105 protein-coding genes, 1 tRNA gene and 1 riboswitch (1 of these 107 running past the window's edge) are annotated in these 115,343 nt (G+C 67.9%); of the genes, 47 read left to right on the top strand and 59 right to left on the bottom strand.

The genetic code is table 11. The features are described from left to right. Positions 1-253: 253 nt before the first annotated feature. The 4 genes from EEB19_RS14830 to EEB19_RS14845 are packed head-to-tail and all read left to right on the top strand — an operon-like array spanning position 254 to position 5,138. Positions 254-820 carry a MarR family winged helix-turn-helix transcriptional regulator gene (locus tag EEB19_RS14830; RefSeq protein ID WP_187587562.1) on the top strand — a complete coding sequence of 189 codons (567 nt, stop codon included), beginning with the start codon at positions 254-256 and terminating at the stop codon, positions 818-820. Next, the gene (locus tag EEB19_RS14835) at positions 792-1,628 is read left to right on the top strand and encodes a collagen binding domain-containing protein (protein WP_187587564.1); all 837 of its coding nucleotides are present in this window, start codon (positions 792-794) and stop codon (positions 1,626-1,628) included. The genes EEB19_RS14830 and EEB19_RS14835 overlap by 29 nt, the downstream gene beginning before the upstream one ends. Further along, complete coding sequence (locus EEB19_RS14840; protein WP_187587566.1) at positions 1,625-2,434, top strand: YceI family protein; 810 nt, start codon at positions 1,625-1,627, stop codon at positions 2,432-2,434. Before EEB19_RS14835 ends, EEB19_RS14840 begins: the two co-directional genes overlap by 4 nt. Before the next feature lie 58 nt (positions 2,435-2,492). Then, the gene (locus EEB19_RS14845; protein ID WP_187587568.1) at positions 2,493-5,138 is read left to right on the top strand and encodes an MFS transporter; all 2,646 of its coding nucleotides are present in this window, start codon (positions 2,493-2,495) and stop codon (positions 5,136-5,138) included. Positions 5,139-5,362: 224 nt separating this feature from the next. Here the strand turns inward: EEB19_RS14845 and EEB19_RS14850 are convergent, their stop codons facing one another. Then, positions 5,363-5,947 carry a TetR/AcrR family transcriptional regulator gene (locus EEB19_RS14850; RefSeq protein ID WP_187587570.1) on the bottom strand — a complete coding sequence of 195 codons (585 nt, stop codon included), beginning with the start codon at positions 5,945-5,947 and terminating at the stop codon, positions 5,363-5,365. A gap of 112 nt (positions 5,948-6,059) precedes the next feature. Here EEB19_RS14850 and EEB19_RS14855 point away from each other — a divergent pair, with 112 nt between their 5' ends. The 7 genes from EEB19_RS14855 to EEB19_RS14885 all read left to right on the top strand — a co-directional run bounded on the left by EEB19_RS14855 (position 6,060) and on the right by EEB19_RS14885 (position 11,510). Further along, a complete protein-coding gene (locus EEB19_RS14855) occupies positions 6,060-7,280 on the top strand; it encodes a DUF418 domain-containing protein (protein ID WP_262365681.1) in 1,221 nt (406 codons plus the stop codon). A gap of 56 nt (positions 7,281-7,336) precedes the next feature. Further along, positions 7,337-8,473 carry a DNA adenine methylase gene (locus EEB19_RS14860; protein WP_262365682.1) on the top strand — a complete coding sequence of 379 codons (1,137 nt, stop codon included), beginning with the start codon at positions 7,337-7,339 and terminating at the stop codon, positions 8,471-8,473. 55 nt (positions 8,474-8,528) lie between these two features. Further along, positions 8,529-9,431 carry an LLM class flavin-dependent oxidoreductase gene (locus tag EEB19_RS14865; RefSeq protein WP_187587572.1) on the top strand — a complete coding sequence of 301 codons (903 nt, stop codon included), beginning with the start codon at positions 8,529-8,531 and terminating at the stop codon, positions 9,429-9,431. A 4-nt stretch (positions 9,432-9,435) separates the two neighbouring features. Further along, positions 9,436-9,816 (top strand): multidrug efflux SMR transporter, encoded by a 381-nt coding sequence (locus tag EEB19_RS14870; RefSeq protein ID WP_187587574.1) that lies wholly within the window; start codon positions 9,436-9,438, stop codon positions 9,814-9,816. Between the two features lie 2 nt (positions 9,817-9,818). Then, the gene (locus EEB19_RS14875) at positions 9,819-10,142 is read left to right on the top strand and encodes a multidrug efflux SMR transporter (protein ID WP_187587575.1); all 324 of its coding nucleotides are present in this window, start codon (positions 9,819-9,821) and stop codon (positions 10,140-10,142) included. Between the two features lie 226 nt (positions 10,143-10,368). Continuing rightward, positions 10,369-10,761 carry a hypothetical protein gene (locus EEB19_RS14880; protein ID WP_187587577.1) on the top strand — a complete coding sequence of 131 codons (393 nt, stop codon included), beginning with the start codon at positions 10,369-10,371 and terminating at the stop codon, positions 10,759-10,761. Then, positions 10,758-11,510, top strand: a complete 753-nt coding sequence (locus tag EEB19_RS14885) for an RES domain-containing protein (RefSeq protein WP_187587579.1) — start codon at positions 10,758-10,760, stop codon at positions 11,508-11,510. The genes EEB19_RS14880 and EEB19_RS14885 overlap by 4 nt, the downstream gene beginning before the upstream one ends. Positions 11,511-11,536: 26 nt before the next feature. On the opposite strand, the gene EEB19_RS14890 is transcribed toward EEB19_RS14885, so the two are convergent. From EEB19_RS14890 to EEB19_RS14915, 6 genes are all read right to left on the bottom strand, one after another. Further along, entirely contained in the window at positions 11,537-12,208 is a 672-nt protein-coding gene (locus EEB19_RS14890) for a TetR/AcrR family transcriptional regulator (protein ID WP_262365683.1), read from the bottom strand. Between the two features lie 75 nt (positions 12,209-12,283). Next, positions 12,284-13,054: an ABC transporter ATP-binding protein gene (locus EEB19_RS14895; RefSeq protein ID WP_187587583.1), complete on the bottom strand. Its 771-nt coding sequence runs from the start codon at positions 13,052-13,054 to the stop codon at positions 12,284-12,286. Beyond that, positions 13,051-13,899 (bottom strand): ABC transporter ATP-binding protein, encoded by an 849-nt coding sequence (locus EEB19_RS14900; RefSeq protein WP_187587585.1) that lies wholly within the window; start codon positions 13,897-13,899, stop codon positions 13,051-13,053. Before EEB19_RS14900 ends, EEB19_RS14895 begins: the two co-directional genes overlap by 4 nt. Beyond that, positions 13,892-15,904, bottom strand: a complete 2,013-nt coding sequence (locus EEB19_RS14905) for an ABC transporter permease (RefSeq protein WP_187587587.1) — start codon at positions 15,902-15,904, stop codon at positions 13,892-13,894. Before EEB19_RS14905 ends, EEB19_RS14900 begins: the two co-directional genes overlap by 8 nt. A gap of 125 nt (positions 15,905-16,029) precedes the next feature. Beyond that, the gene (locus tag EEB19_RS14910) at positions 16,030-17,292 is read right to left on the bottom strand and encodes an ABC transporter substrate-binding protein (RefSeq protein WP_187587589.1); all 1,263 of its coding nucleotides are present in this window, start codon (positions 17,290-17,292) and stop codon (positions 16,030-16,032) included. Between the two features lie 349 nt (positions 17,293-17,641). Next, positions 17,642-19,225 (bottom strand): MFS transporter, encoded by a 1,584-nt coding sequence (locus EEB19_RS14915; protein ID WP_187587591.1) that lies wholly within the window; start codon positions 19,223-19,225, stop codon positions 17,642-17,644. Positions 19,226-19,385: 160 nt separating this feature from the next. Between EEB19_RS14915 and EEB19_RS14920 the strand changes: the two genes are divergently transcribed. Then, positions 19,386-20,387 carry a TIGR00341 family protein gene (locus tag EEB19_RS14920; protein ID WP_187587593.1) on the top strand — a complete coding sequence of 334 codons (1,002 nt, stop codon included), beginning with the start codon at positions 19,386-19,388 and terminating at the stop codon, positions 20,385-20,387. Positions 20,388-20,491: 104 nt separating this feature from the next. Next, positions 20,492-22,390 carry an alkyl/aryl-sulfatase gene (locus tag EEB19_RS14925; RefSeq protein WP_187587595.1) on the top strand — a complete coding sequence of 633 codons (1,899 nt, stop codon included), beginning with the start codon at positions 20,492-20,494 and terminating at the stop codon, positions 22,388-22,390. A gap of 75 nt (positions 22,391-22,465) precedes the next feature. Here the strand turns inward: EEB19_RS14925 and EEB19_RS14930 are convergent, their stop codons facing one another. Beyond that, positions 22,466-23,119 carry a GAP family protein gene (locus EEB19_RS14930; protein ID WP_187587597.1) on the bottom strand — a complete coding sequence of 218 codons (654 nt, stop codon included), beginning with the start codon at positions 23,117-23,119 and terminating at the stop codon, positions 22,466-22,468. A 131-nt stretch (positions 23,120-23,250) separates the two neighbouring features. Here EEB19_RS14930 and EEB19_RS14935 point away from each other — a divergent pair, with 131 nt between their 5' ends. Further along, positions 23,251-24,948 (top strand): SulP family inorganic anion transporter, encoded by a 1,698-nt coding sequence (locus EEB19_RS14935; protein WP_262365684.1) that lies wholly within the window; start codon positions 23,251-23,253, stop codon positions 24,946-24,948. Between the two features lie 7 nt (positions 24,949-24,955). On the opposite strand, the gene EEB19_RS14940 is transcribed toward EEB19_RS14935, so the two are convergent. Next, the gene (locus EEB19_RS14940; protein ID WP_187587781.1) at positions 24,956-25,132 is read right to left on the bottom strand and encodes a hypothetical protein; all 177 of its coding nucleotides are present in this window, start codon (positions 25,130-25,132) and stop codon (positions 24,956-24,958) included. Positions 25,133-25,250: 118 nt separating this feature from the next. On the opposite strand from EEB19_RS14940, the gene EEB19_RS14945 reads away from it, so the two are divergent. Continuing rightward, positions 25,251-26,663 (top strand): amidohydrolase family protein, encoded by a 1,413-nt coding sequence (locus tag EEB19_RS14945; RefSeq protein ID WP_262365685.1) that lies wholly within the window; start codon positions 25,251-25,253, stop codon positions 26,661-26,663. Positions 26,664-26,842: 179 nt separating this feature from the next. Here the strand turns inward: EEB19_RS14945 and EEB19_RS14950 are convergent, their stop codons facing one another. Continuing rightward, positions 26,843-28,015: a carboxylate--amine ligase gene (locus tag EEB19_RS14950; protein ID WP_187587601.1), complete on the bottom strand. Its 1,173-nt coding sequence runs from the start codon at positions 28,013-28,015 to the stop codon at positions 26,843-26,845. 160 nt (positions 28,016-28,175) lie between these two features. Between EEB19_RS14950 and EEB19_RS14955 the strand changes: the two genes are divergently transcribed. After that, positions 28,176-29,243: an EamA/RhaT family transporter gene (locus EEB19_RS14955; RefSeq protein WP_262365686.1), complete on the top strand. Its 1,068-nt coding sequence runs from the start codon at positions 28,176-28,178 to the stop codon at positions 29,241-29,243. Positions 29,244-29,373: 130 nt separating this feature from the next. Here EEB19_RS14955 and EEB19_RS14960 read toward each other — a convergent pair whose 3' ends face one another. Next, positions 29,374-30,258, bottom strand: a complete 885-nt coding sequence (locus EEB19_RS14960) for a hypothetical protein (RefSeq protein ID WP_187587603.1) — start codon at positions 30,256-30,258, stop codon at positions 29,374-29,376. 95 nt (positions 30,259-30,353) lie between these two features. Here EEB19_RS14960 and EEB19_RS14965 point away from each other — a divergent pair, with 95 nt between their 5' ends. Both EEB19_RS14965 and EEB19_RS14970 read left to right on the top strand, forming a co-directional pair. After that, entirely contained in the window at positions 30,354-30,803 is a 450-nt protein-coding gene (locus EEB19_RS14965; RefSeq protein WP_187587605.1) for a nuclear transport factor 2 family protein, read from the top strand. A 6-nt stretch (positions 30,804-30,809) separates the two neighbouring features. Next, a complete protein-coding gene (locus tag EEB19_RS14970) occupies positions 30,810-31,481 on the top strand; it encodes a phosphoribosyltransferase (protein ID WP_187587607.1) in 672 nt (223 codons plus the stop codon). Positions 31,482-31,578: 97 nt separating this feature from the next. On the opposite strand, the gene EEB19_RS14975 is transcribed toward EEB19_RS14970, so the two are convergent. The 6 genes from EEB19_RS14975 to EEB19_RS15000 form a co-directional block, all read right to left on the bottom strand. Further along, positions 31,579-32,973 (bottom strand): wax ester/triacylglycerol synthase domain-containing protein, encoded by a 1,395-nt coding sequence (locus EEB19_RS14975; RefSeq protein WP_187587755.1) that lies wholly within the window; start codon positions 32,971-32,973, stop codon positions 31,579-31,581. Between the two features lie 41 nt (positions 32,974-33,014). Next, a complete protein-coding gene (locus EEB19_RS14980) occupies positions 33,015-34,499 on the bottom strand; it encodes an HAD-IB family hydrolase (protein ID WP_187587609.1) in 1,485 nt (494 codons plus the stop codon). Beyond that, positions 34,496-36,742, bottom strand: coding sequence for a glycerol-3-phosphate 1-O-acyltransferase (locus tag EEB19_RS14985; RefSeq protein WP_187587757.1), 2,247 nt, complete (start codon positions 36,740-36,742; stop codon positions 34,496-34,498). The genes EEB19_RS14980 and EEB19_RS14985 overlap by 4 nt, the downstream gene beginning before the upstream one ends. Positions 36,743-37,010: 268 nt before the next feature. Next, positions 37,011-39,620, bottom strand: coding sequence for a LuxR family transcriptional regulator (locus tag EEB19_RS14990; RefSeq protein ID WP_187587611.1), 2,610 nt, complete (start codon positions 39,618-39,620; stop codon positions 37,011-37,013). 119 nt (positions 39,621-39,739) lie between these two features. After that, on the bottom strand, positions 39,740-40,492 hold the full coding sequence (locus tag EEB19_RS14995; RefSeq protein WP_187587613.1) for an ABC transporter permease: 753 nt from the start codon (positions 40,490-40,492) through the stop codon (positions 39,740-39,742). Beyond that, positions 40,489-41,529, bottom strand: coding sequence for an ABC transporter ATP-binding protein (locus tag EEB19_RS15000; protein WP_187587615.1), 1,041 nt, complete (start codon positions 41,527-41,529; stop codon positions 40,489-40,491). The genes EEB19_RS14995 and EEB19_RS15000 overlap by 4 nt, the downstream gene beginning before the upstream one ends. A gap of 53 nt (positions 41,530-41,582) precedes the next feature. On the opposite strand from EEB19_RS15000, the gene EEB19_RS15005 reads away from it, so the two are divergent. Beyond that, on the top strand, positions 41,583-41,873 hold the full coding sequence (locus EEB19_RS15005) for a DUF1330 domain-containing protein (RefSeq protein ID WP_187587617.1): 291 nt from the start codon (positions 41,583-41,585) through the stop codon (positions 41,871-41,873). 43 nt (positions 41,874-41,916) lie between these two features. On the opposite strand, the gene EEB19_RS15010 is transcribed toward EEB19_RS15005, so the two are convergent. Continuing rightward, positions 41,917-42,480 carry a TetR/AcrR family transcriptional regulator gene (locus EEB19_RS15010; protein WP_187587759.1) on the bottom strand — a complete coding sequence of 188 codons (564 nt, stop codon included), beginning with the start codon at positions 42,478-42,480 and terminating at the stop codon, positions 41,917-41,919. A gap of 142 nt (positions 42,481-42,622) precedes the next feature. On the opposite strand from EEB19_RS15010, the gene EEB19_RS15015 reads away from it, so the two are divergent. Beyond that, positions 42,623-43,792, top strand: coding sequence for an oxygenase MpaB family protein (locus tag EEB19_RS15015; RefSeq protein WP_262365687.1), 1,170 nt, complete (start codon positions 42,623-42,625; stop codon positions 43,790-43,792). A gap of 204 nt (positions 43,793-43,996) precedes the next feature. On the opposite strand, the gene EEB19_RS15020 is transcribed toward EEB19_RS15015, so the two are convergent. The 3 genes from EEB19_RS15020 to EEB19_RS15030 form a co-directional block, all read right to left on the bottom strand. After that, entirely contained in the window at positions 43,997-44,770 is a 774-nt protein-coding gene (locus EEB19_RS15020; protein WP_316245475.1) for a thiazole synthase, read from the bottom strand. A 1-nt stretch (position 44,771) separates the two neighbouring features. Next, positions 44,772-44,969 carry a sulfur carrier protein ThiS gene (gene thiS / locus EEB19_RS15025; RefSeq protein ID WP_187587621.1) on the bottom strand — a complete coding sequence of 66 codons (198 nt, stop codon included), beginning with the start codon at positions 44,967-44,969 and terminating at the stop codon, positions 44,772-44,774. Then, the gene (locus EEB19_RS15030; RefSeq protein WP_187587623.1) at positions 44,966-46,084 is read right to left on the bottom strand and encodes an FAD-dependent oxidoreductase; all 1,119 of its coding nucleotides are present in this window, start codon (positions 46,082-46,084) and stop codon (positions 44,966-44,968) included. Before EEB19_RS15030 ends, thiS begins: the two co-directional genes overlap by 4 nt. Beyond that, positions 46,079-46,194: riboswitch (TPP riboswitch) on the bottom strand. (Overlaps the previous gene by 6 nt.) 21 nt (positions 46,195-46,215) lie before the next feature. On the opposite strand from EEB19_RS15030, the gene thiE reads away from it, so the two are divergent. Both thiE and EEB19_RS15040 read left to right on the top strand, forming a co-directional pair. Beyond that, complete coding sequence (gene thiE, locus EEB19_RS15035; protein ID WP_187587625.1) at positions 46,216-46,911, top strand: thiamine phosphate synthase; 696 nt, start codon at positions 46,216-46,218, stop codon at positions 46,909-46,911. A gap of 343 nt (positions 46,912-47,254) precedes the next feature. Then, positions 47,255-47,626, top strand: a complete 372-nt coding sequence (locus tag EEB19_RS15040) for a hypothetical protein (protein ID WP_187587627.1) — start codon at positions 47,255-47,257, stop codon at positions 47,624-47,626. 45 nt (positions 47,627-47,671) lie between these two features. Here EEB19_RS15040 and EEB19_RS15045 read toward each other — a convergent pair whose 3' ends face one another. After that, positions 47,672-48,154 carry an NUDIX hydrolase gene (locus EEB19_RS15045; protein ID WP_187587763.1) on the bottom strand — a complete coding sequence of 161 codons (483 nt, stop codon included), beginning with the start codon at positions 48,152-48,154 and terminating at the stop codon, positions 47,672-47,674. 281 nt (positions 48,155-48,435) lie between these two features. Here EEB19_RS15045 and EEB19_RS15050 point away from each other — a divergent pair, with 281 nt between their 5' ends. The 3 genes from EEB19_RS15050 to EEB19_RS15060 are packed head-to-tail and all read left to right on the top strand — an operon-like array spanning position 48,436 to position 53,536. Next, entirely contained in the window at positions 48,436-49,887 is a 1,452-nt protein-coding gene (locus EEB19_RS15050; RefSeq protein ID WP_187587629.1) for a hypothetical protein, read from the top strand. Further along, the gene (locus tag EEB19_RS15055) at positions 49,884-50,894 is read left to right on the top strand and encodes a glutamate ABC transporter substrate-binding protein (protein WP_187587630.1); all 1,011 of its coding nucleotides are present in this window, start codon (positions 49,884-49,886) and stop codon (positions 50,892-50,894) included. The genes EEB19_RS15050 and EEB19_RS15055 overlap by 4 nt, the downstream gene beginning before the upstream one ends. A 14-nt stretch (positions 50,895-50,908) precedes the next feature. Then, positions 50,909-53,536 (top strand): serine/threonine-protein kinase PknG, encoded by a 2,628-nt coding sequence (locus EEB19_RS15060; protein ID WP_187587632.1) that lies wholly within the window; start codon positions 50,909-50,911, stop codon positions 53,534-53,536. Between the two features lie 197 nt (positions 53,537-53,733). On the opposite strand, the gene EEB19_RS15065 is transcribed toward EEB19_RS15060, so the two are convergent. The 6 genes from EEB19_RS15065 to EEB19_RS15090 all read right to left on the bottom strand — a co-directional run bounded on the left by EEB19_RS15065 (position 53,734) and on the right by EEB19_RS15090 (position 61,196). Then, positions 53,734-54,954, bottom strand: a complete 1,221-nt coding sequence (locus EEB19_RS15065; RefSeq protein ID WP_187587634.1) for an acetate kinase — start codon at positions 54,952-54,954, stop codon at positions 53,734-53,736. Beyond that, a complete protein-coding gene (pta, locus tag EEB19_RS15070; protein WP_187587636.1) occupies positions 54,951-57,056 on the bottom strand; it encodes a phosphate acetyltransferase in 2,106 nt (701 codons plus the stop codon). The genes EEB19_RS15065 and pta overlap by 4 nt, the downstream gene beginning before the upstream one ends. 27 nt (positions 57,057-57,083) lie before the next feature. Further along, the gene (locus tag EEB19_RS15075; protein WP_187587765.1) at positions 57,084-58,655 is read right to left on the bottom strand and encodes an FAD-binding oxidoreductase; all 1,572 of its coding nucleotides are present in this window, start codon (positions 58,653-58,655) and stop codon (positions 57,084-57,086) included. Between the two features lie 209 nt (positions 58,656-58,864). Next, positions 58,865-59,413 (bottom strand): TetR/AcrR family transcriptional regulator, encoded by a 549-nt coding sequence (locus tag EEB19_RS15080; protein WP_187587638.1) that lies wholly within the window; start codon positions 59,411-59,413, stop codon positions 58,865-58,867. Between the two features lie 69 nt (positions 59,414-59,482). After that, positions 59,483-60,127 (bottom strand): hypothetical protein, encoded by a 645-nt coding sequence (locus EEB19_RS15085; RefSeq protein WP_187587640.1) that lies wholly within the window; start codon positions 60,125-60,127, stop codon positions 59,483-59,485. A 100-nt stretch (positions 60,128-60,227) separates the two neighbouring features. Further along, positions 60,228-61,196 carry a DMT family transporter gene (locus EEB19_RS15090; RefSeq protein ID WP_262365688.1) on the bottom strand — a complete coding sequence of 323 codons (969 nt, stop codon included), beginning with the start codon at positions 61,194-61,196 and terminating at the stop codon, positions 60,228-60,230. Positions 61,197-61,279: 83 nt separating this feature from the next. On the opposite strand from EEB19_RS15090, the gene EEB19_RS15095 reads away from it, so the two are divergent. Next, positions 61,280-62,200 (top strand): LysR family transcriptional regulator, encoded by a 921-nt coding sequence (locus EEB19_RS15095; RefSeq protein WP_187587642.1) that lies wholly within the window; start codon positions 61,280-61,282, stop codon positions 62,198-62,200. Here the strand turns inward: EEB19_RS15095 and fgd are convergent. Beyond that, positions 62,197-63,213: a glucose-6-phosphate dehydrogenase (coenzyme-F420) gene (gene fgd, locus EEB19_RS15100; RefSeq protein WP_187587644.1), complete on the bottom strand. Its 1,017-nt coding sequence runs from the start codon at positions 63,211-63,213 to the stop codon at positions 62,197-62,199. The genes EEB19_RS15095 and fgd overlap by 4 nt on opposite strands. 243 nt (positions 63,214-63,456) lie before the next feature. Here fgd and EEB19_RS15105 point away from each other — a divergent pair, with 243 nt between their 5' ends. Continuing rightward, the gene (locus EEB19_RS15105; RefSeq protein ID WP_187587646.1) at positions 63,457-65,385 is read left to right on the top strand and encodes an ABC transporter ATP-binding protein; all 1,929 of its coding nucleotides are present in this window, start codon (positions 63,457-63,459) and stop codon (positions 65,383-65,385) included. A gap of 42 nt (positions 65,386-65,427) precedes the next feature. On the opposite strand, the gene EEB19_RS15110 is transcribed toward EEB19_RS15105, so the two are convergent. From EEB19_RS15110 to EEB19_RS15125, 4 genes are read right to left on the bottom strand one after another with little or no spacing between them, the layout of a single operon-like run. Further along, on the bottom strand, positions 65,428-65,838 hold the full coding sequence (locus EEB19_RS15110) for a TIGR03668 family PPOX class F420-dependent oxidoreductase (protein ID WP_187587769.1): 411 nt from the start codon (positions 65,836-65,838) through the stop codon (positions 65,428-65,430). Between the two features lie 26 nt (positions 65,839-65,864). Further along, on the bottom strand, positions 65,865-66,104 hold the full coding sequence (locus tag EEB19_RS15115) for a hypothetical protein (RefSeq protein ID WP_187587648.1): 240 nt from the start codon (positions 66,102-66,104) through the stop codon (positions 65,865-65,867). A 15-nt stretch (positions 66,105-66,119) separates the two neighbouring features. Further along, positions 66,120-66,566 (bottom strand): DUF202 domain-containing protein, encoded by a 447-nt coding sequence (locus EEB19_RS15120; RefSeq protein WP_316245476.1) that lies wholly within the window; start codon positions 66,564-66,566, stop codon positions 66,120-66,122. Continuing rightward, the gene (locus EEB19_RS15125) at positions 66,496-67,470 is read right to left on the bottom strand and encodes an alpha/beta hydrolase (protein ID WP_187587651.1); all 975 of its coding nucleotides are present in this window, start codon (positions 67,468-67,470) and stop codon (positions 66,496-66,498) included. Before EEB19_RS15125 ends, EEB19_RS15120 begins: the two co-directional genes overlap by 71 nt. Positions 67,471-67,728: 258 nt before the next feature. Here EEB19_RS15125 and EEB19_RS15130 point away from each other — a divergent pair, with 258 nt between their 5' ends. Beyond that, a complete protein-coding gene (locus tag EEB19_RS15130) occupies positions 67,729-71,589 on the top strand; it encodes a Pls/PosA family non-ribosomal peptide synthetase (protein ID WP_187587653.1) in 3,861 nt (1,286 codons plus the stop codon). Positions 71,590-71,725: 136 nt separating this feature from the next. Here EEB19_RS15130 and EEB19_RS15135 read toward each other — a convergent pair whose 3' ends face one another. Continuing rightward, positions 71,726-72,151 carry a DoxX family protein gene (locus EEB19_RS15135; protein ID WP_187587655.1) on the bottom strand — a complete coding sequence of 142 codons (426 nt, stop codon included), beginning with the start codon at positions 72,149-72,151 and terminating at the stop codon, positions 71,726-71,728. 186 nt (positions 72,152-72,337) lie between these two features. On the opposite strand from EEB19_RS15135, the gene EEB19_RS15140 reads away from it, so the two are divergent. Together EEB19_RS15140 and EEB19_RS15145 are read left to right on the top strand one after the other, a co-directional pair. Beyond that, positions 72,338-73,693, top strand: a complete 1,356-nt coding sequence (locus EEB19_RS15140; protein WP_187587657.1) for a M1 family metallopeptidase — start codon at positions 72,338-72,340, stop codon at positions 73,691-73,693. Positions 73,694-73,707: 14 nt separating this feature from the next. Beyond that, a complete protein-coding gene (locus tag EEB19_RS15145; protein ID WP_187587660.1) occupies positions 73,708-74,982 on the top strand; it encodes a lipopolysaccharide biosynthesis protein in 1,275 nt (424 codons plus the stop codon). Here the strand turns inward: EEB19_RS15145 and EEB19_RS15150 are convergent. Continuing rightward, positions 74,922-75,794 (bottom strand): glycosyltransferase family 2 protein, encoded by an 873-nt coding sequence (locus EEB19_RS15150; protein WP_187587773.1) that lies wholly within the window; start codon positions 75,792-75,794, stop codon positions 74,922-74,924. The two genes, EEB19_RS15145 and EEB19_RS15150, sit on opposite strands and share 61 nt — an antisense overlap. A 49-nt stretch (positions 75,795-75,843) precedes the next feature. Here EEB19_RS15150 and EEB19_RS15155 point away from each other — a divergent pair, with 49 nt between their 5' ends. After that, a complete protein-coding gene (locus tag EEB19_RS15155) occupies positions 75,844-76,563 on the top strand; it encodes a glycosyltransferase family 2 protein (protein WP_187587662.1) in 720 nt (239 codons plus the stop codon). Between the two features lie 5 nt (positions 76,564-76,568). Then, on the top strand, positions 76,569-76,916 hold the full coding sequence (locus EEB19_RS15160; RefSeq protein WP_187587664.1) for a DUF2304 domain-containing protein: 348 nt from the start codon (positions 76,569-76,571) through the stop codon (positions 76,914-76,916). 308 nt (positions 76,917-77,224) lie between these two features. Here the strand turns inward: EEB19_RS15160 and EEB19_RS15165 are convergent, their stop codons facing one another. Both EEB19_RS15165 and rfbA read right to left on the bottom strand, forming a co-directional pair. Beyond that, positions 77,225-77,857 (bottom strand): dTDP-4-dehydrorhamnose 3,5-epimerase family protein, encoded by a 633-nt coding sequence (locus EEB19_RS15165; RefSeq protein WP_187587666.1) that lies wholly within the window; start codon positions 77,855-77,857, stop codon positions 77,225-77,227. After that, positions 77,858-78,733 (bottom strand): glucose-1-phosphate thymidylyltransferase RfbA, encoded by an 876-nt coding sequence (rfbA, locus tag EEB19_RS15170; protein ID WP_187587668.1) that lies wholly within the window; start codon positions 78,731-78,733, stop codon positions 77,858-77,860. Between the two features lie 75 nt (positions 78,734-78,808). On the opposite strand from rfbA, the gene rfbB reads away from it, so the two are divergent. Beyond that, positions 78,809-79,813, top strand: a complete 1,005-nt coding sequence (gene rfbB, locus EEB19_RS15175) for a dTDP-glucose 4,6-dehydratase (RefSeq protein WP_187587670.1) — start codon at positions 78,809-78,811, stop codon at positions 79,811-79,813. A 115-nt stretch (positions 79,814-79,928) separates the two neighbouring features. On the opposite strand, the gene EEB19_RS15180 is transcribed toward rfbB, so the two are convergent. Further along, the gene (locus EEB19_RS15180; RefSeq protein ID WP_262365692.1) at positions 79,929-80,765 is read right to left on the bottom strand and encodes an alpha/beta hydrolase; all 837 of its coding nucleotides are present in this window, start codon (positions 80,763-80,765) and stop codon (positions 79,929-79,931) included. A gap of 162 nt (positions 80,766-80,927) precedes the next feature. Between EEB19_RS15180 and galE the strand changes: the two genes are divergently transcribed. Further along, positions 80,928-81,947, top strand: a complete 1,020-nt coding sequence (gene galE, locus EEB19_RS15185; RefSeq protein WP_187587672.1) for a UDP-glucose 4-epimerase GalE — start codon at positions 80,928-80,930, stop codon at positions 81,945-81,947. A gap of 69 nt (positions 81,948-82,016) precedes the next feature. On the opposite strand, the gene EEB19_RS15190 is transcribed toward galE, so the two are convergent. From EEB19_RS15190 to EEB19_RS15200, 3 genes are read right to left on the bottom strand one after another with little or no spacing between them, the layout of a single operon-like run. Continuing rightward, entirely contained in the window at positions 82,017-84,053 is a 2,037-nt protein-coding gene (locus tag EEB19_RS15190; protein WP_187587674.1) for a DUF6541 family protein, read from the bottom strand. Between the two features lie 39 nt (positions 84,054-84,092). Beyond that, positions 84,093-85,385, bottom strand: coding sequence for an MFS transporter (locus EEB19_RS15195; RefSeq protein WP_187587677.1), 1,293 nt, complete (start codon positions 85,383-85,385; stop codon positions 84,093-84,095). Further along, positions 85,382-86,050, bottom strand: a complete 669-nt coding sequence (locus EEB19_RS15200) for a GntR family transcriptional regulator (protein ID WP_187587679.1) — start codon at positions 86,048-86,050, stop codon at positions 85,382-85,384. The genes EEB19_RS15195 and EEB19_RS15200 overlap by 4 nt, the downstream gene beginning before the upstream one ends. 249 nt (positions 86,051-86,299) lie before the next feature. On the opposite strand from EEB19_RS15200, the gene EEB19_RS15205 reads away from it, so the two are divergent. After that, a complete protein-coding gene (locus EEB19_RS15205; protein WP_262365689.1) occupies positions 86,300-87,526 on the top strand; it encodes an NADP-dependent malic enzyme in 1,227 nt (408 codons plus the stop codon). A gap of 58 nt (positions 87,527-87,584) precedes the next feature. Here EEB19_RS15205 and EEB19_RS15210 read toward each other — a convergent pair whose 3' ends face one another. After that, complete coding sequence (locus EEB19_RS15210; protein WP_187587683.1) at positions 87,585-88,253, bottom strand: VOC family protein; 669 nt, start codon at positions 88,251-88,253, stop codon at positions 87,585-87,587. A gap of 45 nt (positions 88,254-88,298) precedes the next feature. Here EEB19_RS15210 and EEB19_RS15215 point away from each other — a divergent pair, with 45 nt between their 5' ends. From EEB19_RS15215 to EEB19_RS15250, 8 genes are all read left to right on the top strand, one after another. Next, positions 88,299-88,934 carry a hypothetical protein gene (locus tag EEB19_RS15215; RefSeq protein ID WP_187587685.1) on the top strand — a complete coding sequence of 212 codons (636 nt, stop codon included), beginning with the start codon at positions 88,299-88,301 and terminating at the stop codon, positions 88,932-88,934. 7 nt (positions 88,935-88,941) lie between these two features. Further along, positions 88,942-89,397 carry a helix-turn-helix domain-containing protein gene (locus EEB19_RS15220; protein ID WP_187587687.1) on the top strand — a complete coding sequence of 152 codons (456 nt, stop codon included), beginning with the start codon at positions 88,942-88,944 and terminating at the stop codon, positions 89,395-89,397. A gap of 59 nt (positions 89,398-89,456) precedes the next feature. Then, a complete protein-coding gene (locus EEB19_RS15225; protein WP_187587689.1) occupies positions 89,457-89,888 on the top strand; it encodes a VOC family protein in 432 nt (143 codons plus the stop codon). A 133-nt stretch (positions 89,889-90,021) separates the two neighbouring features. Then, a complete protein-coding gene (locus EEB19_RS15230) occupies positions 90,022-90,828 on the top strand; it encodes a triacylglycerol lipase (protein ID WP_262365693.1) in 807 nt (268 codons plus the stop codon). A 69-nt stretch (positions 90,829-90,897) separates the two neighbouring features. Continuing rightward, positions 90,898-90,973, top strand: a tRNA-Thr gene (locus EEB19_RS15235). Positions 90,974-91,069: 96 nt separating this feature from the next. Further along, positions 91,070-92,050 carry an ABC transporter substrate-binding protein gene (locus tag EEB19_RS15240; protein ID WP_187587693.1) on the top strand — a complete coding sequence of 327 codons (981 nt, stop codon included), beginning with the start codon at positions 91,070-91,072 and terminating at the stop codon, positions 92,048-92,050. A 179-nt stretch (positions 92,051-92,229) separates the two neighbouring features. Beyond that, positions 92,230-92,454: a hypothetical protein gene (locus EEB19_RS15245; protein WP_187587695.1), complete on the top strand. Its 225-nt coding sequence runs from the start codon at positions 92,230-92,232 to the stop codon at positions 92,452-92,454. Positions 92,455-92,464: 10 nt separating this feature from the next. After that, positions 92,465-93,388 carry a LysR family transcriptional regulator gene (locus EEB19_RS15250; protein ID WP_187587697.1) on the top strand — a complete coding sequence of 308 codons (924 nt, stop codon included), beginning with the start codon at positions 92,465-92,467 and terminating at the stop codon, positions 93,386-93,388. Here EEB19_RS15250 and EEB19_RS15255 read toward each other — a convergent pair. From EEB19_RS15255 to EEB19_RS15270, 4 genes are read right to left on the bottom strand one after another with little or no spacing between them, the layout of a single operon-like run. Further along, positions 93,378-94,457, bottom strand: coding sequence for an ABC transporter substrate-binding protein (locus EEB19_RS15255; RefSeq protein WP_187587699.1), 1,080 nt, complete (start codon positions 94,455-94,457; stop codon positions 93,378-93,380). The two genes, EEB19_RS15250 and EEB19_RS15255, sit on opposite strands and share 11 nt — an antisense overlap. A gap of 39 nt (positions 94,458-94,496) precedes the next feature. Further along, on the bottom strand, positions 94,497-95,294 hold the full coding sequence (locus tag EEB19_RS15260; protein WP_262365690.1) for an ABC transporter permease: 798 nt from the start codon (positions 95,292-95,294) through the stop codon (positions 94,497-94,499). Next, positions 95,291-96,067 carry an ABC transporter permease gene (locus tag EEB19_RS15265; RefSeq protein WP_262365694.1) on the bottom strand — a complete coding sequence of 259 codons (777 nt, stop codon included), beginning with the start codon at positions 96,065-96,067 and terminating at the stop codon, positions 95,291-95,293. Before EEB19_RS15265 ends, EEB19_RS15260 begins: the two co-directional genes overlap by 4 nt. Next, the gene (locus EEB19_RS15270; RefSeq protein ID WP_187587705.1) at positions 96,060-96,908 is read right to left on the bottom strand and encodes an ABC transporter ATP-binding protein; all 849 of its coding nucleotides are present in this window, start codon (positions 96,906-96,908) and stop codon (positions 96,060-96,062) included. Before EEB19_RS15270 ends, EEB19_RS15265 begins: the two co-directional genes overlap by 8 nt. Before the next feature lie 236 nt (positions 96,909-97,144). On the opposite strand from EEB19_RS15270, the gene EEB19_RS15275 reads away from it, so the two are divergent. After that, a complete protein-coding gene (locus tag EEB19_RS15275; RefSeq protein WP_187587707.1) occupies positions 97,145-98,782 on the top strand; it encodes an acyl-CoA synthetase in 1,638 nt (545 codons plus the stop codon). Positions 98,783-98,835: 53 nt separating this feature from the next. Here EEB19_RS15275 and EEB19_RS15280 read toward each other — a convergent pair whose 3' ends face one another. Further along, the gene (locus EEB19_RS15280; RefSeq protein ID WP_187587709.1) at positions 98,836-100,122 is read right to left on the bottom strand and encodes a DNA polymerase III subunit delta'; all 1,287 of its coding nucleotides are present in this window, start codon (positions 100,120-100,122) and stop codon (positions 98,836-98,838) included. Positions 100,123-100,294: 172 nt separating this feature from the next. Here EEB19_RS15280 and EEB19_RS15285 point away from each other — a divergent pair, with 172 nt between their 5' ends. After that, the gene (locus EEB19_RS15285; RefSeq protein WP_262365695.1) at positions 100,295-101,752 is read left to right on the top strand and encodes an adenylate/guanylate cyclase domain-containing protein; all 1,458 of its coding nucleotides are present in this window, start codon (positions 100,295-100,297) and stop codon (positions 101,750-101,752) included. A 414-nt stretch (positions 101,753-102,166) separates the two neighbouring features. Here the strand turns inward: EEB19_RS15285 and topA are convergent, their stop codons facing one another. The 3 genes from topA to EEB19_RS15300 form a co-directional block, all read right to left on the bottom strand. Further along, positions 102,167-105,235 (bottom strand): type I DNA topoisomerase, encoded by a 3,069-nt coding sequence (gene topA / locus EEB19_RS15290; protein WP_187587711.1) that lies wholly within the window; start codon positions 105,233-105,235, stop codon positions 102,167-102,169. A gap of 228 nt (positions 105,236-105,463) precedes the next feature. Then, complete coding sequence (locus EEB19_RS15295) at positions 105,464-106,051, bottom strand: hypothetical protein (RefSeq protein WP_187587713.1); 588 nt, start codon at positions 106,049-106,051, stop codon at positions 105,464-105,466. 155 nt (positions 106,052-106,206) lie between these two features. After that, a complete protein-coding gene (locus tag EEB19_RS15300; protein WP_004022110.1) occupies positions 106,207-106,410 on the bottom strand; it encodes a cold-shock protein in 204 nt (67 codons plus the stop codon). A 328-nt stretch (positions 106,411-106,738) separates the two neighbouring features. Here EEB19_RS15300 and EEB19_RS15305 point away from each other — a divergent pair, with 328 nt between their 5' ends. Both EEB19_RS15305 and EEB19_RS15310 read left to right on the top strand, forming a co-directional pair. Beyond that, a complete protein-coding gene (locus EEB19_RS15305) occupies positions 106,739-109,066 on the top strand; it encodes a DEAD/DEAH box helicase (RefSeq protein WP_187587714.1) in 2,328 nt (775 codons plus the stop codon). Continuing rightward, a complete protein-coding gene (locus EEB19_RS15310; RefSeq protein ID WP_187587716.1) occupies positions 109,059-109,610 on the top strand; it encodes a hypothetical protein in 552 nt (183 codons plus the stop codon). The genes EEB19_RS15305 and EEB19_RS15310 overlap by 8 nt, the downstream gene beginning before the upstream one ends. 22 nt (positions 109,611-109,632) lie before the next feature. On the opposite strand, the gene EEB19_RS15315 is transcribed toward EEB19_RS15310, so the two are convergent. The 9 genes from EEB19_RS15315 to ssd form a co-directional block, all read right to left on the bottom strand. Beyond that, positions 109,633-110,682: a TIGR03857 family LLM class F420-dependent oxidoreductase gene (locus EEB19_RS15315; protein ID WP_187587718.1), complete on the bottom strand. Its 1,050-nt coding sequence runs from the start codon at positions 110,680-110,682 to the stop codon at positions 109,633-109,635. 202 nt (positions 110,683-110,884) lie between these two features. Beyond that, the gene (locus tag EEB19_RS15320) at positions 110,885-111,397 is read right to left on the bottom strand and encodes a hypothetical protein (protein WP_187587719.1); all 513 of its coding nucleotides are present in this window, start codon (positions 111,395-111,397) and stop codon (positions 110,885-110,887) included. 149 nt (positions 111,398-111,546) lie between these two features. Next, on the bottom strand, positions 111,547-111,927 hold the full coding sequence (locus EEB19_RS15325; RefSeq protein WP_187587721.1) for an Rv3654c family TadE-like protein: 381 nt from the start codon (positions 111,925-111,927) through the stop codon (positions 111,547-111,549). Then, positions 111,924-112,292 (bottom strand): TadE family type IV pilus minor pilin, encoded by a 369-nt coding sequence (locus EEB19_RS15330; protein ID WP_187587723.1) that lies wholly within the window; start codon positions 112,290-112,292, stop codon positions 111,924-111,926. Before EEB19_RS15330 ends, EEB19_RS15325 begins: the two co-directional genes overlap by 4 nt. An 84-nt stretch (positions 112,293-112,376) precedes the next feature. Continuing rightward, complete coding sequence (locus EEB19_RS15335; protein WP_187587725.1) at positions 112,377-112,595, bottom strand: DUF4244 domain-containing protein; 219 nt, start codon at positions 112,593-112,595, stop codon at positions 112,377-112,379. 87 nt (positions 112,596-112,682) lie between these two features. Next, positions 112,683-113,303: a type II secretion system F family protein gene (locus EEB19_RS15340; RefSeq protein WP_187587727.1), complete on the bottom strand. Its 621-nt coding sequence runs from the start codon at positions 113,301-113,303 to the stop codon at positions 112,683-112,685. Further along, positions 113,300-114,094, bottom strand: a complete 795-nt coding sequence (locus tag EEB19_RS15345) for a type II secretion system F family protein (RefSeq protein ID WP_187587729.1) — start codon at positions 114,092-114,094, stop codon at positions 113,300-113,302. The genes EEB19_RS15340 and EEB19_RS15345 overlap by 4 nt, the downstream gene beginning before the upstream one ends. A gap of 10 nt (positions 114,095-114,104) precedes the next feature. After that, positions 114,105-115,277, bottom strand: coding sequence for a TadA family conjugal transfer-associated ATPase (locus EEB19_RS15350; protein ID WP_187587731.1), 1,173 nt, complete (start codon positions 115,275-115,277; stop codon positions 114,105-114,107). After that, positions 115,274-115,343: the end of a septum site-determining protein Ssd gene (ssd, locus tag EEB19_RS15355; protein ID WP_187587733.1), read on the bottom strand. Its footprint extends 992 nt past the window's final position; the window shows 70 of its 1,062 coding nt (coding positions 993-1,062); the start codon falls outside the window, past its right edge — the gene reads right to left on this strand; the stop codon is at positions 115,274-115,276. Before ssd ends, EEB19_RS15350 begins: the two co-directional genes overlap by 4 nt.

Genomic DNA, 115,343 nt, shown 5'->3' on the forward strand with positions numbered 1-115,343 from the left:
GTCTCGTGGGCTCGGAGATGTGTATAAGAGACAGTCACACCCCGACCCCTGAGGAGATCGCGAGGAACGAGCGATCGTCACGAAGGGTCGCCCAGTATGTCCGAAATCGCCTGATTTGACCGGCTTTTCGACGGCAATGTAGCCCAACTCACACCATCTCGGGTCGTCCCCTGCGCCACCGATCACTTAGTCTGACTAAGTAATTTTAATTTAGTGTTGCTAAGTAAACGATTGGCAAAGGGAGCGGTGTCCGATGGCCCAGGGACTCGCGAACGGTCCGACGGTGGCCACCCCTGCGGCGGCGACCACCACGACGACGCTGCAGGGTGCCGCGGCCGTGCATCGGAACCTCATCCGGATCGGACGCGCGGTCCGCACGCAGTCGGGCGACGGGCCACTGTCGGCAGGTCAGATGTCGGCACTGTGGACCATCGCCCAGCATGCACCGATCCGCGCGACCGAGCTCGCCGACCGTGAGCGTGTCGCGGCACCGACGATGTCGCGGGTGGTGGCGTCGCTGGAGCGCCTGGGCATGGTCGTGCGGACCACCGACGAACACGATGGACGAGTCAGCCTGCTCGCCCTCACCGACGAGGGCGTCGCCCACATCGACGGGGCGTCGTCGCGCAAGTCGCAGTTGTTCGAGCGCGCCCTCGACGGACTCGGCGCACGCGACCGCGCATGCGTCGAAAGGTCGATGCGGCTCCTCGCCGACACCCTGTGCGACCTGACGCCGCACCCGTCAGCCGTTACGAGCACCACGACAACCAGATCAACCGAGGGGGAGCCTGATGCAGCCCGAGACCAACGGCCATCATGACGGCGACGGCGTCACACCGTCCCGCGACATCGCAGGCGGCGTGATCCGTGGAGACATCCGTGGCGCGTCCGGTCGCGTGATCACCGACGCGACGGTGACGGTCATCGATCCGAGCGGACGCCAGGCCGCACGGTCCATCGCGCACGAGGACGGCACGTTCGTGGTGCAGGTCGCCGCCGGACACTACGTACTCGTCGCCTCCGCGGCGGGCCACGAGCCATCGGCCGTGACGGTCACCGTCGGCAGCACCCCGATCGACATCGAGGTGGTGCTCACCTCGATGGCAGCCCTGCACGGAAGCGTCACGACCTCGGCGACCGGCGAGGCTGTCGCCAAGGCCACCATCGCCGTCGCCGACCACACCGGCCAGGTCACCGCCACCGCTGTCACCGACGCCGCCGGTCGCTGGGAGGCCGCCGGAATCACCTCCGGCACCTACACCGTGATCGTCACCGCACCGGGATGCGATCCCGTCGCCGAGACGGTGACCGTCGCCGGAACCGGCAGCACCTCCGTCGACGTCGTCCTGAACACTGCGGCGGAGCTCGGCGGGACGATCTCCGACGGCGCCGACGCCGGGACGGGCGCGCCGGTCGCGCACAGTCAGGTCGCACTCCTCAACGACGAAGGCGAGATGGCCGCGAGCACACTGACCGACGAGGCGGGCCGGTACCTGTTCGCCAATCTGGCACCGGGCGACTACACCGTCATCGCGAACGGGTATGCACCCGTGGCCGACACCATCGACATCGAGGCCGGACGCGTCGTCTCGCACGAATTCGTCCTCGGCGCAAGGGGGCAGGCATGAGCGGAACGATCACAGCACGCGTCGCGACCACCGGCGGACGTCCTCTCGGTGACGCCGTCATGACCGTGATGTCGCAGGCCGGAGAACAGCAGGCGATCGCACGCAGCGATGCCGACGGAGCTTTCGCCACAAGCGATCTCGAGGCCGGAACCTACACGGTCGTCATCACCGCGGACGGCTACCAGCCGACGGCCCGGGTCGCCATCGTCTCGGGCGCCGGCCCCGTCAGCCTGGGCGAGATCAGCGCGACCCGTGCGGGCGGCGCGCCGGTTCCGGCGGCCGGCCGATGGGCCATCGACACCGGACACTCGGCCATCGAGATCAGCGTGCGGCACTTCGGGATAGCCACCATCCGTGGACGTTTCACCGATTTCACCGGCGAGATCGTCGTCGCCGACGACATTGAGCAGTCGTCGGTGCTGGCAGAGATCAAGACCGCCAGCATCGACACCGACAACCGGACCCGCGACGATCACCTCCGGTCGGACTCGTTCTTCGACGTCGAGCAGTATCCGATCGCCGAGTTCCGCGCCGGGCGGGTACGTCCCGCCACCGACGAGTCGTGGACGCTCGACGGAACGCTGTCCCTGCGTGGGACCGCGGTGCCGGTGACCCTCGAGTTGACCTATCTCGGTGAGGTCGACGACCCGTGGGGCGGGCATCGCGCCGGTTTCCGCGCGACCGGATCGTTGCGCCGGGCCGACTTCGGGATCAGCTTCGACGACAAGCTCATCACCGGTGTCGCCCAGATCGGCGGGACCGCGACCGTGAGCCTCGACATCCAGGCTGTCCGCGTCCAACCCTGACCGTCCGGCCCGCACACCCCTGAATTTCACTAGTACTCATTTGATCCGAAAGGCAGTCATGTCGAATCATTCGGTCGCCGAAGCGGAAAGGGCCACTCCCCCGGAGTCGGCCCGCGGCTCGCGCCAGAAATCGCTCACCGAACTCGGTCCCAACTACAAGTGGATCGCGTTGTCGAACACCACACTCGGCATGTTGATCGCGACGATCAACTCGTCGATCGTGCTGATCGCCCTGCCCGACATCTTCAAGGGCATCCACCTCAATCCGCTGGAACCGCAGAACACCAGCTACCTGCTGTGGATGATGATGGGCTTCCTCGTCGTCACCGCGGTCCTCGTGGTCAGCTTCGGTCGACTCGGTGACATGTTCGGCCGGGCCCGTATGTACAACATGGGCTTCGCCATCTTCACCGTCTCGTCGATCTTCCTCGCCATCACCTGGTTCGACGGCAGTGAAGCCGCCATCTGGCTCATCTTCTGGCGCATCGTCCAGGGCGTCGGCGGCGCGTTCCTGATGGCCAACTCGTCGGCCATCCTCACCGATGCCTTCCCCGCCAACCAGCGCGGACTCGCGATGGGCATCAACGGTGTCGCGGCCATCGCCGGCTCGTTCCTCGGCCTGCTGATCGGCGGTGTGCTCGCACCGATCCAGTGGCACTTCATCTTCCTCGTGTCGGTGCCGTTCGGCGTGGTCGGAACCATCTGGGCGTACCTGAAACTGCACGACACCGGCGAGCGCCGCAAGGCGAAGATGGACTGGTGGGGCAACATCACGTTCGCCGTCGGCCTGATCGCCATCCTCATCGCGATCACCTACGGCATCCAGCCCTACGGCACCTCGAACATGGGATGGTCGAATCCGTGGGTGCTCACCGGCCTGATCGGCGGCGTGATCGTCCTGGCCGCGTTCGTCATCATCGAGACCAAGGTCGCCAGCCCGCTCTTCGAGCTCTCGCTGTTCAAGAACCGCTCGTTCACCTTCGGCAACATCGCGAACCTCATGGCTTCCATCGGACGCGGTGGCCTGCAGTTCATCCTGATCATCTGGTTGCAGGGCATCTGGCTGCCGCAGCACGGCTACGACTACTCGCGGACACCCCTGTGGGCCGGTATCTACATGGTGCCCATGACGATCGGCTTCCTGCTCAGTGCCCCTGTCTCCGGAGCGCTCTCGGACAAGCTGGGTACCAAGTGGTTCACCACGACCGGCATGGCCATCACCGCGGGAACCTTCGCGGCGCTCATCGCAATGCCCGTCGACTTCGACTACTGGGTGTTCGCGCTGGTCATGCTGATCAACGGAATCGGCATGGGACTGTTCGCCTCTCCGAACCGTGCCGAGGTGATGAACAGCCTGCCGGTCACCTCCCGCGGATCGGGTGCCGGCATGATGACGACGTTCCAGAACGCCGCCATGGTGTTGTCGATCGGACTGTTCTTCTCGCTGATGATCGCCGGACTGAGCGCTCATCTGCCCGACGCGATGTTCGGCGGCCTGACCGCCAATGGCATGCCGAACGCACCTGCCGACGGCATCGCGCATCTGCCGACGGTCGGCATCCTGTTCGCCGCGTTCCTCGGCTACAACCCCATCCGGGAGGTCGGTGGCCAAGCGCTGCAGGGCCTTCCGCAGGCGAGCGTCGATCACCTGACCGGTCTGGACTTCTTCCCCCACTTGATCAGCGACCCGTTCCATGACGGTCTGACGGCGGCGTTCACCTTCGCCCTCATCTGCTGCATCCTCGGTGCGATCGCATCGCTGTTCACCGGATCGTCGAAGTCCGCGGTCGAATCCCCGGAGACCGTCGGGGCGGAACTGGCCGCGGTCGCCGCGGATGCCGGGGTGGGCACACCGTCGGAACTCGTCGACGAGCCCCGCCCGGGTGCGCGCCACAGCCTGACGTCGGCGGGTTCGGCCCAGTCGCAGGTCGATCGTCCGCGCATCGCCGGACGCATCACCTCCGCCGACGGATCGCTGCTGCCGGGGGCGGCCGTCACCGTCACCGACGTCCGCGGACATCAGGCCGGTGCCGCATCGGTCCACGACGACGGGTCCTACGCCGTACACGGTCTCGAGGACGGCACCTACACCGTCATCGCCACCGCACCCGGTCGGTCGCCGCGCGCACTCACCGTCTCCATCGTCGGCGACCTGGTGTTCCGCCGGGACTTCACTCTCGCCGGCGGCTCGGCCCTGCACGGCACCGTCCGCGACGCGCAGCGCCCGCTGGCGGCGAGCCTGATCGTCACCGATCAGTCGGGAGCCGTTGTCACACAGGCGCAGGCCGACTCCCAGGGCCGCTTCGCGATCACTGGTCTGTCGGGTGGCGACACCGTGGCTGTCACCGCATCGGCGCCCGGCTATCAGCCGACCAGCCAGTTGGTCACCATCGACGGCGCGCCCCGCGCCGACATCGATCTGGTTCTGCTCGCCATCGGCGGCGTCCAGGGCTCGGTCCGCACCGCGGACGGCACGCCGTTGGAGGGTGCCACCGTGTCCGCGATCGGACCCGAGCAGACGATCGTCGCCTCGGCCACCACCGACGCCGACGGTCGCTACCGGATCGAGGGTCTCACCGACGCCCAGTTCACGCTGGTCGCCAACATGTACGAGCCGGCGGCCGTCCAGGTGAAGGTCGTCGCCGGTCAGCGCAACACGGTCGACATCGGACTCGGCGTCAGCCAGAAGCCGGCCGTGTCGTAGGAACTACCCGGGCAGGCTCGGCCGGCCGGCCGGCGCACCTCGCCGGTCCGCCGGGCCCGTCCGGCCGCCCGCCGGTGCCGTCCCCGGAAAAGCGTCCCCGAAAAGCGCCCTCCGTAGCGAACCCGTCGACACTGCGTCGATGGCCACGCTACGGAGGGCGCTTGTCTGGGGCGGATTTCCGGCGGGGCGGATGTCCGGAAGGGCGGGACCTGCGGGCGCGCCCCTCAGCGCAACGACCCCAGATGATCCCGAACCAGCCGCCGCACCCGTGCGGGCGCGTCGTTATGCCCGAGCAGCAGATGCACCGCCAGCCCGTCGACAAGAGCGTGCAGTCGCATCGCCTCCGCCTCCAGATCGTGCCGCGCGTCGACGAGCCCGTGGTCGCTCAGATCGGTGAGCACCCGCCGAGACAGCGCCCGCAGACCGTCGTGCGCCTCGAGCCCAGCCTCGGCCAGCCCTGGATGTGCGACCGCATCGGTGACCAGCGCCAAGTTCACGTGCATCTCGACCCGGCGGACATCGTCGAACGGCAGGACCTCCGACAGCATGGCCTCCGCGCGACGCAGCGGGTCCCGGATCGACCCATGCTCGACGAGACGCTCGCCGACCCGTAGATAGATCAGCCGCATGGAGAATGCGAGCAGCTCTTCCTTGTCGGCGAACACGTGCCGCAACGATCCGGCCGAGATCCCCGCCTCGGCGGCGACGTCGCGGATCGACACCCCCGACACCCCGTCGCGGAGCACCACCCGCCACAGCGCCTCCGCGATCTCGGCTCGTCGGGCATCGTGATCGATCAGCTTCGGCACTTCCGCATGGTAACCCAACTGTGCTAACTTAGGCCGCGTTGCCAACACAGTTGTGTCACCAAGATCGGTCTGGACGTTCTTCGGGACGACTCTCGCCGATGACGGAGGAACCGTGACGGACCTGCCCACCGGGCCACCCCGACGCTTCGCCGCCCTCGACGTCCTGCGCGGCGTCGCCATCCTCGGGACGCTGGCCACCAACATCTGGATCTTCACGAACGTCGACGGCCTGGTCGGTTATCTCAACGGCACGCACGAGGCCGCCGGAGCGTGGGCGGCGGTCCAGGACGTCCTGCAGCAACTCGCCCAGGGCAAGTTCCTCGGGCTGCTCACGATCATGTTCGGCATCGGACTCGCCATCCAGCAACGTTCCGCGGAACGCCGTGGCGCGCCGTGGCCGGGCGGCTACCCGTGGCGCGCGGCGCTGCTCTTCGTCGACGGCACGCTCAACTACTTCCTCTTCACCGAGTTCGACGTCCTCATGGGTTATGCGGTCACCGGCTTGATCGTGGCGTTCATCCTGTCGACGACGGTGCGGCGACAGCACGTCGCGCTGATCATCGCCGCAGTCATCCACCTGCTGCTGCTGACGCTGATCGTGGCCGCGATCGCGACCTCCCCGCCGACCGGCCGCGCGCAACCGCTGTCCCCCAATCCGTACGCCGACGGCTCGTTCCTCGATCTCGTCGCGTTCCGCGCCGAGCACATCGCACTGTTCCGTGCCGAGGTCGTCCTCATCCTGCCGATGTCGGTCGCGCTGTTCCTCGTCGGCGCAGCACTTCTGCGTGCCGGTGTTCTCGAACCGACGACGCGCGTACCGTCGGCCGGTACGCTCCGGAAACGGCTGATGATCGCCGGACTCGGTGTCGCATTACCGCTCGACTTCATCGTGGGACTCACGGGTGGCGACGCCGGTCTGATCCTCGGGCGCTACCTCCTCGCACCGATCGTCGCACTCGGGATCCTCGCGGCGATCGCCGCGTTCTACGCCGACGGCCGGTCGCCCGGAATCCTCGGCCGCGCCCTCTCCCCGATCGGCCGGACCGCGTTGAGCTGCTATGTGTTCCAGAACGCGCTGGCCGGCGCCATCTGCTACGGGTGGGGACTCGGGTTGGCCGCGCACCTCGACCCGACGACCGTGGTGCCCGCGACCATCGGGCTGTTCCTCGGCATCTCCGTCGTCCTGATGGTGCTCTCACGGCTGTGGCTTCGACGATTCGATCGAGGTCCACTCGAATGGCTCTGGCACAGCAGCTATGCGCGACTGTACCGGGCCGGACGGTCGCGGCCGACCAAACCGGCCGACCCCACCCCCACGCGGTCCTCCTCGTGAGACCATGAGGTCGCAGTCCCCCAGACGATCTGCCGAGCTGCGAGGTGACCACGCAGGTGAGCCGCGATCCCGAGCCGACCACGATGGACGTTGTCGCGCCCGAGGATCCGCGTTTCCTGACCGATCAGCTCCTCACCTACATCGGCAACAAGCGGGCCCTGCTCCCCCTCATCGATCAGGCTGCCGCGCAAGTCCAGGCGCAGCTCGGCCGCACGATGACCGTGCTCGACGCCTTCTCGGGCAGCGGCGTCGTCTCCCGTCTGCTGAAAGCGCGCGCCCACACGGTGATCGCCAACGATCTCGAGTCGTACGCGCGGGTGATGAGCGAATGCCATCTCACCGATCGAGGCGACGTCGACCTCGGTGCCGTCGCGTCCCTGATGGACCGGATCAACACCACCGTCGACGACGGATTCTCGGTCGGCGGGTTCATCGAAGAGCTCTACGCCCCGGCCGACGACCTCGCGATCCGCCCGGGCGAACGAGTCTTCTACACCCGCGACAACGCTCGCCGGCTGGATGCGTACGCGACCCTCATCCAGCAGACGGACCTCCGGTATCGGCCATTCCTGTTGGCGCCGTTGCTCTCTGCCGCGTCGATCCATGCGAACACCTCCGGCATCTTCAAGGGATTCCACAAGGATCGCTCGACCGGACTCGGCCGCTTCGGCGGTTCCGGCGACGACGCCCTGGTCCGCATCCTCGGCAGCATCCGCCTGACACCACCCGTGTTGAGTCGCCACGACGCCGCCAAACGCGTGCTCCAGATCGACGCCAACGCGCTGCCCGACGTGGTCGGCCCCGTCGACCTCGCCTACCTCGATCCGCCGTACAACCAGCATCCCTACGGCTCCAACTACTTCATGCTCAATCTGCTCGTGGATCACCGTCGACCGACCGAGATCAGCGCAGTGTCCGGCATTCCGGTCGACTGGAAACGGTCGGGCTACAACGTCCGTCGCGAGTCGGCCGCCCTGTTCGCCGACCTCGCGGCCGCGCTCGACGCCCGATTCCTGATCGTCTCGTTCAACGACGAGGGATTCATCCCTCCCGCGCAGATGCTCGAGATCCTCTCCGCCCTCGGCACCGTGACCGAGTTCCGCTCGCGCTACAACACGTTCCGCGGCAGCCGGAATCTGCGAGGTCGCGGCGCGCACGTCACCGAACACCTGTTCCTCGTCGACAAACGCTGAGACCACCGGGCCCACCCGACACCGCACGGACGTCCCGGCGTGCTACAACTCGCAGATGCGCATCGGAATGACCATGCCGGTGATGGAACCCGGCCTCGACGCCGACCTGCTGAGGACCTGGGCCACCGAGATCGACGACGGCCCCTTCTCCTCACTCTGCTGGGGTGAGCGCATCGCCTTCGACAACCCCGACGCCCTCACCCTGCTGGGCGCGTTGTCGGCGTGGACGCGTCGCGTTCGGCTGGTGACCACCGTCGTCGTACCGCAGTTGCACGACCCGGTGATGCTCGCCAAGGCCCTGGCCACCGGCGACATGCTGTGCGGTGGGCGGCTCACCGTCGGCCTCGGCATCGGTGGGCGCCATGAGGACTACCACGCCGTCGGCGCCGACACCGGCACCCAGAACATCCGCGGCATGGCCGACCGGGTCGACATCATGCGCCGCGTGTGGGCCGGCGAGAAGATCACCGAATCCGTGTTGCCCGTCGGGCCGGGCCCGGTGCAGGCCGGCGGACCAAAACTCCACGTCGGAACCACGGGACCCAAGACGATCCGCAACGCCGCCTCCTGGGCGAGCGGCGTCGCCGGGGTGACCCTCGACCTCGATCTGGCCAAACAGAACGAACTGTTCGACGTCGCGCGTGCGGCCTGGGCCGATGCCGCCAAACCTGCGCCCCACCTGGCCACGTCGTTCTGGTTCGCCCTCGGCACCGGCGACGACGGCGAGGGACCGCGCGAACAGGTGCACCGCCATCTCCGCCACTACATGAACTGGATTCCCGCCGACTTCGTCGACGCCATCGCACCGACCACCGGATGGGCCGGAACCGAGGACGAGCTCGCCGCCACCCTCCGACGGTTCGCCGACATCGGAACCGACGAGGTTCAACTCATCCCCACCAGTTCCGACCCCGAACAGCTGCGTCGGGCCGCCGATGTCGCCGCCGAGTTCGCCTGAACCGATGGCGTGGCTGTATCTGCTCGGAGCGATCGTGTGTGAGGTGACGGCCACGTTGTCGCTCAAGGGTTCCGCCACCGTGCCCGCCCTCTACGCCGTCGTCGTCGCCGGATATGCCGGCGCCTTCGTCTTTCTGACACTCGTGCTCAAGACCGGAATGGGACTCGGTGTGGCCTACGGCATCTGGGGCGCCACCGGAGTCGCCGCCACCGCCGTCCTGTCGACCGTGCTGTTCGGTGAGTCGTTCACCGTGCTGATGGGCATCGGCATCGCCCTGATCGTCGCCGGCGTCCTGCTCGTCGAAACCGGTTCGGGCCGCGCCACTTCGGAGACAGCGCCAGGTGCCGGTGCCGATCGCGGCGTCGACGACCCACCGGGAGCGTAGCCGTGCAATACCTACTCCTGGTGTGCGCCATCCTCACCGAAGTCGTCGCGACCGTGTCCCTCCGCGTCGCCGCCGGCGGACGCCGGATCTTCTATGCGGTGGTCGCCGTCGGCTACATCCTCGCCTTCGTCGCACTCACCGGCAGCCTCCGCGCCGGGATGCCGCTGGGCATCGCCTACGGCATCTGGGCCGCCGCCGGAGTCGCGCTGACCACCATCGCCTCCCGCATCCTCTTCGACGAACCATTGACCCGCACGATGCTGCTCGGGATCGGATTCATCATCGCCGGGGTGCTGCTGATCGAGGTGGGTGGGCATCAGGGGTGAGGGGAGCCACGTGACCGTGTTCCGTCCAAGAACCTTGAACCTCTCGGCCTGAAACCTGATGTTCATCGCGTGCACGAAGTCGGTCATAGCAGTGCCAATAGCGTTGAGAACGTACTCATTTCACACATTCGACGTCAGGCGGATGTCCCGGTGACGCTCGCCGTCAGGATCGAGATGGCAGGAAAGTTATATGGGATCTATAGTGTGATCGAGAGGTGATGAATCCATGACTGCAGCACATCCCCGGCCCGACCTGGCCGCCTACACCGACGCCGCACGTATGACCTCGCCCGAACTGGTGACCGCATTACGCGAGTTGCTGGGAGCAAAACTCGTCGCCTACCTGGGCCGAGTGAAGGAAACTCGAGCGGTACGCCAGTGGGCAGAAGGCACCCGAGCCATCGCCAATCCTGAAGACGTTGAGCGGCTCCGCATCGCCTACCGCGCCGCGCGCCTCATCGCCGAACGCGACACTCCTGGAGTTGCCCAAGCGTGGTTTCAGGGTCTCAACCCGGTCCTTGACGACCGCGCACCGGCGCTACTCCTGCGTGACGGGGATCTGGCCGACATCGGACCGAAGATACTGGCCGCTGCTCGCCAATTCGCTGCCGTGGGATGAGCCAAGCCCAAGCCTCGACGATCGAGACCCCACTCGGCCCGCTCACCACAGCAGTACACGTCGGCACTGTCACGTATCGGATCGGATACGCACCGAACCCCTGGGCATGGACGCCATGGGAGTACGCCACCGGCGGCCGATTCGCCGGTCGTTGGGATGATCCAGAAGGCGTGTGGCGCACTTTGTACTGTGCGCACGTTCCCCTGGCCTGTTACCTCGAGGTCCTCGCGTTCGCCCGACCCAGTCCGCAGGTGATCGCCGACCTCGCCGAGATTGCGGTGGACGACGACGATGAGACCGATTATCCCTCGCTACCTCCCGGACGACTGCCCCAAGCATGGTGCAGCGCCCGGATACTCGGCAGTGGTGCACTCACTGGACAGTTTGCGGTTCCAACCAGCACTCAGAGTCTCGCAACGCTGCGAGCACAATTCCGGCGTCGGGTGATTCGATACGGTCTCGATGACCTCGACACCGCTGCGCTGCGGGACGGCCGCCCCCGCGGACTCACTCAGGCCATCTCACGGTGGATATATGCCCTGACCGATCGCGAAGGACGCGCCATCGATGGCATTGAGTTCGACTCGCGCCACGGCGACCAACTGCGCATGTGGGCGCTGTACGAACGCAGCGGCGATCCCGAGATCAGCCCCCGTATCGACGTCCTCGACGACACCCCAATCCACGCCGACGATCCCATTCTCCAGCAAGCGATGTCCCTGCTCAGCCTCGAGTGGTCATCCCCTTAGCTGCACAGGGAGGGGTTCCGCACCCCTCACCCCTTCCCCAACGACGCATCCAATGCCAGCAACTGATCCGGCCGCACATCACGCAACACCGCCATCGTCGCGGTGACCGCCACCTCACACGCCGCATCGATATCAGCGTCATCGACGATCAACGCACGATAGGCGACATCGAGACTGATCCCGATCAACAACGACGCGAGCGTGTCCGCGCTCGCCGCGATCTCGGCACCACGGGTCGCATAGTTCTCCCGCAACCGCGCAGCCACCCTCGGTTCCAGCGTCTGATACAGCCGACGCCCCGGATCCTCGGCCTCCTGCCGATGCCCGAGAAGAATCCGGAAACCCTCAGGATTACGGCGGGCATACTCGAACGTCGCCTCCACCGAATGACGCGCGCGAGCACCGTAGGCCACATCGGTGGTGTCGTCGTACGCCGCGAACATCCACTCGGTGAACTCAGCCAGCTCACGCTCGACGACATTCTCCACCAACGCATCCCGCGACCCGAAGTGCGCGTACAGGGTCACCCGGGTCGTCCCGCCCCGCTCGGCGATCATGTCCATCGTGGACCGCTCGACCCCGACCTCGGCGATCACCGCTCGCGCGGCGTCGAGTAGCTGATCGTCGGTCGGCCGGTTGCGGGTGCTACGCCCTCGAGCACGCCGACGCGAACCCTCGGCCCGTCCGGACTTGGTCACAGTGGTCTCCTGCTGAACGTCGTGGGCCGGCCTGGCCGGACCGGTCATGGTCGTGGTGGCGCCCCCCGACGAACCTCAGCCGACGCTGTCCGAATTGCCCAGCCGGCCGAAGTAGGCAGCCTCGACGGTATCCCGACGCTCCCGGAGTTCGCTCGCCGAGCCCCGCAACGCGACGCGCCCGTGATGCAGCACGATCGCCGAGTCGGCGATCCCGAGCGCCAGGTCGATGTGCTGCTCGACCAGGACGACGGCCATCTGCTGGTCGTCGGCGATGGTCCGCAGCCGCGGCAGCAGATCCTGCACGGCGATCGGCGACAGACCGAGGCTCAGCTCGTCGATCAGCAGCACCGACGGTCTGGTGAGCAGCGCCTTGGCCAGCGCGAGCATCTGTTGTTCGCCGCCGGAGAGGTTGCCGCACCGCCGGCCGCGCAGGCTCTGCAGCTTCGGGAAGTGCTCGTAGACTGCGTCGATGCTGCCGCCGCCCTTGCGTTTGGCGAGACGCAGATTGTCCGACACGGACAGCCGGTGGAACACGCCGCGGTTGTCGGGCACGAGTGTCACGCCACGCCGGGCGTTACGTTCGACGCGTCCGTCGATGGCGTGACCGAGTGCGGTGATCGATCCCGACATCGTCGGCAGCGCGCCGACGGCCGCGAGCAGGGTCGTCGTCTTGCCCGCACCGTTGGGTCCGAGCAGCGCGAGGATCTCGCCCGGCCGTACGGAAGCGGAGAAGTCGCGGACGGCCGGCACACCGCCGTGTCCGATGGTGACGCCGTCGAAGGTCAGGACGGCGTCGGGTGTTGCGGCACCGTGGGTCGACGCGTCGGGGGCAGTGGCGTTGGTCATCGGGCGTCCTCTCCGGTGGCGGTGTCGTCGGTGGTCGGCGCGAGCGTGTCGGGATCTGCCTGGACCTCGGCACTTCCCAGGTAGGCAGCCACGACGGCGGGATCGTCCTGGATCTCCGCGGGCGACCCGGACGCGATCACGCGGCCGAAGTCGAGGACATAGAGCCGGTCGCAGACATCGAGGACCAACGACATGTCGTGGTCGATCAGCAGGATGCCGATCCCGGTGGCGGCGATCCGCCGCAACTCGGCGCCGAAGTCCCGGCTCTCATGGGTGTCGAGGCCGGCCGCCGGCTCGTCGAGCAGGACCAGCCGGGTGCCGCCGACGAGTGCCCGCGCCACACCGACGAGCTTCTGCTGCCCGAGTGTCAGTTCGTCGGGCCGGCGGTCGGCCACCTCGCTGAGCCCGACGACCTCGAGCGCATGCTCGACGACGCCCGCAGGTGGTCGGGAGCCGGAGATGACGTCAGAGATCAAGGCGCGCAACCCGACCCGCTGTACCGCAACCGCCAGGTTCTGCACGACGGTGAGGTCGGCGAAGAGTTCACCGGCCTGCCAGGTGCGGGCCATCCCGGCGTTGCGACGGCGGTGCGGGGCGCTCCGGTCGATCCGTGTGCCGTTCAGAACCACGTGGCCGGTCGACCGCGCGAACCCGGTCACCGCGTCGACAAACGTGGTCTTGCCCGCCCCGTTGGGCCCGATCAGCCCGACGATCTCCCCCGCCTCGACGGAGATGTCGATGTCGGCGTTGGCGGTGACACCGCCGTAGCGGACGGTCAGGCCGCGCGTCTGCAGCAACGGAGTCGTTGTGGCAGAGCCGGTGTCGATGCCGATGGTGTCAGACATTCAGTCCCGCCTTCGATGTCGTCGGTGCGACGGCGGGCGTTGCGGCGCCCGGCCCGTCCGGACGTGGTCGGCCCCGGGGTCGTAGCCGTTCGGCGAGTTCGGCGACCGCACCGGAGACACCCACCGGGTTGAGTACGGCCATCAGGAGAAGGCCGCCGGCGGCGATGATCTCGTAGTACTCACCGAGATCGAGCGTCTGGTTGAGGAAGACATACCCGACACCCAGCGGCCCGATCACACCGGCGAGGAACGCGCCGGACACTGAGGTGATGCCGCCGACGTAGGTCATGGCGAGCAGCGTCAGTCCGACCATGACCGTGAACGAGCCGGCCGACAACTGACCGCGGCTGTACCCGATGAGGCAGCCGCCGACACCGGCGAGGAACGCCGACAATGCGAATCCGAGCAGTTTGGTCGCGGCCACGTTGATGCCGACCGATGCCGCCGCACGTTCGTTGGACCGCACCGCGAGGAACGCCCGCCCGGTCGACCCGGACATGAAACGCATGACGACGAGGGTCGCCACGGCCACCACGATCAGGACCATCACCGCGAACCGCACCGTGACGAGGTTGGTGCCGTCGCGCACACCGAGGTCGAGCCCGAAGAGCGTGGGATCGGTGATCATGTTCCCCTCGTAGGCGGTGATCTCCGGGTTGTTGAACACGAACCCCTGGATGGCGATCGCCGCCGCGAGCGTCACCACGGCCAGTTGCGCGCCGCGAATCCGCAGCGCGGGTATACCGACCAGGACGCCCAGAGCGGTCGCGATCAGCGCGGCGAACAGAATGCTGAACGGGAACGGCACGTTCCAGTTCACCGTCAATTTCGACAGTGCGAACCCGGCGGTGCCGGCGAATGCCATGGAGGCCAACGAGATCTGTCCCAGGTAACCGGTGAGGAGCACCAGCGAGAGAGCGATGAGCGACAGAATGATCGAGGTGACGACCCCGAATCGCCATGTGCCGGAGGTCAACAGGACCGCCGCGATGACCACGGCCAGCGTGACCACGGTCGGGATGAGACGAATCCGCGGGATTCGGACTGCCGGCATCTTCACCTCACCGAGGGAGCCGCGCGACGGGATGCGTCCGCCCATCAGGAACAGCGCGACGACGATCACGACGAACGGCACGGCGTCGCCCAGCCCTGCCTGTGCCCACTCCGGCCACCAGTCCTTGGTGGTCAGCCAGGTGATGACGGCCTGGAAGGCACCGAGGGCGAGCCCACCGGCACAGGCGATTCCGAACGAGGTCAGGCGGCCCAGCAACGCTACCGCCAGCGCGGGGATGACGAAGAAGGTGTAGCTGGTGACGTTCAGCCCGATGGTGAACGCCGCCAGGATGACGATCAGTCCGGTCGCGGCGCCGGTCAGCACCCAGACGATGGCGGCGAGCCGGTCCGGCGAGTAGCCGACCAGCCGTGCGGCGAGTTCGTCTTCGGCCCCGGCCCGAGTCGCCACGCCGAGTCGCGTGAGTCGGAAGTAGGCCCAGAAGAGTGCGGCGATCGCTATGGCGAGGCCGGCGAGGATCAGGTCGGACACATTGACGACGGCTCCGGCGAACTCGACGGTCTTGTCCGGCAGCACGGCGAGTGCCAGCAGATTCTCTGTGTCGAAACGCAATTGGACGAGGGCCTGGAGGAACAGCATGAATCCTACGGAGGCCACGACCTGCGCCAGCACCGGCGCCTGACGCAGCGGGCGGAACACCAGGTAGTGCGCGAGCACCGCCCAGATGACTGTGGACAGCACGCCGATCGTGATGGCGAGGCCCATCGGGGTGGGATCGTCGGCGCTGCCGAGGCTTATCGTGCCGATCGGCAGGACGAGGCTGCCGTCGGTGCGCAGCGCGGCGACGGCGTACACCGCCCAGAGGCCCAGTGCACCCTGGGCGAAGTTGATGATGCCGGTCGCCGCGTAGACACCGACGAGCGACGACGCGAGGACCGCATAGACGGCGCCGGTCGAGAGACCGAGGAACACGAATTGCAGGAATTGACCCATACCGAACCGATCGATCGGCGCGCACAACCGGCGCGGTGAGTGGTGAACGGTGGTGCGGGTCGGGCGGACGCTGTTCTGCGGTCCGCCCGACCCGGCTCTTCTACCCCGTGAGAGAACTATCGATGCTAGGCGGCGCCCGGGATGAGCTTCAGCACCTCGGGATTCGGGGTGATGAACCCACCGCCGACCGGCTTCGTCGTCTTGTCACCGGTGACCTCGAACAGCAGCATCTCGGTGGTGCAGTTCGGTGAGGTCGGCTTGTTGCACGTCAGCTTGGGCCCCAGGAAGCTCTGGAAGTCCGTCAGGCCCTTGAGTCCGTTCAACACGTTGGGGCCGGTGAGGTCGGTGACCTTGGCCTGGTTGAGGCCGTTGGCGAAGTCGACGAAGGTCGAGAACGCACCGTAGGCGTAGAACCCGCCTGCGCCGTCGGCGTCATCGATGTACTTCTCGGCGATCGCCAGGTTCGACTTGGCCGGCTCCGGCGCCGAATCCTTCGCCGGTGGTTGCCAACCGGGCGAGTAGGTCTGCGCACCGACCGCCTGGGTGCCCATGGTGTCGATGAACTCCGTGCAGGCCGCCATGAACATAGTGTTCTTGTAGCCGACCGACCGCAGCGACTGCGACAGCTTGGTGCAGGTGTTGTCGTTGGGTGCCGTCATGAGGCCGGCTGCCGCCGGATTGCCCTCGGCGAGAGTCGTTGCCAGCGCGGTGAAGTTCGGTCCCGTCGGCGGGTAGTAGACGCTCTTGACGTCGATACCCAGCTGCTTGCCGAGCGGCGCGAGCAGGCCGTCGAAGACCTGATGGGCCTGCGGCAGATCGGCATTCGCCAGCGTGAGCGAGTCTTTGCCGGCAGCCTTGAGCGACTGCATGAACCCGACCAGGAACGCCGCGGGCGGCGGACCGAAGTACACCCGGTTGTCGGGCTTGGCACCGGTGGCGGTGTTGAACGGGATCTGCCCGACGAGCGGTATCTTCGCCGACGTCAGAATCGGTACCGCAGCCAGCGATTCCGAGTTGTAGCCGTCGATCGCTGCGACCACCCCTGCCTGCACGAACTGGTTCGCACAGGCGATGGTCGATTCGGGTGCGGTCTGGTCGATCCCACAGTCGACGACCTCGATCGGCCGGCCGTTGATGCCGCCGATCTGATTGTTGATGTAGTTGACCGCAGCGTCTTTGCCGGTGCTCACACCGGCCTGCGTCGCGGGGCCCTTCGACGGGTTGAACAGTCCGACCTTGATCGGCTCACCGGCGGCCTTGACGCCGCTCTCCTCCACGGCGCTGCTGTCGCCGCTCGATCCGCTGTCATCGCTGCTACACGAGACAACGGAGAAAACACACGCCGCGGCGACCGCCGCTGCGAGAACCCGACCAGTTCTCCTACGCATTCTCACATGCCTTTCCCGCCGACCCCGGGCACGACAGATCAGCCCGGGAGGGCCTACGAGTTACGGGGTTGGTGCTTCGGGTCGCCGGCGGCGATCCGCGGGCCCGATCCCGGTATGTGTGATCTGGGCCACTGGCAAAGTAGCGCGTGCCTTACAGCACTGTCAAGCTGTTTTGGCAGGTTAGATGCGGTGCGCAGGAGGGGACGACAGTTTTCGGGGTGGGTCGAACGACCAGGATTCGAGTGAAACGGACATCTGGTCGGGACCGTTCGTGACGGTCGCAAGCTCCCTCCTCAGGGACCGCAGATCCAGACCCCTGAGGAGGGAGCCTGCGACCGTCACGAAGGGCTTACGCGCTCAACCGCTCCTTCGCGTACCGCTCCATCGCCACCCGTTCGTCGTCGCGCTTGGGATAGCCGAAGAACACCACGACCGCACCGATGAGCACCACGATGATCGCGGCACCGTAGGCGCGGGTGTCGCCGTCCACGAACGCATCTCGCGCAGCCGCGATGATCTCCTGCGCGTACTGCGGGTACCGCTCCGCGAGGACCTCGGCACTGGAGAACGACTTCGTCAGCGCCGCCTCGGTCTCACTGCTCACCTGATCGGCATTCGGCGATGACGCGATGGTCGCCGACAACGACTTCGCGTATGCCGCAGTGAGAATGGCACCGAGAAGGGACTGCATGATCGCGCCGCCGAGGTCGCGCTGGAGGTCGGACATGCTCGAAGCCATGCCGGCCCGCTCGACGGGCACCGAACCGGTGAGCGAGTGCGACGCGGGTGTCCCGGCGAAACCGACCCCGATGCCGATCAAGAGATAGGCCCCGATCACCACCCAGACCGACGCCCCTTCGTCCCAGGTGAGCCACGCCAGCACGAGTCCGAGGACGATGAACACGTATCCGGTCAGCAACGTGACCCGAGAGCCTCTGGCCTCCACCATCTTTGCCGACCGAGGCGCGACGACGACCATCGCCGCCGCAGCCGGGATGATCATCGCTCCCGCCTCGAGAGTGGAGTACCCGAGCACGTTCTGCAGGAATTGCTGTCCGATGAACATGGCGCCCATCAACGTGCCGAAGACGATCAGACCGCCGACCGCGGCGACCCAGAACGTCCGTCGCCGGGCGATCCGCAGGTCGAACAGCGGAACCCGGACGCGCAACTGACGGATCACGAACACGATCGCCGCGACGACGGCGATGCCGGCGAGGATGAGCACGGCGGTTCGTTTGTCGCCGAGCGGCGCGAAGTTCAGGGCGAGGATCGTGGCACCCACCAGGACGATCGACACGACACCACCGATGTTGTCGACGGTGGCCTTGGTGTCTCCGCCGTCGCTCGGGACCAGCCACCACGAGCCGACGAGGGCGAGCACCGCCAGGGGGACCGTCACGAGGAACACCGAGTGCCATGAGAATGCCTCGAGAAGTCCGCCGGACATGACCGGGCCCGACGCGGAGATCGCCGCCCCGAACGCCGACCACGCGGCGATCGCCTTGGTGCGCTTGGCGCCCGACCACAGGGCCGTGATCATCGCCAGGGTCGTCGGATAGGCCAGGCCGGCCGAGATGCCGCCGACGACCCGCGCCCCGAACAGCACCTCGAAGTTGGGTGCGAAGCCGGCCACCAGCGACGCCGGTATCGACAGCGACATGCCGATCACCAGCATGCGCTTGCGGCCGTATCGATCCCCGAGTGCACCGAAGTAGAGCACCGACGCCGCCAAGCCCAGCGAGTAGGCGACCGCGATCAGGTTCAACTGCGTCGAACTCGCGTCGAGGTCTCTGCCGATGTCCGGCAGCGCGACATTCGCCACGGCGAGATTGATGTTGGCGACCCCGGCCACGAGGATCAGTGCCGCCAGCACGATCGGGGCTCGGGCGGGCGCGATTCCGTCGTCGACTTGTGCCGCTGGTGCCGTCACCCGTCGAGGATACGACGCGGTCCGTCCCGAATGACCTGACACGACAGAATATCGTCCGTAGCGGGTGATGTGATGAGTCGCGGTGTCGGGTTTCGATGATCCGTGACACCGTGACACCCGAACACGGCGCAGAGGCCGTCGGACGAAGGGGTTGTGCGCGATGCTGACACTCATTCCCGCCGAACAACGGCGCACACTCCCGGAACTGGTCGATCGCCTGGACCTCCGATCGGGTGAGCAGGCATCCAAGACCTCCGCATTCTGGATCATGCTGACCCTGTCCGGCGTGATCGCGGTGTCCGGTATCGCCGCCGACTCCACCGCCACGGTCATCGGTGCGATGATCGTGGCGCCGTTGTCGACGCCCATCCTGGGTATCGGTCTGGGCATCGTCACCGGACGCGGGCGACTCATCCTCTCGAGCCTCGGTTACGTGGCCGCCGGTCTCGTCCTGGTCACCGTGCTCGGGATCGTGGTGTCCCAACTGTTGCCCAACCCGACGAATGTGCTGGCCAACTCGCAGGTCCTGGGCCGGACGTCACCGACCCTGGTCGATCTGCTCGCCGCCATCGCGACCGGCCTCGCAGGGGCTGTCGCGATCACCCGCCGTGACGTCGGCGACGTGTTGCCCGGTGTCGCCATCGCGATCTCCCTGGTCCCACCGCTCGGTGTGGTCGGCGTGTGCCTCGGGTCGGGCGCACCGTCGCTGGCGCTCGGCGCGTTCGTCCTGTTCGCGTCGAACGTGGTCGCCATGATCATCACCGGCATCATCGTCCTGACCATCGGTGGCTATGCGCGGGAGGCCACCGAGGACGCCGAACGCGAGCCCGCCAGCGGCGCCAGCAGGTCGCGTGCCCGGGCCTACGTGATCCTCGCGCTGGCACTCGTGGTCGTCGCGATCCCGATGGTGCTGAACTCGTTGTCGTCGTTGTGGTCGCGTCAGGTGGCCACCGCCGCCGACTCGTGGCTGGCTGACGGGGGTGCGAGTTCGGCCGAAGTAACCGGGGTGTCGTGGAGTGGAAGCACCGTGACGGTCAGTGTGCTCGCGCCGCAGGACCTTCCCGACGTGGCCCAGCTCCAACGCACCGTCGACGACCTCGTGCCGTGGGATCCGCAAGTTGTCGTCGTGCACACCGTCGGAGCCCGGGAGTCCGCTGGCTGATCCGCGGCAGCCGCTCCACGGCGCGGCACACGCTGTCGACACACCTGGACAATGGACGTGTGTCCGATCCCGGACACCATCGACGACGAACAGAGGTGATCTCCATGGGGAGCCCGAATGAGGCAACTCCAGCAGTGACCGAATCGATCTCCGCGGCGGCATCGTCTCTGCCGTTCGACGACACCCGTGACTTCACCGCCGCCGACCGGGGACTCGTGGCCAAGCTCGATCCGCCCGTCATCGCCGGCTCCGGCGGTGACGCTGTCTGGGACTGCGACGAATTCAGCTTCCTGACCGACGATTGCCCTCCCACCGCCAATCCCAGTCTGTGGCGCCAATCCGGTCTCGTCGCCAAGCAGGGGCTCTTCGAGGTGGCCGACCGCATCTATCAGCTCCGCGGGCTCGACCTGTCGAACATGACGATCATCGAGGGCGACACCGGTGTGATCGTGATCGATCCGCTGATCTCCGAGGAGACCGCGGCCGCCGGACTGCAGTTGTATCGCCGCGAGCGTGGCGATCGTCCGGTGAAAGCCGTCATCTACACCCATTCGCACATCGATCATTTCGGTGGGGTCAAGGGTGTCACGACGCAGGAGGCGGTCGACGCGGGCGACTGTGCCATCGTCGCGCCGGTCGGCATGGTCGAGCACGCGGTGTCCGAGAACGTCTACGCCGGAACGGCAATGGGTCGTCGCGCGGCCTACATGTACGGTGCCGCCCTCCCCCGCGGTCCCCAAGGAGCCGTCGGTGCCGGCCTCGGCCAGTCGACATCGACCGGTACGCCGACCCTGATCGTGCCGACCATCGACATCTCCACGACCGGCCAGACCGAGACCATCGACGGGGTCACGATCGAGTTCCAGATGACCCCCGGCACCGAGGCGCCGGCCGAGATGAACTTCTATTTCCCGCAGATGCGTGCATTGTGCATGGCGGAGAACGCCACTCACACCTTGCACAACCTGCTCACCCTGCGTGGGGCGCTCGTCCGCGATCCGCACGTGTGGGCGAAGTACCTGACCGAGGCCATCAATCGATACGCCTCACGCTCCGATGTCCTGTTCGCCTCGCATCACTGGCCGACCTGGGGGACCGCCGAGCTCACCGAGTTCCTCGCCCAGCAGCGGGACCTCTACGGCTACTTACACGATCAGACCCTGCGCCAATTGAACCAGGGCCGAACCGGATTGGAGATCGCCGAGGACATCCAGCTGCCGCCTGCACTGACGAACGCCTGGCACACGCACGGGTACTACGGTTCGGTCAGCCACAATGTGAAGGCCATCTACCAGCGGTACATGGGATGGTTCGACGGTAATCCCGCGCACCTGTGGGAACACCCGCCGGTCGAGTCCGCGAAACGACACGTCGAGTTCATGGGCGGTGCCGACGAAGCAGTCCGCAAGGCGCGTGGTTCGTTCGATGCCGGCGATTTCCGTTGGGCGGCGACCGTTCTCAACTATGTGATCTTCGCCGAACCGGAGAACTCGGCGGCCCGAGAACTTCAGGCCGACACTCTCGAGCAGCTGGGTTACGGCGCCGAGAACGGCACCTGGCGCAACTTCTTCCTGATGGGCGCCTATGAGTTGCGGAACGGTCCGGTCGGGACGCCGACCAACACGGCCGCCCCTGACATCGTCGCAGCGCTGTCCGTCGAGCAACTCTTCGACGCGATCGCCCTGCGGGTCGACGGCCCCAACAGCTGGGACGCCCACCTCACGCTCGACTGGGTGATCACCGACGAGAACATCCGTCACCGCGCAGAACTCCGCAACGGGCTCCTCGTCCATTTCGACCTCGACGGGGAACCCGCGACGCCGCCCGATGCCACGTTCACCCTGACGAAGCCGGTTCTGCTCGCACTTCTCCTCGCCGGCGCCGATCTGAACGCGGCCATCGACGACGGCTCTGTCACCGTCGACGGCGATGCGGCGCTGTTCGCTGAGATGGCGGGCCATCTCGATTCGCCGGACCCGGATTTCGCCATCGTCACACCGTGATCCGCTCGCCGGGTCCGATCGGCTGACATCGGGGCGCGTTCCGCGACGGGACGCGCCCCGATGCCGTCCGGGTCGTCACCCCAAGCCAGAGATCCCCTTGCCGATCAGCACGACACCGATCACCAGGATGAGCACCGCCATCACTGTCGCGTTGTTGTCCTGCAGCCAGACCTTCAGCCGGTCCAGTGGTTCCCGCAACCGTTCCGCGGCAATCTGATACGCGAGTACCGGGATGACCACCGTCGTCGCGGCCAGCGCCGAGAAGATCGCGACCAGCGCGACATCCGACCCGGCGGACAGCGCCGCGGACCCGATGCTCACCCCGGCCGCGACGCACATCACCAGGTTCTTGGGGTTCACGGCCGACAGGGCGAAGCCGAGACCGAGGGCTGTCGGCGGTCGCATCTCGTCGACCGCTCGCATCCATTTCGGGGTGGGGTGCTCGCCGCCGCGGCCACGCCATTGCCGAAGGCCGACGACCAGGAGCACGATTCCCAGTCCCAGCTTGATCCACGCACTCCCCGACGACCCCGAATCACCCATGGCGCCACCGAGGAAAACGAAGATCGTGGTGGCGACGACGATGCCGAGCACCCAGCCGACCGCGAAGCCGATGCTGGTGGTCCTGGCGTGCTTGCCGAGCAGCATGAGGATCGCACCGATGATCGGGATGGGCGAGATCGCGACTCCCAGCGCAAACGGCAGTAGTTCTCCGAGTACCGATCCCACCCAGCCTCCTCCATCGACGCGCCGCATTTCTGCCAGTCCACCACGCCCGGCCCCGAGAAGCCACGGATGTCGCGATGTCCGAGCGCAGATCGTTCGCAACAGGTGAGCAGCACGGCCTCGAGGTGTCTAGGGTGAGAATCGTGGCCGGGGCCGACATCAGAGCGCGATTGCCGAAGATGGGACGCCCGCGCCCGTCGGACCTGATCTCCGGGCTGGTCACCGCCCTCTTCTCCATCCCCGAGGGCATGGCCTACGCGAGCATCGGCGGCTTCAACCCGGTGAGCGGCCTCTACTCGGGCATGGTGTCGACGTTTGTCGGCTCGATGTTCGCACGCACCGTCCTGATGGTGACGACACTGACGAGTGCGATCGCCCTGTCGGCTAAGAGCGTGCTGTCCGAGGCCGGCCTGGATCCCACCGATGTCGGCAACATCGCGATGCTCACCGTCGCGGTCGGCGTGGTCATGCTGGCGCTCGGGCTCCTGAAGGTCGGCGCGATCATGGATTTCGTCTCGAGCGCGGTCATGACGGGCTTCACGCTCGGGATCGCGGTCCAGATCGTCAGTGGGGTCCTCAAGGACGTCACCGGCTACGACCCGCAGTCGCACAACACGCTGGTCAAATTCGTCGACGCCGCAGCCCACGTCTCGCAGTGGTCGTGGGCCGCGGTCCTCGTGGCGGTCGCGACCGTCGCGGTGTGGGCCGTGTTCCGTTTCGTGAAAGCGGTCGCTTCCTACGCGACCCTGATCTCCCTCGTCGTCGTCACCGCCGTCTGCGCGATCGTGGACGTCGACATCGAGAACGTCGGTGACATCGCCGAGATCCCCAACAGCCTGCCCCCGGTCACGGTGCCGGACGTCTCGAAGCTGCCCGATCTTCTCCTCGGTTCGTTCGCGATAGCGCTCGTCGCACTCGCGCAGGCGGCCGGTATCTCGGCGGCGGTGCCGAACCCGGATAAGTCCCGGCCGAGCGCGTCGGGGGACTTCGCGGCGCAAGGTGCGGCAAACATCGTCGGCGGCTTCTTCGGGTCACTGGCCACCGGCGGTTCGCTGTCGCGCACCGGGGTCGCGGTGTCGGCGGGGGCGAAGACCCGCTGGGCGGGCATATTCGCGGGCGTATGGCTGCTGCTGCTCGTCGTCGTCGCCGGGTCGGCCGCGCAGATCATCCCGATGGCTGTCATCGGCGGATTGTTGTTCGTGATCGGCTTCGAGTTGATCGCAGGTCGGTGGGACGACGTCGTCCTGGTGGTGCGGACCGCACCGCTCAGTGCGGTCGCGATGATCGCCACCTTTGTCGCCACCACCCAGATCCCGCTACAGGACGCCATTCTCGTCGGCGCGGGGATATCACTGGTGCTCTACTGCGTGCAGGCCGCCCGGTCGGCCGAACTCGTCGAGTTGCGCCCCACCGACAGCGGTTGGGAGACAGCGCCGTTGCCGCCGGTACTGCCCTCCGAGCGCATCACGGTGGTCCACTACTCCGGGGTGTCGTTGTTCGCCGAGGTCCCGCGGGTCTCCGGGCAATGGCCGCGAGCCGCGGAGGACAACCGGCGCAGTGTCCTCATCCTCAGCGTGCGAACGCTTCCGGGCGTGCCGTCGGCGACGGTGCAAAAACTCCTCCGGACGCGAGCCGAGGAGGTGCGTGCCAACGGGGGCCGCTTCATCCTCGTCGGCGTCCGGGATGACCTGCTCAACCGACTACGACGAGCCGGCCTCGTCGACACCATCGGCGCCGACAACATCTTTCCGGCGACCGAGGTCGTGTTCGGTGCGCTGGACGACGCCTACGAGACCGCCACCCGTTGGCTGGCGGAACAGCCGAAGAGCTGACCGACGGTCAGCAGATGCTGATGTTGAACGGCCCCAGAGGAATGTTGATGCAGAACGAGACCGATCCGGCGTTGATCACCGGGTGAGGCTCGAGTGGGGAGGCACCGGCTGCCGGTGCGACGGCCGAGCCGACACCCAACACCACAGCCGCACCTGCGATGGCCAGACACATCCTGCGCTTCATCTTCGTCACCCTTCGGTCGATGTCGGAGGCGTCCCCCGGCACGCCACGTCCGATTTTACCCACCGGAGCGCACAACGCTCACCGGGCCGATCTCGCCGTCCTGTGTTTTCGTTTTCAGGTGACCATCACCCACCTCGGCCGGATCTTCCACGTGGCCGGACGACCGACCGTCTCCGACGCGGATGCCGCGCTGATCTGGATTCCCGACGGCGCGTTGGTTCTCGACGATGCGGGCACGATCATCTACTGCGGGCCCCGCGACGCACGACCGGCCGCGCTCCCCGGACCGGACGACACGATTCACGATCACGGCGATGCCTTCCTGATCCCGGGCTTCGTCGACACCCACATCCACTACCCCCAGACCTATTCGGTCGACGCATACGGCGGTGGCCAGCTGCTGGAATGGCTCGAGCACTGCATCTTCCCGGCCGAGGCACGGCTCGCCGATCAGGCGTTCGCAGCACACGCAGCGCGGGATTTCACCGCCCGCCGGATCGCCGTCGGTACCACCGCCGCACTGGTCTTCGGGTCCGCATTTCCACACGCGCAGGATGCGCTGTTCACCGAGACCGAGCGCACCGGCCTGCGTCTGGTCAGTGGCCGGGGCATCCAGACCGTCGGGGGTGAATCGGCGGCACCGTTGCTGACCTCGGAGTCCGACGCCATCGAGCTCACCGCCGACGAGATCGACCGATGGCACGCCAAGGACTCCGGTGATGTCGACACCGCGCTCCTGCAGGTGGCCATCGTGCCGCGTTTCTCGTTGTCGGTCACCACCGACACTCTCGCCGCCCTCGGGGAGCTCTACACCGACGTGGCCGCACGCGGTGTGTACGTCCACACCCATCTCAACGAGAACAACCGGCCGGGCACGGGCGAGATCGACATGGTGAAGCGCACTTTCGGTGTCGAGAGCTACCTCGACACCTACGATGGCCGCTTCCTGCCCGGCAGCGTCGTCGGCGGCGCCGGACTGCTCGGTCGGCGGACCATCATGGCGCACGCCGTCCACTGCACCGACGACGAGCTGGCGCGGATGGCGGAGACAGGCACGTCGATCGCGCATTGCCCTGTGTCACAACAGTTCCTCGGCTCCGGGACGATGCCGTGGCGTCGTACCGTCGGCTCGGGTGTCACGGTCGCCGCGGGAACCGACGTCGGCGCGGGCGACGAATGGCTGATCTCACGGGTGCTCGCCGACGCGTTCAAGGTGCACCTCAGCGAGCCCGGCGCCGACAGTGTCGCGATCCATCCGGCTCAGATGCTGTTCACCGGCACGCTTGCCGGCGCCCGGGCTCTCGACATGGAGGACCGCTTCGGCAACTTCGACGTCGGGAAGGAGGCGGACTTCCTCGTGATCCGCCCAGAACTGTGGCCGCCGCTGGAATCGATTCTGCACCACGGCATCCGCGCCGACGACGAGATCACCGCCCGCGATCAGACATTGTTCGCGCTACTCATGGGCCTCCGTGAACCCGCGGTCGCGGAGGTGTATGTCCGCGGGCGCACGGTCACAGCCCCTTCGTGACGCTGCCTCGCACGCTCGGCGGCTCCTCAGGGATCAGAAACCCGCGCCGACCGCTACACCTCAGCGAGCCGAACACCGCGCCGACTGTGCCCTGGAATTCGCCGATCGTGCCCGCGCCGTGAGTTTCTGGGCACGGTCAGCGAAATTCTGGACACGGTCGGCGGGGTTCAGGGCACCGCTCACTCGGAGATGCGCAGACCATCCCACTCGTGGTCGTGCATGAATCCCTCGGCGAGGCCGACGCGATACTTGAAGCAGCTGCGCAGGATTCCCATGTACGCGAACGGCAGCAGGAGCGCGGGCCGCTGGTCGCCGCGAGCGCTGATGACGTCGCTCGAGTTGCGGAAGTCCCGGAAGAACGTCCGGAGACTGCGCCCACGGCGAGATGCCTTGCGCCAGCCGTACAGCAGCATGCCGAGCCCGATCATCTTGTCCACGTCGGGTTGCGGGGTGATGATCTCGTCATTCGTCCCGAAGAACGCACGATCGACGCCGTCCTGCGGCTCGAACATCATGATGCCGCTCGTCGCGCGCGGGTTGCATTCGATGCAGAACAGACCGCGCTCCGGATCCTCGATGAAGTCGAAGCCGACCTGCCCGGTGAAGTTCATGTCCTGCACGAACTTCGAGATCCACTCGAAGATCGCATCGTGCTGCACCGAACGGAAGTTCAGGCACGAGCTGCCGCCGATCGCGTAGTCGACGGGATAGGTGGCGTGGGCATGGATCCGGCCGTCGCGCACGATGGAGTAGGTGCAGTAGTTGGTGCCCGACAACCACTCCTGCGCGAGCCACGGGTTCATCGGATCGAACTCCACCCAATCGAGATCGCCGCCCGGAATCACCTTGTGCACCTTCTGCGATCCCCGCGAGTAGCACTCCTTGAGTGCGAACGGCGCGGTGAAGTCTAGCTTCGCGAGGTCCTCGGGCCCGGCGACCTGCGCATACTTCAGCGTCGGGATACCGCGGGCGACGAGGAGTTCCTGGAACTCGAACTTGTTGTGCAGACTGTTCTCCACCTCGAAGTCGGAGAGGAACAGCTCGCAGTCGTCCGGGAAGATGTCGACCATCATCGAGAGGATGTCGGTCTCCTCGTGGATGGGGATGACCATGTCGACGTTCTCGTCGGCCACGATCTTCGCCAACGCGTGACAGTAGGCACGTGGCTCGAACTTGGGCGCCGGGACCCGGTGAAAGGCGTCGGCGGCGTGGGAGAAACGGGTCACGCCGACCGGGATGGAGTCGACGATCGTCACCCGATGCCCTCCCGCCGACATCAGGCGCGCGAGTTCCAGGGTCAGAAACGATCGACCGAAGGTGATCAAGACGTGTTTGCCTGCCGATGTGCCCACTGTCAGGAGTGTAGGAGGGGCAGATTAGGCTGTCTCACCGGCCTACGGGAGAGTTCGGCGAAAAAGGAATAGTCGGGCCGCCGGGATCGTTGCACAATGCTGTTACACGGGGTGCTGTGCCGTCCCGGGTTGCGCGAGGTCAGTCTGGGGAGGTGTGGGCATGTTCGTGATCGGTGTGATCGCCGCGTGTCTCGCCGCCGTCGCCTACGGGATGTCCACCGTACTCCGCGCGCTGGGTGCTCGCCGGGTGGCGACGACGGCGCGCGAAGAGGGTAATGAGGCGAGCCAGGTCAATGCGGTCGGCGGGCCCTCACTGCAGTCGACGATGTCGACCTTCGTCGATCCCGCGTTCATCCTCGGCACCACGATGGTGGTCATCGGTTTCGCCGGTGGCGCGCTCGCCGCTCGCTTCCTCCCGCTCTTCCTGTCGCAGACCATCGTGTCGGCGAATCTCGTGGTCACCGCCCTGCTGGGCACGATCATGCTCAACATCGCCCTGCAGACCCGCGACTGGATCGCCATCTGGCTGGTCGTGTTGTCACTGTGTCTGCTCGGGCTGTCCGCCGAGCATCACACCGGTGGCGGCGAGAGCGCGGTGTTCCACTGGGAACTGTTCGTCGCAACCCTCGGGCTCTGCGCGATCGCGCTGTTCGGCGTCTACCGCCTGGGGAGGCACGCCGCCATCGTCGGCGGCGCCACGGCCGGTCTGTTGTTCGGCGTCATCGCGATCGCGGTGCGCGTCCTCGACGGCGTCGCGCCGTTCGAACCGCTGGTCCTGATCGCCGACCCGGCAGCGTGGACCATCGCCGTCGCGGGTGCCGTGGGCTTCTTCGTGCAGACGGTGGCCCTGCAGGTCGGTGCCGTGAACGGGGTGACCGCGGTCCTCGTCGTCGGCGAGACGGCCGGCCCCAGCCTGGTCGGTGTGCTGTTCCTCGACGACACCGCCAAGCCCGGTCTCGGCTGGCTGGCCATCGTCGGCTTCATCGGTGCCGTCATCGGCGCGGTGCTGGTCGCCTGGTACGGCTCCGGCGATCCCGATCACTTCGGTGAGGCCCCACCGCTCAAGGGCGGGTGGCGCCGCGGGCGCGAGGAGGAGCCGACGACCGACACCGGTGAGATCGACACCGGCGCCGGCTACGACATGTACGGCGTGACACGGCGGCACTACGAGACCCAGGACCGGTTCACCGACGACCCCGACGCTCCCCCACCCGGCAGCACCTCCTGACCCCGAACCGGTCGGCCGGCGCTCTCCGATGTGAGTCCGACACCGGCATCACCGCTGGACAGCAGATGTCTGGATTATCCGGACATCGCCTGCCCAGTGGTGACGGTCATGTCGGCGGATCGGGGCGCGATCAGTCCTTCTTCTTCGTCCCCGGCAGCACCCCCGCATCGATGACCGCCTTCACATACGGGCGGGTGCGCTCGAGCAGATCGTCGATGCCGGGTCCCGACCACGCAGGTGCCGTGATGGCGTCGGTCTCGGCCTCGATGGCCCGGTACATCACCAGACCGGTCTCGGTCAGCTGGTGGCCGGTCTCGGTGCGCGAGGCATAGCCGCGGTCGACGAGGCGATCGACGGATGCCTCCCAGTCGTCGTCGGACCAGCCGCGTGTGATCTGCACGAGCTTGCGACCGAGGAGTCGGCGTCGGACGGTGGGGTCGGCGATCTCCGCCTCGTGGAAGGTGACCGCGTCGAGCGCGTCGAGCCCGTGGTTCACCAGCACCGCGATGTGATTGTCGCCGCGCCACTCCCGCAGCACCGCGATGGCATGCCAGAGCGCGACGTGCGGCTGCGCGGATGGCTCGGCCGCCGCCCAGGCCGCGGCCAGCGGTCGGCCACCGAACGACAGCGATGCCGCGATATCGGTGTAGCGCGCGGTCAGTTCGACGATCTCGGCGTCGTCGACGCGCTCCCCGAGGATCGCGCGCAGTTCCTCGTCGAGCATCTGCACGCGCCGGTCGGCGACCCGCTGCAGACCCGCACCACGGGCCGACTCCCAGGCGGGGGTGATCACCGACGACGAGAAGTTGTAGAACGCGGACACCACCACCGACGGGACACAGTCACCGAGCGGCGCTCCGCGGGCGCCGACGTAGAACGCGTGCGCGTCGATGCCGAGATCCTCCCGGGCGGCCCGCAGCCCCGGGTTGAAGTATGCGAGGACATGGAACGGTTCGATGGATTCGTACGCCTTGCGAGCGCTCTGCTGCGTGGTCTCATCGGCAATCGAGGTCATGCCCCACACTTGCCGCCGCGGCGTGGGACTGTCAACCGCCGACGGTCCGACGCGTTTGCGCCCGCACCGCCGACCGACCCGGTAGATGTGGACACATGGACGACCTCGAGGCGATCAAACATCTGAAGTACCGCTATCTGCGAGCGCTGGACACCAAGGACTGGGATGTGTTCGCCGCGACCCTCACCGACGACGTCACCGGCGACTACGGCGCATCGTTGAGCTTCACCAACCGGACCGAGCTCGTCGACTACATGCGCACGTCGGTGGGTCCGGCCGTCATCACCGAGCACCGGGTGGATCACCCCGAGATCGACGTCGAGGGCGACGAGGCGACCGGTCGGTGGTACCTGCAGGACAGGGTCATCGTTCCCGACTTCTCGTTCATGCTCTTCGGCGCCGCCTTCTACGACGACCGCTACCGCCGCACCGAACAGGGGTGGCGTATCTGCGCCACCGGATACGACCGCACGTACGAGGCCAAACTGAACCTGGCGGACGTACCGAGTTTCGCGCTCGACGTCGGGCCCGCGGTCCGGATCTGAGCGGTCATGTCGTTCCGGGCGGAGTCCTTCGACGATCGGCGTGACGCGGGAATCGCACTGGCGCAACGGTTGACGCGTGAGCCGCGGATGTCGGCGCCGGGCTCCGACGACCGCGACGTCGTCGTGATCGGTCTCGCCCGGGGCGGCGTCCCGGTCGCGCGGGAGGTCGCCGACGCATTCGATGCCGCGCTGGACGTCCTGGTGGTGCGCAAGATCGGCGCACCCGGCCAACCGGAGTTCGCGATGGGTGCCATCGCCGCCGGCGAGATCGTCGTCAACGACGATGTGCCGCGCAGGCTCGGCGTCTCGGAGGCCGTGTTCGCCGAGGCCGTCGACCGCGAGAACCGGATTCGGGTCGAGCGTGAGCAGCGGTATCGCGAAGGGCGCGAACCGCTCTCGTTCACTGGCCGCACCGTCGTCCTCGTCGACGACGGTCTCGCCACCGGTTCGACGATGGCGGTGGCGGTGCGCGCCGCGCGGGTGGGTGGGGCCACCGCGATCGTGGTCGCCGTGCCGACCGGACCGGCCGACACCCTGCGGCGATTCGCCGACGACTCAGACGTCGATGCCGTCGTCGCCGTGATGACTCCGGAACCGTTTCACGCTGTGGGACAGTCTTATCGGACCTTCGGCCAGGTCGAGGACGAGGAAGTGCGGCTCAGTCTGCGACGCGGGTGAGCCCGTTCAGGGCACCTCCGTGGTCAGTACCTCCGCGGTCAGCACGGCGCCCGGCGCCGACACAGCGGGCATCACCGGACCGAAATCACCGTTGCCGTCAGATCACCCGGCGCATCGTCCCGGCGCGTCGGCCGTCACCGGTGTCAGCGGCGAGCGCGAGCACCTCGTCGAACCCCTCGACAAGACACTCGGCGAACAACTCCGGTTCGGTGATCGAGGCCGCGTCCTGATTCAGCCCGAGGCAGGCGACGCCGTTGTGGGTGATCATCGTGGCCATCACCGCGCAACCGGGCAGTGGCCCGAAGGGGAACATGCGTTCCACCTTGGCCCCCGCGACGAAGGTGTCCCACGGGATCCCCGGCACGTTGCTGGCCTGCAGGTCGTTCTGCGTTGTCGCGCCGCTGAACTGGGCGAGTACCTGACCCGGCAACCACGCGAGGACCGACCCGAGGGTGTTGAAGATGTCGACAGCGGGTTCGGTCCGGGCCGCGCGCACCTGCTCCCGAATGGTGAGGACGCGCTCGAACGGGTCCTCGATCCCGACCGGTCCGGCCATGCGGCCCACCGCGATCCGGTTGCCGCCTGCGGGATCCTCGGGGCGGCGCACGGAGATCGGGATCGCGACGGGGATCGCCTCGACGGGGGTGCCCATCTTCTCGTGGTAGAACCGGAATCCGCCGATCAGCCCGGCCAGGTAGGCGTCGTTCACCGAGGCTCGGGCCGCCTTGCCGGCCGCCTTCAGGTCGTCGAACGGTACCTCGAAGGCGCTGAACCGCCACGACAGGCTGCGATGGGCGAGCAACGGCGAACCCGGCGGACTGACCAGTCCCGCCACCCGCGGCACCGACCGTCCGTAGCGCAGCACCTCGCTGACCGCCCGACGCGGCCGGGCCAGAGCACGCACCCCGTGCCAGGCGGTGTCGATGCGATGGGGCAGTCGTCCGGCCTCCTCGACGATCTGTCGCCCGAGGACGTCGAGGGAGGACACGTTGCGTGGCTCGGGGTTCGGCGGCTGCGGCTTGCCGGGGATGGGATCGCGCGACGTCGAATGCAGTTGCGCCAGTCCGAGTATCGCGCCCAGTCCGTCGGTGAGGGCATGGTGGGCCTTGAGGAAGTAGGCGGCCTTGCCGTCGGGCAACCCCTCGATCAGGGTTCCCTCCCACGGCGGACGACCCGGGTCGAGAGCGGCCATCGCGAGTTGTTCACAGGTGGTGAAGAGTTCGCGCATCGACCCGTCGCCGGCCAGACGCATCCGCCGGACGTGATAGTGCAGGTCGAAGTCCGGGTCGACGGCCCAGCTCGGTGTGCCCGTGCCGAATGGTGAGTCGATCACCCGCTGCCGGAAGCGCGGCGCCATCCGGCTGCCCCACTCGTGGGCGGCGATGAGCCGATCCCAGTCCGGGACACAGTCGTAGATCTCGATCATGCAGATCGTGGCGCGCAGACGGCGGTCGGTGTCGCCACGCCACATCAGTGCGTCGACCGCACTCATGTGCGATTCGCTGGCCCAATCGAGTGGTTCGTCGGTGTTGCTCACAGATCTGCCTCCGTCGATCGCGTCATCCGTCCGTCCTCGAAGGACTCGACCGGCCAATCGGTCAGTGCGCTGACGAACATCTGTCGGACCTCCTCCGCATGCTCACCCACGGTCTCCGGCTGCCACTCGGATGTGTCCACCGGCGGCAACACCTTGACCTCCACGGTCCCGGGTTTGATCAGTTGCGCTCCGCGCCACATCAATTCGCCGGTGTTGCGGAGGACGACCGGCACCACGGGGACGCCGGCCTGCATCGCGATGTGGAAGGGCCCCTTCTTGAACGGACCGATGCGCGGAGTCGACGACCGCGTCCCCTCCGGCGCCACCACGAGAGAGATGCCCTCGTCGCGGAGTTTGCGCACCGCGGGTTGGAGCTGCTCGATGGCACGGCCGGGGTCGGCGCGATCGATGAAGACGAGCCCCGCCGCGTCGAGGATCTGACCGAGAACCGGCACCCGTTTGATCTCCTTCTTCGCGACGCCGGTGGCGTCGCGGCGGACGAGGTGGATCAGCACCGGCAGGTCCAGTTTCGACTGGTGGTTGAACACGAAGACGCACGGCCGATCCGCGGTCAGATGTTCCTCACCGTCGAGCACACGGACGGTGACCCCGGCGATGGCGAGGCCGATGTCGTTGCCGGTGGGGATCGCCGAGTCGACCAGGATGCTCGGATCACGCCGCAGCAGTCCCCCGGCGACGCCGACCGCGGCCGAGGAGATGAACGATCCGTAGAACGCCCCCGTGCGGGCGGCCATCGCCAGCCGGTTGTACGTGGGATTACGCAGATCGAGGATGGGCCAGCCACGCGCCTGGGCCTCGGCCCGCAAACCGTGTCGCGGTGACACCGCGGCCGGGTGCCCGACCGACTCGAGATAGGGGATGTCCTCGTTGCCGTCGCTGTAGGCGAACGACGCGTCGAGGTCCATGTCGTGCTCGCGCGCGAGAGCGCGGACGGCCGCCGCCTTACCCGGCCCCCACAGCGGCCGGCCGAGGAACTTGCCGGTGACCACGCCGTCGACGACCTCGACGTCGGTCGCCAGCGCGTCGTCGGCCTCGATCTCCCGGGCGATCGGGTCGATCTGGAAACGCGTCGCCGACGACGCGATCACGATGCGGTGCCCCATCTCCCGGTGCGCCCGCAGGATCTGCCACATCTGAGGACGCAGCTGGGCGGCGGTCTCGTGCTTGAACAGCTGGGCACCGAATTCCAGCAGCTCGGCGTAGGTCTTGCCGGCGAAGGTCGGTTTGGTCGCCTCGAGCACGTCGGCGTAGTCCTGCTCGGACTTGACCCCACGCAGGCCGATGAGCAGGAAGTCGGCGAGCTCGCCGAGGCCGAACTCCATGCTGCGGATCCGGGCCCGGGTGATGGCGATGGCCGAGAAGCCCTCGATCAGCGTGCCGTCGTAGTCGAAGAAGGCGCCCACCTTCTTGCCGGTGGGGGCCGATCGGATCTCCCGCAACCGGTCGGCGACGGAGCTCATCGGCGCAGACCCCGGAGCGCCTCGCCGAAGTGTTCGGCCTCGATCGTGGCGATCCGGGACAACCGGTCGCGCATCAGGTTCACCTCGTCCAGCCATGCCTGCCGCCCGGCCGCCAGGTCGTCGACGCCGGTGCCGGTGATGAGGCCCCGATTGTCGGCGAGCTGATAGGCCGCGTCGTAGAGCTCCTTGGACACCGAGTCGCGACTGCGGACCACCCCCTGCAGGGACAGCTGCCGGCCGAGGCCCAGGCAGGCGTCGAGCAGCGTGTCCTTGTCGATCGACGTCTCCGCACCGGCCGACACGAGGCTCTCGGCGACGACGAGTTGGGCGTCGAAGAACGGCTGCAGGGTGCGGCGCGCGACCAGCGACCCGCCGTGCTCCCGCAACGTGCGCTCGGTCCACGCCTGATCGGGCCGGACGTCCCGCCATTCCGACGACATCAGGTCGAGCTCGGCCCCGAGCCGATGCAGGAACGCTTCTTTCGCCGGGAAGAAGAACTCGAACTTCAGCAGGTCGCGGATGCGCAGTGCCTCCTGCTGCGCCGACGGCAGCAGTTCACCCGCACCGTCGTCCTCGAGGGCGCCGTCGGCGGCGGCGAGCATGCCGAGTTCGACGATGGCCCGGTCAACGAAGTGATGCAGGGCGCCGTTGCGGTAGTAGGCGGCGACGGCATAGCTGTCGGGCGCGATCGACCACACCGTGTCCGGCCCCTCGTCGAACCGCGTGAGCACCCCTTCCTCGGTGAGGACACCGAGCGTGCGCCGCAGGCCGATGCCGCGACACAGCTCGGGATCGGGTCCCGGCAGACCGCGACGATCGATGTACTCGAGCAACGGCGCGAGGATGGCCTCGATCTCACCCGCGGTGTAGGCGCGCTCCCGGGCGCCGAGCAGGGCGAAACCCGCCAGCGAGGTCGCCGAGATCGGTGTGGCGGCGTTGATCTCGTCCATCACCTTGAACGCGACCTTCTCCAGTTTGGCCGGCCCCTCGCCCGACTCGGCGAGCGCCTGACGGAGCGAGAACGGTTCTCCGAAACGGACTCTCGCCTCCCCGAGATAGTCGCGCTGCGCCTTCGCGTACTTCAGCAGCCAGCCGACGCCCTCGGGCTTCTTCTTCCCACCGGCCGACTCCTTGGCCATCGCGCCGATCTCGTGCAGCTGGTCGTACACGATCGACGTCGGGACTATCATCACGTCGGCGTCGTCGAGCTGCTCCACCGCGTCGACGACGTAGGCCAGCAGACCCAGCATCGGCTTGCGCAGCTTGCCCGTTCGGCTCCGGCCACCTTCGATGTACCACTCGAGGTTGAACCGCTTCTCGACGATGAACGAGAGATAGGCCCGCATCGCGAACTTGTAGATCGGGTCCGCCCCGAACTTGCGGCGGATGAAGATCATCCCGGCCCGCCGCGCGATCGGGCCCACCGGCCAGAACGCGAGGTTGTTGCCGCCGAGCACCAGGTTGGGCGGGAAGTCATGGCTGCGCAACACTTCCGACAACACCAGCGGATCGACGTAGGAGCGGTGCGACGGCAGGAACACCAGTCCGCTGGACTTGTTCAGTTCGCGCAGCCGATTGAGGGTGCCGAGGTCGACCGACACGGTCCAGGTCCGCTCGTGCAGGTTGCTGAAGACCGACGAGAAGATGTCGTCCATGAGCCGGCTCTGCGTTGCGACGAACGTCGACATCTTGTCCGTCGCCTCCTGCGCGACCAAGGCGGCCGGACGACCGAGTTCGGCCGCCAGTTTCGCGGCTCCCGCCTGGAAGCGGGCGGAGGTGCTGATCTGCTCGGCGACGAGCCGAGGCACCTTGTACCGATCACCGACGATCTGGCGTTCCGCCCGCTCGGCCGACAGCGACGCCTGCACCGTCACATAAGCGGTGAACGACTCGCCCTCGGCCAGATGCTGTTCGTATCGTCGGCGGAGGTCGGCGATCGTCGCCGCCTCGCCCTCGACGACCCGCAAGCGATCCGGCCTGCGGCGTTTGATGACGGGCTGGGTCATCGCCATCGGACGACGGGGATTGGACAGGACCAGGACGTCGGCGACCGACACCCGGCGCTCGCCCTTGCGCACCGGGGGGAGCCAGGCGACCCGGGCCGGGATCAGCACCGTCTCCGGCGACAGACCGTCGAGGTCGACGTCGCGGGCCGAGCGGACCGGCGCGTCGGGATGCTGCGTGGCCGCCCACTCCGTCACCGCCCGCAGCTCACACGCCGTGCGTACCTCGGCCAGCACCATCGAGTCGCCCACTGCAACCGCCTCTCACGTTCCCCGGCCCCCGACGTCTGCACCCGACCGCCCCGGCGGCGGCCGCGTGCACGGCAGGGTCATTGTCGCGCGACGGACCTGCCGGGCGAGGCGGATTCGGTGAGAGAGGTGGCCCTTCGTGACGCTCGCAAGCTCGCTCCTCAGGGACCGGACCGTGGAAACGCACGCCCGCTCCGCAGGGACCGGACCGTGGAAACGCACGCACGCCCGCAGGGACCGGACCGTGGAGGTGGGGCCGTCAGGCGTCGGAGCGTCGCAAGAGCGCGGCGATCTCGGACCGGTCGGTGACGTCGAGCTTGGTGCACGCACGGTAGATGTGGCCCTCGACGGTACGCACCGACACCGTGAGACGCTGCGCGATCTCCTTGTTGGACAGGCCGGCCGCGACCAGGTTGGCGATCTCCCGTTCCCGCGAGGTCAGCGGGAGTGGTTGGGCGGCCTCGACCAATGCCGGGGTGCGCAGTCCGCCGCAGTCGGCCGAGAGCCGGTTCGCGACGGCAGCGGAGGCGACCGTCGCCGACCGCGAGCCCGCGGCCTCGTGCAGGACACTGGCCTGCGCGGCTGCGTCGGCCGCCGACAACCGGAAACCCAGCGCCTCGAACTCGCTTGCGCACAGATCCAATTCGACGGCGTCCGCCGCCGCGAGGGCTTCGGCGTGCCGTGCGTAGAGGCCTGCGGGCGGTCCGTCGAGGAAGCCCGATAGTTCGCGGAGCCGTTCGGCGACCGTCGTGTCGCCGAAACGCGCCGCGGTGTGCAACGCCTCGGCCTCGATCGCGAACTGGCGCGTTTCACCGGCCTCGGTGGCGGCGGTGCGCGCGGTGTCCACCGCGAGCGACACGGTCCCGGCGGAGGCCTGCTGCCAGGCGCGGGCGATGGTCAACATCGGTCCGAACACGGCGATGTGTCGGCCGAACCGGTCGTCGGCGGTCCGCAGGGCCCGCTCGGCGTCGTCGGTGCGTCCGGCCGCCGACAGCGCCTGGACCAGGTAGAACATCGCCGGATAGTTCCACGACTCGGCGTCACCGCTGCCGCTGTCGAGGGTCGCGAGCGTTTGCTCCATCTGCCGTGCGACGGCGGCGCTGTCCCCTCGGGCCAGGTCGACGACCGACACCAGGATGCCGGCCATCGCCCAGCCGAGATATTGCCCGACGTTGGAGAACTCGACGTAGCGGTTCGCCCGCGTTCCCGCGTGCTCCAGCTGTCCGGTGAGGGTGAGCGCGAGGATCTCGCCGAGCCCGGCCGGGAAGCGCAGCAGGCCGTCGGTGACGGCCTCGGCGTCCCGTGCCCGTGATGCGAGTTCCGCGACCTCGTGCCCCCGCCCGGTCAGGGCGCGCGCCAGGCTGCCGCCGAACACCGCCCACTCCACGGCCCACGGCGACGGGGTCGACGAGGTCAGCACCTCGTCCGACAGTGCGATCGCGTCGTCGACGCGGTTCTCGAAGATCGCGCACGCCGAGGCGAATCCCGTGACCACCAGGGCGAGATTGGGGTCGGTGACCTTCTCCCGAAGCATCGCGAGGATCTCGTCTGCGCGGTCGGCATCGCCGAGGGCCCAGAAGACGGTGGCGAAACGTATTCCACCCCAGTAGATCAGCTCGATGTCGCTGAGGTCGTCGGGCCGGAAGGCGGCCAGCACCCGGTCGGCCTCGGTGGCATTGCCCTGCCACATCAACGATCGTGCCAACGGCTCGGCGGCACCGAGTCCACCGTTGCCCTCCGCGAGCGCCGCGCGGGCGAAGCGCTCTCCCAGCGGGGCATTGGCGAAGCCGAGCGCATCGCGGGCGGCGGCACTCATCAGGTCGGCATCGATCGCGACGTCGCTCTCGAGGGCGAGGTCGGCGAGCCGTATACGTTCGGCGGCGGTGTCGGTGCCACGGGACTGCAGGGCCTTGACGAGCCGACCCCGGAGGCGGCGCGACGATGCCAGGCCGAGCCGATGCCGGATGACCTCACCGAACAGCGGGTGGTTGTACTGGACGTTCAGTCGTCGACCGTCGCGCAGGATGCGGACGAGTCCGGCGATCTCGGCCTCCTCGACCGCTTCCTCCCCGGCGAGTTCGGCCAGGATGTCGATGTCGAGCGGCTCGCACAGCGCCAGGTATTTGAGCACCGTCAGCACCGAGTCGTCGAGCTGTTCGATCCGGCTCTCCAGCAACGAGGCGAGCTCGGAGGTGATCGCGGCGCGGCCCCGCAGCTGCCAGACCCCGTTCACCTGACGCAGTGTGTCGGCCTGGCGTGCTCCCTCGACGAGGTGCCGCAAGAACAGGGCGTTGCCGCCGGACGCATCCCACATGAGGTCGGCCGACAGACCCTCCAGCTGGCCACCGAGCACGGATTCGATCAGTTCGACGCTCTGATGTTTTGTGAACGGCGACAACGTGATCCGCGTGAGATGGTTGTCCTTCCACAGCGACGTCACGGCGTCGGGGACAGACTCGCCGCTGCGGACGGTCGCCACGATGTGCACCGCGCGGTCGATCGCCAGCTGGTGCAGCAGCGTCGCCGACAGCTCGTCGAGCAGATGCGCGTCGTCGACCCCGATGACGACATTGCCGTCGGCGAGCAGTGATTCGCGTGCCGCGGCGAGGTAGGTGACCGGATCGCTGGTGGTGGCGGGACCGACGAGGTGGGCGAACACCCCGAGGGGGATGCTGCGGGCCGACTCCGTTCCGGCCACCCAGCGCACCCCGCCGTCGAGGGCGGCGGTGACGTGGCGGGCGAGCGTCGTCTTCCCGACCCCCGAGTCACCCGTCAGGACGACGCCGCAGGCGGCCGTCTCCCCACGCAGGGCCGCGCGGATGATGCGGAATTCCTTCTCGCGCTCGACCAGAGGCCAGTTCGGGGACATGGCTGCAGATTTTAGTCCTGACCCGCCCGGGACTCGACAGACGTAGCGGGAATCGGCGCCTGGCGACGATTTCCGCTACGTCTGCGGCGTGGCCGCTGAGGGAGCCGGCTGAGAGCAGCTCAGGCGTCGCGGCGGTCGGTCACCAGGATTCCGGCCACGAACACGACGACCGCGAACACCGCGAAGTAGATGAGCGATCCGTAAGCGTTCCAGTGATATCCGGTGTCGTCGAGCGATCCGTTGAGGAAGCGGCTGCCGTTCGCGAACGGGAGGAACGGTGCGATGTGCTCCCCCACCTTCGGCAGGATCGACAGGATCGACTCGACCGCGAGATTCCAGATCAGGACGATGACGATGGCACCCGCAGTGTGCCGGACGATCGCGCCGACACCGAGTCCGATCAGCACATACAGCGCCGCGATGACCGGCGTGCCCCAGATCTGCCGCAACACCCCGCTGTCGCCGAGCTCAATGCCGCCCGACGACCCGGAGAACGCCTTGGCCAGCACCACTCCCACGACCGCCAGGACGAGGGTGACGACGAACGCGAGCACCCCGAAGACGGCGGCCTTGGCGAGCAGGACCGTGGACCGGCGCGGGATGGCCTGGAAGGTGGTGCGGATGGTGCCGAACCGGTACTCGCTGGTCACCGCGAGGACCGCCATGATCATCAGGACCAGCACCCCGAACGAGTTGAGTCCGACGAGCGCAGTCCACGCCGACTCGAGCGGGGTCGGAGCCAGCGGGCCGCTGACCGTCGCGCCCGTCAGCACCGCGACTCCGATGGCGAGCAGGGCGACGATCCCCACGCACCAGTACGGCGAGCGGGTCGATGTCAGCTTGATGCGTTCGGCGTTCATCGCGGTGATCATCGCGGGCCCTCCGGCATCGAGGTGTGCGGATTCGTGGGGTTCTGCGGATACGTCGTGTTCTGTTGGTTCGGCGGGAAGGGCGCCGACGGCGGGTGTGTCCCGGGCAATGGTTGTCGAGGGCTGGGCGCGCCGCCCTGATATTGGACGGCAGCCGCGGTCATCGACATGAACACCTCCTCCAGCGAGGCACTCGTCGTGGTCAACTCGTGCAGCACGATCCCGGCATGACCGGCCATGTCACCGACCTGCTCGGTGGTCACGTCGGCGACCGACAGGAACGGCTGTCCGTCGGCGGCCGATCCCGCCGTCACGGCGAGGCCTGATTCCGCGAGCAGCCGATGCAGATCCGCCAGGCGCGGACTGCGCACGCGCACACTGCGTGCGGCCTGGCCGGTGAAATCGCTGACCGAGCAGTCGGCGATGAGGCGTCCCTGCCCGATGACCACGAGATGGTCGGCGGTCAACGACATCTCGGCGAGCAGGTGACTGGACACCAGGACGGTGCGCCCCTCGGCGGCGAGGTGTTTCATGAACCCGCGGATCCAGACGATCCCCTCGGGATCGAGTCCGTTGACCGGTTCGTCGAACAGCAGGGTGTGCGGGTCGCCGAGCAGCGCACCGGCCAGACCGAGGCGTTGCTTCATACCGAGCGAGAACCCGCCGGCCTTCTTCGACGCGACCGAGCCGAGGCCGACGAGGTCGAGCACCTCATCGACCCGTCGGGCCGGCAGTCCGTTGGAGGCAGCCATCCATCGGAGGTGGGAGCGGGCACTGCGGTTCGGATGTATCCAGCCGGCGTCCAGCAGGGCGCCGACCTGTCGCAGCGGATGGTCGAGGTCGCGGTATGGGCTGCCGTTGATCGTCGCGGAGCCCGCCGTCGGCCGGTCCAGCCCGAGCATCATCCGCATCGTCGTCGACTTACCGGCTCCGTTGGGTCCGAGGAATCCGGTGACGAGCCCGGGTCGGACCTCGAAGGTGAGGTCGTCGACGGCACGCACCTGCCCGAAGACCTTGGTCAGGTTCTCGACTCTCAGCACACCTCGACCATAGACAGGCGTCGCGAACACGCCGAGTGGGTAGCGTTGGCCGCGTGTCGGTCACTCTTGCCGTACTGCTCTGGCCCGTCGAGGGATGTGAGGCGGAACTCCACGCCTACGAGGACGACGTCCTCCGGCTGCTCGGCGAGCACCGCGGCCGCGTCGTGAGCCGGGCGCGCAGCGTCGACGCCGATGGGTCACAACCGCTCGAGACGCAGCTCATCTCGTTCGACGACGACGCCGGGTTCGACGCCTACATGGGCGATCCGCGTCGGACGGCGATGACCGACCGCCGCGACGCGTGCGTGGCGCGGACACAGTTGTGGCGGGTCGACCTCGACTGACCGCCGCGCTGGTGGGCCGTCGAGCCCGACGAGCAGGCTGTCGTCACGATTCTGCGGGCACGAACGCGGCCAACAACATTCGCGCAGCCGTCGAGATCAGCGCGGCACGGTCGGCGTCGGGCGGTCGCAGCAGCGCGATCCGCAGGCAGAGGTTGGCGGTCGCGCCCATGGTGAGGAAGACCAAGTCGTCGAGCGCCCGCTGATCGAGGTCCGGCCGCAGGCGTGCGGGCAGGATGCGGGCCAACGGGACCAGCGGTTCCTCCACCTCCGCCCACGCCTCGCCGAACTCCGCCTCCGCCGTCGAGTAGGAGACGCGGAGCACCGGATCGTGCTTCTCGAACGCCGCCGTGAGCGTCTCGACGATGGTCACCATCGCGGCCATCGGTTCGGCATCCATCGCGCTGCCAACGCCGACGGCAAGAGAGGTGGTGATGTCGCGGATCGCGGTTGCGCGCAGCTCGTCGACGACGGCGTCCATGTCGGCGAAATAGCGGTACACCGTGCCGATGCTGACGTGAGCGCGATCAGCGAGCTGAGCCGTCGTCGGCCGGACACCGGGTCGTCGGCGGAGGAGTTCGACGGTCTGGGACAGAAGGAGTCGTCGCATCTCAGCGCTGCGCGCCTGCTGTGGTCGGGCGCGGGTCGCCCGACGTGCGGGACGACGAGACGGTCCGGTCATGAAAGTGAATGGTAAGTGAGGATTCCTCGTGTTTGACTGAAGTCGTGGATCTCGCGCCCCGAAAGAACTGGTGAACGTCGACCGTGCCCGTGCCCGCCACGGCGCCGTCGGCGAGTACTGGGTCGCCTCGATGTGGCAGGGCGACGAGCTCGCCGATGCCGTCGTGGACACGTCGTTCGCCGGGTCGTCGGCGACCGCGGCGGTCCGCACCGCGCTCGAGCGCGGCATCGACGCCGTCGACGACGCACCCGAGTCGCTGCGTGCGCTGTTCGCGTTTCTCGACGACGAACCCGACTGGGTCGACCACGACCGGCTCGACCGCGCCGCCGACGCCCTGATCCGGCACACTGCGGCCTTCGGCATCGTGCTCGGCGCGGCGTCGTTGCTGCGCGGCGCCGGCAACAGCATCGCCGGCAAGCCGCTGGTCCTGACCGGCCGTTACGCGTCGATGCCCGCGATCCGGTCGGTCGAGGTCGGCGAGTGGCTGCGCCAGGTGATCACGCCGGGCGGGATGCGCCGGGACGGCGGTGGCTTCGCCTACACCGTCCGAGTCCGGTTGATCCATGCCCACGTCCGCCGCGGCATGTATCGGCTCGGCACGTGGGACGAGACCGCCTGGGGCGTGCCCATCCCGCAGCCCTACATGGCATTCACGATGGCCGAGTTCGGCCACATCGCGCTCGACGCCATGCACACCCTCGGCGTCCGGTTCTCCGAGGACGACCTCGACGCGATCTATCACCTGTGGCGCTACGTCGGTCATGTCATCGGCATGGACGATCGGCTGAATCCCCGTGACGCCGCCGACCACATTCGCATCGAGGAGCTGTATCGGCTCACCTCGCCGGGGCCCGACGAGCACGACCGCGAGTTCGTGTTCGCCCTCACCGACGACTACCTCGTCCCCGAACTGGCGAACGTCCTCGCCGGACCGGCGACGATGCGGCACGCGGTGGCGAGCACGGTGATGCATGGTCTCCAACGGGTCTTCCTCGGCGACGACGACGCCGACGCGTTACACATACCGGACACCCGCCTCAAGCACGTCATTCGCGCGGCCGGGCCGATGATGGCAGCGGCCGGCCGGGCGCGCATGGTCGTCGGCGGAGGGCGGGAGAGATTGTCGCGCAGGGGTTACCGATCTCGCGACGTCGAGATGACCCGGATGCGGACGGCCTACGGCGTCACCCACCAACTGGTGGACAACGCACCTGCTGTCCCCCAGCGGCAGCCCTCGTGACAAACAGCACCACCCACCGCTGACCGTGTCCAACTTTTCGCCGACCGTGCCTGGATTCCGCCGACCGGGTCCACGAGAACACGCTTGCTGGAATCCCGGGCACGCTCGACGAAATCCAGGGCACGGTCGGCGAATTCGAGGGCACAGTCGGCGAGGTCCGATCCCTGAGGAGCGAGGCGCCAGCCGAGCGTCACGAAGGGCGAATCACCCCCGCGCCGGCGACGACGCCTGCGCCCAGAACCGTTTGGGGATGCGGCCGGCCCCGGCGGCGTGACGACCGGCGATCACCGCGTGCTGCATCGCCGTGGCCATCCGTTCGGGGTCGTCAGCGCGGGTGACGGCCGACGCGAGAAGCACTGCGTCGCAGCCGAGTTCCATCGCCAGAGCGGCATCGCTGGCGGTGCCGATCCCCGCATCGAGCACCACCGGCACCGCAGCGTCGGCGACGATCATCTCGATGTTGTGCGGATTGGCGATGCCCAGTCCCGTGCCGATGGGCGAGCCCAACGGCATCACCGCGGCGACCCCGAGATCCTGCAGACGTCCGGCGAGTACCGGGTCGTCGTTCGTGTAGGCGAGGACCGCGAAACCGTCGTCGACGAGAGCCCGTGCGGCGTCGACCAATTCGATCGGATCGGGCAGCAGGGTCCGCTCGTCGGCGACGACCTCGAGTTTCACCCAGTGGGTCTCGACGGCCTCTCGCGCCAGCTGCGCGGTCAGCACCGCCTCCGCCGTGGTGTGGCAGCCCGCCGTGTTCGGCAGGATCGCGATGTCGAGCCGGCGGAGCAGTTCGATCAGCCCGGTCCGCGACTCGGGCGAGACCCGCCGCAACGCGACTGTCGTCAGCTCGGTCCCCGACGCCACCAGGGCTCGTTCCAGCACAGCGAGATTCGTCGCACCACCAGTCCCCATGATCAACCGCGATGTCAGTTCTCGGTCGGCGATCCGCAGCGGTGCGTCGATGTCCGCCGACACCACGCTACCCACCCTGCACCGCCGTCACGATCTCGATCTGTGCGTCGTCGTGCAGCATCCGATCCCACCTTCCCCGGGGTATCACCTCACCGTCGACCGCGACCGCGATCCCGCGATCGGGCAGACCCAGCTTCGCGACCAGAGCACCGACAGAGGCGTCGGTCCCCAGGTCGTGACTCTCTCCGTTGACGACGACGGTCATCGTTGCGCTCCTCCGGTGGATGTGGCCACCTGGTCGTGGTCGGTCGCGGCGCCGTCGAGCACGGCCATCGCCGCGTCGGCGGTGTACGGCGCCAACAGGATTCCGTTGCGGCCGTGCCCGGAGGCGACGACGACCCGTTCGTCGATGCGCCGGATGATCGGCAGCCCATCGGCCGTGCAGGGCCGCAGACCCGCACCCGCCTCGGCGAGTTCGTAGGTCCGGATACCCGGCATCAGTTCTGTCGCGTCGGCGAGCAGGTCGGCGACACCGCCGACCTCCGGGGCCACGCTCTGTTCCTCGTACGGCTCGTATTGTGTTGCGCCGACGACGATCCCGTCCCGGCGGGGCACGAGATACACGGAACGTCCGTGCATGCGTGCCCGGACCACCCGCTCCGGACCGGGCACCGACCACCGCGTCCGGTGCAGTCGCAGGATCTCGCCCTTCGCGGCATGCAGTTCGACCTCGGGGAGCAGCGCGCGAGTCCCGAGGCCGGCGGCGACGAGCACATCCTCGGCGTCGACGTCGGCGAGGTCGGCGACGCGCTCCTGCACGATCTGCCCACCACCGGCGACAACCGCGTCACGCAGACGGGCCAGCAGCCGCCGGTTGTCCACGGCCCCCTCGCCGACGGCGAGGAAACCGCTGTGCATCCGGGAACTCAGCGTGGGCTCGAGTCGTCGTATCTCCGCGAGGTCGACGCGTCGCAGGTCGTCGTCGGCCCGGGGCTGTCGGGCCCACACGAACTCGGCGAGTGTGGCGAGGTGTTCGGCGTCGGCCGACGACGCGGCCACGAACAGCGAGTCGACGGCCGCCAGGACAGCGGGATCACCGAGTCGGGCGACGAGGTCCGGCCAGCGGCGCACCGAAGCGACCGAGAGGCGTAGGAGTTCGTCCTCACCGGGGTGTCCCTCGCCGAGGGAGCCCAGCATCCCGGCGGCCACCCAGGCGGCACGACCATCGGCCCCGGCGTCGTACACGTGGACGCGACGACCCGCATCGAGGGCGGCGAGCGCGCATGTCAGGCCGATGACGCCGCCGCCGACGACGGCCAGCGATCGCGGCGCACCACCGGTGCGGTTCGGCGAATCGGTGCGATTCGGAGAGTGGGTCATCCGATGACCTCCTTCCTTCGCCGGCATTACCCGGATCAGGTCAAACGGTCAGCGGGGGTTCGTCCCGCACTCTCAGCCCGGCGTACCCCCGGACTCCCGTGTCGTTGCACCGCTAGCCTACCGTTGCCCGCGTGACCACCTCGCGACGCCTGCGCACCGACCGCCTCGAGAACTCGCGGTTGTACCTGTGCACCGATGCCCGTCGCGAGCGCGGCGACCTGATCGATTTCGTCGCGGCGGCCGTCGACGGTGGCGTCGACCTCGTCCAACTCCGCGACAAGGGGTCGGTCGGCGAGTCACGCTTCGGAACACTCGAGGCACGTGAGGAACTGGAGATCCTGGCGCGACTGCGGGCGGTGACGCAGGATCGCGGTGCCCTGCTCGCCGTCAACGACCGCGCTGACATCGCGGCCCTCGCCGACGCCGACGTACTGCACGTCGGGCAGGGGGATCTGTCCGCTGCGCAGGCGCGACGGATCGTCGGGCCCGAGATCCTGATCGGACAGTCCACCCACGACGTCGAGCAGATGGCCGCCGCCGTCGCCGACGACGAACTCGACTACTTCTGCGTCGGACCGTGCTGGCCGACGCCGACCAAACCGGGCCGGAGCGCACCCGGGCTCGACCTGGTACGAGCGGCTGCCGCGGCGGGCGCGACCACACCCTGGTTCGCGATCGGCGGGATCGACGCCGACCGGATGCCCGAGGTCGCCGCGGCCGGTGCACGGCGGGCCGTCGTCGTCCGCGCGATCACCGCCGCCGACGACCCCACCGCCGCCGCGATCCGGTTGCGGGCTCTACTAAGCGGACATCAGGTCAGTCGCTGACGCTTGTCTCGACGCGCGTTCGGCGCAGTCGTGCGCGCGAGGAACACGGTTGCCGCAGCCGCGGGCGGGGGACTACCGTGGTCGGCATCATGTCGCACATGAAGAGCATTCTCGTAACCCGCCGCAGCGGGGTCTGATTCGACCGACCCCCCGCTGCGGGGTCGTTGCGCTCTCTTCTCGTCGGTCACCATCTGTTCGACCGAAACGACGACACGAGATGCACAGCCTTCACTTTTCTCACAGATCCTCGTCCTGTGCCCCGGCGCGGGACGGCCGAGAAGATCCGTTCTCGAGCCGCTACGGCTGCAGACTGCCCCGAGGCATGCGTGAGGAGGCGATCGGGATGACCTGGCAGAACTTCGCTGACGAGTACGCACCGACCGGCGCCATCCGGCTCGGTTCCTGGAGCATGGAGACCGCGCGCGAGGACATGGTCACGTGCCGCGCGACGATCGCCTTCTCCGACACCATCATGTCGGTGCAGGCGACCGCGTCCGGCCCGATCGGCGCGATGACGTCGATCCTGTACGACATCGGCGCACCCGTGCAGATCGTCCGTCTGCATCAGCGGGAGGTCGACGGCACGATCACCATCTTCCTGCTCTGCGAGAACGACGGTCGGCAGTGCTGGGCCTATGGCGACGGCGCCACCGGCGACGAGGCCGGCCTCAATGCGCTGATCGCGGGCGCGAATCGGTTGCTCGTCGTCGGCTGAACGCAATCGTCGGTCCCGCCCCTGGCCCGACCTGCGCGACCGACGTCAGCGCTGGAGATCGAGCGCCATGATGCGCTCACGCAGGTCGGGCCAGGCCTGACCGAACGCCGGATGCAACGGAAGTGCTGCGACCTCGTCCTCCGGCACCCACCGCAATTCGGCGGACTCGCCGTTGGCGATGGTGTGGACCGGCATGTCGACCTCCGCGATCACCGTCGTGTAGGTCCAGCCGCTCGGCGCCTGATGGGTCACGACGGCGGCGACGATGCGCAGATCCGTCCCGCCGATCCCGGCTTCCTCGTCGGCCTCCCGGATCGCGGTGTCGATGGCACTCTCGTGCGAATCGCGGGCACCCCCGGGCAATCCCCACGTGCCGCCCTGATGCGACCAGACCGCACGGTGTTGCAGCAGGATCGCGTTCGCGCCGTCGGGCAGTGGGGCCCGAAGCAGGAGCCCGGCCGCGCCGTTGCGTCCCCAGTAGCGAGAGCCATCCGGGTCGATCACCCAGCCGTCACCGTCTCCGCGCACGCATGCCTCCTGATCGTCGCCCCGCCCCGAGTGGCCCCAGATGTCGTCCACGGTATGTGAGTGACGCGACGCTGGCCAGGGACGAGCGCAACGGACCTGCGGACACGAGGTCCACAAGGCGAGCCGGACCGGGTGGTGGGGACTAGGGTTGAGAGCAGGACTGAAACGCGACAGCCGCCCCGGGCGACAGACAAGGTGGAGACAGTGGAACCGACGCCGGGTGCAACCGGCACGATCGGAAAGTGACGCCGGAATCATGGAGAGTTCGGAAGGGCCCTGACGTGACCGGCGACGTCTCGCCCATGCGGACCGCGCTCACTCGCGCGGGCCGGACGATCCGGCCCAGTCCCACGGCTCCCCCCATCCGACAGGTCCTCGCCGATCGGCGCGACCTCGTCACCACGGCCCGTCAGCGTGCGCAATCGCCGCTGACCACGGTCCGCCGGTACGCAGTCACCAGCCCCGGCAAACTGATCCTGATCCTGGTGCTGCTCGCCGTGATGTGTGTGAGCGCAGGCTTCTACGCGTCCACCACGCTGGAGAAGCGCACCGAGACGCTGCGCGAGATGATCGAGCGGACCGAACCGCTGGCCGAGGCGTCCCAGGTCCTCTACAGCTCCCTGTCGATCGCCGACGCGGCGGCCAACTCCGCGTTCATCTCCGGTGGTCTGGAGTCCCCCGAACTACGCACCCGCTACTCCGACGCGCTCGCGACGGCATCGTCGTCGCTGATCATCGCCGCCGGCACCTCACAGGAGCCCGGCGAGGACACGACCAGCGCCGAGAACCGCGAGATCAACGCGGACCTGCAGACCCTCGCCGTCAGCATCCCCGTGTACAGCGGTCTCGTGGAGGTCGCCCGGACCAACAACCGGCTGGGCAATCCGGTCGGGTCGTCGTACCTCGGTGAGGCGTCGAGCCTCATGCAAGAGAAGATCCTGCCCGCGGCGCAACGTCTCTACGAGCAACGGTCACTGGCGATCGCCGATCCGCAGAGCGCGCTGACCGTTCCCCCGTGGGGCGTCTACGTCGCCCTCATCGTCCTGATCGTGGCTCTCGTCGCCACGAGTCGCTATCTGGCCCGGCGGACCCGTCGGCGGTTCAACCTCGGTGTGCTCGCCGCGTTGATCGCGGTCGTCGTCGGGACCGTGTGGCTCCTCGCGTCCGGCCTGATGTCGGTGGCGGCCACGAACAACGCCCGGATCGACGGCGCCGATCCCCTGCGCGAACTCACCTCGGCGCGCATCCTGACCCAGCAGGCACGGTCAGCGGAGACGTTGTCGCTGGTGCGTCGGGGCGACCAGGCAGACCTCGACCGCACGTTCGCCCAGTCCACCGCGGAGATCGGCCGCACCCTCGATCGGATCAAGAGCGACCGCGGCGACGACGACGGCGGCCCGGTCACCGACGCCCAGCTCTACAACGCGAACTTCGTGCTGAACCAGTGGAAGGAACGCGACGCGCAGGTGCGCGCGCAGATGAGTGCCGGCAACTTCGCGCAGGCACGCCTGATGACCGTGGGCGACGGCCCGAACTCGACCGCGAAGGCCTACGCCGACCTCGACCGCGCCCTCGTCGACAACATCACCGTCACCCGCAAGTCGTTCCGCGACGACATCAACACCGCGCAACGCGTTCTGGGCTACACCGGTACCGGCATCCTGATGCTCACGCTGTTCGCCGCGGCGGCCGTGGTGGTCGGCCTGATCCCGCGTATCCGGGAGTATCGATGAGGCCGCGCCGTTGTAGCGCGTCCGGCGGTCGTCGTCGGGCGGTCGCTTCGGTGATGATCTGCCTGGCGATCTGTCTCGTGGCGACCGGGTGCGTGCGGTTCGCCGCGCCGTCGTCGCCGCCGCCGATCGCGTTCGGGGTGCAGCCCTCGCCCGCGGGGGCGGAGACCGACGTGGCCCGGGAGCCGGCCCCGAACTCGGAGAACTGCGATGCCACGGTCAGTCTGCGGCCCGGACCGATGCCGGTGCCGGCGCAGATGCCGATCCGCAGCACCATGGCCGACATCCTCGGCCGTGGGCGGCTCATTGTCGGACTCGACATCGGCAGCAACCTGTTCAGCTTCCGCGATCCCATCACCGGCGACATCCAGGGTTTCGACGTCGACATCGCCCGTGCGATCTCGAAGGCCATCTTCGACGAGCCGGGCACCATCGAATACCGGGTGCTCAGTTCGGCCGAACGCACACAGGCGCTCGTCGACCATTCCGTGGACGTCGTGGTGAAGACGATGAGCATCACCTGCGACCGTACCCGCGAGGTCTCCTTCTCGAGTCCGTATTATGCTGCCTCACAACGCATCCTGGCCACGCAGATGTCCGGCATCACGGGACCCGACCAGTTGGCGGGCAAGCGCGTGTGCGCGGCGCGCGGCGCGACGTCGATCGGCCGCATCCAATCCATCGAGCCACGTGTCAGAATGGTCACCACCACCACGTGGGCCGACTGCCTGGTCATGATGCAGCAGGCGCAGGTGGATGCGGCGACCACGGATGACGCCATCCTCGCCGGCCTCGCGGAGCAGGATCCGTGGGTGCGTCTGGTGGGCCCGAGTCTCGGCGAGGAGTACTACGGGGTGGGTATCCCCAAGGGGCAGGACGACATGGTCCGGTTCGTGAACGGGGTACTCGATCAGTTACGGACGAGCGGTCAGTGGTATCAGATGTACAACCGCTGGCTGTCCATCCTCGGTCCCAGTTCGGGGCCGCCGATACCCGTCTACCGCGATTGAGATGACCGACTGAGATGACCGACCGCGAGAGCGCCACCGACGCAACGACTCCCGATCAGGACACGGGAGCGGTCGACGTGGGCACCCAGGCGGTCAGCCGGGACGAGTTGTGCGCCGACGATCCCGACGTCGGTACCCAGGCGGCAACGCGTGACGAACTCGACGTCGGCACCCAGGCGGCGACCCGCGAAGAACTCGACGCGGGCACCCAGGCCGTCAGCCGCGAGGAACTCGACCTGGGTACCGAGGCCGCCACCCGCGAGCAGCTCGACGTCGGCACCCAGGCCGTGAGTCTCGACGACCTCGACGTCGGTACGCAGAAGGCCGATCTGGACGACCTCGAGTCCGCCATTCTCGACGACGATCCGACCACCGACCGGGTGTCCGGCCGATCCGGACCGACCATCCCCACCGACGTGATCGCGTCACTCGGATCAGGCCGTCGCCTCGTGCCGCGCAACCGTTCGATGGTGCACGATCGCCGGCTGGGCAGCGGACTCGTCGAACTGCCCAAGATCACCGACATCGAGCCCGCGGACGCGGTCCTGACCAATCCGGTGATCGCCGAGAGCAAGCGGACGTGTTGGCGCTGCGGCAAACCGGTCGGGCGGTCGAGGGGGCCGGGCAAGGGGGATCTGACGGGTGAATGCCCGCATTGCGGAGCCAGATACTCCTTCGTGCCGGGCCTGGCCAGCGGGACGCTCGTCGCCGATCAGTACGAGATCGCCGGCGCCATCGCCCACGGCGGTCTCGGATGGATCTACCTCGCCATCGACCGGAACGTGTCGGACCGCCCGGTGGTCCTCAAGGGTCTGCTCAACTCGTCGGACTCCGAGGCGCAGGCGGTGGCCGTCGCCGAGCGGCAGTTCCTCGCGTCGGTGAATCATCCCGGCATCGTCAAGATCTACAACTTCGTCGAGCACATCAACGACTACGACGACCGTTTCGGCTACATCGTGATGGAGTACATCGGTGGCCGGACCCTCAAGCAGATCACCTCCGACGACGACGACGATCCCGACGGCCACACCGGGCTGCTGCCCGTCGAGCACGCGATGTCCTACATGCTGGAAGTCCTTCCGGCCGTGGGATACCTGCACTCCGTCGGCCTCGTCTACAACGACGTCAAGCCGGAGAACATCATGGTCGGCAGCGACGAGGTCAAGCTGATCGACCTCGGCGCCGTCTCGCCGATCAACGGCTACGGCCATTTGTACGGCACGCCGGGCTTCCAGGCGCCGGAGATCGTGAAGACCGGACCGCAGGTGGCGACGGACATCTACAGCATCGGACGAACGCTGGCCGCGCTCACGGTGGACATGCCGAAGAAGGACGGCCGATATCTCGACGGTCTGCCGTCCCCGCAGGACACGCCGGTGTTCCGCGACAATCCGTCGTATTACCTTCTCCTGCAACGTGCCACGGCACCGGACCCGGCCGACCGATTCGCGACCACCGACGAGATGACCACCCAGGTGCTCAACGTGCTCCGCGAGATCGTCGCCGTGCACACGGGCGTGCCGCGGCCGTCGCTGTCGACGGTGTTCACCCCGCAACGCTCGACGTTCGGTACGGACCTGATGCTCGCGCCGGTGGACGGCTTCTTCGACCCCGAGCAGGCGGCGTTCTACGATCCCGTCGACATCGCCCGCGCATTGCCGCTGCCACTGGTGAATCCGCTGGATCCGGCAGCGAGTCTGCTGACGTCGGCGGCGTTGTCGGATCCGCGCCAGACCCTCGACTCCATCCACGCGGCGCGTGCCGACGGTTTCACCGCCATGCTCGGTCGGCCGAGCAAGAACCGGCATCCGTCGCTGGAGATCGATCTCGCCGAGGTGCGCGCCCACCTCGAGCTCGACGACGTGGACACCGCACTGGCCCTCCTCCGGGATGTGTCGGCACACCACGGGGATTCGTGGCGGGTGCAGTGGTATCTGGCGATCTGCGCGCTGATGAACGACGAGCCCGAGCTGGCCTACCGGCGATTCAGCGATGTGCTGCAGGCGATGCCGGGTGAGGTGGCTCCGAAACTCGCCGTCGCCGGGACCGCCGAACTCATCGGCCGGTGGCTGTCGGACGAGGTGTCGCCGTCGGCGCACCACAAGTCACGTGTCGCCGAGCTGTTCGACATCGCCGCCCACCACTACCACGACCTGTGGCTGACCGATCACGGGATCGTCACCGCCGCCTTCGGTCTCGCCCGCCTGGCGATCGCGCAGGGCAAGGTCGACGAGGCGATCGAGCCCCTCGACGAGGTGCCGCCGACCAGTCGGCACTTCAACACGGCCCGGGCGACCGCCGTGCTCGCGCTGGTGCACGGCAGGCCGACGGAGGAGGTGACCCGGGAGCAGGTCGTCGAGGCCGCGCGTCGCGTCGGCGTGATGCCCGACACCGAACCCCGCAAGCAGCGGCTGCTGTTGATCGTCCTGGGGACCGCGCTCGGATGGGTGCACGAGAACCCCGACACCGATCCCGCCCTCCAGCCGACGACCCTCCTCGGCTATCCGTTCACCGAACAGGGCCTGCGTGCGGGCACCGAACGATCGCTGCGCGCGCTGGCCCGCCAGACGCGGACGAATCGCGCGCACCGGTTCATGCTCGTCGACCTGGCCAACTACGTGCGCCCGGACACGTTGTTCTGAGGTCGCCCCTTCGTGACGCTCGCTCGCTCGGCCCACCCACACCGACCCCTGAGGTGCGAGGAGCGTTGGCGACGAAGCCACGAAGGGTCCCTTCGTGACGCTCGCAAGCTCGCTCCTCAGGGAACGGACGACACTCGCACGCTCGCTCCTCAGGGATCGGACGACGCTCGCAAGCTCGCTCCTCAGGGAGCAGCCGCTCAGAGGGCCGCGACGACGGCGGCCGACTGCCGGGCGATCGCCAACTCCTCGTTGGTCGGTACCACGAGGACGTCGATATCGGAGTCGTCGGCGGAGATGCGCCGGGCATGTTTGGCGCGCACGGCATTTCGCTCCGCGTCGATGACGATGCCGTAGTTCTCGAGCCCGGCCAGCGCGTCGGCGCGCACGCCGGCTGCGTTCTCCCCGACCCCGGCGGTGAAGGTGATCGCATCCACCCGGCCGAGTTCGATCATGTAGGCACCGATGTAGCGCCGCAGACGGTGGATGTAGATGTCGTAGGCCCGTCGCGCGCCGGCGTCACCAGCGGCCATCTTCTCCGTGATCGACCGGAAGTCGTTCTCCCCGCACAGCCCCTTCAATCCCGATTGCTTGTTGAGCAGGGTGTCGATCTGGTCGACGCCGAGTATGGCGACGCGGTTGAGGTGCAACACGATCCCGGGGTCGATGTCTCCGCTGCGGGTTCCCATCACCAGTCCCTCGAGAGGCGTCATGCCCATCGAGGTGTCGATCGGTGTGCCGTCGGCGATCGCGGACGCCGAGGCACCGTTGCCGAGATGCAGCACGATCTGGTGGAGGTCGTCGACGGGGCGATCGAGGAACTCGGCCACCTGCTGCGACACATACTCGTGGCTGGTGCCGTGGAATCCGTAGCGCCGGATCGCATGGAGGTCCGCGACCCCACGATCGATGGCGTAGGTGGCGGCCGCGTCGGGAAGCGAGTGGAAGAACGCGGTGTCGAACACCGCGACCGACGGCACGTCGGGCAGCAGCGATCGCGCGGCGTCGATCCCGATCAGGTTGGCCGGATTGTGCAGGGGCGCAAGGGTGGAGATCCGGGAGATCTCGGAGATCACCTCGGCGTCGATCAACGTCGGCCGGTAGAACGTGCGTCCGCCGTGCACCACGCGGTGCCCGACCGCGAGCAGACCGGCCGTCGTGAGGTCGGTCCCGTGATCGGCGAAGAACCGCATGGCGCGTTCGATGGCCGCGTGGTGATCGGGCAGTGCGAGGACCTCGGTCGACTCCTCACCGTCCTGCTCGTGGGTGATCGACGACTCGCCCTCCCCGATCCGCTCGGCGACGCCGTCGGCCAGCACCTCCTCGGTGTCCGGTTGCAGCAGCTGATATTTCAGCGATGATGATCCGGCGTTGAGGACGAGGACCGCACCCCTCGCCGACGTCGCGGTCGTGCCGGTCATGTCGTGGCCTCCGTCGTCGCGGACTGTCCCTGCGCTTGGATCGCGGTGATCGCGACCGTGTTGACGATGTCGGAGACGAGCGCACCTCGCGACAGGTCGTTGATCGGTTTGTTGAGCCCCTGCAGCACCGGGCCGATCGCGATGGCATCGGCACTGCGCTGCACCGCCTTGTAGGTGTTGTTGCCGGTGTTGAGGTCGGGGAAGATCAGCACGGTCGCCTGCCCGGCCACCGGCGAGTCGGGCATCTTCGTCTCGGCGACACTGGGTTCGACGGCGGCGTCGTACTGGATCGGCCCCTCGACGAGGATCTCCGGTGCCCGTTCACGCACCAGTCCGGTCGCCACCCGGACCTTGTCGACGTCGGCGCCGGAACCTGATTGGCCGGTCGAGTACGACAGCATCGCCACACGCGGATCGATCCCGAACTGCGACGCGGTCTGCGCGGACGAGATCGCGATGTCGGCCAGTTGCTCGTCGGTCGGGTCGGGAACGACGGCGCAGTCGCCGTAGGCCAACACCTTGTCGGCGAGGCACATGAAGAAGACGCTCGAGACCGTCGACACCCCTGGCGTCGTCTTGATGATCTCGAATGCCGGCCGGATGGTGTGAGCCGTGGTGTGCACGGCACCGGACACCATTCCGTCGGCACGGCCGGTGTGGACCATCATGGTGCCGAAGTAGGACACGTCGCGCATCGTCTCGACCGCGCGTTCGTGGTCCATCCCTTTGTGCTTGCGGAGCTCGGTGTAGATCGCGGCGAACTCGTCGACGATCTCCGACGTGTCCGGGTCGATGATGTCGACTCCTCCGATGTCCACGCCGAGTTCCTGTGCACGAGTTCGGATCACATCCGGATCACCGAGCAGAGTGAGCCGCGCGACGCCACGTCGCAGCAGGCGGCCGGCAGCGCGCAGGATGCGGTCCTCCTCACCTTCGGGGAGCACGATGTGCTTCTGGTCGGCGCGGGCGCGGGCGATGAGGTTGTACTCGAACATCTGTGGCGTGACCACCGACGGCGAGCGCACGTCGAGGACCTTCATCACCGCCTCCGGATTGACGTGTTCCTCCATCAACGCCAGCGCCGCCTCGATCTTTCGTGCCGAGCCGAGGCCGATCCGCCCCCGGGTGTGGGCGGCGGTACGAGCCGTCTCGTAGGTCCCCTGCTCACAGGAGATGATCGGCAGCGTCGGTTTGAGGCCGGCCACCAGCGCCTGGATCATCGGGTGCGGCCGCAGACCGCCGTTCAGGATGATGCCGGCGAGTCGCGGAAAGCCTTGTGCGGTATTCGCGTTGACGAGAGCTAGCAGGACGTCGGAGCGGTCCGCAGGGGTGATCACGACCGTGCCGTCGGTGAGCCGTTCGAGGATGTGTTCGACGGTCATGCCGCCGACCATGACCTTCAGCGCCTCGCGGTCGAGGAGGTCGTCGTCGCCGCTGTACATCACGGCGCCGAGGGCCTCCTTGAGCTCGGCCATGGTGGGGGCGAAGAGCACCGGGTCCTCGGGCAGACACCAGGTCGGCACACCCGTCTTCTCGACCTCCTTGCCGATGACGACCATCAACTCCGGTTCGCACCGGTTGACCACGACGGCCGCGGTGGTGGCGTGTGCCGCGGAGATCTCGGTCAGCAACAGGTCGGCGATGCCGTGGAGTTCGATCGCGCTGCGCCCGGTTGCCTTGATCGCCAGGATGATCGGGGCCGACAGGTTGGCCGCGATCCGCGCGTTGTAGCTGAGTTCGGACGGGTTTCCGACGTCGGTGTAGTCCGATCCGATGATCAGCACGGTGTCACATCGCGCCTCGACCGCATGGAACCTGGCGACGATCTCGCCGATCGCCCCGTCGGGGTCGGCGTGCACCTGGTCATAGGTGACGCCGATGCAGTCCTCGTAGGGGATGTCGACGGAATCGTGTTCGATCAGGAGGTCGAGGATGTAGTCGCGCTCCCCGGCCGCGCCGCGGGAGATCGGCCGGAACACACCGACGCGTCCCCCGGTCGCCGACAGCAGGGCCAACAGGCCCAGCGCGACGGTGGACTTACCGGTGTCCCCTTCGGCGGAGGCGAGGTAGATGCTGCTCGACGTCGCGGTGTCTGCACCCATGACGCCACCCTATCGGCAGCGACCGCCTCAGAGCAGGACGCCGGGGTTGCACACCCCCGTCGGGTCCAGGGTCTGCTTCATGGCACGCAGCGTCTCGAGTGCGAGATCGCCGATCTCGGCGTGATAGGCCACCCGGTGGTCGCGTCCGACCGCATGGTGATGGGTGATGCTCGCGCCGGCCGCACGGATCGCGTCGTTGGCGGCGGTCTTGGCCGCCGACCACTGCGCGATCGGGTCGTCGGTCTGCGGCGCGACGACGGTGAAGTACAGCGATGCGCCGGCCGGGTACACGTGGCTGATGTGACACATGACCAGTGGCGGCGTGCCGGCAGCGGTGAGCGTGTCGGTCAGGGCCGCCGTGACCGCCGAGCGCAGGTCACTCAGCCGGGACCAGTACGTGACCGTCTCGAGCGTCTCGACCAGCACTCCGGCGTCGAGCAGGGGGTCACGAAGATAGGGTCCGCGGAATCGTCCGGTCCGCCAAGCCTCGCCGGGCCCGGTGCCCAGGGCCGTTCCGCCGAGGCGTTCGAGGACGGACGTGGCGGCGGTACGGCGGATCTCGGCCTCGGTGCGCTCACCCTCGAAGCCGACGACGACCAGACATCCGTCGATTGCGGCCACGTCTTCGCCGACACCGGCCGCGGCGGGATCGGCGAGATTGACCGCGGTCTCCATCTCGTCGGAGAGACGGACCACCGTCGGCATCGGACCGTCCTGGACGAGTGCCCGCAGTGCTGCTGCGCCGGAATCGAAGTCGTCGAAGCGCCAGCCCTCGAACACGCGATGGGACGGCCGCGGGTGGATGCGGACGGTCACCGCGGTGATGATGCCGAGCACCCCCTCGGAACCCAGGAACAACTGGCGGAGGTCCGGTCCGGCCGCCGACCGCGGGGCGGTACCGACCTCGATGGTGCCGCGCGGCGTCGCCACGACCAGGGCCTCGACCATCTCGTCGAACCGGCCGTAACCCGCCGACGACTGACCCGCCGATCGCGTGGCCGCGTATCCGCCGAGTCCCGCGCCCTCATAGGACTGGGGAAAGTGTCCGAGCGTGAATCCCTTGGCCCGCAACAGCTCTTCGGCCTGCACACCGCGCAGACCGGCCTGCAGCGTCGCGGTCCGGGAGACCTCGTCGATGTCGACCAGGCGATCCAGACGCGCGAGGTCGACACTCACCACACCCGCGAATCCCGCACGGTCCGGCGCGAGTCCCCCGACCACCGACGTCCCGCCGGTGAACGGCACGACGGCGACCCGGTGCTCGGCGCAGATCTGCAGGATCCGCAGGACGTCGTCGTGCGACCCGGGCGTGACGACGAGGTCGGGGGCATCCGTGCCGTCGCCGGCCCGTAGCGCCAGGATGTCCGGGGTCGAGTACCCGCGGGTGTGGTCGATGCGGGCGCGGTGGTCGTCGGTGACGTGATCGGCACCGAGCGCCTCGATCAGCGCGGACCGCGCCGCCGACGGCACCGCGGGGTCCGCCAGGGTGATCTCGTCCGGATCGACACCGGTCCGGTCGCCGCGGTCGGTGGCGAGCCCGGCGGCCGCCTCCGGAAGCCGGCCGGGCGTCGCGGGGTCGCCCCAGCGCGGCCGGCGCATGTGCACCGCGGGCAGGGCCGTCTCATCGACCGGCGTCGTCTCCCGTGGGACGTCCGCACCGGCGTCCGATGGGCTCGTGTCGGTCGTGTTGTCGGTGGTCAGATCGTTCACGATGCAGGCCTCCCCCTCCGGTGAACGTCAGCGTTACACTTTCACACTAACTGTCACGCGGCGATAGGCCCAGGCCGGGTTCGAAGTGACTCGAATCCTTACTTCACGATCGCACGCACGACCAGGTCGGCGATCTCCTCGTCGGAGAGCGCGCTGTCGGGGATGAGCATCAACGAGTAGATCGTGCGCACCAGGAACTCGGCCGCGCCCTGCGAGCTCGGGTAGAGCTGATCGCCGATCTCCGGCTCGAGGTCGGGCAGGGTCTCCGCGACGATCTGGTGGATCAAAGTCGGTCCTGCGCCGTCTTTCGTGGTGACCAGCGCCCGCACGATCTCCTCCGGCTCGTTCCGCAGGATGTATTGCAGCGCTTCGTGTTCCCGGATGTAGGGCAGCACGTTGCGGATCTGTGCGCGCACCTTGCCCGCCGGATCGGGCGCCGTGTCGGACCACTCACGCAGTTTCACCCGCAGAGTCGCGACCTCACGCTCGACGATCGCCGCGACGAGCGCGTCCCGGCCGCCGAACATCCGGTAGGCGGTCGCGCGGGCCACTCCGGCCTGACGCGCGACAGAGGTCAGACTCAACGCCTTGGCGCCGAAGCGGGAGACGACGGCGACTCCCACGTCGACCATGCGGTCACGATCCATGGCTCACAACGGTATCGGAGATCGGTGGTGCCGGAGAACGACCATGTCCGGTCGCATCTCCGAGTCGGCTCAGCCGACCGGCGGGGTCGTCGTCGTGGTGGTCGTGCGCGGCGGCTCGTCCGTGGGTACGAGCGGCCGGACCGGAGCCGACGGCGATGGTTCCTCGGTGAGGGTGGGGGTGATCGTCGTGGTCGTGCGACGCGGAGGCGCGGGCAGGGTCACCGTCGGGGAGGCGGTCCGCTCGGGTGGGGCGGGCCGGACGAACTGGCTGCGCGTCGGTGTCCGACGTTCCGGAGCGGCGAAGCGCGCGGTGAAGACCGCAGTCCGGGAGACCTCCTTGCCCACCGGCACCGCACTCTGACAATCGATCACGTACGCCTGTGCCCCGGCGAGCGCCGACGTCGCCGACACCACCCCCCGCTGCTTCGGCGCCAGCGTGGTCGAGGCGACCGGCTGCGTGGCGCCGACGCGGCCGAGCGTGCAGACAACGGGGACGGGCGCAGACCCGTTGTTGCGCAACTCCACCCGGACAGTCCGGTCGGTGACGCGGAAACCACAATCGGGAGCGGGTCCGACACCGGAGAAGGAACCGCATGACGAGGTGACGAACGACGGGGCCGCGGCTGTCGGCGACGGGCCGATCACCGCGATCGTGATGCCGCTGCCGGCAGCGACGACCGCCGCGGCAGCGATGGGAACCGTCAGCTTGCGCATGCGAATCTCTCCTCGACGGTCCCGGCTGGGTCGCGGGGTCACCGTGTCGTCTCGGGGTCACGGTCGTGTTCGGACCACGGTCATGTACCCGCTTATGAGATTAGCCAGTTCCGGACGAACTCGGCACCCCCTCGTCGTCGGGGATCCCGACGCACCGGTCGGTGCGACGCGTTGGCCACCGCACCAGACCGCGCCCGATCGCCACACCGGCGAGGCACAGGACGCCACCGACGACCCGCAGGGCCGACGGAAGCTCGCCGAGGAACAGCCACGACATCCCGATGACGATCGCCGGGACCACGAGGGTGGTCGCCGCCATCGCGCCGGCATCGGTCCGCGACAGCGCATACGCCCAGGTGGTGAACGCGATCGCCGTCGGTCCGACACCCAGGAAGACGATCGCGACGAGCTCGCCGGCACTCGCGGCGCCGAGTTCACGCACCGCGGTGGGCGCGAACGGAAGGGTGGCCACGAGCCCGGCCACCGCACCGAGCCAGGTCGCCATGACTGCGTCCACCTCGCGCAAGGCGACCTTCTGCAGCAACACCCCGGCCGCGTAGAGCACCGCCGACATCAGTCCCAGCACCAGACCGAGCCAGTCGGCGTGCGCGCCGTCGCCGCCGGCCGTGATCAGGACGACCCCGCCGAACGCGACGACGATCCCGACCACCAGCGACCGGGTGAAGCCCTCGCCGAGGAAGAACCCGGCGTAGATCGCGACGATGATGGGCGCGACGTTCACCAGCAGCGCGGCCGTCCCGGCGTCGAGATGCTGTTCGGCCCAGTTCAGCAGCACGCTGTAGCCGCCGAACCAGGCGACGCCGTACGCGATGACCAGCCCGAGTGCCCGACCGCGGGGCCATCCCGGACGTGGCGCCATACGGCCTGCCGTCCGCATTCGGGTGACCACGAGGACGGCGGTGAGGGCGACGACGCCGAACAGCAACCGGAGGAAGGCCATCGGGCCGGGTGAGAACACCGGGCCGAGGTCGCGGATGACGACGAATGCCGACGCCCACAGCACGACGGTGACGGTCGCGGCGACGGCGGGCAGAGGGATCGTGCGCATGCCCACCAGCATCGCGGCCGAAAGACGTAAGCACAAGTGACTTTTCATTGCCGACAATTAAGCATCGCTGTAGCGTTGCGTCCATGATCGATGCACACCGTCTACGCGTGTTCCGGGCCGTCGTCGCGGAAGGCTCCATCGGAGGGGCGGCGGGTGCCCTTGGGTACACGTCGTCGGCGGTCAGTCAGCAGATCGCCACCCTGCAGCGCGAGACCGGCCTGGCCCTCATCGAACGTGACGGCCGCGGGGTGCTGCCCACCGAGGCCGGTCGCATCCTGGCCGACGAATCGGCAGGCGTCTTCGATCACCTGGCCCGGATCGAAGGAGTGATCCACGATCTACGGGAAGGACGCGCCGGGCGCCTGTCGATGAATTACTTCGCCTCTGCGGGCACGACGTGGATACCGCCCATCGTCGCGTCGATCACGCGAGAGTTCCCCGACATCCGTCTCGATCTCCGGCTCGTCGAGTTGGTCGAGGAGGGGCGGCCGGGACCCGACGTCGAGGTGTACGTGGCGGGCGCCGCGACGTCGGCGATGACCGGCTACGACTGCCTGCCGTTGGTGACCGAGCCGTATTACGCAGTGGTCCACGCCGATTCGGACCTCGCGGGACGCGAGCGGGTGACGCTGGCCGAGTTGAGCACGCGGCCCTGGGTGGACAACGACATCGCCCGCGGACCGTGCCGCCAGACGTTGCTCGATGCCTGCACGGCTGTGGGATTCACCCCTGATTTCGCCGTGCAGACCCAGGACTACCCGACCGCGACCCGGTTCGTGGCGGCCGGCGTGGGCCTCACCGTAGTTCCCGAACTCGCGCTCGTGGGGCTCCCCGACGGAGTGGTCGCCGTCCGCATCGACGATCCGACCCCGACCCGGTCGATCTGGGTGCGCCGGCACCACCGGGTGGCCGGTCATCATGCGGTCGACCGCATCGTGGATCTCCTCCACGATGCGGTCGGCGCGACGACGGTCCCCGCCGGTCCGACGGAGTCCGGCAGCTAGACGCTGAGCTTACGGAGCCGAGGCGCGAGATCCTTCTCGAAGTTGGTGAGGAAGCGCTGCTGGTCGTGCCCGGGGGCATGGAACACGAGATGGTTGAGCCCGGAGTCGGTGTAGAACTTCACCTTCTCCACCGCCTCATCCGGATCCGAGGCCACGATCCACCGCTTCGCCACCTGCTCGATCGGCAACTCGTCGGCCAGGCGCTCCATCTCCGTCGACGAGTTCACACTGTGCTTCTGCTCCGCGGTCAACGACAACGGCGCCCAGAACCGCGTGTTCTCCAGCGCCAGCTCGGGGTCCGGATCGTAGGAGATCTTGATCTCGATCATCCGATCGATCTTCTCGAAATCCCGCTCGGCCTTTTCCGCACCCTCCTTGACCGCCGGGATCAACTTCTCCTGATACAGCTCCGCGCCTTTGCCCGAGGTACAGATGAAACCGTCCCCCGCGCGCCCGGCGTACCGCGCCACGACCGGACCGCCTGCGGCCACGTAGACCGGGATCGGCTGCTCGGGAACGTCGTACATGTACGCACCCTGCGTGTGGTAGTACTCGCCGTCGAAGTCGACCTCTTCGCCGGTCCACAGTTCCCGCATGAGCTTGATCGACTCACGCAGGCGCGCGAAGCGCTCCTTGAACTCCGGCCACTCCCCCTGGAAACCGGTCGCGTACTCGTTCAGCGCCTCACCGGTGCCCACCCCGAGCATGATGCGCCCCGGATACAGGCACCCCATCGTCGCGAACGCCTGCGCGATCACCGCCGGGTTGTAGCGGAACGTCGGCGTCATCACCGAGGTCCCGATCTGCACCCGCTTCGTGCGTTCGCCGACAGCGGCCATCCACGCCAGCGAGAACGGCGCATGTCCACCGTTGTGCCGCCACGGCTGGAAATGATCACTCACCGCGACCGAGTCCATCCCGTGCTCCTCGGCCGCCACCGCGATCTCGACCAACTCACGCGGATCGAACTGCTCCGCCGACGCCTTGAAACCGAGCTTGAGTTCTGCTGACATGTCTGACCTCGTTCCTGCCGGCCGCGGCCGTCGAGCTCGCGGACTTCTCACCGATCGATCACTCTGTGACCAACGTACTCAGCCCGAACGGTTGCGCCGACGCGAGGCGGGTCAGTCCGACGGGAACGTGGCGCCGGAGGCGGGGTTCCCGCTGCGCCGACGGCGCGGTCGGCGCCGGTTCGCAACCCGTTCGTGACGGTCCGGGTGGACTTCAAGTGAACTTGAAGTTCTACCGTGGTCGGCATGAGCATGGAATCGGTGGGCTGGGACACCATGTACAAGTCGATGAACGCGCCACAGGCGCGGGCGCTCAAGGGCGAACGCCGGGCAACGCTACGCCGGATCGCCGGCTTCGCGCGGCCCCATCGCCGGCGGATCGCGGTGTTCCTGGTGTTGTCGGTGGTGACTGCACTGTTGACTGTGGTGACGCCGTTGCTGGCCGGGCGGGTGGTCAATCTGATCACCGGCGCCGAGAGCGGAGCCGACGGCGGGTCGGGCCCGGCCATCGTCGGACTGGCCTTGTTGATCGCCCTGATCGCCATCGTCGAGGCCGCCGCCGGAATCGGCACGCGCTGGTTCTCGGCCAACATCGGTGAGGGCCTCATCCTCGACCTGCGCCGATCGGTGTTCGATCACGTCCAGAAGATGCCGGTCGCGTTCTTCACCCGGACGCGGACCGGCGCCCTGGTGAGCCGCCTCAACAACGACGTCATCGGGGCACAACGTGCGTTCAGCGACACGCTGTCGGGCGTGGTGTCCAACGCCGTCACCCTCCTGCTGACGCTCGGCGTGATGATCGCGATCAGTTGGCAGGTCACGATTCTCGCGCTCGTCCTGCTCCCCGTGTTCGTCGTCCCGGCGCGTCGGATGGGACGCCGCATGGCGGCGTTGTCACGTGAGGCAGCAGAGTACAACGCCCGCATGTCGACCCAGATGACCGAACGGTTCTCGGCCCCGGGTGCCACGCTGGTCAAGCTGTTCGGTCGCCCCGACATCGAGTCGACGGAGTTCTCCGATCGCGCAGATCGAGTGCGCGACATCGGGGTTCGTCGCGCGATGCTCCAGGCGTTCTTCATGACGGCACTGACCCTCGTGTCGGCGTTGGCACTCGCCCTCGTCTACGGGCTGGGCGGATGGCTCGCCGTCGGGGGCCACCTGTCCGCAGGCGCCGTCGTCTCACTGGCGCTCCTGCTCACCCGCATGTACGCGCCGCTGACCGCGCTGGCGAACGCACGGGTCGAGATCATGAGTGCGCTCGTCAGTTTCGAGCGCGTCTTCGAGGTCCTCGATCTCGAGCCGCTGATCGCCGACAAGCCCGACGCACGGCCGGTGCCGCAGGGCCCGGTGTCGGTCCGTTTCGACGACGTCTCGTTCGCCTACCCGTCCGCCGACAAGGTGTCCCTGGCGTCATTGGAAGAGGTTGCGCAACTGGACAATCGCGGTGGTTCGACGGTTCTGCACGACATCGACCTCGAGGTGCCGGCCGGGTCAATGACGGCGCTCGTCGGCAGTTCGGGGGCCGGGAAGTCGACGATCGCGAACCTCGCGACCCGCCTCTACGACGTCGACACGGGCACCATCGAACTCAACGGCGTCGACATCCGCGACCTGCAGAGTGCGTCGGTGCATCGGACCGTCGGACTGGTGACCCAGGACGGCCACCTCTTCCACGACACGGTCCGCGCCAATCTCGCGCTCGCCGACCCGGCGGTGACCGAGCAGCAGATCTGGGATGCGTTACGGCGTGCCCGCCTCGACGACCTGGTGCACTCACTGCCCGACGGTCTCGACACCGTCGTCGGCGAGCGCGGCTACCGCCTGTCCGGTGGTGAGCGACAGCGGCTGACGATCGCCCGCCTGCTGCTGGCCCAGCCGTCGGTCGTGATCCTCGACGAGGCGACCGCACATCTCGACTCGACGTCGGAGGCCGCGGTCCAGGAGGCGTTGGGCGAGGCGCTCGTCGGGCGGACATCGATCGTGATCGCCCACCGGTTGTCGACCATCCGGGCCGCTGACGAGATCGCCGTCCTCGAGCAGGGGCGCATCGTCGAACGCGGAGATCACGCGACCCTACTCGCCCGCAACGGGCGCTACGCCGAGCTGTACCGCACCCAGTTCGCCGACGACGCACGGTCCGGAATCGTCTGCTGCGAGGACGAACTGACCGCCTGATGTCCGACACCGTCGATCATGCGGATGGCATCTCCGACGGACTCACGAAGCAGCCGACCAGCTGTGCCAGGTGAGATCACGGACGACGACGACCGGGCCGTCGGGACGGTCCGCGCGGTACTGCGGGTACTTCTCTGCGAGACGATCGATCGCGCGACCGGCCTGATCGGTGTCCGGGTCGACGACCTCGCCGGCACCGTCGACCCGGACCCACCACAGGGTGGTCCAGTCGTCGTCGTAGTGGTCCACCAGCAGTGACACCAGTGGGTTCGCCTCGATGTTCGCGAGTCGTCGGAGGCGCTGTGTTCGTTTCGGCTTGTGGTCGACGCAGGTGATCAGCGTGTCGTCGGCGAGGGTGAAGACGACGGGAACCAGGTGCGGTCGACCGTCGGCGCCGGCAGTGGCCAGCCGCGCCACCCGGGCGCGCGCAAAGCGATCACGGTCCGAGGTCATCGACGTCGGCGGGAACGGCGCGTCCGTCACGTCGAGGGGTCATCGTCGGCGTCCTTCTGGGGGAACTTCCGACGACGGAACTGCAGGATCACCAGCCCGATGTTGACGACGACGATGGCGATCCCGATGCCCACCCAGACCCAGCGGCCTTCCTGCCACCAGTTCACCGTCAGCAGCGCGACGCAGATCATCAGGATCACCGAACCGACGATGGTCATGCCGCGGGAGAAGCTCTGCGCGCCGCGTTGGAAGTCGTTGTTGATCATCGAAACGTTGTCACCTCAGGTCTGGATCACGATCACCACGGCTATCGCCACGGCCACGATCACTATCCCAACGATCAGGAACGTGACGTGAGCTGGCCCCGGCATCTCGCCGCCCTCGCGCAGCGCCCGGCTGGTCTGGCGCCATCGCCACGCGCCGAGCAGGGCGATGATGCAGCCGAGCGCCACCATGATGAGACCGAGCGCGGTCTCGAGGACCGGATGTTCGATGTCGCCGGCCACGTAGACGACGGCGACACCGGCCGCCATGAAGCCCAGTGCGGTGCGCACCCAGGCCAACACGGTGCGTTCGGCGGCGAGGGTGAACCGGGCGTCGACGCTGCCGCGTACGGGCGTCGGTCCGTCCTCGCTGGTGGAGTCGGGGGGCGCGGAGTCAGCCGGCCCGCTGGTCCTTCCGGTCGTCAGCGTCCTTCGCCTCTCGAATGGCTTGTGCGATGAATGCAGCGGTCACCTCGATGGCGTGCAACGTCTCGGGGTGACGCGCGGTGAGCACGGGAAACGCGTGCACCTGCCAACTGTAGCTGTGCGCCACGGCATCGACGTCGGCATCGTCGAGGGTCTCGACGAGTGCGATGGCATCGGGCTCGAGCAACTCGCCCTCCGCGGTGATCACGACCGTCGGCGGGAACGCGTCGTCGGCGAGCTCGCGGATTCGCCGCGTGCCCTGCAACGGAACCGGTCCCCGATCCAGCAGCGGTGTCAGCTCACGCACCTTGTTCTGCGGGATGTAGGCGTCAGACCGACTCGACCGATCCGGGTTGGTGCCGACATCGAGGTCGAGCATGGGCGAGATCCCGACGAACGCGACCGGTCGTGGCAGCCCCTCCTGGGCGGCCGCCTCGACCACCTTGCCGGCGAGGAATCCACCGGCGGAATCCCCCGCGACGATGACCCGGCGGTATCCGCGCTCACCGACCAACTCCCGGTAGGCGCCCACCGCATCCGCGACCGACGTCCCGACACCGAACTGGGGAAGCTGACGGTACTCGAGCGAGAAAACCGGCAGTCCGGTCTCCTTCGAGAGCCGACTCGCCATCGAGCGGTGCGACCCCAGACCGCACACGACGAACGCCCCGCCGTGGAGATAGAGGATCGCCGTCTCCGAGTCGCGGCGCGACGGTCCGGACGGCATGATGAGTTCGACCGGCCGCCCGTCGAGGGTCATCCGCTCACGGACGACACCCGAGGGCTTCGGACCGGCAGCGAATGCGCGATCGATGAGGAACAGGCCGGCCATGCCGGCCTTGTTGAGCGGCCAGAGCGACAGTGTGGGCCGCAGCAGGACTCGGGTGCCGAGCCACATCGGGAAGGAGAGGAGACTCGGTTTGCGGTGGTGCACGATGGGCATTGCTCAGTCCTCGTCATTCGACGCCCAACACGCAACCGGCTCCACACCGACCCCCCGGTGGGCGCGTGCTGAGATGTATCAGTGCGAAAACTACACCGGTTCCGTCACGCCGTGCCGCTGATCGCCGAGTATTCGCGCGCAACCTCACCGCGCCGGTGGACCGAGACGCGCGCCACCGATTGTTCACCTGCGTCACAGACACGAGTCGGATTCGTCGGCTATATTCCTCCCTTCGTGCCGAAACGATGGTGGTGACGAGTGGTCATCCCGCCCCAGTTCTTGTTGTCGTCGCAGGCCAGCGCGCCGCGGACGCTGTGCGACGTCCTCGACGACACCGCCGCGCGATTCCCCGACGAGCCCGCGATCGACGACGGTGAGCTGTCTCTCACCTACGGACAGCTCCTCGCGCTGGTCCGGCGCGGCGCCGAACGACTGACCGCGGCGGGCGTCGCCCCGGGCGGGCGTGTCGGCATCCGTATGCAGTCGGGTACCCGGCATCTGTACGTCGCGATCCTGTCGGCGCTGTACGCCGGGGCCGCCTATGTGCCCGTCGACGCCGACGACCCGGACGAACGCGCCGAGCTGGTGTTCGGCGAGGCCGGCGTGGACGTCATCCTCGACGGCGACGGGGTGACCGCGCTGCCCGACGCACCCGACGGTCCCGCGCCGACACGGCCGTCGACCGACGACGACGCGTGGATCATCTTCACCTCGGGTTCGACCGGCACCCCGAAGGGTGTCGCGGTCACCCACCGCAACGCGGCCGCCTTCGTCGACGCCGAGGCCCGCATGTTCCTGCTCGACGACCCGCTGGGCCCGGATGATCGGGTCCTGGCCGGATTGTCGGTGGCCTTCGACGCGTCGTGCGAGGAGATGTGGCTCGCATGGCGGTACGGCGCCTGCCTGGTCCCGGCTCCCCGCGCGCTGGTGCGCAGCGGCATGGACCTCGGCCCGTGGCTCGTGCAGCGCGACATCACCGTCGTCTCGACGGTCCCGACACTGGCCTCGCTGTGGCCGCCGGAAGCCCTGGAAGCGGTGCGGCTGTTGATCTTCGGCGGCGAGGCCTGCCCGCCCGAGCTCGCCGAGCGGCTGGCGGTGGAGGGCCGGGAGGTGTGGAACACCTACGGCCCGACCGAGGCCACCGTCGTCGCGTGCGCCGCGCCGCTCGACGGCACGGGCCCGGTCCGCATCGGATTGCCGCTTCCCGGTTGGGATCTCGCGGTCGTCGGTCCGGACGGCCAGCCGGTCGCCGAGGGTGCCGTCGGTGAGCTCGTCATCGGTGGCGTCGGTCTGGCCCGCTACCTCGACCCCGCCAAAGACGCCGAGAAGTACGCCCCGATGCCCACATTGGGATGGGAACGGGCCTACCGCAGTGGCGATCTCGTCCGTCTCGATCCGGCCGGTCTGCTCTTCCAGGGCCGCGCCGACGATCAGGTGAAGGTGGGCGGCCGGCGCATCGAGCTCGGCGAGATCGACAATGCGCTGCAACAACTCCCGGGCGTCAGCGGCGCCGCGGCAGCAGTGCGCAAGTCGGCGGCGGGCAACAGCCTGCTCGTCGGTTACCTGGTCTCGCCACATCCGGATTTCGACGTCGCCGCGGCCCACGCCACGCTCGCCGACCAGCTGCCCGCCCCGATGGTGCCGCGTCTGGCCCTGGTCGACGAGCTGCCGACCCGGACCTCGGGAAAGGTCGACCGCAACGCCCTCCCCTGGCCGCTGCCGGGGACCGCGTCGTCGGAGGAGTCCGAGGATCTCAGCGACACCGAGGTCTGGGTCGCCGAATGCTGGACCGACGTCCTCGGCGTCGTCATCGACGATCCGCGCGCCGATTTCTTCGCCGAGGGCGGGGGTTCGTTGGCGGCGGCCCAACTGGTCACCGCATTGCGCACCCGCTATCCCGACATCACCGTCGCCGACCTCTACGACCACCCCCGCCTGGGGTCGCTGGCCGAGATGCTCGAGGCGCGGACGCCGTCGAGCGTGGTCGTCGAGCGCGACGTGACGCCGACGCCTCGCCGCGCGGGCCTCGCACAGCTGGCGTTGTCGATCCCGCTGACCACGCTCACCGGATTGCAGTGGGCCACCTGGCTCGGCGTCGTCAACAACGTGGCGATCGAGGTCGTCGACCGCGCCGCCCGCGACGTGCCGTGGCTGGTGCCGGTGAACTGGTGGGTGCTGCTCATCGCGTTTCTGGTGTTCATCACCCCGCCCGGCCGCATGGCGATCGCCGCGACCGGTTCCCGTCTGCTGCTCGCCGGCCTGACCCCCGGCACGTACCCGCGCGGAGGCAGTACACACATCCGGCTGTGGGTCGCCGAGCGCCTCCTCGAGGCGAGCGGCGCAGCGAATCTGTCCGGTGCGCCGTGGATGATCTATCTGGCGCGCGCGTTCGGCGCGACGATCGGGCGCGGCGTCGACCTACACACGATCCCCCCGGTCACGGGATTCCTCACCATCGGCGATGGCGCGTCCATCGAGCCCGAGGTCGATCTCGCCGGATGGTGGATCGACGGCGACCGCGTGCACATCGGCGAGATCGTCATCAAACGCGGCGCCTCGGTCGGGGCGCGCTCGACGTTGCTGCCCGGCGCGGTCGTCGGACGCGACGCGGAGGTGGAACCGGGATCGGCCGTGCGCGGCCGGGTCAAGGCCGGCCAGCACTGGGCCGGTTCCCCGGCGGCCAAGGTACGCAAGGCCGCCCATCCGTGGCCGGATCACCGCCCGCCACGCGGAACGCAGTGGGTTCCGGTCTATGTCATCTCGTCGATGCTGCTGGCGGCCATCCCGCTGATCGCCCTCGGCGCCGGACTCGCCGTGATGGGGTCGTGGGCCCTGCACGCCGACCGACTGCGCAGCGTCGGGCTGCGCTGCCTCGCCCTGCTCCCGGTGGCGACACTGACCAGCCTGCTGGTCTTCGCCGTCGTCACCGCGGTGCTGGTTCGCCTGCTGTCACTCGGGCTGTCGAAGGGCTACCACCCGGTCCGGTCACGGGTCGGATGGCAGGTATGGATGACCGAACGCCTCCTCGACTCCGCCCGCACCTATCTGTTCCCGCTCTACGCGAGCCTGCTGACGCCATGGTGGTTCCGCATCCTCGGCGTGAAGGTCGGCGTCGGAACCGAGATCTCGACAGCGCTGGTCCTGCCGAAGTTCACCACCATCGGCGACGGCGCGTTCCTCGCCGACGACACGATGGTCGCCTCCTACGAACTCGGTGGCGGCTGGCTGCACATCGACGAGGCGAAGATCGGAAAGCGCTCGTTCCTGGGCAACTCGGGTATGACCGGGCCGGGCCGCAAGGTCCCGAAGAACAGCCTTGTCGCCGTGTTGTCGGCGACCCCGGACCGCGCGAAGTCGGGCTCGAGTTGGCTGGGCAGTCCACCGGTCCGGTTGCGCCGCACCGCGGCCACGTCCGACACCTCCCGCACCTTCGACCCGTCACGCGGACTCAAGGCTGCCCGGGCGGTCGTCGAGACGCTGCGCATCATCCCGGTCATCGTGTCGTTCGGACTCGGTGTGTTCATGCTGATCGGATTGCAGTACATCGCGCAGCACACGGCGTATTGGGTCGCAGCGCTGGTCAGTGGGCTGCTGCTGTTGGTCGCCGGCGCAGCCGCCTGCTGTATCGCCGCTGCCGCGAAGTGGTTGGTCGTCGGACGCATCGACGTCTCCGAACACCCACTGTGGAGCTCGTTCGTGTGGCGCAACGAGTTGTCGGATGCCTTCGTCGAGACCGTCGCCGCACCGTGGTTCGCCAACGCGGCCACCGGGACCCCGATCCTGAACCTGTGGCTGCGCATGCTCGGGGCGCACATCGGCAAGGGCGTGTGGTGTGAGACCTATTGGCTGCCCGAGGCAGACCTGGTGACCCTCGGCGACGGTGCCACCGTGCAACGCGGATGTGTGGTGCAGACGCACCTGTTCCACGATCGCGTGATGGCGATCGACCGCGTCGTGCTGGAGGCGGGATCGACGCTAGGCCCCCACTGCGTCGCGCTGCCCGCCTCGGGTCTCGGCGAGAGTGCGACGGTCGGGCCGGCCTCGCTGGTCATGCGTGGCGATGTGGTGCCGGCCCATACCCGCTGGCAGGGCAATCCGATCGCGCCCTGGAGCGGGTGAGGTCTACCCGACCGGCCGATCGAGCGAACCGTGTACTCGGCACAAACGTGCGGAGGTTGCCGTTTGGTCCGGTCCGCGGACCAAACGGCAACCTCACCACGGCCCTAGCTCACCCCGCCGACAGGGCAGGACCCGACTACTCGACGACAGCACCCCGACGTCGGCGACGGAACACATAGTGGTCGGCCGCGGCACTGCCCGCCTGGGCGAAGCCGACGGCGAGCAGACCGGCGATGAGGGCGAGCGGGAGTTCGTATCCGCCGTCACTGTTCCAGAACCCGGCGTCCCAATGGGCGTAGGCGATGGCACCGATCATGTCTGCGATCAACAGGATCGAGACGATCGGCAGGAACAACCCGAGGATCAGCAGGATGCCGCCGATGAACTCGACCCACGTCGCATACTGCGCCGCCAAGTCCGGAGCGGGAATGCCCATGGCATCGAATCCCTTCTCCACGTTGCTGATTCCGTTGGTGTGCAGCTTCTGCCACCCGTGCATGATGAAGATGTAACCGAGAAGTAGTCGCGCCAAGAAAAATGTCACGCTGCGTACACCGAACATGGTCTCCCTTTCGTTCCCGACCCCAATGAAGCGGACTGCGGTCCGGTTTCGTCCTCCAGCTTCTCACGACCTTGCCGCCCGGTGCAGCCCGGGTGCGGCAGGTAACCTAAGTGTCCGCGACCGACGACGGCCGTGGGGGAAAACGCGCCGCGACACCTGGTCGCTTTCGAACAGACAGGAGAGTCAGTGCCGGGAAAGTCGGCCAAGGGTCCACGTCAGCCCCTTCTCGGCGCTCCGCTCGACGCTCTCGATCCGTACCTGCCCGACAACGGCAACCTGGGGTACCGCATCTCGCGGTACGACCTGGATCTCGAGTACAAGGTCACGCCGAACCGGCTCGAAGGCACCGCCACGCTGACCGCGACGTCGTTCATCCATCTGCAGCGCTTCACCCTCGACCTGGCGTCGACCATGTCCGTGTCACGGGTGTCGGTGAACGACAAGCGAGCCCGGTACTCCCATCGCAATCGCAAGCTCGCGATCACCCCCGACACCCCGATTCCGCCGGGCGGCGCGATGACGATCGTGATCCGATATTCGGGCACCCCGCGCCCGATCCGTGGCGACTGGGGTGAGGTCGGCTGGGAAGAGCTCACCGACGGGGCGTTGTGCGCCAACCAGCCCAACGGTGCGGCGTCCTGGTTCCCGTGCGACGACCATCCGAGCGCGAAGGCGCCCTACCGGATCGCCATCACCACCGACAGCCCGTATTACGCGCTCGCCAACGGCGTACTGGAATCCAGGCGCACCCGGGCCGCCCAGACCACCTGGGTGTATCAGCAGGTCGAGCCGATGCCGACGTATCTGGCCTCGGTGCAGATCGGGATGTACAAGAAGAAGACGTTGGCCACCAAACCGGTTCCGGTCACCGCGATCCTGCCGCCGCGCCTGATGCGCACGTTCGACGTCGACTTCGGCCGACAGGTCGAGATGGTCGAGGCCTTCGTCGAGATGTTCGGCCCGTATCCCTTCCCCGGGTACACCGTCGTCGTCACCGACGACTCGCTGGAGATCCCCATCGAGGCGCAGAGTTTCTCGACCTTCGGCGCCAACCACTGCGACGGCACGGGCCACGCCGAACGGCTCGTCGCCCATGAACTCGCCCATCAGTGGTTCGGCAACTCGGTGACCCTGTCGCGGTGGCGCGACATCTGGCTGCACGAGGGTTTCGCCTGCTACGCGGAGTGGTTGTGGAGTCAGCACTCCGGCGGCAAGAGCGCCTCCGAGTGGGCGCGTCACTACTACGAGAAGCTCGCCGCACATCCGGTACGGGCCACCCTGGCCGACCCCGGACCGCGACGGATGTTCGACGACTGGGTCTACAAGCGCGGCGCGCTGACGCTGCACGCCCTGCGGCTGAGCATCGGCGACGGCAACTTCTTCGCGCTCCTGCGGCGCTGGACCGACAAATACCGCTACGGCTCGGCCACCACCGAGGACTTCATCGCCCTGGCCGCGAACTACTCGACGATGTCCCTCGGACCGCTGTGGGACGAATGGTTGTTCACCGCCGCGCTGCCGTCGTTCCCCGGGCCGTCCTGAGCGAACCGATCCCGATGTCCGACGACGACCGCGTCCCCACAGCGGCACCTCCGGCCGCGGGGGCACTGGGTCGGGTGACGATCGCGACGCTCGTCGCGGCTGCCTCCGGCTACCTCGTACTCCTGCTCGCCGCACGACATCTCGGCGCGGCGGGCTACGCGGTGTTCGCCGTCTTCTGGGCCGCCTACGGCATGGTGACCGGCGCGCAGAACGGGCAGCTGCAGGAAACCACCCGCTCGGTACGCGCCGCCGTCGACGGACACGTCGCCACCGCCGCCCGCCCCTGGCTGGTCAACACCACGATCGGGGTGATCCTGGGCGCACTGGTCGCGGCGACCTCGCCACTGTGGAGTGGGCACGTGTTCACCGAGCATCGCTGGCTGTCGGTGCTGCTGCTGTCGATCGGGGTGGCGTCGTTCGCCGTCTACGCACATCTCGCCGGCGCCCTGTCGGGGTCGGTGTCCTGGGGCGCGTTCGCCACACTGCTGTCCGTCGACGCACTGATCCGGCTCGTCGGCGCCGTCCTCGCGGTCGCCGTCGGCGCCGACGTCACGGCGTTCCTGATCATCACCGTCATCGGTTCGGTGTCGTGGATGCTGCTCCTGCTGACCTCGACGACCGCACGGCGCGCGATCGGCCTCCCCGGAGACGTCGGATCGCGGCGACTCGCCACCAACACGGTCACCGCCATGGCCGCGGCAGCCGCGAGTGCCGTCCTCGTGATGGGCTTCCCGGTGCTCATCAACGCGACGGCCGGGCGGTCCGCCGAATCCGCGACCGTCGGGGCGGTGGTCCTGGCCGTCACCCTCACCCGGGCGCCGCTGCTGGTGCCGCTGAACAGTTTTCAGGGCGTGCTGATCACCCGTTTCGTCGACGGCCGCGACCACCTCGCAGCCGCGCTGCGCAGTCCCGCCGCGGCCGTGGTGGTCATCGGGATCGCCGGTTCCGGCCTCGCCTGGCTGATCGGACCGTGGTTGATGACGACGGTCTTCGGTGCCGACTTCCGGTTACCGGGCGCGACGCTGGCGGCGCTGACGATGGGGGCGACGGTGCTCGCGCTGCTGACCGTGACCGGCGCCGCGGCGATCGCCGTGGGTGCCCATCGCTGGTACGCGGCGGGCTGGTGGTGCGCGACCATCGCCTCGGTCGCGCTACTGCTGGTCCCGGTCGGAGTCCAAGGCCGCGTCGCGCTCGCCCTGGCCGGCGGTCCCGTCGTCGGGATGCTGGTTCACGCGGTCGCGTTGGGCCGACGCAACACCGTCCCCACGGTCGCCGCCACCCGCGATTGAGCGTGATGCAGGCGCGACGTCGCGTGTAGCCGGGCGGCCCGGGCGGCTCGAGGCCACCCACGCTGTGCGCATCGTCGGGCCTCGGCGCCGAAGAACGCGTTCTCCTCCGCGAACCGCCGGCCGTCGACGGCCTGCACCGAACTCACCGACGCGTCGTGCCGGCGATATCGGAAAACGACCGTGGGGTCGTGGACGAGGGAGCCGCCGTCGGCAGCCAGGTCGACGAGCAGTGCGAGGTCGAGAACGATTTCGAGACTCGGACGGAAGCCCACCTCCCGGACGGGCGCGGTGCGCCACAGCAACGACGGGAAGTAGGTCCAATTCCCGTGGTAGAGGCTGGTCGCCATCGACTCTCCGGCAAGCACGACAGGTGTCCCCGGGTGTGTGCTCGGCGTCAGAACGGACTTGATCCGATCGCCCAGCGGTCGCACGACGCGGTCGCGGTCGTCGATGACCTCGACGCCGGGCGCCACGACCGAGGCGTCCGGATGCGCGGTCGCCAGTGCCCGGACGGTGCCCAGATAGTCCGGCAGCATCACGTCGTCGCAGCCCATCACCACGAAGTGGTCGGCCTCGACGAGTTCGACGCATCGTCGGAAATTGCCGTTGACCCCGAGATTGGTCGTGTTGCGGCGATAGTGCACCCGCGGATCGGTGAGCGACTCGAGCCAGATGCGCGGCTCCGGATCGGGAAAGCAGTCGTCGACGACGACGAGTCGCAGGTCGCCGTCGCGCTGACCCAGCACGCTGGACACGGCCTGCCGGAACTGCGCGACATCACCGTAGAACGGCATCATCACGTCGATCGGCACGCGACCAGGGTAGGTCATGGCCGCGACGGCCTCGGCTAGGGTTACCGTCATGACCTCGGGCTCCACCAGCAACGATGACGTGTGGCTGGTCATACCCGTCTTCAACGAGGCCGAGGTGATCCGGGACGTGGTGAGCGCGGCCGCGCGCACCTTCCCGAACATCGTGTGCGTCGACGACGGCAGTCGGGACGGGTCGTCGGCCGAGATCCGTGCCGCGGCGGCCTCCGCCGACGGCATCCGCCTCGTCCGCCATCCGGTCAACCTCGGTCAGGGAGCCGCGATCCAGACCGGCGTCGAGTACGCACGCGCACAGCCGAACGCCCGCTTCTTCGTCACGTTCGACGCCGACGGTCAGCACCGCGTCGAGGACGTCGTCGCGATGGTCGATCGGCTGCGGAGCGAGCCGGTCGACATCGTCGTCGGCACCCGGTTCGCCGAGGGACGCAGCGAATCGGTGCCACTGGTCCGACGAATGGCGTTGCGCACCATCGTGTTCCTCAGTCCTCGTACACGTCGACTCGGATTGACCGACGCGCACAACGGGTTACGTGCCTTCAACCGGACCGTCGCCGACGACCTCGACCTGATGATGAGCGGGATGAGTCACGCCTCCGAGTTCGTCGCGCTCATCGACCACTATCACTGGCGCGTCACCGAACAGCCGGTGACGATCCTCTACACCGACTACTCACGAGCCAAGGGGCAGTCCCTGATCAACGGCGTGAACATCGTCGCCGACGGTCTGCTGCACGGCCGTATGAGGAAGTGAGCCCGATGATCTGGTTGCAGATCCTGGCGATTCTGGGCGTGTTCGCCCTGGTCGCGTTCTTCATCGTCCACCGCGGGACCGCCCGAGCGTCGGCCGGGGTGAAGCTGCTGTTCGTCGCCTTCGTGGTGTTCGGTGTGTACGCGATGCTGCGACAGGACGACGTGACGTGGGTGGCCAACAAGATCGGCATCCAGCGTGGCCTCGATCTGGTGCTGTTCCTGCTGGTGATCGCCTTCGCCTTCACCACCGTCTCCACCTACCTGCGCTTCCGCGAACTCGAGATCAAGTACGCGCGGCTGGCGCGGGCGATCGCCCTGCAGAATGCGGAGAATCAGTCGCCTGAGCAGCGGTGATCTCGATACGTCCTCGGCTGGCGCCTCGGACTACTCGATCAGCGGGCGGGGCGAGCCGCCCCCCCGCTGGTCGAGTAGCCACGTGCGAGCGCAGCGAGCCCGAGGCGTATCGAGACCACCCGAGTAGCCCCACTGCTGGTCGAGTAGCCGGCGAGCTTGCGAGCCGTGCCCCACTGCTGGTCGAGTAGCCGGCGAGCTTGCGAGCCGTGCCCCACTGCTGGTCGAGTAGCCGGCGAGCTTGCGAGCCGTGCCCCACTGCTGGTCGAGTAGCCGGCGAGCTTGCGAGCCGGCGTATCGAGACCACCCAGCTACTCAGCCACCGGACCGGACGCCAACCCTCGCAGGTACCCGGTGACGTCGTCGAACATCGGTAGCAGGCCGGACTCCCGCGCTTCGGTCAATCCCGGTGCGGCGGTGTCCTTCGCGGACAGTTCGTACTCCAGCGGTGCGCCGTCGCGGGCCGTCGTCGGCCAGTCGATGCCGAGTTCGGGGTCGAGCGGATTGATGCCGTGTTCGGCGGTGGGGTTGTAGCCGGTCGAGCACAGGTAGGTGACGGTAGAGCCGTCGGCGAGGGCGCAGAAGGCGTGGCCGAGTCCTTCGGAGAGGTAGACGGCGCGGCGGTCGAGGTCGTCGAGCAGGACGGTGTCGTAGGTGCCGAACGTGGGTGAGCCGACGCGGATGTCGACGATGACGTCGAGAATCGCCCCGGATGGGCAGGTGACGTATTTGGCCTGCCCGGGTGGGACGTCGGCGAAGTGCACACCCCGCAGCACACCGGCGGCCGAGACCGAGAGGTTGACCTGGGCGAGGTCGAGGCGGTGGCCGATGGCCTCGGCGAGCAGGTCACCCTTGAACACCTCGGCGAACAGGCCGCGGTCGTCGCCGTGCTGGACCGGGGTGATCTCCCAGGCACCGTCGATCGCCAATGGACGCAACTGCATTCAGAAGCCCTTCCCTCGTTCGAGCAGCTCCAGGAGATAGTCCCCGTAGCCCGACTTGCGCAGCTTCTCCGCGCGGGCGGCCAGCTCGGCGTCGTCGATGAAACCACGGCGCCAGGCGATCTCCTCGGGCACGGCGATCTTGAGACCCTGCCGCTGCTCGACGGTCCGCACGAAGTTGCCGGCGTCGAGCAATGAATCGAAGGTTCCGGTGTCGAGCCACGCGGTACCCCGCGGGAGGACCTGCACGGCCAACTTGCCGCGATCCAGGTAGTGCGCGTTGATGTCGGTGATCTCGTATTCACCTCGGGCACTGGGTTTCAGGTCACGGGCGATCTGCACGACGTCGTTGTCATAGAAGTACAGACCGGGCACGGCGTAGTTGGAGCGCGGGTGATCTGGCTTCTCCTGCAACGCAACCGCCGTCCCGGTCTCGTCGAAGTCGACGACCCCGTACGCCGACGGATCCGCCACCCAGTAGGCGAAGATCGCTCCCCCGTCGACGTTCTCGAACCCCTGCAGGCGACTGCCCAGCCCGGGACCGTAGAAGATGTTGTCGCCCAACACGAGTGCGACTGAATCGTTGCCGATGTGATCGGCACCCAGAACGAATGCCTGCGCCAGCCCGTCCGGCGACTGCTGCGTCACATAGCTGATGGTGATCCCGAACTGGCTGCCGTCGCCGAGCAGCGCACGGAACGCAGCACTGTCGTGGGGCGTCGTGATGATCAGCACGTCGCGGATGCCCGCCAGCATCAGCGTGGAGAGCGGGTAGTAGATCATCGGCTTGTCGTACACCGGAACCAGTTGCTTGCTGACGCCCTGCGTGATCGGGTGCAGGCGCGTACCGGTCCCGCCGGCAAGGATGATTCCGCGCATGTGAGACACAATAGTGTGGGCGCGGTCGGCGAACATCACCTGCACGCGTCGTTCGCCCAGCGAAAGGACACTTCCATGCGCGTTCTGGTCACCGGTGGTGCCGGTTTCATCGGCGCCAACTTCGTGTTGCGTACGCTTGATCAGCGTCCCGACGTCGAGGTGACGGTGCTGGACAAGCTCACTTATGCGGCCAATCCGGTGACGTTGGCGCCGGTGGCCGAGCGGATCGATCTGGTCAAGGGCGATATCGCCGACACCGATCTGGTCGATGAGTTGGTCGCGGCGACTGATCTGGTGGTGCATTTCGCGGCGGAGTCGCACAACGACAACTCGCTGGCCGACCCGTCGTCGTTCGTGCAGACCAATCTGGTGGGCACCTTTGCCCTGTTGGAGGCGGTGCGTCGGCATGGTGTGCGCTATCACCACATCAGTACCGATGAGGTGTACGGCGATCTCGACCTCGATGATCCGGCGCGGTTCACCGAGGCCAGCGCCTACAACCCGTCGAGTCCGTACAGCTCGACCAAGGCCGGCAGCGATCTGCTGGTGCGGGCGTGGGTGCGTTCGTTCGGGGTGGCCGCGACGATCTCGAACTGCTCCAACAACTATGGGCCGTATCAGCACATCGAGAAGTTCATTCCGCGGCAGATCACCAACGTGCTGTCGGGGGTGCGGCCCAAACTCTACGGCGATGGCCTCAATGTGCGGGACTGGATTCATGTCGATGACCACAACGATGCGGTGTGGACCATCATCGACAAGGGGCGGATCGGGGAGACGTATCTGATCGGCGCCGACGGTGAGGAGACCAACCGCAGCGTGGTCGAAACGATCTTGGAGGTGTTGGGGCAGCCGGCCGATGCGTTCGACTTCGTCACTGACCGTCCCGGCCATGACCGCCGGTATGCCATCGACTCGACGCGGCTGCGCAGCGAGTTGGGTTGGCGCCCACAGTATGTGGACTTCCGGTCCGGGTTGTCGGCGACCATCGACTGGTACCGCGACAACACCGACTGGTGGCAGCCGCACAAGCAGGCCGTCGAGCAGGGCTACGCAACGACGGAGAAGGTCATCGGCTGACCCTTCGTGACGCTCGCGAGCTCGCTCCTCAGGGATCGAGTAACGCTCGCGAGGCGGGTCCACCCCCGACCCCTGAGGAGCCGCCGAGCTCGCGAGGCGGCGTCACGAAGGGGCCCTACTCCGGCAGCGGCACCACCCTGTCGAGGAAGTCGACCTGATCGGCGACGACCTCCTCGAACGCCTCCCCGCGATAGATGTCGAAATGTCCCTGCGGGTAGCGGATGAACTGCGTGGTCGGACCCTGCCGCGCGAACCGGACCGTCTGGCGCGGCGGCGCCACGGTGTCGCGGTCGCACACGCATACGAGCACCGGGCAGGTGATGTGCTGCAACGCCCGCCCGGGCCGATGGAACGGGATGCTGAGACCGATTCGTGCGGCCACCTCGTTGGTGAAGGGTTGCCCGTCGGGGATCAGCGGAAGGTATCCCCGCACCACGTCCGGCGCGGTCATCAACGCCGCCTCGTGACCTTCCCCCGCCAGTCCGACCGTCACCGGTGTGCGCCCCAGCACCGACGACGCGAGGTCGGCGACGGCACGCGACGTCACCTTCAGCGCCGACACCGGGTCGAGGGCGAGCGTCGAGGCGAGGCCGTCGGTGAACGGGCACTGCGCGATGACGGCCGCGACGTGGTTATCGCGCGCACCGGCGACCATGACGTGACCACCGCCGAACGACGTCCCCCACAGCACCACGCGGCCACGATCGACCTCGGGCACCGACCTCGCATACGCGATCGCCGCGGCCCAGTCCTCCAGCTGACGCTTGATCGACAGGAGCTGACGCGGCCGGCCGTCGCTGGCACCGAAGTGCCGATAATCGAACACCAGGCAGGCATAGCCGGCGTCGCAGAACCGCTCGGCGAAGGCGTCGAGCCGCATCTCCTTGACGGCACCCAGACCGTGCGCCATCACGATGATCGGCGCGGGGTGCGGGGACTCCGGCAGGTACAGCCAGCCTCGACACGCGGCTCGGCGCGCTCCACTCCCGGCGTCACCTGAGAGGAATTCCACGTCTGCCCGCGACACACGCCGACCGTATCCCGAGTCGATGAGGTCGACAACACACAGGCACCCGACGGCGAACACCCAGGCGCGTTGCCTACCGTGGTGGCCATGCGCGTACTCGTCAGCGGTGGTGCCGGCTACATCGGCTCACACACCGTCATCCGTCTCGCCGACGCCGGTCACGACGTCGTGGTCGTCGACGACTTCAGCAATGCCAAGCCGACCGTCGTCGGACGACTCGAGGCGCTGACCGGCCGGCCCGTCACGGTCCACTCCTTCGATCTCACCGACGTCGACAAGACCGAGCACCTGTTCAGTCACGAGCCGATCGATGCGGTCATCCACTTCGCCGGCTTCAAGGCGGTCGGCGAATCGGTCACCAAGCCGCTCGACTACTACCAGAACAACCTCGACAGCACGTTCTCCCTGCTGCGCGCGATGGGCCGCCACGACGTCCGCACGCTGGTGTTCTCGTCGTCGGCGACCGTCTACGGCGCGGAACCGTCGCTGCCGATGACCGAGGATCTGCCGACGTCGGCGACCAACCCGTATGGGTGGACGAAGGTCATGATCGAGCAGATCCTCACCGACGTCGCGGCGAGCGACGACCGGTGGCGGATCGCCGCCCTGCGCTACTTCAACCCGGTCGGCGCGCACGCCAGCGGCGACATCGGCGAGGACCCGAGCGGCATCCCCAACAACTTGATGCCCTTCGTCGCACAGGTGGCCGTCGGACGCCGCGAGAAGCTCTCGGTGTTCGGCGACGACTACGACACCCCCGACGGCACCGGCGTGCGCGACTACATCCACGTCGACGATCTCGCCGCGGGTCACGTGGCGGCACTCGACCGCATCAGCCATGCCGACGACCCGATGTCGATCTGGAATCTCGGTACCGGACAGGGCGTTTCGGTGCTCCAGGTGATCCAGGCGTTCGAACGGGCCAGCGGCCGGCCGATCCCGTACGAGATCGCACCCCGCCGCCCCGGCGACATCGCGGCCTCCTACGCCGACCCGACGAAGGCCAACACCGAACTCGGGTGGCGGGCAACAAAGACCATCGACGACATGTGTGCCGACACCTGGCGCTGGCAGTCGAAGAACCCGAACGGATATCCGGACGCCTGACCAGCATCTCGCTGGCGTCGGACAAACCCGACGGACCGGGCCCACGACGGGATCGGACCACCGATGGGCTCAGCCCTGCGGCGCCAGCACGTCGTCGTCGACGCGATAGATCGTGACGTTGCCCTGCCGGAACACCGGCGTCAGGCCCGGGGCTCCGTGGAGCCGCAGCGCGAGGAACGGGTCGCCCTGCACCCCGTTCTCGGGATCGGGCACCCCGTTCTGGAACGGCCAGTAGCTCGGCGGACTGTCGATGACGTAGTGCACGTTCATGTCCCGCACGATCTGGTCGATGTGTGGGTCGGCGCCGATTGTCGAGACCCCCCAGTACAGATCGCGCTGCCGCTGCGAGAAGTCGTTGGCGCGATAGAACGGGAACAGCGGGGTGAGTCCGGTGACCGGGTAGATCCAGCCCGTGCCCTGGTCGAGATTGTTGAGAATCAGTGAATCCCGGGCACCCGGTTGGCCTTCCAGCCAGTGGTACGCGGCGAGGTCGTCGGGCCCGATGTACTTGCCGCCCCGCTCCTTCGACGCGATCTGGGCGTCGGCTGGATAACGCACCACCCCGGCTCCCGCGACCAGGATCAGCAGGACCGCGACCGCCGCGGGCATCGCCCATCGCGCCCGCCCCGCGTCCGACGACGACCACCCGCTGACAAGCCGCGCCACCGCGAGCGCGACGACCCCGAGCGCGAGACCCGCAGCCGCCGCGGAGAACATCGCGACGACGAAAGTCAGTCGGTGGGGCGAATTGTAGAAGTATCCCCCGATCGCACCGAGCGGATACGAGAGCGGTCCGAGCGCGACCACCGAGTTCGCGGCGACGAGAACGAAGACGACCCAGCCGGCCAGACCTGCCCAACAACGCATCCAGGCGAGCACACCGAGTCCGAGCAGGGTGAGGATGATCAAACCCCACAGGGGATAGTGCTGCTCGAGCGGGATCGTGCCGTTGAAGGCGGCCTGCCCCAGTCCCTTCAGAACCCCGATGCCCTCCTCGCGGAAATCGAAGAAGGGCAGTTCGTTGGTGTCGGCGACCGAGATCGTCCCGTAGACGACCGGCGCGATACCGACCACCGTGATCCCGCCGGTGACGATGAGCGTCAGCAGGTCGGCCAGGCGTCCGTACGCCGGACGCCACAGACCTTCGAGCAGCCACCACAGCACCACGATGACGCCCGCGAGGATGAGACCCGACGGATGTGTCGCGGTCGCGCCGGACAGTGCGACAGCCGCGGGCAGGACCCGTCGTCGGTCACGAACCGCGCTGATGACCAGGATCGCGGCGATCGGCGCGATCGAGACCCCGACCGCGTTGGGCACCGACGTCAGCTGCACCTCGACATACGGCAGCGACGGGAACAGCGCCGAGACCGCGGCCGCCGCCCCGGCGAGCACCGCCGACCGATTCGCGTCGAAGCGGTGACGGGCGAACCAATAGGCCAGCGACGCGACGCCGAACGGCACGGTGATCGCGAGAACGGCGGGCGAGTACGTGTTGTAGAGCTCGACCGGATTCGCACCGGTGAGCGGCATGATCACCGCGCCAAGCGCGTGCCAGGTGTTCGGGTAGTAGTTGAAGCCGTGGGTGTCGTAGTTCATCAGCTCACCCATGCGCAGCGCCGAGCCGACCCCGGTCTCGTGAATCCACTGCAGCGAGCTCGCGTGCCACAGCGAGTCCCACACTTGCGAGATGTTGTTCAACCCGGCGAACGCGGTGTTGACCAGCGGACGGATGCAGGTGATCGCGATGATGACCGCCCCGACGAGCACCCCACCGATCAGGGCGAGCGTCGCGCGCCGATCGAGCGGCGGGTCGTCGGGAGTCGGGTCGGGCGTGAACCCACGCAATCGTCGGGTGCTGAGCACCGCCGCGTACGCCCAGCCTGCGAGCAGGGTCAGGACCACCGCCAGCAGCGCCGTCACGGCGTTCCACTCGAAACCGATCGCCGAATAGAGCACCGTGAACACGCTGACGATGGCGAAGGTGATCGGTGGTCCCGCCGCGATCGCGACCGGCCATGGCAACGTCATCCGCCGTCCGACCAGGGCACCGGGCACCACCAGCACCAGGGCCGTCACCACGGTGACCCACGCCCCCAGCATCATCGCCCGTAACCTCCCGCATCCTCACGAATCACGATGAGGTTACCGGTCGAGCACCTCGCCACGTCCGAGCGCATCGCCCACCGGCGACATCGTCGCGACCGCGATCCGACGATCCGCGCGGTGCCCGACGACGACCACGGCCAGGCAGACCGCAGCAGCGACCACTCCCGCACCGAACATCCACGGATAGGTGACGGCAGTGAAGGTCTCCGAGATCCAGGCGAGTACTGCCGGGATCGCGAATCCCAGGTAGGTGACGCTGTAGAACACCGCGGTCAGACCGGCGAGGTTCGACTCATCAGCGATCCGCTGCACCTCCAGCAGTCCGGCGATCATCGCCATGCCGTACCCGCACCCGAGGACCACGGCCGCCACCAGCGACAACCAGATCGTTAGCTGCATCGCCGCCCCGGCGGCGAGCGCCATACCCACGGCCAGCACGACCAGCGCCAGCACCGGCCCACGGGCACTGTCCGGGTCGTCGAGGCGACGGCCCAGCGACTGGATCCCGAAACCCGCACCCAACCCGAGCACGCAGCACAGCGAGGCGAACGCGATCGGCGCGCCCGCCGTCCGCGCCGACATCAGCGCAGGGATGATCGCGTACGCCGACGCGGCCGCACCGAACACCCACGGCGCCACCGGAACCACAACCGACAGGAACCGCCGGTGACCGACACCGCGGATGCGCAGATCGTCGACGAGCCGCCCGCCGACGGTCCGACGCTCGCGGGTCTCCGGGGCGCGGCCCAGTGCCACCAGCGCCACCGCCGCGAGTGCGATGTTCACCGCGTACGGGGTCACCGTCGGCCACGGTCCCCACTGCGCGAGCACGCCGGCGAGTCCGGCGCCGACACCGAAACCGGCGGTCAAGCTCATCGCCGCACGACGCGCACCCGCGCCCGGCCGGTCCCCGTCGCGGGCGCTGATCTCGGCGATCCAGCTGCCGCCGACCGCCATCGACAACCCCAGCGCGACACCACTGGCGATGCGACCGGCACTCAGCAGTGCCAGCGAATGCGGTCCGACGGCGATCAACAACGAGCCGAGCGCGGCGAACACCGGCGCCGGCAACATCAACGGCCGACGACCCAGCCGGTCTGACAGCGGGCCGCCGATCAACAGTGCCGGGACGATCCCCAGCACGTAGGTGAACAGCAGAGAGTCGACCGCGACCGCCGACAGACCGCCGTCCTGCCGGTACATCACGAGCAGCGGTGTGAACTCGTTGCCACCCCACGCCGCGGTGAACACGGCCAGCGCCACCGGCAACCATCGTCGGTGGCGGGTGAACTCCGTCGGTGTCGCGCGCCGGGTCGTCGTGAGACTCATCGTCGACCTCCCATCGTCGGACCCGGATCACGCAGGTCGTGCACGCCGGCCAGATGCACGACGAGCGCGGCGGCGAAGGCGTTCGCATCGCCGCGCTCGATGTCGGCGAGCAGAGCACGATGGTCGTCGAGGATGCGGGACGCGACCGCGGTGTTGCGATGGACGCTCGAGGTCGTCATCCGCCGATGCCGCTCCCCGAGGCTCACGTAGAAATCGGCGAGGAGCGGATTGTCGCCGGCCGACACGATCAACTGATGGAACTCGACGTCGAGGCGCGAGAACTCGGCCAGATCGTCGGGATCCACCGCAGAGTGGGCGGCGAGGTTGTCATCCAACTGCCGCACGAGAACCGCTCGATCGGCGGCATGGCCGACGATGCCGCGCACGGCATGCTCCTCGAGCAGCGCACGCGCCTCGACGACATCACGGGCCTCACGCTCGGAGATAGGCACCACGAGCGCACCGCGCTTCGGGTACAGACGCATCCACCCCTCGGCCTCCAGGCGAAGGAATGCCTCGCGCACCGGGGTCCGGCTGACCTCGCAGCGGGTGGCCACATCGCCCTCGCTGATCAGCTCACCGCCGGCAATCCCGTTTGTGAGGATTTGCCCTTTGACCTCGCGATATACGCGTTCAGCAGCCGATTCACCGCTTGTGGACAACATAGACACAAGTTGCATCTTATCAACCCGAACGATCAATCGGGGGGCACCTTGATCCGGCCGCTCAGGCGGTGCGACACTGATCGGGTTCCGCGCCCAGGTTCACCTCTCGTCAGGACGCGGTGGTTCGTGGTTCGGCCGGAGGGCAACCCCATCCAGAGGCCCCCGAGACCAGCAGATGTAGGGGCGCCCCACTGACGTGGCGCCACCGTCGACACCCGGTGATCGATGCGGGTTATCAGGAGGAGAACCGTGGCCAGCACGGCAGACAACGCCCACACCCACAAGGCGGGTGCCCCGTTCAACGAACCGACGATCGACGAGTTGCCGATCACCGACGAAGAGATCTTCATGGCCCACGTCGGTGGGAAGCTCTCCGTCGAGTTGCGGGCACCGATCGACACCCAGCGCGATCTGTCGATCGCCTACACCCCGGGTGTGGCCCAGGTGTCCCGCGCGATCGACAGCGAGACCCACCTCGTGAACAAGTACACCTGGACCGATCGCCTGGTCGCGGTGGTCAGCGACGGATCGGCGGTGCTCGGCCTCGGCGACATCGGCCCGCGCGCGTCGTTGCCGGTGATGGAGGGCAAGTCGGCGCTGTTCCGCACCTTTGCCGGACTCAACTCGATCCCGATCGTGCTCGACACCAACGATCCCGACGAGATCGTCGAGACGCTGATCCGTCTTCGGCCCAGCTTCGGTGCGGTCAACCTCGAGGACATCTCGGCGCCACGCTGTTTCGAGATCGAGCGGCGCGTCATCGAGGCGCTCGACTGCCCGGTCATGCACGACGATCAGCACGGCACCGCCATCGTCGTGCTCGCGGCCCTCAAAGGTGCGCTGCGACTGCTCGATCGCGATGCCCCCGACCTCAAGGTCGTCATCTCCGGAGCTGGTGCGGCCGGCGTCGCCTGTGCGAACATCCTTCTCGCGTCCGGCGTTCCGGACGTCATCGTCCTCGATTCGCGGGGCATCGTCAGCGCCGACCGCGCCGACCTCAACGAGGTCAAGCAGGACCTCGCCGCTCGCACCAATCCCCGCGCGCTCTCCGGCGGGGCGGCCGAGGCGATGGCAGGCGCAGACGTGTTCATCGGGGTGTCCGCGGGCACCATCGCCGAGGAATTCGTCGCGTCGATGAACACCGACCCGATCGTGTTCGCGCTGTCGAATCCGGATCCGGAGATCCACCCGACCGTGGCCGAGAAGTACGCCGCCGTCGTCGCCACCGGACGCAGCGACTTCCCCAATCAGATCAACAACGTGCTCGCGTTCCCCGGCGTGTTCGCCGGCGCTCTCGACGCCGGCGCCCGCCGCATCACCGAGGGCATGAAACTGGCTGCGGCCGAAGCGATCTTCTCCGTCGTCGCCGACGACCTGCGCGCGGACCGGATCGTCCCGAGCCCGCTCGACAAGCGCGTCGCACCGGCCGTCGCCGCCGCTGTCGCGGCAGCGGCGCAGGCGGAGGGCATCGCCTGATCTCGGATTTCAGGGCAATAGTCCGCGGCTCGCGCGGACTATTGCCCTGAATCGGTTGTCAGTCCCGGTTCTGCCAGGTGCAGAGGCAGATCTCGTTGCCCTCGACGTCGGCGAGCACCCACCATTCCGGCGCGAACTCGTCGGTGACCAGCGTGCCGCCCGCATCGACGGCTGCGGCGATGCGTTCGTCGACGACGTCGTGCGGCACCCACAGGTCTACGTGCATGCGACTGCGCTGCGGTCGGGGTTCGTCCATCTGCTGGAACCACACCCCGGGCAGGATTCCGGCGGGATCGGTCAGGTCGATGTGCGGGTTGTCGGGTTCGTCCCGATAGCCGAGAACGGCCAGCCAGAACGGACGGATGGCGGCGATGTCGAGCGCGTCGATCGCGAGGTCGAAACGTGCGGGTGGGGCGGGCAACGGCTCGAGGTCCAGATCGGCGGCGATCCCGGCGATCGCGTTGGCCAGTGCGACATCGGCTTCGGTCAGGGTCTTCGCACTGTGCGTCGTGAGCGCGAGATGCACTGAGCCATAACGCAGGTCGATGTCCGGATGATGCTGGACGGCCTCCGCGGCATCGATGATCTTCGCGACGAACTCTCCGCCCTTGACCATGCCGCCGGTCTTGTACGCGGCGTACACGGTGTCGGCGAGAACGCGCCACGGTTCGGAGAGGGCTTCGGTGGCTTGTGCACCGCTGACAGGTGTTCCAGTGGATCCGGTCATGATTCGACCCTACGACCGCACGCGCGATCTGGGTACCCTACTGATGTGCTGCTGCCGGCCCGGATCGCCCAGGGTGTCGCGGACGGGACGGTCGACCTGGCCTTCCGCCGATGGAAGGCTGCTCGCGTCACGGTGGGCTCCACGTTCATCAGCTCGGCCGGCGTCGTCGAGATCGTCTCGCTCGAGCAGATCCATCCCGCCGACATCTCCGACGACGACGCCCGGCGCGCCGGATTCGATTCGGCCGAGCAAGCCGTCACCCGGCTCCGGGCGCCCGGCACCCGAAACCCATCGGGCGGATCGCCCACAGACCAGGCCGATCCGGTGTTCCGGATCGGCCTGCGTCACGCAGGACCGGACCCGCGGATCGCCCTGCGCGCCGACGACGACCTCTCCGACGACGACATCGCCGATCTGCGGCTTCGGCTCTCCCGTCTCGACGGCCGGTCGTCGCACGGTCCGTGGACCCGGTCGGTGCTCGACGTCATCGCCCGCCGACCAGCCGTCGTGTCCACCGAACTGGCAGCCGAATTGGGCAGGGAACGGCCTGATTTCAAGCTCGACGTCCGCAAGCTGAAGAAGCTGGGGCTGACGCGCAGCCTGGACGTGGGTTACGAACTGTCGCCGCGGGGTCGCGCACTGCTCGCGAAGCTCGATGAGCCGGGCGCCGACGGCGCATAATCTACGCATGCCCAGCCCGCCGCCGGCGCGTCACCTGCTGCGCGCCAAGGACCTCGTCGACGCCCGCTTCGCCGAGCCGCTGACCGTCGACGACATGGCCTCTGCCGCAGGCTTATCGCGCGCACATTTCAGCCGGGCATTCGCGGCCACCTTCGGCGAGTCGCCGCACGCCTATCTCCAGACCCGCCGGCTCGAACGCGCGGCCGCGATGCTGCGCACCACGGACCGATCGGTCGCCGACATCTGCATGAGTGTCGGCCTGTCGAGCGTCGGTTCGTTCACCACGAGCTTCAGCAGGGCCTTCGGCACGACCCCGACGGCCTACCGTGCCTCCTTCCCGCCGGCCCGGGCCTTCGTGCCCGTGCCGACGTGCGTGATGCGTCTGTTCACCCGGCCGGCACCGACCACGCGTACCGACAAGACAGCACAGGGGAAGAAGAGCGTCGGCCCTCCGGACTCGTAGCGTGGATGTCACCACACACGATGAGGCGCGACGAGTGCCGAAACGGAAAGGTGAACACCATGATTCGTATCGCGAGTGCGCAACTCTGGGTCCACGACCAGGATGCTGCGCTGGACTTCTGGACGAGCCGGGTCGGCATGGAGATCCGGCAGGACGTCAGCTTTCCGGAGATGGGCGGATTCCGGTGGCTCACCGTCGGCCCGCCGGGACAAGAGGATGTGTCCATCGTCCTGATGGCGATCCCCGGGCCCCCGATGATCGATGCGGGAACGCAGGGCGAGATCGCCGCGCTCACCGCCAAGGGTTTCGCCGGGACGGTCTTCCTCACCACCGACGACTGCCAGGCATCCCACGATGAACTCGTCTCGCGCGGGGTCGAGTTCACCGAGGCCCCAGAGCAGCGCCCCTACGGAATCGACGCCGGTTTCCGTGATCCGTCGGGGAACAGCGTGCGCCTCACGCAGTTGGCACCGGACCTCGCGTCTGCCTGACTGACGCAGCGGGGTGCCGGGGCGGAATGTTCTCGACCGGCAGATCAACCGGGCCCACGCGGCGCACAATGACCGGATGAGGCAGACGTCCCGGCGGTTCGGATTGATCAGCTGCGTTGTCGTGGTCGCGGCGATGGCAACCGGTGTCCTGACAGGTACGGCGTCCGCGGCGCCGTACCCCGTGACGACCGATGTCAACACCGCCATCGCCTCCGGCTTCAGCCGCCCGGCGACAACGGCTCCCCCGGGGTCGAACCGCGCAGACTGCCGGGATCGCAACGGTCGCGATCCGGTGATCCTCCTGCACGGGACCGCACTGAACCAGGACGCCAACCTCGCCTATCTCGCCCCGACACTGGCCAACGCCGGCTACTGCGTCTTCAGCCTGACCTACGGCCAGACGAGTTGGAGCGGCAATGTCGGCGGTCTGGGCGACAAGGACCGCTCGGCCCGACAGGCCGCGGCGCTCATGGACCGCGTGCTCGCCGCCACCCACGCCCGAAAGGTCGACTTCGTCGGGCACTCGCAGGGCGGCGCGATCGCACAATTGGTGAGCCAGCTACCCGGACGTGCCCAGCACATCGACGCGATCATCGGGTTGTCGGCGCCCAACCGCGGGTTCTCGCGGACCGGGAACATCACCGACCGCCTGCCCGCCGCCGCACGGGAGCCCGGCGAGAACGACTGGGGACCACGACACGCGAACATCCGCTACGTGAATCTCGCGACGGCCTTCGACGAGATCGTCACCCCCTGGCAGAACTCGCTGATGACTGCCGGTGACAACGTCACGAACACCCGGGTTCAGGACGTGTGCCCGACCTCGCAGATCGGGCACCTCGGCATGGCGTTCTCCCCGACGGTCGCCGCGCTCGTGCGCAGCAGCCTCGATCCCGGCCATCGGGTGCCCATTCCCTGCGGCGACGACTACCCGGGCTGACCGTCGACGACCGGTTTGGAGCGGCGCGGCACCCCTCGCTACACTCGTGAGCGCTGCCGCGCGCAGCACGCCGCCCTAGCTCAGTCGGTAGAGCAATTCACTCGTAATGAATAGGTCAGGGGTTCGATTCCCCTGGGCGGCTCCACGAAGACGCAGGCCGTCACGGGGAGGCACACGCCAACTGTCGCCGACCGAGTGTTAGGTTCACCTAAGTACCGTCGAACCTGACCGGAGGCCACGCATGACGTCCGCATCCCCCCGCACCCGATGGTGGGCCACCGCCCTGCTGAGCGCGGTCGTTCTCGTGCTCGCGGCCTGCGGCGGCGCAGACACCGGCGACACCGCGGCGCAGACGCGGACCATCGACACACCCGCCGGTCAGGTGGAGGTGCCCGTGCACCCCGAGCGGGTGGTCGCCACCCACAACATCGGTACCCAGCCACTCCTCGACCTCGGCATCGTCCCGGTCGGGATCGCGAAGGTGCCGCCGTCGATCGTCATCCCCGAGTACGCCAAGAAGTTGCAGGATGTACCGGTCGTCGCGAACGGCGAGAACATCAACGTGGAGAAGATCCTCGAGCTGAAGCCCGATCTGATCCTCGCGCACAGCAACACCGACAGCGGCGTTCTGGATCAGATGCGGAGTGTGGCGCCGGTGGTCCTTGTACCGATCGAGGGTGAGCTCCGCAGCGATTGGCAGAAGCGCGTCGGGATCATCGCCGACGCGGTCAACCGGCCGGAACAGAAGAAGCAACTCGACGCCGATCTCGCACGTCACGCCGAGGCCGTCGCCACCGCGCGAGCCGACACGCTGCGGACCGCGCGCGTGAACTTCCTGGACTCGTTCGACGACGCCGACTTCTGGGCCTACGGGCCCGAGTCCATGGTCGGGAAGATCCTCACCGCGGCCGGGGCTCAGTTCGCGCCGTCGGCGACGACGATGACCGCCACCCGCGGTCCCGGAGAGGCGCAGCTCTCCCGCGAGAAGCTCGGCGACCACGTGGACGGTTCGCTCATCCTCTACAGCTCGACGATGAGCGATCCGGTCAAGCCGTTCGGGAAGGTCGCGTCGGTGGTCGACTCCCCGTTCGTCGCCGACTCCGCGGCCGGGCGGGCCGGCAATGTCCAACCCGGCGGGTACGGCCTGGTCAGCAACTACGGTCAGGCCAACGACATCCTCGACCGCTTCGACTCGGCGCTGGCGCAGTACCGCACCCCGTGACACCTGCGGACCCGCGAACGCAGATCGGGTCCGCCACGACCTCCCTATAGTGGAGGCAGGACCACCGGTCAGCGGCGGAGCCGATGGGCGGGGGCCCGGCGGCGACACCGGATGGCTCGACCCGATTGCCCACCACCCGATCTCCCACAACGCGGATCGCCCACCACGAGGAGCAGACGATGTCGGACTTCATCAACAAGATCAGGGACGAGGCGAAGGCCGTGTCCGCCGCGATCGACCAGGAGCTCACCGTGCTCGAGGGCGTCGACGGCTATGACGCACTCCGCGACGACGAGTCGTCGGCAGACAATGACTCCGCCGGCGGCAACGGCGACAGCGACAGCGACGACGACACCGACGACGGCAGCGACGACACCGAGGGCGGCGGAACGCCGACGAAGTAGTTCACCGGTCGTGGTCGCGCGCCGTCTCCCCGACATCGCAGCGCTCGACGTCGTCGTGACCGTCGCCCGCCTGGGCAGCATGGGCGCCGCCGCTCGTGACCTCGGCATCAGCCAGCAGGCGGTGAGCGCGAGGGTACGTGGCGTCGAACGTGAGCTCGGCGTCGAGATCTTCATCAGGTCGGCCGGGGGGGTCGACGTCAGCACCAACGGCATGGCCGTCCTGGAGTGGGCCAACGCCCTGGTCGAACGCGCCGCCCAGTTCATGGCCGGGGTCGACACCCTTGTCGGCGCCCGCCACGCCACACTGGTCGTCGCCGCATCGAAGACGGTCGCCGAGTACCTGGTCCCGATCTGGATCAGCACACTCGCACATCGCAGCGACGTGAAGATCTCTGTGCGGCCGATGAATTCGACCGAGGTGATCGACACCGTCCACGCATCCGACGCCGACCTCGGGTTCATCGAGAGCCCCGGCCCGGTCGCCGATCTCGATTCCGCGATGGTGGCCCGCGACGAATTGGTCGTGGTCGCGGCGCCAGGCCATCGCTGGGCCGACGGCCGGCCGGTGTCGCTCGACGAACTGGCGGCCACACCCCTCATCCAACGCGAACCCGGCTCGGGGACGAGGGTCACCTACGAAGCAGCACTTCGGGATTCGGGCGTCACACCCGCCGAACCATTGATCGAACTGCGGTCGGTGACGGCGATCAGGGCGTCCGTGCTGAACTCACCCGGTGCTGCCGTCCTGTCCCGCCTGTCGGTCGACGACGACATCGCTGCCGGCCGACTCGTCGAGATCGCCGTCGCCGGTCTGCGCATGGTGCGCCCGCTGCGCGCGGTGTGGACGCCGAACATCACGCTGCGCGGTCCGGCGCGCGACCTGCTCGACATCGCGGTCGCGACCGGCCGGGCGTCATCCGGCGCTACCGCTTGAGTCCCGGGTTCTCCGCGTAGACCTCCTTGATCAGCGACATGTCGAAGATCTGCTCGGGTTTCAGTGTGTAACCGGCTTTTTCGAGGGCGACGATGTTCTCCTCGATCAACGCGTCGGTCATCGTCAGCAGACCGTTGGCGTCGGTGTCTGCTGACACGACGAGCCCGTTCTGCGCGGTCGCCTCCTTGGTCTGCTCGGCCTCGTCGAGCCCGAGATCCTTGCCGTACTCGGAAACCGCGAGCCGGGCCGAGCCGGCCGGGTCGGCCACCGCGTCGTACCAACCTTGGATGTCGGCCTTGAGGAAGGCCTTCACCTTGTCACGCTCGTTGTCGATCGTCTCCTGACGTACCACGAGAGTCTCCGCCACGAGGGGCAGGTTGAAATCGGCGAACAGGAAGTTGGTGTTCGGGAAACCACTGGCGGCCAACGTGATCGGCTCGTTGGTCACGTACGACACCCACCCGTCGACATCCCCTTTGGTCAAGGGCGTCGGATCGTATTGCACGGTGATCTTCTGGACGTCGTTCTCGGTCATCCCGTTCGCGGTGAGCAACGCCTTGAAGACGTTCTCGTTGGACGCCTGCACACCGATCTTCTTGCCCTTCATCTCCTGAGGCGTGGCGATCGGGCGGTCGACCGACGACACGATGCAGAACGGATTCTTCTGGAACGTGGCCGCGACAGTCATCAGCTTGGCGCCCTGCAGGATGACGGGCGCGGTCAGCTGCGGCGCGGTCATCCCGATCCACACCTTGTTGGAGGTGAGCCCGGTCTCGACCCCGGTTCCTGCCCCTCCACCGGTGATCAACTCGGGCGTCCCGACTCCGGCCTGCTCGAAGTACCCCTTCTCCAGCGCCCAGTACTCACCCGCGAATTCGATGTTCTTCTGCCACGACAGCTGCACTTTCGGATTCGTCGACGACGCGCCACCGCCGGAGTCGCTGGTCCCGCTGCTGCACGCCGCGAGCGCTCCGGTCGCGCCGAGTGCACCGACAGCGCCGATCCCGGTCAGCGAGTACCGCAGAAATGAACGCCGGTCGAAAGCGGTGCGCCCGTTGAAGTGGTTCATGTGTTCCCTTCCATTCCCCCCGGATCCGATCCCGGGACATCAGTTCTGCTGCATCCCCATCCGGCTGAGGACGACGGTCTCCGCGACGCCGACGATGGCGTAGAGAAGGATCGAGGCCACCGTGATGACCAGTACCGACGCCCACAGCTCGTCGTAGGCCGCGGCCGGGAGTGCCTGCTGCAGAGTCGCTCCGAGGCCCGTGTTGGTGCCGAGCCATTCGGCGACGGTCGCCCCGACGAGCGCTCCCGGCACCGAGACCTTGGCGGCACTGAACAGCGACGGGACCGCCGCGGGCACCGCTGACCGACGCAACACGGTCAGGGGGCTGCCGCCATAGACGGTGATCACGTCGTCGATCTGCCGCGGCGCGTTCGCCAGCCCCGTCATGATCATGACCAGCGCGGGAAAGAAGACCACGATGCCGCCCATGATCGCCACCACGGCCACCCCGCGTCCGACGACCAGCGTGATCAGCGGTGTCATCGCGACCAACGGCACCGACCGCAGCAGCATCGCGATCGGCATGAATGTCTGCGCCGCCGGTCTCGACAGCACGAACAGGCCGGCCGTCAGGATTGCGACCGTCATGCCGACGACGAAGCCGATCGCCGCGTCGCCCAGAGTGATCCACAGGTTGTCGAGGATCTCGCTTCGCGCGACATCGGCGTCGGGAGCGGTGAACAGGTACTCGAACACGTCGACCGGGGTCCGCCCGATGATCGGCCCGATGTCGGGGAACGCGAGCAGGAACAACCACCAGATGACGAGGATCAGCACGAACGACAGCAGCAGCGACCCGAGGAACCTGCCGATACTCGCCACCCCGGCCGCGGTCACCGCAGCACCGCCATCCCGGTCGACCACCGCGTCGCGAACCGCGCGACGACACTGATCGCCGCATAGGCCACGCCGGCGATGGCCCCGCTGAGCAATGCGATCGCCCATACCTCGGGGATGTCTCCGCGCTGCTGCGCCACGATCATCGCCGGCCCCGCCCCTCGGTCGGGCATCGCGAGGAACTCACCCAGGACCGCGCCGAGGACTGCGGCCGGGGCCGCGATCTTCACGGCGGCAAGCGTGCTCGGCAACGCCGACACCGCGCGGACCCGCCACAGCTGCGACATCCGTCCGCCGCCGTAGACCTTGACCAGGTCCAGACTTCCGCGCGCCGGCGACCGCAGACCGCTCAAGGTGCCGATCATCGTCGTGAAGAAGACCGAGATCGCCGCGAGGAACACGATCATCGTCTGGACCTGCGCGAAGGCGACCTGGATGATCGGCGCGACCGCAATGATCGGCGTGCAGTACGAAATGATCGCGAGTTGTGTTGCGAGGCCCTCGATCGGCGGGATGAGCACGACGAGCACCGCCAGCCCGATGGCCAGGCCGTTGCCCCACAGGAATCCGCGCAGCGCGAGTTCGACCGTGGACGAGAAGTTGTCGAGGTAAAACGACGCTCCCGTGTCGGCGATGGTGGCGAGTACGGCGCCGGGGGTGGGGATCGTGCCGTGAAACCACTCCAGCGCACCGGCGACCCACCACAGCAGGATCAGTCCGACGATCCCAAGGACTCCTGCATACCAACGGTTTCCGGTTCGACGATCACCCACCGGTGGCCCCGACGACAGGCGCACCGTCGGCGACTCCACCCGCTCCCCGACTGCCGAACAGCAGTCCGGACAGGTGATCGTGAATCGCATGGAACTCGGGCGTACGCATCATGTCCGGTACGCGCGGTCGTGGCAGATCGATGGTGACCATCTCGATGATCCGCCCCGGCCGCGGGCTCATCACCGCGACGACGTCCGACAGGAAGACCGCCTCGGCGATGCCGTGGGTGACCATCAGGGTGGTCGCCGGTTTCTCCGTCCAGATGCGCAACAACTCGATGTTGAGCCGCTGTCGGGTCATGTCGTCGAGCGCACCGAAGGGTTCGTCGAGCAACAGCGCCGTCGGCTTCACCACCAACGCCCGGGCGATCGACACCCGCTGCCGCATGCCGCCGGACAGCGTTGCCGGCTTGGACTTCTCGAATCCGGTCAGTCCCACCAGCTCGATCAGATCCGCGATCAGCCCGTCGTCTATCGGGACTCGGCCGACCTGTAGCGGTAGCTTGATGTTCGACTCGACCGAACGCCACGGGAGCAGCGCCGAATCCTGGAAGGCGATGCCCAACTGGTGGTTTCGTTGCAACTCGGCGGGCGACTGACCGTTCATCAGCACCGTGCCCGCGCTCGGCTCCTCGAGACCGGCCAGGATCCGCAGCACGGTCGACTTGCCGCAGCCAGACGGTCCGAGCAACGACACGAACGAGCCCTCGCTCGTCGCGAGTGACACGTCCTCGAGCGCGGTGACGCTCGAGGACCCACGCACGGCGCGCGTGCTGAAGGCCTTCGCGAGATCGGTGATGTCGATGCCGGTGCCCGGCGGCCGCGGATCGGCTGCGCTCATGGATCGTGACGTTAGGAGCCGGGTGTTGCTGGTTGATTACCGCTGAATTATCAGTGCCGCATCTTCCCCGTTCGGGAGTCGCCGGGTGTCGTCGCGACCGCGATGCGAGACCGGCCTCATCGAGACCCACGAGCACACCGGCTAAGCTCAGCTCGATTCTGAACACGCCGATTGTCAGTTGCGCATAGAGTGGCAACGGTACCGTGATGTGCGACACAGCAGGGAGGTCTTGGCGCATGCCATCGATCCGCGATCATCTTCAGACCCTCACCGACACCGTCGGAGCGATGCGGGTCCTCCAGAAGTCCGGCGCATTGGACTTCGGCAAGCCGAAGGAGCTGATCACCTCCGTCAAGCGCAGCAAGACACTGGGCGCCCCCGCGACGATCATCATGCACGGCGCCGAGGAGTATCCCGACGCTCCGGCACTGACCGACGAGCGCGGGACCCTCACGTTCGCCGAACTGCAGCGCAACGCGAATGCCTTGGCCAACGACCTGCTCGCGACGGGCCTGACCCCCGGCAGCGTCGTCGGAGTGCTCGCCCGCGACCATCGTGGACTGCTGACGGTGCTCGTAGCCTCCGGCCTGGCCGGCGTGCGGCTCGCCATGATGAACACCGGCTTCGGCAAGACGCAATTCGCCGAGGTCGCGGAGCGCGAGAACGTCAAGGCGATGCTGTTCGACGAGGAGTTCATCGACCTCCTCGACGACCTGCCCGCCGACATCTCCCGCTACCTGACCTGGGTCGACGGCAACCGGCCCGTTCCGGAGGGCGCACGCACCCTCGAGGACATCGTCCGCACCGGCGACACCAGCACGCCCCCCGAGCCGAAAGAGATCGGCGGCCTCGTGATCCTGACGAGCGGCACCACAGGATTGCCGAAAGGTGCTGCACGCGGCAGGTTCTCACCGTTCACGAGCGCACTCATCCTGGACCGCATCCCGATCCCCCAGCACGGGACCTCCGTCATCGTCTCGCCGATCTTCCACTCCACCGGCTTCGCCCTCTGGGGTGTCAGCACGGCACTCGGGAACAAGACCGTCGTGATGCGCCGCTTCGACGCCGAGAAGACCCTCGCCGCGATCGCCGAACATCGTGCCGACATGCTGGTCGCCGTTCCGACGATGCTGCACCGCATGGTGGCGCTCGGACCGGACGTCATCGGCAAGTACGACCTGTCGTCACTGAAGATCATCGTCATCGCCGGCTCCGCCCTGTCGCCGACGCTGTCGGAGTCGGTCCAGGACGCCTTCGGTGATGTCCTGTACAACCTCTACGGCTCGACGGAGGTCGCGGTCGCGTCGGTGGCGCAACCGAAGGAACTGCGGCAGGCGCCCGGCACGGTCGGTCGCGCGCCCGTCAGCAGTCACCTCGCGCTGTATGACAAGGACGACAAGCGGATCACCGACGCCAACGTGCATGGGCGGCTCTTCGTGAAGAACGGTGCGCCGTTCGAGGGGTACACCGACGGCCGCAACAAGCAGATCATCGACGGGTACATGTCGACCGGCGACATGGCGCGCTTCGACGACAACGGCCTGATGTTCATCGAGGGCCGCGACGACGACATGATCGTGTCCGGTGGTGAGAACGTGTATCCGCTCGAGGTGGAGAATCTGCTCGCCGAGCATCCACACGTCGCCGACGTCGCCGTCGTCGGGGTCGAGGACGACGAGTTCGGAACTCGCCTGCGCGCGTTCATCGTCCGCATCCCGGGCGCCGACCCACAGGTCGAGGACATCAAGGCACACGTGAAGTCGAATCTGGCCCGCTACAAGGTGCCCCGCGACGTCGTCTTCATCGAGGAACTGCCGCGCAACCCCACGGGCAAACTCGTCCGGCGGATGCTGCCGACGGGCCCGCTCACCTGAGAGCCGCAGCGAGCCCGCCGGCGTATCGAGACCCGTGACGCCGACAGATTCCGTCAGGCGTTCTCGCGCCGCATTGCGAGGTTGATCGTCGCGACCATCGCATCGACCGCGAACTTCGGCTTCACGTTGACGTCCAGAGCGGTCCGGCACTCGAGGACCGCCTCGACGCACCGCAAAAGCTGTTCGGGAGAAGCGAATCCGGCCATCGGCGCGACAATGTCATCGGCCTTGTCCGGATGCATTGCGGTCACCTGCGCGCCGACCGACACCACCAGCGCGTCGCGGAAGAGCGCGGCGAGATCCACCAGCGCACGGTCGAGGACATCGCGGGACACGCGGGTGGCCCGCGACTTCTGGCGCTTCTCCAGTTCCTTCAGCGCGCCGGCCGTGCCGCGCGGCGGGCGAGCCGTCCCCTTGCCCGTTCCACCGGCACCGAGTGCGGTCTTCATCTCCTCGGTCTCGGCCTCGTCGAGTTCGGCGCTGATGGCCTTCGCCGCCTCGTCGGCCGATCGCACCAGCGCCTCGGCGGCGGCGTAGGCCGTCGAGTCACGGGTGGCCGCGCGGGCCAGTCCGAGCGCCTTCTCGCGTTGCGCCCGGGCGTCGTCGTCGGTCGCGAGGCGTTTGGCCCGTCCGACGTGGCCGCCACACACCCCGGCCGCCCACGCGGCTCGGTCGGGGTCGATGCCGTCGCGATCGATCAGCACCCGGGCTATGTCGGGAACCGACGGCGTCGTGAGGGCGATGTGCCGACACCGCGACCGGAGGGTGACGGAGATGTCCTCGGGGTCGACCGACGGCGCACACAGCAGGAACACCGTCCGCGGCGCCGGCTCCTCGACCGCCTTCAACAGAGCATTGGCAGCCTGTTCGGTCAGCCGGTCAGCATCCTCGACGACGACGATCTGCCACCGACCGGTTCCCGGACGTCGCGCCGCGGCCTGGACCACGTCGCGCGCCTCGGCGACCGACAGGCTCAGTCCCTGCGGCACGACGTGGCGGATGTCGGCGTGGGTCTGCGCCATCGCCGTCACGCAGGCACGGCATTCGCCGCATCCGATCTCGTCGGCGGACTGGCACTGCAACGCGGCCGCGAAACAGGTCGCGGCCACCGACCGACCGCTGCCCGGCGGACCGGTGAACAGCCAGGCGTGGGTCATGGAGGCCCTCACCACCCCGTCGACGGCAGCCGGATCCGCCTCGTCGGCGGAGGCGAACATGGAGACGGCGCCCATGTCACCCTCGTCGAGGCGTGCGGAGACACTGCGGGCGGCGCGGGCCGCCGACCGCAGTTCGTCGGCCACCGCGACCTGCCCGATCAGGCGCTCGAAGACATTTGTCACAGCCGCCAGCGTAATGCGCTGTTCGGACACCACCCATCGACCAGCGCGTGTTTAACAATTGCAAGCAGACAGCTACCGTTGTTACGTGATTGAACGTCGGTCTCGGTGGTCAAAGGGCCTGCATCTGGCCCGATGGCTCATACACACACCGTGGCCGATCCTTGCCCTCGACATGCTGCGCGCAAACGTGGTCGGCGCCCTGTTCACCTTCGCCTTCCTGCGCTTCGGCATGCCGGTGGAGGACTCCATCCGGCTCGACGAGATCACCGCCCTCAACCAGGTCATCTTCGCGGTCTACCTGGTCCTCGCGATGCTCGTCGGCGGCTTCCTCAGCATCCAGCTCTCGCTGCCCGTCCTGGTGTGGCACCGACGACGCACCCGCCTCGACAACGAGACCGCCCGCCGTCGCGCCCTCAAACTGCCCTACCTGCTCTCGGTGGTGAACGCCACGCTCTGGCTCATCGGCGGCGTCATCTTCACGTTGGTGAACTTCGTGGTGTCCCATCGGGATGCGTTCATCGTGGCGATGGCCAGCGCCATCGGCGCGCTGGTGACGTGTGTGCTGTCGTACATGCAGGCGGAGAAGGTTCTGCGCCCGATCACGGTCGCCGCGATGGCCAATGACCCCGACGCCGCCGTCGCGCCGAGCGTCACCACCCGCATCGCCGTCTTCTGGGTGGTCAGCGTCGTCGCGCCGCTGGCCGTCATCATCGGCCTGATCACCCTGCAGCGGCTCGGCTGGATCGCCACCGACCCGGCAGGCCTGCAGCGCCCGATCCTGTGGATGTCGGGCGCCGCCCTCGCATTCAGTGTCATCGCGATCGTCCGGGTCGTCGCCGCGATCAACGATCCGATCAAACAGTTGCGCCGCGCGCAGGGCGAGGTCAGTGACGGCAACCTCAATGTCGCGGTCAAGATCTACGACGGATCCGACCTCGGACTCCTGCAGGCGGGCTTCAACGACATGGTCGCCGACCTGCGCGAACGGCAGCAATTGCGCAACCTGTTCGGCCGGTACGTCGGCGAGGACGTCGCCCGCAAGGCGATCGAGACCGGAACCGAACTCGGTGGCGAGGAACGCTACGTCGGCGTCCTGTTCGTCGACATCGTCGGCTCGACGCGGCTGGCCGTCAACCGTCCGCCGCGTGAGGTCGTCGAGCTGCTCAACGAGTTCTTCCGCGTCGTGGTCGCGGTCGTCGGACGCCACGGCGGGTTCGTCAACAAGTTCCAGGGTGACGCCGCCCTGGCGATCTTCGGCGCCCCGCTCGACCTCGAGGACTTCGCCGGGCGTGCCCTGGCGTCGGCACGCGAGCTCCGCACGGAGCTGTATCAGACCCTCGGCGACACCGACATCGGCATCGGTGTGTCGGCCGGCAAGGCCATCGCCGGACACATCGGCTCCGAGCAGCGCCTCGAGTACACGGTCATCGGCGATCCCGTGAACGAGGCCGCACGTCTGACCGAACTCGCCAAGGACGAGCCGACCCGGGTGTTGGGGTCGGCACGCGCGGTGTTTTTGGCATCGCAGAGCGAGGCCGAGCACTGGGACATCGGCGAAGGCGTCGAACTGCGCGGCCGCGGAATCGAGACCCTGCTCGCCCGACCGCTGCTGGCCCCGATGGGGACCTGAGTCACCGGGTGCAGTGCGGTGGTCGAGCTCGCGCTCCCCGCTGGTCGAGACCGGACTTCTTGCCCGCTGGCCGTATCGAGACCGGACCTCCAGCCCGCTGGTCGAGTAGGGGCGAGCCGCCAGGCGAGCGCCGTATCGAGACAGGACCTCCAGCCCGCTGGTCGAGTAGGGGCGAGCCGCCAGGCGAGCGCCGTATCGAGACAGGACCTCCAGCCCGCTGGTCGAGTAGGGGCGAGCCGCCAGGCGAGCGCCGTATCGAGACCGGATGTGGCGCAAGTGGTCTCGATACCTCCCTCGCCTAGCGGCTCGGTCGTACTCGACCAGCAGAAGAGCAGACCGTACTCGACCAGCAGAGAAGAAGCCCAGTCTCGACCAGCAGAGGGGCAGACGCCCGGTCTCGACCATCGGCAGCCGTCAGTCGGTCGTCTTCTTCGCTGCCGTCTTCTTGGCCGTCGTCTTCTTGGCCGTCGACTTCTTCGCGGTCGTCTTCTTGGCTGCGGTCTTCTTCGCCGCCGCCTTCTTGGCCGGGGCCTTCTTCGCGGCCTTCTTGGTCGCCTTCTTCACCGGTCCGCGCGCCCGACGATCGGCGAGGAGTTCCATCGCGCGTTCACGCGTGATCGACGCGACCTCGTCGCCCTTGCGGAGGCTTGCGTTGGTCTCACCGTCGGTGACGTACGGCCCGAAGCGACCGTCCTTGATCACCATCGGCTTCTCGCTGACCGAGTCGTTGCCCAGCTCGCGCAGCGGCGGGGCGGCGGCCTGCCGGCCCCGACGCTTCGGCTCGGAGTAGATCTTCAGCGCCTCGTCGAGCGTGATCTCGAAGAGCTGTTCCTCGCTGGTCAGCGACCGCGAATCGGTGCCCTTCTTGAGGTAGGGCCCGTATCGGCCGTTCTGCGCGGTGATCTCGTCACCGGATTCCGGGTCGACGCCGACGACACGCGGCAACGACAACAGCTTCAGCGCGTCGTCGAGCGTGACGGTCGAGATGTCCATCGTCTTGAACAGTGATCCCGTGCGCGGCTTCGGTCCGGCCTTCTTGGCAGCCTTCTTCGCCGTCTTCTTGGCCGTCTTGGCTGCGGTCTTGGTGGCCGTTCCGCCGCCGGCGGGTGCGTCGTCGAGCGGCACCACGCCGCCCTCACCACCGACGCCGGCACCGCCTTCGCCGCCGTCTCGCGGGGTGGGTCCCGCCGGGACGGTCGCGGGTGCGCTGCCGCCGTCGTCCTCGTCGTCGGCGGGCAGGATCTCGGTCACGTACGGGCCGAATCGTCCTTCCTTGGCAACGATCTCGTGCCCGGTCACCGGGTCGTTGCCGAGCGAGCGACCTTCCTGCGGCGTGGCGAACAGCTTCTCCGCGACCGCGAGGGTGAGCTCGTCGGGCGTGATGTCGGCGGGAAGATTGGCGCGCTGCAGATCCGGCTCGGCGTCGGGCGACTCTGCCACGTTGCGTTCGAGATACGGACCGTAGCGACCGACGCGCACATAGACCGGCCGACCCTCCTCGTCGTCGAAGAGACGGATCGAATTGACCTCGCGCGCATCGATCTCCTCGAGATTGACGCCGACGAGTTTCTTCAGACCGCCGTGCTTGGCGATGTCCGACCCGGCGATCTCCGCGTCATGCTGTGGGGTGACCGTCGACCCGCTCGCTGCGCTTTGGTCAGCGGAATCGCCGAAGTAGAACTCGGTGAGCCACCGCGTGCGGTTCTCGTTGCCGCTGGCGATCTGGTCGAGATCGTCCTCGAGTGAGGCCGTGAAGTCGTAGTCGACGAGACTCTGGAAATACGCCTCGAGCAGCCCGACGACGGCGAACGCGATCCACGACGGGACGAGCGCGTTGCCCTTCTTGACGACGTATCCGCGGTCCTGGATGGTCCCGATGATCGACGCGTAGGTCGACGGTCGGCCGATCCCGAGTTCCTCGAGCACCTTGACCAGCGACGCCTCGGTGAAGCGTGCGGGCGGGTTCGTCGAGTGGCCGTCGGCGGTCAGACTCGTCGCGGTCAGCGCCTGCCCTTCACGCAGCTGCGGGAGCCGATGCTCTGCGTCGTCGGCCTGCCCGCCTGCCTGATCGTCGACGGTCTCGACATAGGCCGACAGGAAACCGGGGAACGTGATGGTGCGTCCCGATGCGGCGAACGTGCAGGTCTCGCCGGAGGAGGCCGTGCCGGTGATGCGCAGGCTCAGGGTGGTGCCCTTGGCATCGGCCATCTGCGATGCAACGGTCCGCTGCCAGATCAGCTCGTAGAGCCGGAACTCGTCGGTCTCGAGCTGGTTGGCGACCTGGCCCGGGGTGCGGAAGGTCTCTCCGGCGGGTCGGATCGCCTCGTGTGCCTCCTGCGCGTTCTTGACCTTCCGGTTGTACTGGCGCGGGGTGGGATGGACGAACGACTCGCCGTACAGCTCGCGTGCCTGGGCACGGGCCGCGTTGATCGCCGACTCGCTCAGCGTCGTCGAGTCGGTACGCATGTAGGTGATGAAGCCGTTCTCGTAGAGACGCTGCGCGATGCGCATCGTCCGGTCCGACGAGAACCGCAGCTTGCGGCCGGCCTCCTGCTGCAGTGTCGAGGTCATGAACGGCGCGTACGGGCGGCGGGTGTAGGGCTTCTCCTCGACCGAGCTGACCGTCATGTCGGCCCCGTCGAGCGCGCCGGCCAGGCGGGTGGCCCGTGCCTCGTCGAGGACGACGACGCCGTCGGAGCGCTTCAGACCACCGCGGGCGTCGAAGTCCCGGCCCGTGGCCACACGGGCCTCGTCGACGTTGACCAGGCGTGCGCCGAAAGTACGTGGCGTCGATTCGGCGTTCTCACCGACGTCCATCGTCGCGTCGATATCCCAGTACTCGGCGGACACGAACGCCATGCGCTCACGTTCACGCTCGACGATGATGCGGGTGGCCACCGACTGCACGCGGCCCGCCGACAACTTCGGCATGACCTTCTTCCACAGGACGGGGCTGACCTCGTAGCCGTACAGGCGGTCCAGGATTCGGCGGGTCTCCTGGGCATCGACGAGATCGATGTCCAGGTCGCGCGGGCTCTCGGCCGCGGCGCGGATCGCGGGCTCGGTGATCTCGTGGAAAACCATCCGCTTGACCGGGATCTTCGGCTTGAGTGTCTCGAGAAGGTGCCAGGCGATGGCCTCACCCTCACGGTCACCGTCCGTCGCGAGGTAGAGCTCGTCGACGTCCTTCATCAGCGACCGCAGCTCCGAGACGGTCGACTTCTTGTCCGCCGACACGACGTAGAGCGGCTCGAAGTTGTCGTCGACGTTCACGCCCAGCCGGGCCCACGACTCACCCTTGTATTTGGCGGGGACGTCGGCCGCGCCACGCGGCAGGTCCCGGATGTGACCCCTCGATGACTCCACGACATAGTTCGCCCCCAGGTACCCCGCGATCTTGCGGGCCTTGGTCGGCGACTCGACGATGACCAATCGTCGGGTCGTGCTCCCCTTCGCGGGAGATGCGGTGCTGGTATCGGCCACCGGGCGTCCTTACTTCGCTTTCGCTGCTCGCTGAGGTTTGTACCTTATATATAGCGCTATTTGCACATCCGGATTCCCTTCGTAAAGACCCAGTGTGACAAATTGCGCGGGACCACGTCGCGGCGGAACGGTGAAGTGCCAGGTCAGGGCGATTTCGATCGTCTGTTTGTAGGACCAAAGTCCCAATTTCGACGCGTGCGCCGCCCGCGCGGCACGCAATGTCGCAGGTCAGAAGCCGAGGACAGCGGGCCAGTGGCTGTCCGCCTCCGGCTCGGGCGGCGGATCGCCGACATATTCGAGCAGGTGGGTGAGTCGGCGTCTGCCCGCGATCCGCAGGGCGGGTGAGGTCCCGCGCGTACCGACGAGCGTCGGGGCGACACCCACCCGCATGAGCGCTGTCGCCAGCGGCGCGTGTGTGTCGGGGGCGTGGGCGTCGAGCCCGAGCAGATATCGTTCCCCGTCACGCCGACCGGCGGCGATCGTCCACAACCGCAGCGCCCGTGGCGACGGGACCCACCCCGCCGGCATCGCCTTGACCGCGCCGGAGGTCCATCGGCGATGGAGTTCGTCGAGTTGATGACTGTGCGCGGTGCGCGCGATCGGGTTGCCCTCGTCGGACGTCACGATCTCGGTGCCGGCACCGGTCGCGGCCATCTCCTGGGTGAGCGCGTTCGCGCGCCACATCTCGGCGACCACCACGGACACCCGCGTACCGGAATCGGAACGGACGGCTTGGCCCTGGGCGGCCAGCAGACCCGCGAGATCGTCGTACGCGGGCTGATCGATCTGTGCCGAGAAGAACGACAACTGGCCCACACACCGAGGTTACTTCGTCGACGGCCTCGCGTCGGGAGGTGCGCGCCCAGAGCGAAGCGTGTGAGCCCCCCCGGAAATGAGTTGCTCCCGGTCACCGTGTGGTGACCGGGAGCAACTTCGCTCAAGCGTGCTTCGCAGCTTGCAGGAGGTGACTCCTAGACGGCGCGGACGCCCGTGGCCTGCGGGCCCTTGGTGCCCTGGCCGACCTCGAACTCGACGCGCTGGTTCTCCTCGAGGGTGCGGAATCCCGAGCCCTGGATCTCGGAGTAGTGGACGAACACGTCGTCGGACCCCTCATCAGGCGCGATGAAGCCGAAGCCCTTTTCCGCGTTGAACCACTTCACAGTTCCCTGTGCCATTACTGCAATCCTTTACATACATTCCAACAGACGCGACACGATGAGCCTCGTGTCGTGGTCGGTTACGACCGCCATACCTCGATGGACCTTGCGGAGAACCCGCCAAATCAGCCTCAGTACCACGGCCACAACACGATCTCGGGAGACCACCGGATGTCCGGCAGCTCACGAAAGCTGCGACCGCCACTAGTCAATCACGTTACGGACGCCTGCGATAGTCACCCCAACCAAACTGGGCAAAAACCTGGCGGTTTTCACCGTCTGGGACATCCCCAAGTAACATCGGAGTCCACGTTGGCGAACGGCGTCGACGATTGAGTCAGTAAGAATGCAGAATCCCACATTCGGTTCCGAACTCCTCGGACACAGCATGGCCGGCACCGACGCCGAGGCGTCCTGCCTCACGCACCTGTCGGTAATCGGCTCCCGTGCAGCCTCTTTCGCCGAGTGGCCCGATTGGATGACACCCGAATTGGTGACCGCCTTCGTCGATTCCGGAATCGACCGACCGTGGACGCACCAGGCCAGGGCAGCCGAGCTCGCCTACGCCAAAAAGCATGTCGCGCTATGTACCGGTACGGCTTCGGGAAAATCGTTGGCCTATCAGATACCCATCCTGACCACCTTGTTGAAGGATCCGAATTCCACGGCGCTGTATCTCTCACCGACAAAGGCACTCGGCGCCGATCAGATCCGTTCGGTGACATCGTTACTCGCCGGACGTCGGGAGTTCACCCATCTGCAACCGTGCGCGTACGACGGTGACACGGATGTGGAGATCCGCCAGTGGGCCCGGGCCCATTCGCGGTGGATCTTTACGAATCCGGACATGTTGCACATCGGCATCCTGTCCGGACACGCGCGGTGGCGCCACTTCTTCCGGCATCTGTCCTACATCGTGGTCGACGAGGCACATCACTATCGAGGCGTATTCGGTTCGCACACAGCGCTCGTTCTACAACGACTGTTGAGGATTGCGCGAGCCGCCGGTGGCGATCCGACCGTCATCGGCACCAGCGCCACGATGGCCGAGCCCGCAGAAGCGTTGACCCGCTTGATCGGCGAACCCGCCGTCGCCGTCACCGAGGACGCCTCCCCGCGCGGTGAACGCACGGTCGCGCTGTGGGAGCCCGATTTCCTGCCCGCGGTCACCGGGGAGAACGGGGCGCCGGTACGACGATCCGCTGGGGCCGAATCTGCCCGACTGCTGGCCGATTTCGTGATCGAGGGCGCACGCACGCTGTGCTTCCAGCGCAGTCGCCGGGGCGTCGAACTCACAGCACGACAGGCCCGACATCTGCTCTCACAGAGCGCGCCCGAGCTCGTGGATCGGGTCGCCGCCTACCGCGCCGGATATCTCGCCGACGACCGACGGCGCCTCGAGCGCGCGATCTCCGACGGAGATCTCATCGGGGTCGCGACGACGAATGCGCTCGAGCTCGGCGTGGACATCAGCGGTCTCGACGCGGTCATCGTCGGCGGCTATCCGGGCACCGTCGCGTCGTTCTGGCAGCAGGCCGGACGCGCGGGTCGCCAACGCACGTCCGGTGATTCCCTCGTCGTACTCGTCGCCCGCGACGACCCGCTCGACACCTATCTCGTGCATCATCCGGAGGCGCTGCTGTCCCGGCCGATCGAGGCGACGGTCACCGATCCCACCAACCCGTACATCCTCGGACCGCACCTGCTGTGCGCGGCAGCGGAGCTCCCGTTGCGCGACAGCGAGATCGAGGCGTGGCAGGCGGGTGACACCGTCGCGAAGCTCGCCGACGACGGGCTTCTCAAGCGCCGCAAGGCCGGCTGGTACGTCGCCGCCGGCGTCGAACCCCACGCCGACATCGACATCCGCGGCGGCATCGGCGGGCAGGTCCTGATCGTCGACACCACCACATCGCAGTTGCTCGGCACCGTCGACTCCGGCCGGGCGATGTCGACGGTGCATCCGGGCGCGCTCCACATCCATCAGGGAGAGTCCTACGTCGTCGACGAGCTGGACCTCACCGATGGTCTCGCGCTGGCGCATCCGGAGGAACCCGACTGGACGACGTCGGCCCGCGAGACCACCGACATCACCATCACCGACGTCGTGGAGCGGCGTGTCTGCGGCGAGCTGACCGTCGCGCTCGTCGACGTCGACGTCACCCATCAGGTCATCGGTTACCTGCGCACCCTGCTGTCGGGTGAGGTGCTCGATGCCGTCGAGCTCGACATGCCGGCACAGACGCTGAGTACACGCGCGGTCATATACACGCTGACTCCGGAGGCGCTGGAGGAGGTCGGCGTGACCGTCGGCCGATTCCCGGGTGCGCTGCACGCGGCCGAGCACGCCGCCATCGGGCTCCTGCCGCTCGTCGCGTCGTGCGATCGATGGGACATCGGCGGGTTGTCGACGAACCTGCACCCCGACACCGGGCTTCCGACCGTCTTCGTCTACGACGGCTACATGGGCGGCGCGGGTTTCGCCGACCGCGGTTTCGCGGCCTTCGACACCTGGATCGCGGCCACCCGGGACGCGGTGTCGAGCTGCCGGTGTGAGACCGGATGCCCGTCGTGTGTGCAGTCCCCCAAGTGTGGCAACGGTAACGATCCGCTCGACAAAGACGGCGCGATCAAGGTGCTGACGACGCTGAGTCGGCGATACTCGTCGTATGACTGACGATCGCGCAGATGGACGCCAGGACTCCACGCCCACGATCACCTCGGTGCAACCGGTCTGGTTCCTGCTCGCGCGACCGACGGAGAACTCCGACGAGCTGCCCGCGACGATCGGCGAGCGCGACGTGTTCTTCGGCGACGACGCGGCGATGGATGCCCTCGATCTGCATTTCGCCTGGTGTGCGGCGCAGCGCGGCGGTTTCGGGTCCGCGGTCGTCCGCTCGGCCCACTGGTATCTGCAGAGCGCGATGGTCGGTCCACGCGTGACACCGGGGCTCGGCGATGTCTACCTCGCGACCACCGTCGACGAACCCGGACGGCCCCGGGCGGTCGCCGGCGGCTTCCTCACCGAGGGTGAGCTCGTCCACTGGACGCCGTTCGTGCGGGCGGTGACCCGCTATATCCCGGACACCCCGCCATCCCCCGCCTACGGACTGGCACACCTCGGAGACGACGGGGTCGACTTCGGTCGGATCTGGTTCTCCCCGTTGCAGTCCCGTCGGGTCTACCCGAAGCGGATCGTCGTCGGCGACGACGACACGTGACCCGCCGCCGTCGCGCGTCCGGTCAGTGGTCGGTCGCCCGGTAGGCCTCGACCACCGGAGCGAGTTCGGCCGGGGTGGCGCCGTGCATGATCACCGCGTCGGCCCCGAGGGTCCGCTCACGGCGAATACGTTCGGCGCACTGCTGCGGTGTGCCGGTGGCGGCGGCCTCGAGCCACTCGTCGGGGATGAGACCGGCGATGTGCTCGATCTGGCCGGGCGTCGCCTTGTGGTCGATGCCGCCCGGGATGGACTGCACCACCTCGTCCTCGCGAAACCGAGTGAGTACGGCCGGATCCCAGTCATTCGTACGCACGAGCAGCTCGCCGTAACCCTGCAGGTAGGTGGCGAGCCTGCCGACGGTCTTCTTCAGTCGCACCGCCTCGGGAAGATGATCGGACACCGTCGCCAGGCACGACCACACCCGTACGGCGTCGGGATCGCGACCGGCCTGCTCGGCCGCTGACTTCACCGTCCGGACGCAGCGCTGCACCGTGTCCGGCGTGAAGTACGTGTGCAGGATGACGTCGTCGAACTCGCGACCGCCCAGCGCCAGGGTCTGTGGGCCGAAGGCGACGAGCGCGAGCCGGATGTCCTCGTCGAAATCGGGGTCGAGGAACAGCAGGTCGTAGGAACCGATCGGCCCGTTGTGGCCGAGGATCAGTTCACCGTGCCACAGGCGGCGCATGACCTGCGCGAAGTCCTCCATCTGGGCGGTGGTCACCGGCGGCACGCCGAATGCCTTGTAGATGGGGGCGATCCCGCGGCCGAGGCCGAGCGTGAAGCGTCCGCCGGACAACCGGTGCATGGTCGTCGCCCAGGACGCGGTGATCAGCGGATGGCGCGTGTTGTGATTGGTTGCCGCAGTCGCGATCTGCATGCGCTCGCTCACGGCACAGGCCGCGCCGACCAGCGAGGACGCCTCCTTGACATTCCAACGCTCGGAGATGAACGCGGTTCCCAGGCCGAGGTCCTCGCCCTGCCGCGTCTCGTCCATGAGGCCCGCGGGCCCGTCGCCACCGGCACCGGCCAGCAGGTAGTACCCCAGTTCGTCGAGCACCCGACGTTCGCCCATCGCACCCGTCCCCACCGAGTAGACAATTCTTACATTGTGTCTACCACGCGGGGGCGGTCACCGACGCAGAACCGCTCGGGTTCGGTTCACGCACGGCGGGCACGGTGCGCCCGGGTCGGTAGCCACGCGCGTGACCGACTGGTCGCGCGTGGCCGCGAGCACTCGCACAGTCGGCGTCGACGAGTAGTCCCGGGCGCCGCACTCAGCCGCCGGTGGTCGTCGCCGTTCCGGTGAAGGTGAACGGCGTCGCTGCCGGGTCACAGCCCATGAAGCTGTCCGTGGGCAGCGGGCCGACCACGCCGACCTTGTCGGTCGTTCCCTCAACATCCTGTCGCACCGTTATCTGCACCGCAGCAACATCTTTCAGCCCAGCGGGCAGGCCGATGGGCCGGATGTCACTGATCGGATAGACCAACGACGCGGTCTTGCCCTTGACATAGATACAGGTCACCGGGCCCTTGACCTGGATCGGCGTCGGATTCATCCCGGTCAGCATGGTCGCCGTGTACGTCCCGTCCGTCATCCCGTCCTTGTCCCGGGCCCCCATCGCGTCGATCCGGAGGAGGTGCACGTTCGGTGCGATCTCCAGATCTCCCTTGATGGACAGTGTCGCCGGTGTCGCGGCCGCGGCCGGAACCGTCGAGACCACCAGTCCGGCGCCCATTGCCGTCGCCGCTGCTGCTGCCAGGAACGCGCGTAGTCGTCGATTGCGCATCAGAGTCACTCCTCGTCGAAACCCCGACCCGGGTTCACATCTGCATCTTCACCGTATACCCTTGGCTTCCAGAGCGACAGGATGCGCGAGAGCCGAGAGCACCGCACACCCCGCGGCGAAAAATGCTCTCATTCCTGACTTTTGAGACATCATGGCGCCTCGGGATCACCGTCATCGACCGGACCAGCACGCGCCGACCCGGTGGCCAGGTGCACGCCGAACGGGCCCAGCGACACCTGCACATCCACCGTGAGTTCGACGTCGTCACCGTCGATCACACAACGTGAGAGACTCCCACCGACCTCCTGCTCACCGATGATCGCCCGCGCCACCGCGCACGGATCGTTCTCGGCGAGTGCGTGTTCCTGCGCGGCGGCGAGCGCCGCCAGGTCGGCCGCCGACTGTGCACGATGCCGGGACACCACTGCACCACCGATGTAGAGCATTCCGACGATCGTCGCGGCGATGGCGGCGATCACGAAAGCACCGAGGACAGTGGCGAATCCGTGGTCGTTGTCTACACGGATCACGGCGGATCCTCGGGCTCGGCAGCTGTCGGCGGCGCACCGGACATGCCGAGGTCGGCACCGTCGTCGGGCTCTTTCGCGGCGACCGCGCGCGCCGACACCTCCAGCATCGGTACGAGGGGAATCCCCGCCCTCACCTCGGCGACGACCCGTGTACCGGTGTCACTGAGCGTGATCTGCGCTCCGCGGCCGGCCACGGCCGTCGCGGTCTCCTGCGCCGACCGGTCGCCGACCGCCGCGAGCCGGGCTGCCTCGCGTGCGGCGTCGGTGCACCGGATCTGCACCGACGCACCGGCGACGGCGCCCACCCCGAACACGACGGTCGTCACGATGGCAGCGATCGCGTACGCGCCCTCGACGGTCACCATTCCCCGATCGTCGCGGACTAGGCGTCGCAGCCGGCTGACGGTCGATATGGAGTTCGAGTTCGAGTTCGACTGTGCCGGAATGGTTCAGCCCACCGAGGTGTTGAGTGCCTTGCCGATGATTCCGGTCAGCGCACTCACGATGTTGTCGCCGGTCACGACGGTGTACAAGATCGCCCCGAATGCCGCTGCGGCAATCGTGCCGATCGCATACTCGGCCGTGCTCATCCCCTCATCGTCGGCGATCAGCCGGACGAACGCCTCCTGAACCCTGCTCACTCGGGCGTGAAAGATAGTGTCGTGCATGATGTTCTCCCCTCTCGGCGCCATCTGCGCCTTCATGACTCTTGGACGCACGGGCTCGTCGATCGGTTCCCTCGATCCTTCGCATTCTCATCCGAGGACACTGCTCGCCAGTCCGACGACGACTGGCACGATCCCCAGGCAGACGAACGCGGGCAGGAAGCACAGACCGAGGGGGCCGCTGATCGCGACGCCCGCACGTTCGGCGGCGGCCAGTGCATCGTCGTGAGCCTGTTGTCGGGTGGTCGAGGCGAGTTCCTCGAGGCCACCCGCCAACGACGAGCCCGACCGCGCCGAGCGACGGGCCATCGTTGCCAGCGCATCGAACCGTTCCGACCCATCGACGTTCGCCCGACGCCATCGCCGGCGGCCGACGGGCTCCGCCAGGTCACGCCAGGCCTGATCCGGATCGGCCCCCAACCCGAGGCGGTCGGCAGCGGAGGCGAGGGGTCGGGCCAATCCGGGCGGAGCCGAACGTGCGACCACCGAGGCCGCCGACCCGATCGGCAACCCGGCGCGCAGACACACCGCGAACAGATCGTAGGCGGCAGCGGTCGCGAAAGGATCATCGGTGTCCGACGCTCCGTCCTCGTCGTCGGTGGACCCCGCCGGGTCGTGGTCCACCACCCGACCCAGCGACCACCGAGGCCCCGGCCACACCCAGATCGCCACCGCGACAACCACGACCGCACACAGCGCGGCGGCGCTCATCGGCCGGCCACCCGGTCGGTGATCCGCTCTGACCACATCAACCCCGCCACCGAGAGCGCCGTGCCGACCACCAGGAGCACACCGCCGAGGCCGCCGCCGGTGAGGATCGCCAGCGGATGGGCACCCATCATCTCGCCGAGGAGGACTCCGATCACCGGGAGTCCGGCCAGGACCGTGGCGGTGGCGCGCGGTCCGGCCAGTCCAGCGCGGGTCCGTGCCGCGAACTGCCGCCGTGCGAGCAGGTCCGCGCGCGTGGAGGTCAGCAACTCGACCATCGGGAGCCCGTGCCGATCGGCCAGTTGCCAGGCGATTCCCACCCGTCGCCACGAGAGTTCACCGTTCGTGGCGTCCTCGGCGATCACCTCGCCCCCGAGTTCGGCTCGTGCGGCCATCGTGGCCAGTCCGACAGACACAGGTGAACCCGGCCGCGTGCCATCGAGTTCGGCCGCCGCGGAGGCGCATGCGCGCGCGGGTGGCGCCCCGACCGACAGCTCGGCGATCATCACCGACAACGCGAGCAGCAGATCCGCCGTCTCCCGTTCACGCATCCGGGCGCGCGCCGAATGCCGCCATCTCGACGCGACGGTCGCGCAGACCAGGACGGTCGCGATCCCCGCGGGCGCTCCGAACGCCGCTCCGACCACGATCGGTGCCGCGAGCAGGGCTCCTGGTCGCCACGGTCGGATCGAGGGCCCCGCCTCGGATTCGGTGAACCGGCCCAGTCGGTGCTCGGAGCGACTCGGTGGCCACCACAGGACGACGACGGCCAATGCCACCAGGATCGGGGTCATGGCGGCGGCGTCATCGGGCCGACCTCGTGGCGACGAGCTCCTCGAGGTCGACGGCGAGTTCGGTGAACCCGCCGAGCCTCGTCCAGACCGGTCGGATCCGGACCCACCCGTCGTCGTCGCGGGTCACCATGCCGATCTCGGTGAGTCCCCGCGAGCCGCCGGGCGTGCGGGCGACGCCGAACACGACGTGCACCGCCGCGGCCAACTGGCTGTGCAGCGCTGCGCGTTCCATTCCGCCGAGCGCGGCGAGTGCCTCCATTCGCGCCGGCACCTCGGCTGTCGAGTTGGCGTGCAGCGTGCCGGCACAACCCTCGTGTCCGGTGTTCAAGGCGGTCAGCAGATCGATCACCTCCGCGCCGCGCACCTCTCCGACGATGATCCGGTCGGGACGCATCCGTAGCGCCTGACGCACCAGCGCGCGAACCGGAACCTCCCCCACACCTTCGACATTCGCCGTGCGCGCCACCAATCGGACGACGTGCGGATGCGGCGGGTCGAGTTCGAGGGCGTCCTCCACACACAGGATTCGCTCGGACCGGTCCATGGCCCCGATGAGTGATCCCAGCAGAGTCGTCTTCCCCGAGCCCGTCCCGCCGACGATGAGGAACGCCAGCCGCGCACGCAGGACAGCCCGAACGGTCGCCACGGTCGGTCCGGGGATCGCTCCCAGTTCGACGAGTTCGCCGAAATCGCGGGTGGCAGTGCGCAGCACGCGTAGGGAGATGCATGTCCCGTCGGTGGCGACCGGCGGTATCACCGCGTGCAGTCGGACCGTGTGTCCACGGCGGCCGACGTCGGCGAGCTGGCCGTCGACCCAGGGTTGCGCGTCGTCGAGACGTTTGCCCGCGTTGAGGGCCAGACGGCTGGCGAGCCTGCGCACCGCCGCCTCGTCGTCGAAGCGGACGTCGGTACGCTGCAGTCCGTCGCCACGGTCGACCCACACGCTGTCGGCGCCGACGACGAGGATGTCGGCGATGTCGGGCTCGGCCAACAGCTGCTCGAGGCGTCCCGCGCCGATCAACTCTGTCTGCAGGAAACGCAGTGCGGCAAGCAGATCGGTGTCGCCCAGCATGCCACGTGATTCGGCACGGATCGCGTCGGCGATCACCTCCGCGGTGGGCTCGGCCGCCTGGGTGGCGAGGCGGTCTCGGACGCGGTCGAGCAACGCCTCGTAGGCACTCATGCGGCGAGCCGGTCGTCGGCGAGGGCGCGACGATGGATCGCCTGGGCGGCGCGGCCGAGCGGGCTC

The organism is Gordonia sp. OPL2 (genome assembly GCF_003797825.1).
Classification (GTDB): Bacteria; Actinomycetota; Actinomycetes; order Mycobacteriales; family Mycobacteriaceae; genus Gordonia.

What these genes read in the sequence shown, in the direction of transcription:
- EEB19_RS14830 (WP_187587562.1), top strand. Translation starts at nt 254, where the DNA reads ATGGCCCAGGGACTCGCGAACGGTCCGACGGTGGCCACCCCTGCGGCG.
- EEB19_RS14835 (WP_187587564.1), top strand. Translation starts at nt 792, where the DNA reads ATGCAGCCCGAGACCAACGGCCATCATGACGGCGACGGCGTCACACCG.
- EEB19_RS14840 (WP_187587566.1), top strand. Translation starts at nt 1,625, where the DNA reads ATGAGCGGAACGATCACAGCACGCGTCGCGACCACCGGCGGACGTCCT.
- EEB19_RS14845 (WP_187587568.1), top strand. Translation starts at nt 2,493, where the DNA reads ATGTCGAATCATTCGGTCGCCGAAGCGGAAAGGGCCACTCCCCCGGAG.
- EEB19_RS14865 (WP_187587572.1), top strand. Translation starts at nt 8,529, where the DNA reads ATGCGCATCGGAATGACCATGCCGGTGATGGAACCCGGCCTCGACGCC.
- EEB19_RS14870 (WP_187587574.1), top strand. Translation starts at nt 9,436, where the DNA reads ATGGCGTGGCTGTATCTGCTCGGAGCGATCGTGTGTGAGGTGACGGCC.
- EEB19_RS14880 (WP_187587577.1), top strand. Translation starts at nt 10,369, where the DNA reads ATGACTGCAGCACATCCCCGGCCCGACCTGGCCGCCTACACCGACGCC.
- EEB19_RS14885 (WP_187587579.1), top strand. Translation starts at nt 10,758, where the DNA reads ATGAGCCAAGCCCAAGCCTCGACGATCGAGACCCCACTCGGCCCGCTC.
- EEB19_RS14895 (WP_187587583.1), bottom strand. Translation starts at nt 13,054, where the DNA reads ATGACCAACGCCACTGCCCCCGACGCGTCGACCCACGGTGCCGCAACA.
- EEB19_RS14900 (WP_187587585.1), bottom strand. Translation starts at nt 13,899, where the DNA reads ATGTCTGACACCATCGGCATCGACACCGGCTCTGCCACAACGACTCCG.
- EEB19_RS14905 (WP_187587587.1), bottom strand. Translation starts at nt 15,904, where the DNA reads ATGGGTCAATTCCTGCAATTCGTGTTCCTCGGTCTCTCGACCGGCGCC.
- EEB19_RS14910 (WP_187587589.1), bottom strand. Translation starts at nt 17,292, where the DNA reads ATGCGTAGGAGAACTGGTCGGGTTCTCGCAGCGGCGGTCGCCGCGGCG.
- EEB19_RS14920 (WP_187587593.1), top strand. Translation starts at nt 19,386, where the DNA reads ATGCTGACACTCATTCCCGCCGAACAACGGCGCACACTCCCGGAACTG.
- EEB19_RS14925 (WP_187587595.1), top strand. Translation starts at nt 20,492, where the DNA reads ATGGGGAGCCCGAATGAGGCAACTCCAGCAGTGACCGAATCGATCTCC.
- EEB19_RS14940 (WP_187587781.1), bottom strand. Translation starts at nt 25,132, where the DNA reads ATGAAGCGCAGGATGTGTCTGGCCATCGCAGGTGCGGCTGTGGTGTTG.
- EEB19_RS14955 (WP_262365686.1), top strand. Translation starts at nt 28,176, where the DNA reads ATGTTCGTGATCGGTGTGATCGCCGCGTGTCTCGCCGCCGTCGCCTAC.
- EEB19_RS14960 (WP_187587603.1), bottom strand. Translation starts at nt 30,258, where the DNA reads ATGACCTCGATTGCCGATGAGACCACGCAGCAGAGCGCTCGCAAGGCG.
- EEB19_RS14965 (WP_187587605.1), top strand. Translation starts at nt 30,354, where the DNA reads ATGGACGACCTCGAGGCGATCAAACATCTGAAGTACCGCTATCTGCGA.
- EEB19_RS14970 (WP_187587607.1), top strand. Translation starts at nt 30,810, where the DNA reads ATGTCGTTCCGGGCGGAGTCCTTCGACGATCGGCGTGACGCGGGAATC.
- EEB19_RS14975 (WP_187587755.1), bottom strand. Translation starts at nt 32,973, where the DNA reads ATGAGTGCGGTCGACGCACTGATGTGGCGTGGCGACACCGACCGCCGT.
- EEB19_RS14980 (WP_187587609.1), bottom strand. Translation starts at nt 34,499, where the DNA reads ATGAGCTCCGTCGCCGACCGGTTGCGGGAGATCCGATCGGCCCCCACC.
- EEB19_RS14985 (WP_187587757.1), bottom strand. Translation starts at nt 36,742, where the DNA reads ATGGTGCTGGCCGAGGTACGCACGGCGTGTGAGCTGCGGGCGGTGACG.
- EEB19_RS14990 (WP_187587611.1), bottom strand. Translation starts at nt 39,620, where the DNA reads ATGTCCCCGAACTGGCCTCTGGTCGAGCGCGAGAAGGAATTCCGCATC.
- EEB19_RS14995 (WP_187587613.1), bottom strand. Translation starts at nt 40,492, where the DNA reads ATGATCACCGCGATGAACGCCGAACGCATCAAGCTGACATCGACCCGC.
- EEB19_RS15010 (WP_187587759.1), bottom strand. Translation starts at nt 42,480, where the DNA reads ATGCGACGACTCCTTCTGTCCCAGACCGTCGAACTCCTCCGCCGACGA.
- thiS (WP_187587621.1), bottom strand. Translation starts at nt 44,969, where the DNA reads ATGACCGTCGTCGTCAACGGAGAGAGTCACGACCTGGGGACCGACGCC.
- EEB19_RS15030 (WP_187587623.1), bottom strand. Translation starts at nt 46,084, where the DNA reads ATGACCCACTCTCCGAATCGCACCGATTCGCCGAACCGCACCGGTGGT.
- EEB19_RS15040 (WP_187587627.1), top strand. Translation starts at nt 47,255, where the DNA reads ATGACCTGGCAGAACTTCGCTGACGAGTACGCACCGACCGGCGCCATC.
- EEB19_RS15055 (WP_187587630.1), top strand. Translation starts at nt 49,884, where the DNA reads ATGAGGCCGCGCCGTTGTAGCGCGTCCGGCGGTCGTCGTCGGGCGGTC.
- EEB19_RS15060 (WP_187587632.1), top strand. Translation starts at nt 50,909, where the DNA reads ATGACCGACCGCGAGAGCGCCACCGACGCAACGACTCCCGATCAGGAC.
- EEB19_RS15065 (WP_187587634.1), bottom strand. Translation starts at nt 54,954, where the DNA reads ATGACCGGCACGACCGCGACGTCGGCGAGGGGTGCGGTCCTCGTCCTC.
- pta (WP_187587636.1), bottom strand. Translation starts at nt 57,056, where the DNA reads ATGGGTGCAGACACCGCGACGTCGAGCAGCATCTACCTCGCCTCCGCC.
- EEB19_RS15075 (WP_187587765.1), bottom strand. Translation starts at nt 58,655, where the DNA reads ATGCGCCGGCCGCGCTGGGGCGACCCCGCGACGCCCGGCCGGCTTCCG.
- EEB19_RS15080 (WP_187587638.1), bottom strand. Translation starts at nt 59,413, where the DNA reads ATGGATCGTGACCGCATGGTCGACGTGGGAGTCGCCGTCGTCTCCCGC.
- EEB19_RS15085 (WP_187587640.1), bottom strand. Translation starts at nt 60,127, where the DNA reads ATGCGCAAGCTGACGGTTCCCATCGCTGCCGCGGCGGTCGTCGCTGCC.
- EEB19_RS15090 (WP_262365688.1), bottom strand. Translation starts at nt 61,196, where the DNA reads ATGCGCACGATCCCTCTGCCCGCCGTCGCCGCGACCGTCACCGTCGTG.
- EEB19_RS15095 (WP_187587642.1), top strand. Translation starts at nt 61,280, where the DNA reads ATGATCGATGCACACCGTCTACGCGTGTTCCGGGCCGTCGTCGCGGAA.
- fgd (WP_187587644.1), bottom strand. Translation starts at nt 63,213, where the DNA reads ATGTCAGCAGAACTCAAGCTCGGTTTCAAGGCGTCGGCGGAGCAGTTC.
- EEB19_RS15105 (WP_187587646.1), top strand. Translation starts at nt 63,457, where the DNA reads ATGAGCATGGAATCGGTGGGCTGGGACACCATGTACAAGTCGATGAAC.
- EEB19_RS15110 (WP_187587769.1), bottom strand. Translation starts at nt 65,838, where the DNA reads ATGACCTCGGACCGTGATCGCTTTGCGCGCGCCCGGGTGGCGCGGCTG.
- EEB19_RS15115 (WP_187587648.1), bottom strand. Translation starts at nt 66,104, where the DNA reads ATGATCAACAACGACTTCCAACGCGGCGCGCAGAGCTTCTCCCGCGGC.
- EEB19_RS15125 (WP_187587651.1), bottom strand. Translation starts at nt 67,470, where the DNA reads ATGCCCATCGTGCACCACCGCAAACCGAGTCTCCTCTCCTTCCCGATG.
- EEB19_RS15135 (WP_187587655.1), bottom strand. Translation starts at nt 72,151, where the DNA reads ATGTTCGGTGTACGCAGCGTGACATTTTTCTTGGCGCGACTACTTCTC.
- EEB19_RS15145 (WP_187587660.1), top strand. Translation starts at nt 73,708, where the DNA reads ATGTCCGACGACGACCGCGTCCCCACAGCGGCACCTCCGGCCGCGGGG.
- EEB19_RS15155 (WP_187587662.1), top strand. Translation starts at nt 75,844, where the DNA reads ATGACCTCGGGCTCCACCAGCAACGATGACGTGTGGCTGGTCATACCC.
- EEB19_RS15160 (WP_187587664.1), top strand. Translation starts at nt 76,569, where the DNA reads ATGATCTGGTTGCAGATCCTGGCGATTCTGGGCGTGTTCGCCCTGGTC.
- EEB19_RS15165 (WP_187587666.1), bottom strand. Translation starts at nt 77,857, where the DNA reads ATGCAGTTGCGTCCATTGGCGATCGACGGTGCCTGGGAGATCACCCCG.
- rfbA (WP_187587668.1), bottom strand. Translation starts at nt 78,733, where the DNA reads ATGCGCGGAATCATCCTTGCCGGCGGGACCGGTACGCGCCTGCACCCG.
- rfbB (WP_187587670.1), top strand. Translation starts at nt 78,809, where the DNA reads ATGCGCGTTCTGGTCACCGGTGGTGCCGGTTTCATCGGCGCCAACTTC.
- galE (WP_187587672.1), top strand. Translation starts at nt 80,928, where the DNA reads ATGCGCGTACTCGTCAGCGGTGGTGCCGGCTACATCGGCTCACACACC.
- EEB19_RS15190 (WP_187587674.1), bottom strand. Translation starts at nt 84,053, where the DNA reads ATGATGCTGGGGGCGTGGGTCACCGTGGTGACGGCCCTGGTGCTGGTG.
- EEB19_RS15195 (WP_187587677.1), bottom strand. Translation starts at nt 85,385, where the DNA reads ATGAGTCTCACGACGACCCGGCGCGCGACACCGACGGAGTTCACCCGC.
- EEB19_RS15200 (WP_187587679.1), bottom strand. Translation starts at nt 86,050, where the DNA reads ATGTTGTCCACAAGCGGTGAATCGGCTGCTGAACGCGTATATCGCGAG.
- EEB19_RS15210 (WP_187587683.1), bottom strand. Translation starts at nt 88,253, where the DNA reads ATGACCGGATCCACTGGAACACCTGTCAGCGGTGCACAAGCCACCGAA.
- EEB19_RS15220 (WP_187587687.1), top strand. Translation starts at nt 88,942, where the DNA reads ATGCCCAGCCCGCCGCCGGCGCGTCACCTGCTGCGCGCCAAGGACCTC.
- EEB19_RS15225 (WP_187587689.1), top strand. Translation starts at nt 89,457, where the DNA reads ATGATTCGTATCGCGAGTGCGCAACTCTGGGTCCACGACCAGGATGCT.
- EEB19_RS15230 (WP_262365693.1), top strand. Translation starts at nt 90,022, where the DNA reads ATGGCAACCGGTGTCCTGACAGGTACGGCGTCCGCGGCGCCGTACCCC.
- EEB19_RS15240 (WP_187587693.1), top strand. Translation starts at nt 91,070, where the DNA reads ATGACGTCCGCATCCCCCCGCACCCGATGGTGGGCCACCGCCCTGCTG.
- EEB19_RS15245 (WP_187587695.1), top strand. Translation starts at nt 92,230, where the DNA reads ATGTCGGACTTCATCAACAAGATCAGGGACGAGGCGAAGGCCGTGTCC.
- EEB19_RS15255 (WP_187587699.1), bottom strand. Translation starts at nt 94,457, where the DNA reads ATGAACCACTTCAACGGGCGCACCGCTTTCGACCGGCGTTCATTTCTG.
- EEB19_RS15270 (WP_187587705.1), bottom strand. Translation starts at nt 96,908, where the DNA reads ATGAGCGCAGCCGATCCGCGGCCGCCGGGCACCGGCATCGACATCACC.
- EEB19_RS15275 (WP_187587707.1), top strand. Translation starts at nt 97,145, where the DNA reads ATGCCATCGATCCGCGATCATCTTCAGACCCTCACCGACACCGTCGGA.
- EEB19_RS15285 (WP_262365695.1), top strand. Translation starts at nt 100,295, where the DNA reads ATGCTGCGCGCAAACGTGGTCGGCGCCCTGTTCACCTTCGCCTTCCTG.
- EEB19_RS15300 (WP_004022110.1), bottom strand. Translation starts at nt 106,410, where the DNA reads ATGGCACAGGGAACTGTGAAGTGGTTCAACGCGGAAAAGGGCTTCGGC.
- EEB19_RS15305 (WP_187587714.1), top strand. Translation starts at nt 106,739, where the DNA reads ATGCAGAATCCCACATTCGGTTCCGAACTCCTCGGACACAGCATGGCC.
- EEB19_RS15310 (WP_187587716.1), top strand. Translation starts at nt 109,059, where the DNA reads ATGACTGACGATCGCGCAGATGGACGCCAGGACTCCACGCCCACGATC.
- EEB19_RS15315 (WP_187587718.1), bottom strand. Translation starts at nt 110,682, where the DNA reads ATGGGCGAACGTCGGGTGCTCGACGAACTGGGGTACTACCTGCTGGCC.
- EEB19_RS15320 (WP_187587719.1), bottom strand. Translation starts at nt 111,397, where the DNA reads ATGCGCAATCGACGACTACGCGCGTTCCTGGCAGCAGCAGCGGCGACG.
- EEB19_RS15330 (WP_187587723.1), bottom strand. Translation starts at nt 112,292, where the DNA reads ATGGTGACCGTCGAGGGCGCGTACGCGATCGCTGCCATCGTGACGACC.
- EEB19_RS15335 (WP_187587725.1), bottom strand. Translation starts at nt 112,595, where the DNA reads ATGCACGACACTATCTTTCACGCCCGAGTGAGCAGGGTTCAGGAGGCG.
- EEB19_RS15340 (WP_187587727.1), bottom strand. Translation starts at nt 113,303, where the DNA reads ATGAGCGCCGCCGCGCTGTGTGCGGTCGTGGTTGTCGCGGTGGCGATC.
- EEB19_RS15345 (WP_187587729.1), bottom strand. Translation starts at nt 114,094, where the DNA reads ATGACCCCGATCCTGGTGGCATTGGCCGTCGTCGTCCTGTGGTGGCCA.
- EEB19_RS15350 (WP_187587731.1), bottom strand. Translation starts at nt 115,277, where the DNA reads ATGAGTGCCTACGAGGCGTTGCTCGACCGCGTCCGAGACCGCCTCGCC.